Annotated in this window: 84 protein-coding genes and 4 tRNA genes; 43 read left to right on the top strand and 45 right to left on the bottom strand. The window is 50.1% G+C overall.

Features of this window, described 5'->3' with window-relative positions; all coding sequences use genetic code 11:
* Nucleotides 1-894: PD-(D/E)XK nuclease family transposase (locus tag BGX12_RS07165; RefSeq protein ID WP_146196280.1), on the top strand; the 894-nt coding region annotated here is incomplete at its 5' end.
* Between the two features lie 46 nt (nucleotides 895-940).
* Here BGX12_RS07165 and dusA read toward each other — a convergent pair.
* On the bottom strand, nucleotides 941-1,960 hold the full coding sequence (gene dusA / locus BGX12_RS07160) for a tRNA dihydrouridine(20/20a) synthase DusA (RefSeq protein ID WP_109735401.1): 1,020 nt from the start codon (nucleotides 1,958-1,960) through the stop codon (nucleotides 941-943).
* A 52-nt stretch (nucleotides 1,961-2,012) separates the two neighbouring features.
* On the opposite strand from dusA, the gene BGX12_RS07155 reads away from it, so the two are divergent.
* From BGX12_RS07155 to BGX12_RS07135, 5 genes are all read left to right on the top strand, one after another.
* The gene (locus BGX12_RS07155) at nucleotides 2,013-2,669 is read left to right on the top strand and encodes a hypothetical protein (RefSeq protein ID WP_146196279.1); all 657 of its coding nucleotides are present in this window, start codon (nucleotides 2,013-2,015) and stop codon (nucleotides 2,667-2,669) included.
* Nucleotides 2,670-2,743: 74 nt separating this feature from the next.
* The gene (locus BGX12_RS07150) at nucleotides 2,744-3,655 is read left to right on the top strand and encodes an aspartoacylase (protein WP_233246298.1); all 912 of its coding nucleotides are present in this window, start codon (nucleotides 2,744-2,746) and stop codon (nucleotides 3,653-3,655) included.
* Nucleotides 3,656-3,662: 7 nt separating this feature from the next.
* Nucleotides 3,663-4,307: a hypothetical protein gene (locus BGX12_RS07145; protein WP_109735398.1), complete on the top strand. Its 645-nt coding sequence runs from the start codon at nucleotides 3,663-3,665 to the stop codon at nucleotides 4,305-4,307.
* Nucleotides 4,308-4,312: 5 nt separating this feature from the next.
* Nucleotides 4,313-5,602, top strand: a complete 1,290-nt coding sequence (locus BGX12_RS07140) for a hypothetical protein (protein WP_109735397.1) — start codon at nucleotides 4,313-4,315, stop codon at nucleotides 5,600-5,602.
* Between the two features lie 69 nt (nucleotides 5,603-5,671).
* Nucleotides 5,672-6,631: an HAD-IIA family hydrolase gene (locus BGX12_RS07135; protein ID WP_109735396.1), complete on the top strand. Its 960-nt coding sequence runs from the start codon at nucleotides 5,672-5,674 to the stop codon at nucleotides 6,629-6,631.
* A gap of 82 nt (nucleotides 6,632-6,713) precedes the next feature.
* On the opposite strand, the gene BGX12_RS07130 is transcribed toward BGX12_RS07135, so the two are convergent.
* Nucleotides 6,714-6,786: transfer RNA gene (locus tag BGX12_RS07130), tRNA-Gly, on the bottom strand.
* 40 nt (nucleotides 6,787-6,826) lie between these two features.
* Between BGX12_RS07130 and BGX12_RS07125 the strand changes: the two genes are divergently transcribed.
* Nucleotides 6,827-7,381 (top strand): hypothetical protein, encoded by a 555-nt coding sequence (locus BGX12_RS07125; RefSeq protein WP_111361581.1) that lies wholly within the window; start codon nucleotides 6,827-6,829, stop codon nucleotides 7,379-7,381.
* Between the two features lies 1 nt (nucleotide 7,382).
* A complete protein-coding gene (gene sfsA, locus BGX12_RS07120; RefSeq protein ID WP_109735394.1) occupies nucleotides 7,383-8,159 on the top strand; it encodes a DNA/RNA nuclease SfsA in 777 nt (258 codons plus the stop codon).
* A gap of 79 nt (nucleotides 8,160-8,238) precedes the next feature.
* Here sfsA and nudC read toward each other — a convergent pair whose 3' ends face one another.
* From nudC to BGX12_RS07095, 5 genes are all read right to left on the bottom strand, one after another.
* Nucleotides 8,239-9,084 (bottom strand): NAD(+) diphosphatase, encoded by an 846-nt coding sequence (nudC, locus tag BGX12_RS07115; RefSeq protein ID WP_109735393.1) that lies wholly within the window; start codon nucleotides 9,082-9,084, stop codon nucleotides 8,239-8,241.
* A gap of 15 nt (nucleotides 9,085-9,099) precedes the next feature.
* Nucleotides 9,100-10,179 carry a GGDEF domain-containing protein gene (locus tag BGX12_RS07110; protein WP_109735392.1) on the bottom strand — a complete coding sequence of 360 codons (1,080 nt, stop codon included), beginning with the start codon at nucleotides 10,177-10,179 and terminating at the stop codon, nucleotides 9,100-9,102.
* Between the two features lie 95 nt (nucleotides 10,180-10,274).
* On the bottom strand, nucleotides 10,275-12,173 hold the full coding sequence (gene speA, locus BGX12_RS07105; RefSeq protein ID WP_109735391.1) for a biosynthetic arginine decarboxylase: 1,899 nt from the start codon (nucleotides 12,171-12,173) through the stop codon (nucleotides 10,275-10,277).
* 105 nt (nucleotides 12,174-12,278) lie between these two features.
* Complete coding sequence (locus BGX12_RS07100; protein ID WP_109735390.1) at nucleotides 12,279-13,553, bottom strand: saccharopine dehydrogenase family protein; 1,275 nt, start codon at nucleotides 13,551-13,553, stop codon at nucleotides 12,279-12,281.
* A gap of 138 nt (nucleotides 13,554-13,691) precedes the next feature.
* Entirely contained in the window at nucleotides 13,692-14,723 is a 1,032-nt protein-coding gene (locus tag BGX12_RS07095; protein ID WP_158278190.1) for an ROK family protein, read from the bottom strand.
* A gap of 653 nt (nucleotides 14,724-15,376) precedes the next feature.
* On the opposite strand from BGX12_RS07095, the gene BGX12_RS07090 reads away from it, so the two are divergent.
* Nucleotides 15,377-15,450, top strand: a tRNA-Ile gene (locus BGX12_RS07090).
* Between the two features lie 64 nt (nucleotides 15,451-15,514).
* Here the strand turns inward: BGX12_RS07090 and BGX12_RS07085 are convergent.
* Complete coding sequence (locus tag BGX12_RS07085) at nucleotides 15,515-16,948, bottom strand: glycogen synthase (RefSeq protein ID WP_109735388.1); 1,434 nt, start codon at nucleotides 16,946-16,948, stop codon at nucleotides 15,515-15,517.
* A 140-nt stretch (nucleotides 16,949-17,088) separates the two neighbouring features.
* Between BGX12_RS07085 and BGX12_RS07080 the strand changes: the two genes are divergently transcribed.
* A complete protein-coding gene (locus tag BGX12_RS07080; protein ID WP_109735387.1) occupies nucleotides 17,089-18,147 on the top strand; it encodes a hypothetical protein in 1,059 nt (352 codons plus the stop codon).
* A gap of 105 nt (nucleotides 18,148-18,252) precedes the next feature.
* On the opposite strand, the gene opgC is transcribed toward BGX12_RS07080, so the two are convergent.
* A complete protein-coding gene (gene opgC / locus BGX12_RS07075) occupies nucleotides 18,253-19,293 on the bottom strand; it encodes an OpgC domain-containing protein (protein ID WP_109735386.1) in 1,041 nt (346 codons plus the stop codon).
* A 12-nt stretch (nucleotides 19,294-19,305) separates the two neighbouring features.
* Nucleotides 19,306-20,439: a hypothetical protein gene (locus BGX12_RS07070; protein WP_109735385.1), complete on the bottom strand. Its 1,134-nt coding sequence runs from the start codon at nucleotides 20,437-20,439 to the stop codon at nucleotides 19,306-19,308.
* A 115-nt stretch (nucleotides 20,440-20,554) separates the two neighbouring features.
* Between BGX12_RS07070 and BGX12_RS07065 the strand changes: the two genes are divergently transcribed.
* The 4 genes from BGX12_RS07065 to BGX12_RS07050 are packed head-to-tail and all read left to right on the top strand — an operon-like array spanning nucleotide 20,555 to nucleotide 25,061.
* Nucleotides 20,555-21,193 carry an outer membrane lipoprotein carrier protein LolA gene (locus BGX12_RS07065; RefSeq protein WP_109735384.1) on the top strand — a complete coding sequence of 213 codons (639 nt, stop codon included), beginning with the start codon at nucleotides 20,555-20,557 and terminating at the stop codon, nucleotides 21,191-21,193.
* 8 nt (nucleotides 21,194-21,201) lie between these two features.
* Nucleotides 21,202-22,818 carry a hypothetical protein gene (locus BGX12_RS07060; RefSeq protein WP_109735383.1) on the top strand — a complete coding sequence of 539 codons (1,617 nt, stop codon included), beginning with the start codon at nucleotides 21,202-21,204 and terminating at the stop codon, nucleotides 22,816-22,818.
* Nucleotides 22,818-23,849 carry a hypothetical protein gene (locus tag BGX12_RS07055; protein WP_233246297.1) on the top strand — a complete coding sequence of 344 codons (1,032 nt, stop codon included), beginning with the start codon at nucleotides 22,818-22,820 and terminating at the stop codon, nucleotides 23,847-23,849. Before BGX12_RS07060 ends, BGX12_RS07055 begins: the two co-directional genes overlap by 1 nt.
* A gap of 9 nt (nucleotides 23,850-23,858) precedes the next feature.
* Nucleotides 23,859-25,061 carry a DNA replication/repair protein RecF gene (locus tag BGX12_RS07050; protein WP_109735382.1) on the top strand — a complete coding sequence of 401 codons (1,203 nt, stop codon included), beginning with the start codon at nucleotides 23,859-23,861 and terminating at the stop codon, nucleotides 25,059-25,061.
* 536 nt (nucleotides 25,062-25,597) lie between these two features.
* On the opposite strand, the gene mscL is transcribed toward BGX12_RS07050, so the two are convergent.
* The gene (gene mscL, locus BGX12_RS07045; RefSeq protein ID WP_109735381.1) at nucleotides 25,598-26,047 is read right to left on the bottom strand and encodes a large conductance mechanosensitive channel protein MscL; all 450 of its coding nucleotides are present in this window, start codon (nucleotides 26,045-26,047) and stop codon (nucleotides 25,598-25,600) included.
* Between the two features lie 83 nt (nucleotides 26,048-26,130).
* Between mscL and BGX12_RS07040 the strand changes: the two genes are divergently transcribed.
* Both BGX12_RS07040 and coaE read left to right on the top strand, forming a co-directional pair.
* Complete coding sequence (locus BGX12_RS07040) at nucleotides 26,131-27,000, top strand: DMT family transporter (RefSeq protein WP_109735380.1); 870 nt, start codon at nucleotides 26,131-26,133, stop codon at nucleotides 26,998-27,000.
* A gap of 12 nt (nucleotides 27,001-27,012) precedes the next feature.
* Nucleotides 27,013-27,561: a dephospho-CoA kinase gene (gene coaE, locus BGX12_RS07035; RefSeq protein WP_109735379.1), complete on the top strand. Its 549-nt coding sequence runs from the start codon at nucleotides 27,013-27,015 to the stop codon at nucleotides 27,559-27,561.
* Nucleotides 27,562-27,664: 103 nt separating this feature from the next.
* Here coaE and BGX12_RS07030 read toward each other — a convergent pair whose 3' ends face one another.
* Nucleotides 27,665-29,554 carry a glycoside hydrolase family 9 protein gene (locus tag BGX12_RS07030; protein ID WP_158278189.1) on the bottom strand — a complete coding sequence of 630 codons (1,890 nt, stop codon included), beginning with the start codon at nucleotides 29,552-29,554 and terminating at the stop codon, nucleotides 27,665-27,667.
* Nucleotides 29,555-29,764: 210 nt separating this feature from the next.
* On the opposite strand from BGX12_RS07030, the gene BGX12_RS15930 reads away from it, so the two are divergent.
* Nucleotides 29,765-29,899: a hypothetical protein gene (locus tag BGX12_RS15930; protein WP_255416866.1), complete on the top strand. Its 135-nt coding sequence runs from the start codon at nucleotides 29,765-29,767 to the stop codon at nucleotides 29,897-29,899.
* 1 nt (nucleotide 29,900) lies between these two features.
* Entirely contained in the window at nucleotides 29,901-31,403 is a 1,503-nt protein-coding gene (locus BGX12_RS07025; RefSeq protein WP_109735377.1) for a Na+/H+ antiporter NhaC family protein, read from the top strand.
* An 8-nt stretch (nucleotides 31,404-31,411) separates the two neighbouring features.
* Here BGX12_RS07025 and BGX12_RS07020 read toward each other — a convergent pair whose 3' ends face one another.
* On the bottom strand, nucleotides 31,412-32,326 hold the full coding sequence (locus tag BGX12_RS07020) for a DMT family transporter (RefSeq protein WP_109735404.1): 915 nt from the start codon (nucleotides 32,324-32,326) through the stop codon (nucleotides 31,412-31,414).
* A 335-nt stretch (nucleotides 32,327-32,661) separates the two neighbouring features.
* On the opposite strand from BGX12_RS07020, the gene trpS reads away from it, so the two are divergent.
* The 11 genes from trpS (at nucleotide 32,662) to BGX12_RS06965 (ending at nucleotide 44,624) form a co-directional block, all read left to right on the top strand.
* The gene (trpS, locus tag BGX12_RS07015; protein ID WP_109735376.1) at nucleotides 32,662-33,657 is read left to right on the top strand and encodes a tryptophan--tRNA ligase; all 996 of its coding nucleotides are present in this window, start codon (nucleotides 32,662-32,664) and stop codon (nucleotides 33,655-33,657) included.
* Nucleotides 33,658-33,763: 106 nt separating this feature from the next.
* Nucleotides 33,764-34,627, top strand: coding sequence for a hypothetical protein (locus tag BGX12_RS07010; RefSeq protein ID WP_109735375.1), 864 nt, complete (start codon nucleotides 33,764-33,766; stop codon nucleotides 34,625-34,627).
* A 14-nt stretch (nucleotides 34,628-34,641) separates the two neighbouring features.
* Nucleotides 34,642-35,826 (top strand): hypothetical protein, encoded by a 1,185-nt coding sequence (locus BGX12_RS07005; RefSeq protein ID WP_146196277.1) that lies wholly within the window; start codon nucleotides 34,642-34,644, stop codon nucleotides 35,824-35,826.
* A gap of 31 nt (nucleotides 35,827-35,857) precedes the next feature.
* On the top strand, nucleotides 35,858-36,664 hold the full coding sequence (locus tag BGX12_RS07000) for a hypothetical protein (protein ID WP_109735373.1): 807 nt from the start codon (nucleotides 35,858-35,860) through the stop codon (nucleotides 36,662-36,664).
* Between the two features lie 124 nt (nucleotides 36,665-36,788).
* Nucleotides 36,789-37,157 carry a 30S ribosomal protein S6 gene (rpsF, locus tag BGX12_RS06995; RefSeq protein ID WP_109735372.1) on the top strand — a complete coding sequence of 123 codons (369 nt, stop codon included), beginning with the start codon at nucleotides 36,789-36,791 and terminating at the stop codon, nucleotides 37,155-37,157.
* The gene (rpsR, locus tag BGX12_RS06990; protein ID WP_073155632.1) at nucleotides 37,157-37,408 is read left to right on the top strand and encodes a 30S ribosomal protein S18; all 252 of its coding nucleotides are present in this window, start codon (nucleotides 37,157-37,159) and stop codon (nucleotides 37,406-37,408) included. Before rpsF ends, rpsR begins: the two co-directional genes overlap by 1 nt.
* 17 nt (nucleotides 37,409-37,425) lie before the next feature.
* The gene (rplI, locus tag BGX12_RS06985) at nucleotides 37,426-37,875 is read left to right on the top strand and encodes a 50S ribosomal protein L9 (RefSeq protein WP_073225763.1); all 450 of its coding nucleotides are present in this window, start codon (nucleotides 37,426-37,428) and stop codon (nucleotides 37,873-37,875) included.
* Nucleotides 37,876-38,062: 187 nt separating this feature from the next.
* Nucleotides 38,063-39,586 carry a DUF5683 domain-containing protein gene (locus BGX12_RS06980; protein ID WP_109735371.1) on the top strand — a complete coding sequence of 508 codons (1,524 nt, stop codon included), beginning with the start codon at nucleotides 38,063-38,065 and terminating at the stop codon, nucleotides 39,584-39,586.
* On the top strand, nucleotides 39,586-40,296 hold the full coding sequence (locus BGX12_RS06975; RefSeq protein ID WP_109735370.1) for a hypothetical protein: 711 nt from the start codon (nucleotides 39,586-39,588) through the stop codon (nucleotides 40,294-40,296). Before BGX12_RS06980 ends, BGX12_RS06975 begins: the two co-directional genes overlap by 1 nt.
* Nucleotides 40,297-40,400: 104 nt before the next feature.
* On the top strand, nucleotides 40,401-41,513 hold the full coding sequence (locus BGX12_RS06970; RefSeq protein WP_109735403.1) for an efflux RND transporter periplasmic adaptor subunit: 1,113 nt from the start codon (nucleotides 40,401-40,403) through the stop codon (nucleotides 41,511-41,513).
* Between the two features lie 51 nt (nucleotides 41,514-41,564).
* Nucleotides 41,565-44,624, top strand: coding sequence for an efflux RND transporter permease subunit (locus BGX12_RS06965; RefSeq protein WP_109735369.1), 3,060 nt, complete (start codon nucleotides 41,565-41,567; stop codon nucleotides 44,622-44,624).
* A gap of 660 nt (nucleotides 44,625-45,284) precedes the next feature.
* Here the strand turns inward: BGX12_RS06965 and BGX12_RS06960 are convergent.
* Both BGX12_RS06960 and BGX12_RS06955 read right to left on the bottom strand, forming a co-directional pair.
* Complete coding sequence (locus BGX12_RS06960) at nucleotides 45,285-45,566, bottom strand: septum formation initiator family protein (RefSeq protein ID WP_109735368.1); 282 nt, start codon at nucleotides 45,564-45,566, stop codon at nucleotides 45,285-45,287.
* Nucleotide 45,567: 1 nt separating this feature from the next.
* Nucleotides 45,568-46,548 carry a DNA-processing protein DprA gene (locus BGX12_RS06955; RefSeq protein ID WP_109735367.1) on the bottom strand — a complete coding sequence of 327 codons (981 nt, stop codon included), beginning with the start codon at nucleotides 46,546-46,548 and terminating at the stop codon, nucleotides 45,568-45,570.
* Here BGX12_RS06955 and mazG point away from each other — a divergent pair, their 5' ends adjacent.
* Nucleotides 46,549-47,355 (top strand): nucleoside triphosphate pyrophosphohydrolase, encoded by an 807-nt coding sequence (gene mazG / locus BGX12_RS06950; protein ID WP_109735366.1) that lies wholly within the window; start codon nucleotides 46,549-46,551, stop codon nucleotides 47,353-47,355.
* A gap of 773 nt (nucleotides 47,356-48,128) precedes the next feature.
* Here the strand turns inward: mazG and fusA are convergent.
* The 10 genes from fusA to purU form a co-directional block, all read right to left on the bottom strand.
* Nucleotides 48,129-50,258 (bottom strand): elongation factor G, encoded by a 2,130-nt coding sequence (gene fusA, locus BGX12_RS06945; protein ID WP_109735365.1) that lies wholly within the window; start codon nucleotides 50,256-50,258, stop codon nucleotides 48,129-48,131.
* 176 nt (nucleotides 50,259-50,434) lie between these two features.
* Nucleotides 50,435-51,061 (bottom strand): EcsC family protein, encoded by a 627-nt coding sequence (locus BGX12_RS06940; RefSeq protein ID WP_109735364.1) that lies wholly within the window; start codon nucleotides 51,059-51,061, stop codon nucleotides 50,435-50,437.
* A 47-nt stretch (nucleotides 51,062-51,108) separates the two neighbouring features.
* Complete coding sequence (locus BGX12_RS06935; protein ID WP_109735363.1) at nucleotides 51,109-51,444, bottom strand: hypothetical protein; 336 nt, start codon at nucleotides 51,442-51,444, stop codon at nucleotides 51,109-51,111.
* Nucleotides 51,444-52,205, bottom strand: coding sequence for a type I methionyl aminopeptidase (gene map / locus BGX12_RS06930; protein WP_109735362.1), 762 nt, complete (start codon nucleotides 52,203-52,205; stop codon nucleotides 51,444-51,446). Before map ends, BGX12_RS06935 begins: the two co-directional genes overlap by 1 nt.
* 125 nt (nucleotides 52,206-52,330) lie before the next feature.
* The gene (locus BGX12_RS06925) at nucleotides 52,331-53,722 is read right to left on the bottom strand and encodes a DEAD/DEAH box helicase (RefSeq protein WP_109735361.1); all 1,392 of its coding nucleotides are present in this window, start codon (nucleotides 53,720-53,722) and stop codon (nucleotides 52,331-52,333) included.
* Between the two features lie 47 nt (nucleotides 53,723-53,769).
* Nucleotides 53,770-55,035 carry a hypothetical protein gene (locus tag BGX12_RS06920; protein ID WP_109735360.1) on the bottom strand — a complete coding sequence of 422 codons (1,266 nt, stop codon included), beginning with the start codon at nucleotides 55,033-55,035 and terminating at the stop codon, nucleotides 53,770-53,772.
* Nucleotides 55,035-55,724 (bottom strand): hypothetical protein, encoded by a 690-nt coding sequence (locus BGX12_RS06915; protein WP_233246295.1) that lies wholly within the window; start codon nucleotides 55,722-55,724, stop codon nucleotides 55,035-55,037. The genes BGX12_RS06920 and BGX12_RS06915 overlap by 1 nt, the downstream gene beginning before the upstream one ends.
* Before the next feature lie 6 nt (nucleotides 55,725-55,730).
* A complete protein-coding gene (pyrE, locus tag BGX12_RS06910) occupies nucleotides 55,731-56,402 on the bottom strand; it encodes an orotate phosphoribosyltransferase (protein ID WP_109735358.1) in 672 nt (223 codons plus the stop codon).
* Between the two features lie 24 nt (nucleotides 56,403-56,426).
* On the bottom strand, nucleotides 56,427-56,900 hold the full coding sequence (locus BGX12_RS06905; protein ID WP_109735357.1) for a hypothetical protein: 474 nt from the start codon (nucleotides 56,898-56,900) through the stop codon (nucleotides 56,427-56,429).
* Nucleotides 56,901-56,909: 9 nt separating this feature from the next.
* On the bottom strand, nucleotides 56,910-57,755 hold the full coding sequence (gene purU, locus BGX12_RS06900; RefSeq protein ID WP_109735356.1) for a formyltetrahydrofolate deformylase: 846 nt from the start codon (nucleotides 57,753-57,755) through the stop codon (nucleotides 56,910-56,912).
* A 175-nt stretch (nucleotides 57,756-57,930) separates the two neighbouring features.
* Here purU and BGX12_RS06895 point away from each other — a divergent pair, with 175 nt between their 5' ends.
* Nucleotides 57,931-59,052: a fibrobacter succinogenes major paralogous domain-containing protein gene (locus BGX12_RS06895; RefSeq protein WP_109735355.1), complete on the top strand. Its 1,122-nt coding sequence runs from the start codon at nucleotides 57,931-57,933 to the stop codon at nucleotides 59,050-59,052.
* A 493-nt stretch (nucleotides 59,053-59,545) separates the two neighbouring features.
* On the opposite strand, the gene argS is transcribed toward BGX12_RS06895, so the two are convergent.
* The 9 genes from argS to miaB all read right to left on the bottom strand — a co-directional run bounded on the left by argS (nucleotide 59,546) and on the right by miaB (nucleotide 66,331).
* Complete coding sequence (argS, locus tag BGX12_RS06890; RefSeq protein WP_109735354.1) at nucleotides 59,546-61,258, bottom strand: arginine--tRNA ligase; 1,713 nt, start codon at nucleotides 61,256-61,258, stop codon at nucleotides 59,546-59,548.
* Nucleotides 61,245-61,658, bottom strand: a complete 414-nt coding sequence (rsfS, locus tag BGX12_RS06885) for a ribosome silencing factor (RefSeq protein ID WP_109735353.1) — start codon at nucleotides 61,656-61,658, stop codon at nucleotides 61,245-61,247. Before rsfS ends, argS begins: the two co-directional genes overlap by 14 nt.
* Before the next feature lies 1 nt (nucleotide 61,659).
* On the bottom strand, nucleotides 61,660-62,055 hold the full coding sequence (locus BGX12_RS06880; RefSeq protein ID WP_109735352.1) for a LytR C-terminal domain-containing protein: 396 nt from the start codon (nucleotides 62,053-62,055) through the stop codon (nucleotides 61,660-61,662).
* Complete coding sequence (locus BGX12_RS06875) at nucleotides 62,056-62,649, bottom strand: hypothetical protein (protein WP_109735351.1); 594 nt, start codon at nucleotides 62,647-62,649, stop codon at nucleotides 62,056-62,058.
* 66 nt (nucleotides 62,650-62,715) lie between these two features.
* Nucleotides 62,716-63,063 (bottom strand): aspartate 1-decarboxylase, encoded by a 348-nt coding sequence (panD, locus tag BGX12_RS06870; protein WP_109735350.1) that lies wholly within the window; start codon nucleotides 63,061-63,063, stop codon nucleotides 62,716-62,718.
* 16 nt (nucleotides 63,064-63,079) lie between these two features.
* Nucleotides 63,080-63,844 (bottom strand): hypothetical protein, encoded by a 765-nt coding sequence (locus BGX12_RS06865; RefSeq protein WP_109735349.1) that lies wholly within the window; start codon nucleotides 63,842-63,844, stop codon nucleotides 63,080-63,082.
* Nucleotides 63,845-63,867: 23 nt separating this feature from the next.
* A tRNA-Leu gene (locus tag BGX12_RS06860) sits at nucleotides 63,868-63,951 on the bottom strand.
* 77 nt (nucleotides 63,952-64,028) lie between these two features.
* Nucleotides 64,029-64,973, bottom strand: a complete 945-nt coding sequence (locus BGX12_RS06855; protein ID WP_146196276.1) for an SPOR domain-containing protein — start codon at nucleotides 64,971-64,973, stop codon at nucleotides 64,029-64,031.
* 32 nt (nucleotides 64,974-65,005) lie between these two features.
* Complete coding sequence (gene miaB, locus BGX12_RS06850; protein WP_109735347.1) at nucleotides 65,006-66,331, bottom strand: tRNA (N6-isopentenyl adenosine(37)-C2)-methylthiotransferase MiaB; 1,326 nt, start codon at nucleotides 66,329-66,331, stop codon at nucleotides 65,006-65,008.
* Nucleotides 66,332-66,399: 68 nt separating this feature from the next.
* Here miaB and BGX12_RS06845 point away from each other — a divergent pair, with 68 nt between their 5' ends.
* Entirely contained in the window at nucleotides 66,400-69,111 is a 2,712-nt protein-coding gene (locus BGX12_RS06845) for a TIGR02171 family protein (protein ID WP_109735346.1), read from the top strand.
* Here BGX12_RS06845 and BGX12_RS06840 read toward each other — a convergent pair.
* Together BGX12_RS06840 and BGX12_RS06835 are read right to left on the bottom strand one after the other, a co-directional pair.
* Nucleotides 69,103-69,912 (bottom strand): HAD family hydrolase, encoded by an 810-nt coding sequence (locus BGX12_RS06840; protein WP_109735345.1) that lies wholly within the window; start codon nucleotides 69,910-69,912, stop codon nucleotides 69,103-69,105. The genes BGX12_RS06845 and BGX12_RS06840 overlap by 9 nt on opposite strands.
* On the bottom strand, nucleotides 69,909-70,538 hold the full coding sequence (locus tag BGX12_RS06835; RefSeq protein WP_109735344.1) for a CatB-related O-acetyltransferase: 630 nt from the start codon (nucleotides 70,536-70,538) through the stop codon (nucleotides 69,909-69,911). Before BGX12_RS06835 ends, BGX12_RS06840 begins: the two co-directional genes overlap by 4 nt.
* A gap of 57 nt (nucleotides 70,539-70,595) precedes the next feature.
* On the opposite strand from BGX12_RS06835, the gene BGX12_RS06830 reads away from it, so the two are divergent.
* The 3 genes from BGX12_RS06830 to BGX12_RS06820 all read left to right on the top strand — a co-directional run bounded on the left by BGX12_RS06830 (nucleotide 70,596) and on the right by BGX12_RS06820 (nucleotide 71,927).
* Nucleotides 70,596-70,940 carry a class I SAM-dependent methyltransferase gene (locus tag BGX12_RS06830; protein ID WP_109735343.1) on the top strand — a complete coding sequence of 115 codons (345 nt, stop codon included), beginning with the start codon at nucleotides 70,596-70,598 and terminating at the stop codon, nucleotides 70,938-70,940.
* A gap of 81 nt (nucleotides 70,941-71,021) precedes the next feature.
* On the top strand, nucleotides 71,022-71,765 hold the full coding sequence (locus tag BGX12_RS06825) for a hypothetical protein (protein ID WP_109735342.1): 744 nt from the start codon (nucleotides 71,022-71,024) through the stop codon (nucleotides 71,763-71,765).
* An 88-nt stretch (nucleotides 71,766-71,853) separates the two neighbouring features.
* A tRNA-Pro gene (locus BGX12_RS06820) sits at nucleotides 71,854-71,927 on the top strand.
* 192 nt (nucleotides 71,928-72,119) lie between these two features.
* Here the strand turns inward: BGX12_RS06820 and BGX12_RS06815 are convergent.
* Together BGX12_RS06815 and BGX12_RS06810 are read right to left on the bottom strand one after the other, a co-directional pair.
* Nucleotides 72,120-73,823, bottom strand: a complete 1,704-nt coding sequence (locus tag BGX12_RS06815) for a sensor domain-containing diguanylate cyclase (RefSeq protein WP_233246294.1) — start codon at nucleotides 73,821-73,823, stop codon at nucleotides 72,120-72,122.
* A 94-nt stretch (nucleotides 73,824-73,917) separates the two neighbouring features.
* Nucleotides 73,918-75,408: an extracellular solute-binding protein gene (locus BGX12_RS06810; protein ID WP_233246293.1), complete on the bottom strand. Its 1,491-nt coding sequence runs from the start codon at nucleotides 75,406-75,408 to the stop codon at nucleotides 73,918-73,920.
* Nucleotides 75,409-75,739: 331 nt separating this feature from the next.
* Between BGX12_RS06810 and BGX12_RS06805 the strand changes: the two genes are divergently transcribed.
* Nucleotides 75,740-76,177 carry a DUF3332 family protein gene (locus tag BGX12_RS06805; protein ID WP_109735339.1) on the top strand — a complete coding sequence of 146 codons (438 nt, stop codon included), beginning with the start codon at nucleotides 75,740-75,742 and terminating at the stop codon, nucleotides 76,175-76,177.
* 193 nt (nucleotides 76,178-76,370) lie between these two features.
* Here the strand turns inward: BGX12_RS06805 and BGX12_RS06800 are convergent, their stop codons facing one another.
* Nucleotides 76,371-77,543, bottom strand: coding sequence for a sugar transferase (locus tag BGX12_RS06800; protein ID WP_109735338.1), 1,173 nt, complete (start codon nucleotides 77,541-77,543; stop codon nucleotides 76,371-76,373).
* 265 nt (nucleotides 77,544-77,808) lie between these two features.
* On the opposite strand from BGX12_RS06800, the gene BGX12_RS06795 reads away from it, so the two are divergent.
* The 6 genes from BGX12_RS06795 to BGX12_RS06770 all read left to right on the top strand — a co-directional run bounded on the left by BGX12_RS06795 (nucleotide 77,809) and on the right by BGX12_RS06770 (nucleotide 84,548).
* A complete protein-coding gene (locus tag BGX12_RS06795) occupies nucleotides 77,809-79,098 on the top strand; it encodes a homoserine dehydrogenase (protein WP_109735337.1) in 1,290 nt (429 codons plus the stop codon).
* Nucleotides 79,099-79,154: 56 nt separating this feature from the next.
* Nucleotides 79,155-80,606, top strand: coding sequence for a sugar transferase (locus BGX12_RS06790; RefSeq protein WP_109735336.1), 1,452 nt, complete (start codon nucleotides 79,155-79,157; stop codon nucleotides 80,604-80,606).
* A gap of 141 nt (nucleotides 80,607-80,747) precedes the next feature.
* Nucleotides 80,748-81,611, top strand: a complete 864-nt coding sequence (nadC, locus tag BGX12_RS06785; protein ID WP_109735335.1) for a carboxylating nicotinate-nucleotide diphosphorylase — start codon at nucleotides 80,748-80,750, stop codon at nucleotides 81,609-81,611.
* Between the two features lie 39 nt (nucleotides 81,612-81,650).
* Nucleotides 81,651-82,511 (top strand): type III pantothenate kinase, encoded by an 861-nt coding sequence (locus BGX12_RS06780; RefSeq protein ID WP_233246292.1) that lies wholly within the window; start codon nucleotides 81,651-81,653, stop codon nucleotides 82,509-82,511.
* A gap of 83 nt (nucleotides 82,512-82,594) precedes the next feature.
* Nucleotides 82,595-83,566: a GGDEF domain-containing protein gene (locus tag BGX12_RS06775; protein WP_109735334.1), complete on the top strand. Its 972-nt coding sequence runs from the start codon at nucleotides 82,595-82,597 to the stop codon at nucleotides 83,564-83,566.
* Between the two features lie 49 nt (nucleotides 83,567-83,615).
* On the top strand, nucleotides 83,616-84,548 hold the full coding sequence (locus BGX12_RS06770) for a UDP-glucuronic acid decarboxylase family protein (RefSeq protein WP_109735333.1): 933 nt from the start codon (nucleotides 83,616-83,618) through the stop codon (nucleotides 84,546-84,548).
* 37 nt (nucleotides 84,549-84,585) lie between these two features.
* Here the strand turns inward: BGX12_RS06770 and nth are convergent, their stop codons facing one another.
* Genes nth through BGX12_RS06745 form a run of 5 tightly spaced genes read right to left on the bottom strand, consistent with a single transcriptional unit; the run spans nucleotide 84,586 to nucleotide 89,465 of the window.
* Nucleotides 84,586-85,215 carry an endonuclease III gene (gene nth, locus BGX12_RS06765; protein WP_109735332.1) on the bottom strand — a complete coding sequence of 210 codons (630 nt, stop codon included), beginning with the start codon at nucleotides 85,213-85,215 and terminating at the stop codon, nucleotides 84,586-84,588.
* Nucleotides 85,215-86,000: a serine O-acetyltransferase gene (gene cysE / locus BGX12_RS06760; RefSeq protein WP_109735331.1), complete on the bottom strand. Its 786-nt coding sequence runs from the start codon at nucleotides 85,998-86,000 to the stop codon at nucleotides 85,215-85,217. Before cysE ends, nth begins: the two co-directional genes overlap by 1 nt.
* The gene (locus BGX12_RS06755; RefSeq protein WP_109735330.1) at nucleotides 85,997-86,497 is read right to left on the bottom strand and encodes a hypothetical protein; all 501 of its coding nucleotides are present in this window, start codon (nucleotides 86,495-86,497) and stop codon (nucleotides 85,997-85,999) included. Before BGX12_RS06755 ends, cysE begins: the two co-directional genes overlap by 4 nt.
* Before the next feature lie 25 nt (nucleotides 86,498-86,522).
* Nucleotides 86,523-87,038: a hypoxanthine phosphoribosyltransferase gene (hpt, locus tag BGX12_RS06750; RefSeq protein WP_109735329.1), complete on the bottom strand. Its 516-nt coding sequence runs from the start codon at nucleotides 87,036-87,038 to the stop codon at nucleotides 86,523-86,525.
* A 12-nt stretch (nucleotides 87,039-87,050) separates the two neighbouring features.
* Nucleotides 87,051-89,465, bottom strand: coding sequence for a DUF3536 domain-containing protein (locus tag BGX12_RS06745; RefSeq protein WP_109735328.1), 2,415 nt, complete (start codon nucleotides 89,463-89,465; stop codon nucleotides 87,051-87,053).
* A 233-nt stretch (nucleotides 89,466-89,698) separates the two neighbouring features.
* Here BGX12_RS06745 and BGX12_RS06740 point away from each other — a divergent pair, with 233 nt between their 5' ends.
* Entirely contained in the window at nucleotides 89,699-91,243 is a 1,545-nt protein-coding gene (locus tag BGX12_RS06740; RefSeq protein WP_109735327.1) for a sialate O-acetylesterase, read from the top strand.
* Nucleotides 91,244-91,336: 93 nt separating this feature from the next.
* Here BGX12_RS06740 and BGX12_RS06735 read toward each other — a convergent pair whose 3' ends face one another.
* Nucleotides 91,337-93,235: a glycosyl hydrolase gene (locus tag BGX12_RS06735; RefSeq protein WP_158278188.1), complete on the bottom strand. Its 1,899-nt coding sequence runs from the start codon at nucleotides 93,233-93,235 to the stop codon at nucleotides 91,337-91,339.
* Nucleotides 93,236-93,393 lie beyond the last annotated feature (158 nt).

The raw sequence follows: 93,393 nt of genomic DNA, 5'->3' as shown, positions 1-93,393 counted from the left end.
TTAAAGCAGCATACGTTCCTGGATCCGACCCGGGACAGGGTCTTCAAGGAAATCTTTTCGAAGGATGCGACTCTAATCCATTTCTTGAACGCAATCTTGCACCTGCCCGAGGAGCGGAAGATTGTAAGCATCGAACGCAAGAAGCCTGCATCGACGCTAACTTCCGGAATTGACGTGGAGGAAGTGCGTTTCGATGTTCACGCCAAGCTGAACAACAACGAGTTTATTGACCTGGAGATGCAGCGGGCGTCCCACGAGGATTTTGCAGATCGTGTGGAACTTTATGCCGACCAGCTTTCCATTGAATCTAAGATTCATTTCGATAGTCAGCGCACCGCGACTGAGAAGGAAGACCATCCCTATTTGATGCCCAGTACCTACAGCGTATGGATCTGTAACTTTCCGGTGGATTTCTGCGAAAACTACCGTGAGGAACTGGGATTGTTCCGTTTTTCCAGCCTGGGTAATCCTGACGCCTTGCCGGTATACAATAAAAAAAAGTATATTGTCATTGACTTGAGCAAGGTGGATGCGAAGGTTCTGAACCTGAACACTGCCGAGACGGAATGGCTGGAGCTTTTCACCAAGATGGCCTCGGCGAAGGACGCCCCCAAGACGAAGGATCCCGTCATTGCGGATGTTTACAGCCGTCTGGCAGTAAACGCCCTCGAGAAGAACTTTATCACGGAGATTGCAGCAGGTATGGTCACAGAAGCTGAAATCAGTACACGCATCGGAACCGCCCGCCGCGAAGGCCGTGAAGAAGCGAGACTGGGTGACGCCGAAGCGCTCCTTCGTTACGGAGATTCCGTAGAAAAAGTTTCCCTGGTTCTCAAGTTGCCCCTTGAAAAAGTGCAGGAACTAGCGGACAAAATCGCCGCTGAAAAGGTATAAAGTTGATAAGAAAAACTCCGGTGCATTGCACTGGAGTTTTTCTTGCTTATTCTTCCACCACCAATTCCATGGCCTTGCGGATCAGTTCTGCGGGGCCGCCGTATTCGCGGGCGCGGGGGGCGCCTTCGCTGAGCATCTGGCGGAACTTGCGGGCGCCGGGGAGGCCTGCGAAAAGGCCGTAGATGTGCTTCACCAGGATGGTGGCGGGGCAACCTTCGGCGAACTGCTTTTCTACATAGGGTAGGTATGCTTCAAGGACGGCCTTGCGGGACTTGGCTGCGGGAGCGGTATCTCCGAAAACGCGTTCGTCAGCGTCGTGCAGGAACCAGGGATTTTCGTAAGGTTCGCGACCCACCATGACGCCATCCAGCGCCACACCCGTGCCAGCAGAAGTGGGGTCGCCATTCAGGTGGGCTAGCACCTGGTCCATGCTGCGGATGCCGCCGTTGATAGCAATATTCAGCTGAGGCATTTCTGCTTTCAGTTTATGAACAAACTCATAATGCAGGGGAGGAACTTCGCGGTTCTCCTTGGGGCTTAAACCTTTCAGCCAGGCCTTGCGGGCGTGAATAATAAAGTACTTGCAGCCTGCGTCAGCGATGGTGCCGACAAAATCCCTAAAGAAATCCCAACTGTCGAATTCATCCACGCCGATGCGGCACTTGATGGAAACGGGAATGTTGACGGCATCCTGCATGGCCTTGAAACAGTCGGCCACCAGGTTTTTGTCTTTCATGAGGCAGGCGCCGAAACTTCCGCTCTGCACGCGGTCCGAGGGGCAGCCGCAATTCAGGTTCACTTCCTGGAAACCGGCGGCTTCCACCATCTTGCTGCACTTGGCCAAATCGGCGGGATTGCTTCCGCCCAGCTGCAGCACGGCAGGGTATTCGAATTCCTCATGTCCCAAGAACATTTCGGGCTTAGCGTGGAGCAGTGCATGGGTCACTACCATTTCGCTGTACAGCAAAGTATGTTTTGAAATCAAACGCAAAAAATAACGTTCGTGGCGGTCGGTGCAATCCAGCATCGGGGCGATAGACAATCTGCGGTTGAAATCAATATTCATAAGCCGAAATGTAGAAAAATTTGTAGATTAAGGATGGTTAGGAGTGCTGACTGTGAAATGCCTGAATTTGTTTTTTATCTGTGTGGCTTGTTGTATTTTGGGCTGTTCTGGCTCACCAAAAGTTGGTACAATAAGCGAAAACTCAGGAAATTTGTCGGACGCAGAACCTATAGACAAGAGTGATTTGAACGCCTACCTGTCAGCCACCCAGCATGGCGATGAGATGACCTTCCGATATGAGTATGGTTCGCAGGTTACTTTTTTCAAGACGAGCAGCTATTGTTATAGTTATGGGGAAGATGCTCTGAAGTTCGTAACAAATGATTCAATGAATGTTGTTTCCATACCCATGGATAAAATTCAGATTTGTGCGGATGGAACAGAAACTTGGACTCCCAAAAGCAACGGATCGGTTTTTCTGGATCATTTGTCCGGGGGCGCCCAAAAGGGGCTCTATTGGGGAGGATATTTCTTTTTTAACGTAGCTGAGAATACCTTTGTCGCTAATCCTGTTGTAGGTTCCTTGATGTTTGCCTTGTTGCCCATTGGTTTTGTCGTAGGAACTTCTGTTGGTACGGTTATCGGAGGAACCACGGGACTGGTGGCCATGGGAATTAATGCGGCTGACGGAATCAGGGTCTGTCGCGGTAATTTTACCGAAAAAGAAAAGACAGAATTTTTAGAATCTCATCTTTGCTTTAAACACTAATTCATAGTAGAAACGGTTGATGGATTTATAGTCTTTACTGCTATGAAAATCAATAAATAAACTATATTGTGGGTATGAGTATGATCAATACCATAGTCGTTGCCGGCGGAACCCACGGTAACGAACGAACTGGTGTAAGCCTGGTCCAAAAGTGGATGGCCAACCCCGAATGCTATGCCACCTTGTGCAAGAGTGCCAAGGTGGATTTGGTGCTTTCCAATCCCGAAGCCATGCGTTTGAATCGTCGCTATCGCGACCACGACCTGAATCGAGCCTTCTCCCAGACCTGTCTGGACGTGAAGGCTGTTCCTCAGCAGTACGAATTCCGCCGTGCCAAGGAACTGAACGAAATTTACGGACCTAAGGGTCCGAACACCAAGACAGATCTTCTACTGGACGTCCATAATACAGGCTCCAACATGGGATACTGCCTGATTCTTTCCGCCCGTGATCCTTTTTGCATGAGGGCTTCCGCCGTGTTGACCCAGGAATTCAAGAATGCCTGGATTTACTACCAGCCGGAAGAACGTTCCGCCTCGCCCTACTTTGGCACGGTCGCCAAGGCGGATATCTGCATTGAAATCGGTCCCCAGCATCACGGAACCTTGAACGCAGCCATTTTCGAAGAGTCGGAACGTTTGGTCAAGCGTTACCTGGAACTGGCCGAGGAATGGAACCGCGGGGAACTGCAGAAGCGTGCCCCCATTACGGTAGATGTTTACACCCAGTGGCGTGACTTGGGCTACCCCAAGCCTCAGGGTGGCGGTCCCATCCAGGCCATGATTCATCCGGAAGTCTTAGGCTTTGACTACCGCGAACTTCGCGAAGGGGACAACCTGTTCCGCACCTTCGACGGTAAGGACATTCCCTTCAAGCGCGAATCTAGCGATCCCGAAGTTTTGTATCCGATTTTCATTAACGAACCCGCCTATTACGAAAAAGACATCGCCATGAGCCTCACCGTAAAGACCGTCGAGGAATGGTAACGAATTTATGACTGAAGAAAACGAAGAACTGCAAGAAGTGAATGGCGAAGAACGCCTGAAGAATTTTTTGGAACTGGTAACGAACCAGAAGGCCGAACAGTGGGATTCCCGCCTGTTCGATATTCTGGATGCATTTGAAGATTTTTTGACCATCCGTCCGGAACCTCCTCAGGAATGGTCCGAAACCTATGAAAAGAGCGGCAAGAAATTCGACTACCATCAGGTAGTGCTGCCCCAGGATTTTCAGGACCCTTACGAAGATGACCTGGGAAACATCCGCCGTCTCCGTAACGAGTTCGAACGCACCCCCAGCACCATGGCTCTGGAACACGAGCTGGTAAGTCGTAACTACTTCATCTTTGAAAATGGCCACGCCGAAGCTATCCCGGCACCCCGCCCCATGCTCATGCTGGAAAGCAAGGACCGCGATGACGACGAGGAAGAACAGGAAGGCGACATTACCTGGGACTGCTGCATTTCCATTTTCCCGGATGGTAGCTACATCGCCTACAACCTGGATCACGATGACGAAGAAACCCTTGGTGAAGACTTCAAGAAGGAATTCGACAAGCATATCGATGTTCTGTCCCGTCTTCAGCTGGTGATTCCCGTGGAAGGTCGTGACTACGGTATTTTAAGGAGTGATGCATAGTTCCGATGCGTCATTCTGAAGGTCGTGAAGGATCCATGATGATGAAACTTTGGAAATTTGTGGCATTGATGGCACTGCTTTCTAGCAGCGCTTTCGCCGCATTTATCCAGAGCCCCATTCCTCCCTCCAGTCGCGAGAACTACCTGCGGGATTCCGACGGCAATGGCCGCCTGGACCGTGTGGACATGAAGTTCCTGGGAACACTCTCTCAGGAATACGTGAATCAGATGGTGGACAGCCTGACTTTCGATTGGCTGGACTCCGCAGGAAGAGTGAAACATTATTCCGTTGGGCCTAAGCAGTTCCTTCTGGATTCCACTTACTCACGCCGTGCCTATCTGGACTTGCGTTCCCTGGAAGGTCAGTTTGCCCTGCTGACCGAAATGGTCGTGGGGAAGGATAGCCTGGGTGGCTTCAAGATGTTCCTGCACGATGGAACCGTTTACGATATTCCTGTGAAGGATGTAATGGCTCCGGTCATTAGCGAAACGTTCCTGAAAAGCTATCGCGGAAAGAAAAGTGATACCCTTTTGGTGGTTTTCTCTGAACGGGTGATGCCTGTTTATGGTTGCGAAGCTTTCTTTGAATCCAAGAGCAAGCGTGATTCCCTGAACCATTTCAGGAAACCTGCGTTCATGATCTGGACGGGAGAGAAGTCGGCGCAAGTCATTTTTGAAAATGCCGAGGAAACCGACGATTATCTTTTGCCGAGGGATTCCATCCGTCTGACGCCGAAGTGCTTTGCCGATTCCGCCGCAAAGAATCTCTCTTCGGAAGTTGCTCTTTTCAGTGAAGTGGCAGGGTTCTATCCTATTGATGTTTTGAGTTCCAACATGGCCTATAGCGAAACTCCTTCCAGTGACTTGCCTATTTTCCAGATGTTGTTTAAGGAAGAAGGTGCGGACGTTCCCAACGATAACAGCTGGGGCGTCGCGATGGATGTGCTTGGTCCTGAATTTGAAAATGCGATTCGGGATGCTCTAAGCCTGGATCATAAGAAGCCTCTGGATTTATCCAAGCTGAAAATTTTTATGAACCTGCGTATCTATACGAACCTGGGTTCTTTTGTGGTGGCTACCTCTGATGAAGTATTTGGCGATGACCCTCGATTTGAAGGTCGCCCCACCCGTTTATTCCTGAAGTGGAACCTGATGGACGGAGGCCGCCGTCGCGTGGCTACTGGCGCCTACATTTCCAATGCGGTTGTAATTGTGTCCTACGATGGTCAGGTGGTGTTCCGTAACGATATCCATCATGGCCCCACCACACAAGTCTTCGGCGTAAAGCGTAAGTGAAGTCCTTGTTTTAATACTCCGTCATTCTGAGCGTAGCGAAGAATCCAGGAATACGCCTCTTATTTTTTTATGGAACTTCTAGAGAAAGAAATCTACAAACGTTATATCGAGATTATTTCCAAATCCAGTGCGGATCTTTTGAACGGCTCTGGAGAGGTGCGTCCCCAGCAGGCTACTTTCGGGGAACTACTGGATAAGTACGACGCGTTCTGCTTTGACGGTTACGGAACCTTGTATAACCGCGGGGCATTTGTGTATCCGGGTGCCCGCGAGATGTTTAGTGCCCTTAGAAAGGCAGGCAAGCAGGTACGCCTGATTACCAACGCCGCTTCCGACGTAGATAGCGTGCTGGCAGCGGATGCCGCCAAGCGAGGGTTTGATTTTTCCCAACAGGAAACCATTTCGTCGGGAAGCCTCCTGAAGGATCTGGCTTACCGGTTGCGCAATCCCTCGGATGGCTGCACTCCCTTGAAGCTAAATGAAGTTTATTACATCGGGCGGGAAACGGGAAAGCATGTGCTTGAAGCCTGCGGGATTACGGCGGTGGCTCCTGATGTCTACCCGGAGGAGCCTGTAGTCGCAATATCTTCTGCGAAGGAAACTGACGAAACCTACGCCCGTGCGGTGGAAATCCTGAAGCGTCCTGGCGCCATTTTGCTGGTGCTGAATTCCGACGCCTGGGCCCCGAAAACAGACGGTTCCCGCGAACCTGTTTCTGGCGCCTTGAGTGAACGTCTTCGCCGTGATTCCATTTGCGATGCCAATGACGGCAAGGGCTGTTCCACTTACTATTTGGGAAAGCCTTTCCCTGCTATCTGGGAAAAAGTCAAGACTAGCCTGCCTGCATCATTGTTTGGTGGCCGTACCCCTCGTGTCATCATGATCGGGGATACCTTGGGTACGGATGTTCTTGGCGCCCGCATCGCAGGTTTTGACAGCGCCCTTCTGGTAGGTCGCAACCAACCCGCACAAGAATTGAAGGAAGACCAGGAATATTTGGGAATAGTTCCTGACTTCTATATCGTGTGAAAAGCCGAACTCTCTTCTCGGGTTCTCAACCAGTTCAGACAGTAAAACAAGAGGCCCACGAATGTGGACCTCTTATTTTAAGAGCGGAAAAAGGGACTCGAACCCTCGACATCGACCTTGGGAAGGTCGCGTTCTACCAACTGAACTATTTCCGCGTTTTTTGCTAATGTAGTAATTTTCTATCATTATGTCATCATGAAGTGGAATTTATTTGCATCTTGGAATGTGGTTGCCGGTCTTGCCTGCGTTTTTTTAATGGCTGGTTCTGCCTGCGCGGAAAAGTCCTTGTGGCAAAAGTTCAAGGATTTCTTTACGCCGGGCGAAACTGTTGACTGTGAAGAGGGGCCGACCTGCGAAGAATATCGTCAGATTGAGTCTAAGATCAATACGGTTGAAGGCAAATATTCTCGCGAACGTCGTCCCGCAAATAAGAGACGCTATAAGCAGGAACTGGATAGTCTGACGGTAATTCGTGATTCCCTGGTTGCAGTGATTAAAGGACCTGAGGCTGTCAGCTCATCTGCTGTTGTTCAGCCGGTGTCTTCTGAAGCCGTTTCAGAATCGTCATCCTCTGCGGTGCCGATGTCCTCGTCCCAGATGGTTTCTTCCTCTAGCGAGACCTTGATGCCTGCGGCATGTAAGCCGGATACGGTCTATGTGCGTGATACAGTTATAGTTCATGACACCTTGTTTGTGGTCGTCACCAACAAGCCTGCAGAGGCTCCCGTGTCTTCCGCTAGCGCAAAATAATATGCAGTATCCTAAGGTCGTTTCCGGCAAGTTCATTAGCCGTCCTAACCGCTTTATTGCCCATGTGGAAATTGATGGGGTGGATACGGTTGTTCATGTGAAGAATACGGGACGTTGCAAGGAACTGCTGGTGCCTGGCTGTAAGGTTTATCTGGAAAAACCGGACAATCCCGCCCGCAAGACTCCTTACGACTTGATTGCTGTAGAGAAGGTGGTGCCCGCAAAGTCCGCACGTTCCATGACCTCGAAGACGCTTCTTATCAACATGGATAGCCAGGCGCCCAATAAGGTAGCCGGCGAATGGATCCGTTCCCATCAGGAGTTGTTTCCGGAGATTACGTTTCTGAAACCGGAATACACTTTCGGAAATTCCCGTTTTGATTTTTACGTGGAGTTCAAAGGCGTGGGAAAGACGAAGGCCGAGAAGGCGAAACTTCACAAGATGTTCATCGAGGTAAAAGGCTGCACTCTGGAATTTGACGGTCATGCAAAGTTCCCCGATGCACCGACGGAACGAGGCGTCAAGCACCTGACGGAGCTGGCGGATATCCTACGAGAGAAACGTGCTGCAGAAGATGGCACGGAATACGAATGCGGCATTCTCTTCCTGATTCAGATGAAAGGTTGCCACAAGTTTTCGCCCAATGTGGAAACGCACGCTGCCTTTGGCGACGCCATGAAAAAAGCGAGGGATGCTGGCGTCCGAATTTTTGTTTACGACTGCAAGGTAACACCCGAAACGCTTGTATCTGATGCTCCGGTTGCCTTAGAGCTGTGATTTTGCCAGGTGCTAGTACGAATTTTACAAAAACAAGAAATTCATCCGATATTTTCCTAAAAACAGCGGTAGAGAAGTGCTAGAGGGTAAAACCCCGGCGGAAGTTTTCGATTAGGCAACAGCTGATACTTACATCGGTTTCGTATTCGGGGATGTCTTCCCGCTTTACCCACTTGGCTTCGGACAGTTCCGCTTCCTGACGGTGGATGGTGTCGTCCCCATCCAGTTCTGCGGTCCAGCCGGCAATAAGGGAGTCGCTAAAGGCCCAGGGCTGGCTTCCGAAGTATTTCAGGTTCTTGATTTTCAGGCCGGCTTCTTCCATCACTTCGCGGTGGGCGGCTTGTTCAAGAGATTCGCCGATTTCCACAAAACCGGAAATCAGGAAAAGTCTGGGGTTGGGATTGTCGATGTTGTGCGCCATCAGGAGCTTGTCGCCATTACGTACGGCGACAATCACCACCGGGGAAATTCTGGGGTAAACGATGTTCCCGCACTTGGGACAAATGATGGAACGTTCCTTGTCGCCACGGATGGTGACGTTGCCACACTTGCCGCAGAACTTGTTCAGCGATTCCCAGTGGGCGATGTGTGCGGATGTCGCGCCGCCCATGCGTTCCACGGGAGACATGTTACGGAAGGCGCGGTTGCCCATAAATTCATATCCCTCGGGGGTAACGAAATCCTCGGGAACGGCTTGCAGGAAAAATGCGCGATCGTCGATACTCAGGAGGTAATGGCCTTCGAAATCAGCAATGTCCTTGCCGGAGAGAGAAAGAATTTCTGCTACAGTCGGAATAACGTAGCTATTGCCCTCTTTTTTTAGAAGTGTCTTGCTGCCGTTGTAAACCAGGCAGTAATCATTTGATTTTGGATCTTGAATCTTGAATTGATTGTCTAATACGTGAGGGGCAATTTCGTGAATCATGATTAAAAGGTAGCTTTATTTCTTTCCCACAATCTGATCGCGGCCATTTGTCTTTGCCATGTAAAGACGTTCGTCCACTGCGGTCAAAAGCTTGTCGTGGTTGTTGAACTCGGGATTGGCGCAATCCACAAACCCGCCACTGATATGGATGTGTACATTGGGCTGGTCGTCAAATTTCAGGCAGGATACCTTGTATCGGAATTGTTCTGCCTTTACCATTGCCTTGTCGTAGCTTTCGTCACGGATGAGCAGGATGAATTCCTCACCGCCATAACGGACCGCCATTTCGCCTTCTGTGCTGCAGGTTGCCTGGGCCAGCTTGCCGATGGATTCAAGAACCTGGTCCCCAAAGATGTGGCCGAAGTTGTCGTTCACTCGCTTAAAGAAATCCACATCGAACATCAACAAATAATAACCTGCAGGATTCTTCAGCACGGAATTGCGGATGCGGTCCACGAAGCAGCGTCGGTTGAACAGTCCTGTAAGCGGGTCGTGGGATGAAAGGAAATCCAACTTGGAAATGAGTTCGTCCTTGGCTTTTCGTTCGCGGTTGTATGCCTTCAGTAAGTAGGATACGGTAGTGAATATTAGAAAGGCCATGAAAATGAAGGAACCAGCTTGATCGACAATTGTATCTAAAGGTTCCAGATCGGGGGATATTTCAGGATGGAAATAGTCCACGAAGAAGATGACCATGTACAGCACCATAGAGTAGACCATCATGATGCAACGGGTTCTGAATTTGGTAATCAGCGAGGTAATCAGAACGCTGGTGATACAATAAAAAGGCATGCCAGAATCAAATGCGCCGCATATAAAGAACATCGGTGGCAAGATGAGGGTGTTGATGCCGAAACTCATGGCTGTATAGCCCGCTTCGGTCTTACCTGTAAAGTGGGCGAAGACGCCAAGAAATACAAAGTATAGGGTAATAAAGGCTGTGTAGATGACAGCTAGCGCACCGAGATCTTCGATCGCTGTAAAGATGGTGGAAGCGATTGCCGCCAAGAAGCAAAAGAACAGCACACCCCAGAAAAGGATGTTTTCAAAAGATCCTCGTAGGGGTAGTTTTTTCAAAAAATCTTTAGTTTCCATCAGTTAAAATATAAACCATTGCGTCTTAAAAGAATGAAAGCCCCGTCACATGACGGAGCTTTGCATATTCCAAATTGAACGGACTAGATGGTCAATTATTCCAGATAGGTGTAGCCGTACAGACCGGAACGGTAGATGTTCAGGAATTCCTTGCCTTCCTTCACCGTAATCTTGCCTTCCTTCACGGAGCGGGTGACCCAGTTTTCCATGTTGCGGACAAGAGCCTTGTCGCTGAAGTTCACGTAGTCCAGAACGTCTTCTACGGATTCGCCATCGATGACCTTGTCGATATCGTAGCCACCCTTGTCGTTGCATACGACATGGACTGCGTTGGTATCGCCAAAGAGGTTGTGAAGGTCGCCCAGAATTTCCTGGTAGGCACCCACCAGGTAGACTGCGATGTAGTAAGGCTCATCCTTCTTCAGCTTGTGCAGCGGAAGGGTGTGGCATACGTCTCCACCGCGGATGAACAGCGCAATCTTACCGTCGGAGTCGCAGGTGACATCCTGGATGGTGGTTTCCACCGTAGGTTCTTCGTCCAGACGCTGGATCGGCATCACCGGGAAAATCTGGTCGATGGCCCAGCTGTCCGGCAAGCTCTGGAAGAGACTGAAGTTGCCGAAGTACTTCTGTGCCAGAAGGCGGGGCAGTTCTTCCAGCTCGTAAGGCGGATGACGCAAGGTGCTTGCAATCTGATTCACCACGCGGGCAATGCTCCAGAACAAACGTTCGCTCATGGCGCGGGTAGGCAGGTCGTAGTCGCCCACCTTGAAACCGCTCAAGACGTCGTCGTTCAACTGCATGGCGTCGTGCCAGCTTTCCAGCAGGTTCTTCGGGGAAAGTCCCTTGTAGATTGCGTAAAGATCCTTCAGTGCAGCAGGAGCGTCGTCACCGATTTCATGTTCATCTTCGTCGAAGAAGGCCTGGCCTGCAGTTTCAAGAATGTTGAAAACCAGGACGGAGTGATGAGCAGAAAGGGCGCGACCGGATTCTGCAATGATGTTCGGGTGGGGAACCTTGGCTTCTTCGCAAGCTTCGTAGATGCCGTACACCACGTCGTTTGCGTATTCCTGGATGGAGTAGTTCACGGAACTTGCGTTGGTGCTGCGGGTGCCGTCGTAGTCTACACCCAGACCGCCGCCTACGTCCACGAATTCCAGGGCCATGCCCATCTTACGAATCTGGATGTAGAACTGGGAAATTTCGCGAAGGCCGTTCTTGATGTTACGGATGTGGGTAATCTGGCTACCCAGATGGAAGTGGATCAGCTTGAGGCAGTCTTCCATCTTTTCTTCCTTGATGTAGTCGAGGGCTTCCAGAAGCTCGGAACTATTGAGACCGAACTTGCTGTGGTAACCGCCGGATTCTTCCCACTTGCCGCTGCCGGAGCTTGCCAGCTTGATGCGGATACCGATGTTGGGTCGGACGCCGATGCGGTTTGCCAACTCCACAACCAAGTGGAGCTCGTTCATCTTTTCCACGACCACGAAAATCTTCTTGCCCATCTTCTGGGAAAGAAGTGCCAGTTCGATAAAGTCTTCGTCCTTGTAGCCGTTACAGATAATCAGGGAGTCCGGATTGTCCATATTGGCAAGCACTGCGTGAAGTTCCGGCTTGGAACCTGCTTCCAGACCGATGTTGAACTTCTTGCCGTGGCCAACCACTTCTTCGAGGACGGCGCGCTGCTGGTTCACCTTGATGGGGAAAATGCTGTAGTAGCTTCCCTTGAAACCGTATTCTTCGCGGGCCTTGTTAAAGCATTCGTTGATCTTTTCGATACGGCTGCAGAGAATGTCCGGGAAACGGATCAGCATAGGAGTGGATACGTCGCGGAGGGACAAGTCCTGCACCAGTTCGAACAAGTCGATTTCACAACCGCCATCCTTCAGCGGGGAAACGGTTGCGTGACCCTTGTCGTTAATATCGAAAAAGTTGACACCCCAACCCTTAACATTGTAAAGATCGCGGGAATCGTCGATACGCCATTTCTTCATAAGAGATCCTTCGGATCAGTAGACGGTAGACAGTAGACGGTAGGCAGTATCGCAGAAGATGTTTTTCTCCTGACAGACTGTCTACTTCCTACTTCCTACTTCCTACTAATCAACCAATGTCGGGTTGAAGTCTTCCTGCCAGGGGAGGCCGTACTTGTTCAGTGCGTCCATGTACGGATCCGGGTCGAATTCTTCCACAGTGTGTACGCCCGGGGTAGTCCACTTGCCGGTAAGCATCATCAGGGCGCCGCACATAGCGGGAACGCCGGTGGTGTAAGCGATTGCCTGGCTGCCCAGTTCCTTGTAGCATTCCTGGTGGTCGCAGACGTTGAACAGGTAGTAAGTCTTGGGCTTGCCGTCCTTGGTTCCCTTGAAGATACAGCCGATGTTGGTCTTACCGACGGTGCGAGGACCGAGGCTTGCCGGATCCGGAAGGAGAGCCTTCAGGAATTGGATAGGAACGATTTCCTGACCGTTGAACATGATAGGATCGGTACGCAGCATGCCCACGTCTTCGAGACAACGCATATGGTCCAGGTAGCTCTGGCCGAAGGTCATGAAGAAGCGGATGCGCTTTACGCCCGGAATGTTCTTGGCGAGGGATTCAATTTCTTCGTGGTGCAGGAGGTACATGTCCTTCTGGCCCACTTCCTTGAAGTTGTATTCGCGCTTGATGCTCATGGCCGGGATTTCTACCCAGTGACCCTTGCCGTTAGCGTCGGTGTCCCAGTAGCTGCCCGGAGCGGAAACTTCGCGGAGGTTGATTTCCGGGTTGAAGTTGGTGGCAAACTTGTAGCCGTGATCGCCGCCGTTGCAATCCAGGATGTCGATTTCTTCGATGGTGTCGAACTGGTGCTTGAGGGCGTAGGCGCAGTATGCCTGGGTTACACCCGGGTCGAAGCCAGAACCGAGAAGTGCGGTAAGACCTTTTTCTTCAAACTTCTTGGCGTATGCCCACTGCCAGCTGTAATCGAAGTAGGCGCTAAAGCCTGCTTCCTTGCAGCGCTTGTCGTAAACCTTGCGCCATTCCGGGTCGTCGATGTTTTCCGGTTCGTAGTTGGCGGTATCCATGTAGTTCACGCCGCATTCGAGGCATGCGTCCATGATGGCAAGATCCTGGTAGGGAAGTGCGATGTTCATGACCAGATCAGGCTTGTATTCCTTGATCAGCTTCACCACGTTCTCGGCCTTGTCGGCGTCAACGGCAGCGGTGGTAATCACCGTCTTGGAGTTCGGACGAATCTGTTCAGCCAGCTTTTCGCAGTTTTCGCGATGGCGGCTTGCAATGCAGATTTCAGAGAAAACTTCGCTGACGGTGCAGCACTTCTTGATAGCGACGGTGGCAACGGCGCCACAACCGATAATCAGAGCTCTTGCCATTTTTTTGTTTTTCCTTTTTGAAAAAATGAACGTGCAGGGGCGGCGACCCCTGAAGAAAAAGTAAGTGGATATAATATAGAAAGTAGGGTGGGGAACTCTTGAAAGGAAAGAAAAAGAGTCCCCTTTAAAACGTTCTTTTTAGGCGCCGAGAAGGTGGTCTACGGCGATACTGTACAAACCTGCGAAATACTCCACTTCCGCTCTAGGCTGGATGATAATTTTGGGTAGCTGACTGCGGTTCAGACGTTCTTGCAATGTGGAAACGATTTTTTCAGCATTCATCCAGTTCGAAAGACCGCCGGTTACGAAAATAACGGCCGGATCTAAAAATACGGTGGTCGCGACGAATAGCCTATCTACGTAGGACTGGGCTTTTTCCAACGAACTGAAAATTTCGGGAAGTTTTTCTTTTTCGACGCTGAATGGGAAGAAGGAAAGTTCCCCCGCGAGATTGGAAGAGCCTCTTAAAATGTGGCCGTCTACGATGAAACTTCCGGCAGGCGTTCTTCCCTGCGGGAAAAAGAGCAGGGCGATATTGTTTTCCAGGTGTTCGTCTGCATTTCCGTTCTTGATTTCTGGGCTGATTTTGCTGAAACCCAGGGCCACTGTTTTCATGTCGTTATGGACTCGGGTGAAAATCCCCGTGGCTTCCTCGATTTCCTTCTTGAGGTTGTGACCGCTCAATTCCGGAAGGTCGGTAAATTCGATAATGTCCTTGTTGATGCATCCCTGAACCCCCAAGACGATGACTTTGATCCTGGTGTAGGGCTTGCGGATTTCCTGGATATGATTGATGAGGGTGGGGATCGTAATGGATTTTTCCTGAATGGCTTTGGAATCCAGGATGTTTCCGAAAACGTCCAAAATCTGGTAACGGATGTAGGAGCAATCGCCGTCGGTATAGGTGTAAAGGCACAGGGCGTAGCCGATGTTTTCGCTAAAGCGGTAACTCATGGCGGGGCGGCCTCCGCTGGAAAGCCGCAGGCTTTCTTCGACGATGGTCCCGTTGGCGGTAAGCTCGTTGAGAATGGTTCCGCATGTGACCACACTGAGCTTCGTCTTTTCTGCCACTTCGGGCTTTGTGGCCGTTTTCATGTCCAGAAGTGCGCGCTTGATGGTTGCGACGTTGTTCGCCTTGATCTCGGCTGCGGATTTAATCTCTTTTGTCATGGAAGCTCCCGTTTCTACCCAATATAGTGAAATATGAGCCATTTTCGTCTTCGTCAAATCCAAATCAAAACCGTTATACACTCACTTTCCTTTTTACACAAAATGGAAGAAACTGCGGCACTTTATAAAACCCTTTTACAAAGTTTAGTGCTACCATTTTCTTGCGCTTATGGCACAATGTTGTAAAAGTGACGAAATTTGTAAAAATTGGTCATTTTTTTGAAAGGCTATGTTCTTTCAAAGTGTAGATGTAATATAACTATCTAAAAAACACACCCTATTAGAAACTGAGATTTACCTACCTAAAAACTGTATCTTAGATACTTGGTCTAACCTAATTTTTGTTGGGTTAGACCATTTTTTAGTATTTTTTCAGTAAATTCAACATAAAATGGCAGTCCTACACTCTAATAGAACATAGCCTTACTTTTACAAAGTAGCTCGCCGATGCTTATTTGGCAATAGAAAAAAGTTTGTTTTTGAAAAAAAGAATAAAAAGTCAAAACACAATATGTAAAGACTTACATCGAATGAAAAGAAATTAAGGTTGGCCCGTCTGGAAGTGATACTTGGAATCAAGATGCTTTTGAAAAAGTTTTTTTTTGATGGAAAATAAAAAATACTATATTACCACCCACGCTGAAAATCGTACCGGAGCTTTAGCTCAGTTGGTTAGAGCAGCGGACTCATAACCCGCCGGTCCTCGGTTCAAGCCCGAGAGGCTCCATTGAAAAAGACAGGTCGCAAGGCCTGTCTTTTTTGCTGCAAAGGAAAGGAATTTCCCAGGAATTTTAAATCCCCAGTTCGCCGAGGATCAGCAGGTACTTGGAGATGGTCCTGCACCATTCGTAATGGAATCCGCTATAGGCGTTCACCACGCACTTGTCCCAGTCTGCCACTTCGGTCTTGAAGACGTTTTCCACGTCCTTGGTGCGGCGCAGCATCTGGTCGGGAGCGTTGGCGTCTTCTACCAGGAATGCGTTTGCTTCGCCTGCGGTTTCCAGGGTGTAGTCGGTAAGCATGGTGGCTACACCTACTGCACGTCCGGTCAGGGGAATTGTACCTGCCGCCATAGCCTTCAGGATAATGGAGGAGGACGGTTCACGGAGGCTTGCTGCGAATAGAAGGTCGGAGCCTGCCAGCATGTCTCGAAGAACGATGGTTCCGTCCACGGATTCGTCGCTCAGGTCATGGATCGCCATGACAGAGGGGTACTGGCTTGAGAAGTTCTTGTAGTATTCCCAGTCCGGATCCTTGGAGGAAATGCCTACGATAATGAAAATGTCCAGGCGGGTAATGTCGGAAAGGACGGTCGCCAGGGTTTCGGAAGTGTTACCAGCTTCAGTATCCAGATGGACATACATGACCATCTTCTGTTCCAGATTCTGTCCCAACTTTTCCTGCAGGGAATGCTTTGCTCTGCGCTTGGCTTCCTTGATGGGGAGGCATTCCTGGTCGTTGAAATCCCAAACCTGGTAGCTTACGCCGAACTGGACGCCAATGAGCTTGTCGGCGTTTCGGTTCAGGAAGCCGCTAAGACCACCGGGCAGGTTTGTATTGAGCATGGCGTCGCGGTAACCCGGAGACGGGAACAGCACCTTGGTGGCGTACAGGATGCCGGCCTTGAGCAGGCTGACCTTGCCCCAGAATTCATAGCCGTCCATGTTGTAGTTTTCACGAGGGAGACCGATCTTTTCGATCTCGCTGGAGGGGACGTGGAAATCGTACGTAATGTTATGGACGTTGAAGAAGAACGGAATTTCGCCAGCGTAACCTGCATAGGTGGTTCGGGCCAGGGCGCCTACCAGAGCACCGCCCCATTCGTGCCCCATAATAGCCTGGCAGCTGTATTCGGTTGCTTCGGCGTAGGCGAGCGCTGCAGATGCCAGGAAGGCGAAGCGCAGGTGGTTGTCCAGATAGGGAATCTCGTCGGGCGGACCATAGACGTCCGGTCTTCCAAAATATTCTTCGTTATAGATGTAAGTGTGGAGGGGATCCTTGTCGGAAACAAAAATCTGGTAGGACTTGCCTAGCAGCTTTTCTTCGCCGGTGTAGATGCAGTGGTAGCTGTCCACGTCCACCAAGAGGCTTTTGAAGAAGGGTGAACAAGTCAGTACCTTGACACCGCCGCTTGCAAAAGCGTCGGTCATACGGTTTACCGCTGTGGCCAGGGGGCTGGTATGCTTCCAGTTACCTGCTTCAGGGCTTACGACAAGGATGTTCATGCCTAAAATGAGTCTCCAAATAAAAATTTACTTACATCCGTAAGGTTAACATAAATTTATTTATTTATTTTTAAATCGGAATGGCTAAATGCTCTTTTTTGAGGATAATCGGCCGAAACTTCTGATAAGGAACAAAAAAAATGAAAAAAATCTTTATTGCCTCCCTGGCTGCAGCCGTTGCTTTCACAATGGTTGGCTGTAAGGGCAAGAACGAGAAGCGCGGCGACGAACATCTGGAAGCAGGTCGCTTTGCTAACGCTATTAAGTCTTACGTGGAAGCAGCCAAGAAGGGCGACGTTTCTGACGAATACTACGACAATTTTGCTAAGGCCCTTATCGGCGGTGCTGAAAAGGAACTGAAGGCTGATATCAACAGCGAAAAGGCAGAAGGTTACTTCGACAAGTTTACTGAAATCGTGGACAAGGTCCAGAACACTGAAGTTGTTCAGTCCTACGTGAACCTGGTTGCTGACCAGGGTAAGAAGCAGTCCGGCGAAGAAGGCGTTGACTTCGCAACCGTCGTGAACGCTTTTGCTAAGCTCGACTCCGCAGCTGCCCTCGCTAAGCGTCGCGGTCTTTCCGAAGCAAACGTCAAGTCTCTCCGCACCGAAGCTGAAAACGCTTACGTTTCCAAGAACATTGACGCTGCTAAGTCTGAATCTGATCCGGTCGTTGCTGAATACCAGCTGCTTAAGCTTGCTGAAATCGCTCCGTCCAACGCAGATGTTCAGACTGCCCTGAACAAGAACCGTAAGCTCACACGCGGTTACTTCCTGATCTTCGGCGAACAGATTGGTGAACCGGTCAGCCGCCGTATCGACAAGTATGGCTACGTCATGGCTATGCCCACCATCAAGATGTCCGCAACTTCTCTCTCTGGCGAAATCCAGTTCTGGGCATCCACCGGTAACAACACCGAACTGGATCCGACTCAGATCAAGCTGGTTTCCGACGATGGTAAGGAAGTCTTCGCAACCACTACTGGTGGCTGGTGCGAAAAGGAAGAACTGGTAGGCCCGAAGAACGACCAGAAGATCGAAAAGAAGAAGAAGCCGTTCAAGAAGAACGAAAAGGGCAAGCTGATGAACGAATTCCAGTGCTCTGCCAACATCTCTTTCTCCTTCCCGAAGGGCTTCACTCCGGATTACATCGAATACAAGGATGAATTCGGTATCGGTAAGAAGTTCCTGGGTAAGTAATAAGACCCTTAGAATTGAAACCGCTCGTTCAGGAAAATTGAAATAAGCACCTTGGCTTCGGCCGGGTGCTTATTTTTTTTGACGTCATGCTGACGAATGTCAGCATCAGCGGTTCGTCTTGGGTTCCCTAAGTTTCGCAATCGTCCACAGCAGGACGCAGGTGACTGCGGGAGCGATAATGTTCCAGGGGAAGGCGTACCTTACGCTGCCCGGGGTGGAGAACCACAGCAGCAGGAATACGATGTGGGATGAATAAACGTCCAGGCTATGCTTGCCGATAACGTTGGTAAACTTGAAGTCCAGTGCGGCGGGCCATTTCCTGACGATGGCGCCGATAAGCATCATGAATATAAAGAAGTCCGCAAAGCGTAGCACGCCCAGACGTTCCCTGCTGGTAAGTGCATCTCCAGGCAGTTCCAGCGGGAGGACCTGGTGGGACCACAGCATGCAGAAGGTAAACGCAACGACTAGCGGGAGGGTGGCCTTGTTTACGATGCGGGTGGAATTCGTGTCGGTTCGTTTCCACCAGGCGGCGACCGCAGCCCCCGTGAAATACACCAGTTGCCAGCTGAAGGGGTCAAACACCCCATGGTGTGTCCAGCGTGGGAATACTCCGTTCAAGGCGTCCCGCAGTCCAAACTGGGAGACGAACCAAAGCCCTAGGGACGGCAGCCACAGCAGGAAGACCTGCCTTTTGTTCTTCGCCTTCACGTAGCGTGGGAAGACGAAACTACCCACCAGCATGAGGATTACATACAGCGGCAGGATGTCCATCCACTCGGGGGTATGGACCAGCGACAGGCTTAAGGGAATCGCCTGCAGCGGGTGATTGAATATGGGCTGGAAAAGGTACCGTATTCTCGGGAGCAAAAAGAATGCGAGCGTTCCCATGAGCATCAGGGTAGAAATGTGGTATAACCAGATTCTTACGGCACGTTTACGCATCCAGCTTTGGGTGGGGTCCTTCGCCTGCTTGCTTACGGCCGCATACATTCCCACAAAACCGGACAGGAAAAAAAAACCTTCGGCCGCACTGAAGAAGCCGAAGCACTGATAAAGGTATTGAGATATGGGCTTGCCGAAATGATCCAGGGTCATCTGCAGGAGCAGGAGGCCCCGGATAGAATCTAGCGCGCGAATTCTCACTGGTATTTAAGGTTAGAAGCTAGCCTTTACGCTCATGCCCAGAGCGAAGTTCTTGTCAACATAGGGACCGAAGTCTTCCTTGTTGAAGTTGTAACCGTACCAGAATACCACTTCGGTCTTCATGGTGGGGTACAGGTAGTGGTTCATGCCCAGGAAATGATAGCTGTCGTTGTGTGCTTCGGAATCGCGGTCATGGTATTCGTAGCCAAAGCCCATGGTATACTTCTTGTGCAGATTGAAACTGGGTTCGATAGCGAACAGCATCTGGTCTTCGGTAAAGAGCTGAGGCTCGGTTTCGTAGTCAGAATCGGTGATTGCGTAGAAGAAGGTTGCGCCCAGGTTAAACACACCATAGTTCATGCTGGGTTCCAGCAAGAAGGAGTGGACGCCGTTGCCCTTGTACGGATGGAGGCCCCACACGGCATAGATACCATAGTTGAACTTTTCGAAGCTCTTGGAGTAGTCCACTTCCAGGCCCAGTACGTAAGTGTAGTTACGGCCGATGTCGGAACCGAACATCCAGTCCACGCTGGGGGTCAGGATCAAGTGTTCATCCGGGCGGTTCAGCAGGGGCAGGGCGTAGTTGACGAACATGGTCAAGGAGTAGTCGTTGTCTTCGGAAGCGCCCATATAGAACTTACCGTTGCCATATTTCTCGTTGCCGAATTCGATACCGAAACCGCGGAGGGATTCGTCACGGACGATGACTGCGTTCTTGGAAGGATCGCGCCAGAAGTAGTAGTTGAATGCGCCTGCATTGTAGGTCATGTCACCGAAAATCAAGGTGACGTCGTGAGAAACATCCCAGCGGAGCTGTGCACCGTCGAAGTTGAAGGCGCTATAGCGGTTGTCGCCATCGCTGATTGCGGTGGAATGTGCAAAACCGTGGCGGACTTCGGAGGATTCCAGTTTGCCGTTTTCGTTCACGAAGCTGCTATGGGTGTTTGCGTTGACAACGATGTGGATGTTTTCGTCAAGGTTTGCCTGCAGGGACAGGTCAATGTCCTGGTTGGCTGCGTTCATCGGGCTAAAGTCTTTGTCAAAATAGCTACCATAGTCCAAGTTTACGTCACCGTGGACTTCGATGTCGGCGGCGAAGGTAAAACCTGCGGCAGTCAGTGCCAGGGGCAAAAGCAGTTTGCGCATAATTATTCCAGTGTTTTAAAAATTTCTTGCGATAAAATAGAAATATCTATAAAAAAAGACCAAACCCTGTGCCGAAATTACCTTATGTTTGGGACTTTTGTAAATTTGAGGACGTATGCATCAAAGAATTTTTAAGACCATCCTCCTATTGATTGGCTTCCTGCTGGTTCCGCAGGTTTTTTCTATGTCCGCTGACGAGGCCATGAAAAAATCCCAGGCCTGGTTTAAGACGGGCAAGGCCTGGAATCTTGATTTCAAGGTCCAGGTGTTTTATGCGGAATCCCCGGATATAGCATCCGAACAGGGAAGCCTGCTGGTTGCCGAAGGTGACAAGTTCAAGCTGGAGTTGGCCGGTATCCGATTCTATAGCGACGGGGAATCCCTGTGGCAGCATAATGTGGAGCAGAAGCAGGTGCTGATCAAGGCTGTGGAAGACTTGTCCAGCCAGCTCCATCCATCGGAACTTCTTTTCAAGTATCTGAACTGCAAGGCAACATCCATCACTACAGGTTCCTTCGGTGGCAAGACCCTCTGGGTGTTAAAGCTGGATCCTTCCAAGTATTCCGGACAGTTCAGCCAGATGGAAGTCTGGCTTTCCCAGAAGGATTTTTCCCCGGTACGCCTCTTTACGGTGGACCCTGCAGGAAACAGCTCCTGGTACAATATCGTTAACCTTAAGGTGTTGAAGAGTTTTTCCAATGACGATTTCAAGTACAAGTCCTCCAAGGACGTAGACGAAATCGACATGCGCTAGGAATCCAAATGATGAAAAGATCCCTTGTTAAAATTGCTGGTGCAGTCGCCTTGTCCGCCGGAATGTCCATGGCGGCAGAGACCTTGATCAGTAACTATGCCCTGAATGTGAGTGAAAGTGGCTCTACGGGTTCCCTGTGGGTGTTTTCCAGAGGCGATACCTATAGTGGAGCCACCTTGCTGGAACTTTCCGTAGGTTCTACGGGGAATGTTCAGGTGAATAAGAGTTCCCAGGTTCAGACCAGCGACTCCGTGACCGCCGTTCAGGATGGCGTCTTTAGTGACGTGTTGGCAGAACATCGTCGAACCCCTTCTGTGTATGCGGGAAAGTTGGGGTACGTTCTCCCCATGTTCAAGATGGACGACGAAGGAAACTTCCTGCAGCCGGGTGGTTTCCTCTCTATTCGCGGGGCTAGCGACGATGACGTTTACGAAATGCCTTTCGATGTACCGGAAGCCTTAGGGGACCTGGACTCCACCATGATTACGGCTGTGGGTGGTTTCGCCTATGATTCCTCCGCAAGGCAAATCTGGATGGCTCGAGGTGCCGCCGGTCTTCGCCTTCATGATTTTTCCAGTAGTAAGGCTAAGGCTACGGATTTCGTCCTGAATGCAACAACATCCACCTTGGATTCCTTGAAGTCCCGCTATAAGTGGAACGAAAAGGAAAATCCCTTTGTCTATGACGTGAAGCGTCATCCTGAAACGGGGGACTTGTGGCTTGCTACGGGCAAGGGTGTATGGACTTATGGAAAGGATGGGCTGAAGAAGGTATCTGAAGTCCTGGGTTCCGATGCACGAGTGACGGGGCTCTGGATGGGTGGCGATCCCCTGCAGGTGATTGCAGAAACTTCCGCGAAGGGAAATGAATCTTCCGTCCATGGCGCACTTTACCGCATGTTTGACGGGGACAAGGATTTCGCAAAGGTGGATTTCCTGGATACAGCGGAAAATGCCCAGAAGAAGGACGTGTACGATGATGGCGACTATACGGTCAGTGGCGTTGCCTTCATTGGAGGGACTGCCTATGTTGCGGTCGGTACTTCCGGCGCTTCCGTCAGCGGATATTTTAAGCTTGAAAAGAAAGGCATTCGCGCCTGGGACGTGAATGACGATGGAAAGTTCCAGTGGCTCTATGGTTACGAAACTGGGGCGACGGACCGTGATGTCATTATCACGTCGATTTGTTCTTTCCCGCTGGAAAAAAATAGAACGGGCTTAGCGATCTCTACGTATGGTAATGGAATTTCCGTTTCTGCGGACTCCGGTGCCACTTGGTCCACGATTCTGAATCGTCACAAGCTGGGGAGCAACCTGGGTTCTGTTCGTATGGTGCCTTCCGTGATTACCGCCGGCGATCAGGCTCTGGTTTCCTACAAGGTGGGGAAGGATTCCAAGATTACCATTGACGTATTCAGTTATGACATGCGTAAGATTCGTACCATCGTCAAGAGAGCCCATCGAGATGCGGATGCTTCCCGCAGCACCAATCCTAAGGTGGATTTCTGGGATGGCTACGATGAATACGGTAGGGCTTGTTCCATGGGTGTCTACTACGTCCGTGTGAAGGATAATCACGGCCATGTTGGCTGGGGTAAGGTCATGACTTTGGGAGGGCACAAGTAATGAAAAAGTGTTTGCTTGCTGTTCTTGCCGCTATGACTTTGTCTGTTCCTGCCTTTGCCAAGCAGAAGGCTACACTGGGTAGTTTTGATGGCTTTGTGGAACGTATGGCTGCCGGTACCCGGGAACTGGGCCGCGGCAATACGGGTTCTGCGGATACGTCCTCTATGCCTGCCGCCTACTGGAATCCTGCTATTCTTGGCTTTAGGGAAAATTTCTCCTATACGCTGAATGCAGAAAGGCGAGATCTGGACCGTGCGGGTGGTTCTCTGGGTATTGAAACCAAGGTGGGGAAACGTATGGGCGTGGGCTTCGCCATGCTTTATCGTGGCGACATGGCTTTTGATGTGATTGATGATGACGACCAGACCATGGGAACGGCTTCCCCTTACTTTACCATGATGTACTTGGGCTTTGCCTATCGTGCAACCCGTCGTGATGCTTTTGGCATGTCCCTCTCCATGAGTTATGACAACATGGATATTGCGGAATACTTCGATGGCGTGGAACTGGTGGACGATTATCGCAGCCCGGTAACCATCAACTTGAGCTGGCTTAGACAGTGGAATGAAAAGTGGTCTACCTCCGTGGTCATCCGCAATCTGAGCTTTAGTGAAAATCTTTCTGCGAAATGGTCCAAGAATACTAGTACAGATAACTCCGTAGCAAGTACGGATGGTATTCGCCCCAAGGTACTGCAGATTGGTCTTGGCTATCGTACTCGCATTATGGGAAAACCTGTGTTTGCCTGGATGGAGGCAATTGACTATCAGGTGGCAGACACCCTTTTGGCATTTGATCCGGATCGTCACGTATGGACGGGACGTGTAGGTTTTGAAAGTGAACTCATTCCCAATGGCACATTGCGTGTGGGTATGGATGACTTGAACTTCACCGTAGGTGCGGGCTACAAGTTTGAAATCCGCATTGGGAAGAAGAAGTATCCGTTCGACGTGAACTACGCCTTGATTTATGAATCCGAGGCTGGTCTCTGGACTCCGCTGAGCTTTGGCCTTCGCGGGAACATTCCTTAGCGTGACCTCGTGATAGAAAGTGTCTATATAGATGGCCTCCGCAGTTTAACCGGGTTCGAACAGGAGTTTGGGCCAGGCATTACGGTGGTATATGGTCCTAATGGCTGTGGCAAAACGTCCCTGCTGGAAGGAATCTACTTGCTATCTCAGGGGTTTTCCTTCCGTGCCAAGGACCTGAAGGAACTGATCCGCTGGAAGGCGGATGAACTGATCCTGCGTGGGGCGTTTTCCGATGGCGATCGCCAGAGGAGCCGTGCCATCAGGGTGCATCGTCGTGGCAATGACGTTCGTGAAAATGGGGAAAACCTGAAGTCCGCTTCCGCATTTTTCGGGAACTGCCCCGCTGTCATAATGCAGCCATCGGATATTGAACTTCTGAGAGGTGCTCCCGAAGTTCGCCGCCACTGGCTGGATGAAATCCTCTGTTTCCGTTCTCCTGCGAATGCTTCCGTATTAAGGCGTTACAAGCGTGTCCTCCAGCAGCGCAACCAGTGGTTGCGTCAGTACAAGAAAGAGGGGAACGCTGTTGGCGGTGAGGAACTGTTCAAGGTTCTGACCATACAGCTGGTGGAACAGGGGGCCAAACTGTGGGCAGCCCGATTGAACCTCTCTCGGGAAATTTCTCCCATCATCACCAGCTACTACCGTAAACTTTCGGGCGGGGTGGACGAAATTACCTGCGCCTATAAAAGTTCCATCCTGAAGGAATTGGACGCGATGGATGGTGCTGAGTTCTTGGATGACGATGGCCTGGACGAAGCGGCTGCAGGAAGTGGCGAGGTGGCTATTGCTGCCGACGTGAGTGGCGCCTATTCTGCGGAAAGCGCTGTGGATGAGGAAGTCCTTCGGGTTGCCTTCCAGAGAAAGCTGGAAGGTCTTGAATTTGTGGAAAAAATGCAGGGCATGACCATGTCTGGCCCCCATAAGGACGATTTGGCCCTGTGTATCGGTGGATACGAGATGCGTTCCGTAGGGTCTCAGGGGCAGTGCCGTTCCGCCGCGGTTGCCATGCGCTTTGCTGCTGTGGATGTTGCGACCCGCTATGTGGAAAAGCCTATTTTGCTGCTGGACGATATTTTTGCCGAGCTGGACGTAAATCGTCGAGATGCTGTGGCGGCCCTTATCCGCGAAAAGCAGTGTCAGGTGGTGATTGCAACTCCTCAGAAGGAAGATCTGCCCTTTATGGCGGATGCTGAAATAATTTTGAAATAGATGCAAAGGGGTTCCACCCCTTGGAACCCCGGTTGAAAATACTGCGGCTTCACAAGTGCGAGGCACTTGTTTTACCTTGTCTTTTCAACTGAGGGACTGTAGTCCCTCAGACACCCTTAACATGAGGATGTTCAACTCAGGTAGCCGTCAAGATGTATGAAGATGCAAAGGGGGCGAAGCCCCCTCTGGACACCCCCATAAAAGTAGCCTGCTATCACAGGCTTTGCCTGTTCGGCAATCTCCTTTTATGTTCGAGGGGTGCTGAAGCACCTCCTCGAATGAAGGTGTTTAAAAGTTCTATCGGGTGGCGTCAAAAAATGTAAGGCTGCAAAGGGGGCGAAGCCCCCTCTGGACTCCCCCATAAAAGTAGCCTGCTATCACAGGCTTTGCCTGTTCGGCAATCTCCTTTTATGTTCGAGGGGTGCTGAAGCACCTCCTCGAATGGATTAGGGCTAAATATTCTAGAGAATGCAAAAAAGTCCGCGGCGTATGCCACGGACTTTTTAAAGTTTTGCGAGAAACTCGTGAAAATCCAATTACTTCTTAAGAAGGTCGCGGATTTCGGTGAGGAGCTTTTCTTCTGCAGACGGTTCAGGAGGTGCCGGCGGTGCAGGAGGTTCTGCCGGAGCTTCTTCTGCCTTGCGCATATTCTGCATGAAGCCGAGGAACTTCTTCATGACGAGGAAGACAACGATTGCAACGATGAGGAAGTCAACGATGCCGCCGATGAAGTTGCCGTAAGGAATAGCAACGCCAGCTTCGGTGGTGTAAACCAGTTCCTTGAGGCCGGCACCTGCGTCCTTGCCACCGCCCATAGCGATGATGGCGGTAACGCCCGGCATCACGATGTCGTTGACGAAAGAGGTTACGATCTTACCGAATGCACCACCGATGATGACACCGATAGCCATGTCGACGATATTGCCCTTGAATGCGAAGGCCTTGAATTCTTCGAGAAGGGATGTTGCTTTACCTTTGATACCCATGTTGGGCTCCTTATGTTGAGTTTTGGCTTAAAGATACATTAAACCTTGGGCTTTGCAAGTGGGATTTCTAAATTGTGTGCGCTATGTCATGGTTAATTTTAGCACTTGCTTCTGCCTTTTTTTTGGGTTGTTACGATTTGGCGAAAAAAAAGTCCGTACAGGGTAACGCCGTACGCCCGGTTTTGTTCCTCTGTAGCGCCTTTTACGCCTTGTTGATGCTTCCTGTACTGCTTACGGGGCATTGCGAGTCTCTACCTCTCCAGAGTCATGTTTACCTTATAGGCAAGGCTGCCATTGTGGGCGGTAGCTGGATTTTAACATACAATGCCTTGGCACACCTGCCTTTGTCCATTGCGACTACCATACGTGCGTTGGCGCCTGTATTCACCATCTTTATCGCGGTCACCTTCATGGGGGAACGTCCCTTTGCCTTGCAGTGGGCGGGTGTTGCAGTGTGTATTTGCAGTTACGTTTGCCTGAGCATGGCTGGACGCAAGGAAATGGGCCATTTTTTCAGCAACGGCTGGGTGATTTGCATGGTGCTAGGGACCATTCTTGCCTCCTGCAGTGGTATTTATGACAAATTTATCCTGCAGCGCATGAATTTCGAACCCCTGACGGTACAAGTCTGGTTCGCCATCTATATGACCCTTTGGCAGTTTGCGGTTTGCGCCATCACTTGGTTCCCCAAACGTAAAACGACGACGCCCTTCCAGTTCCGCTGGAGTTTTGTGCTGGTGGCGGTGCTGCTTCTTGTGGCCGACCGCTGTTATTTCCTGTCTGTAAGCGACAAGGACGCCCTGATTTCTCTGGTGACGGTATTCAGACGTTCCAGCGTGCTGATCAGTTTTGTCGCTGGATTGCTATTCTTCAAGGAACGCAAGAGCCCGCTGAAGTGGGTTGCACTGTTTGGTATCATTACGGGTCTTTGCATGATCGCCCTGGGAAAGTAAACCGGAGTTTGGATGATTGGAATTACGGGACAGATTGGTGCGGGTAAATCCTTCGTGGGGCAAATCCTGCGGGGGCGTGGGATAAGCGTCATTGACGCCGATCTTGCGGTCCACCAGCTGTATGGTGACAATCAGGAACTGCGGGAGAGTATCGCCCGTGAGTTTGGTCCTGAAGCCCTGACGGAATCGGGCGTGGACCGTAAATTCTTCGCGGATTTGATCTTTAGGGATGCAAGCGCACGAGTTAAACTGGAATCCATGATCTATCCGGTCCTTACGGCTTATGTCCAGAGGGAAAATCCCGAATTCGTAGAGGCTGCCCTGTTCGAAAATGTGCCCGACATGGTAAATCTTCTGGACGAAATCTGGGTGGTTACCGCCCCCGCAGAAGTTCGCCTGAAGCGCCTGATGGAAAACCGCAATTTCTCTCGGGACGATGCCCTCCGTCGTATGGCCCTCCAGCAGGATAAGGATTCCGAGGAATTCTGGAAAAAGCTATTCCCGGGGAAGACTCTCAGGTTTATTCCCAACGCAGGGGATGTTCCTCCTGTGCTTCCGTAAAAACACGAACATTTTCTTTCTGACGCGCATATAAAGAAAACAGCACCCCGGGAGATGGGATGCTGTTTTTTAGTGGAGGGTTATGAAAGACTTTTTGTCTAGATTAGCGAACGCGCTTGCCGTTTACATTCAGGTAGCTCTTCACACCGTTCTTGGTGAATTCAAGCTGAACCTTGTTGCCGCGGACAATCAGGCGCTGGTTGTCGACGGGTGCTGCGCGGAAGGCGCGCTTCTTGGCAATGGGAGTCAGTTCGTAATTAGCCAGAGGCTTCTCGTTAACGTCGTAGGAAGAATTTGTTGCTGCGATTGCCTGGAGGCTGTTGATGGCATAGGCGAAAGGAGCGTTCCAGTTGATGGCAACTTCGTTGGTAGCATAGCTGCAGGAGTTGTCATAGTAGGACTTTGCTACGGCGTTCTTGTCGATGAAGGTCTTTGCGCAGTCGGTTGCGGTAGAGTTTGCTCCACCTGCCACCATGCCGGGAACCGGAGCTTCGATGCTGTCGGACTGGCTAGGACGATGATGGGGGTTCATGGTGGGATTTACACCGTAGCCGGTCAGGTAGGATTTGTCGACCGGGTTGCGGCCCAGGACGTAGTCCACGATGCCGTTTGCTGCGTTCAGGTACTTTTCTTCCTTGGTCAGGATGTAGGCGTGAACCAGGATCATAGCCTTGTTGGATGCGATGCCGTTGGAACCCCAGTTGAAGTCACCCTTGTCCAGGGCGATGCCGTAACCGTTGTTATTCAGGGAGGCAACGAACTTGTCGGCGTTGTTGATGATCAGGGTTCTTGCGGAGTCAACCTGGTTTGCGTCAAAAATGTTGGGGTTGGTAGCGATGGTGAATACTGCCAGCATGTACTGGTCCTGCCAGCTAGGAATTCGGGTATTTGCGGTGCGGATGGTGTTTCTCTTCAGCTTTTCAGCGAAGGTGGAGTCGCCACTGACACGGAAAATTTCTGCCTGGGCCCAGAAACGGGTGGTTGCAGGCTTGGAACCTGTGTAGGAACCGGTGCCTACGTCACTGGGCTGTTCGAAAACTTCACCGGTGTGTTCATCGGCCCACATATAGGCACGCTGAGCGGCGTCAATTGCCTTCTGGGAAAATTCCGGATCGTAGGGCTTGTAGATTTCGGAAGCCAGAGCCATGACTGCGGCGAAGTTCAAGGTTGCTTCTTCTGCCTTGCCGATAACGTAACGCTGAGTGGAGGAGGCCTTCAGCGGGGTAACGGTGCCAACGAACTTCAGGGTGGTGAGCTTGTGGAAGACGCCACCGTCGGTATCCTGCATGGTGAGCATCCAATCCAGGTTCCACTTGATTTCGTCAAGAAGGTCAGGAATGTCATTCTTGCTTTCAGGAATGTTCAGGGAAGTCTTCTTGAAGTATTCCTTGTTGTGCTGGTAAAGCTGGAGGAGGGTATAGGTGGTAATGCCGGAGTTCACAACATACTTGCCGTAGTCACCTGCGTCGTACCAGCCCTTGGGACTTGCAATCTTGGGTTCCACCATTCTGTCGTGACCGGTAGACTTGTGGTAGGCCACTGCGGTATCCGGGTGACCTGCTTCGCGAGCCCACTGACCTGCATATTCTTCGGTCAGTTCCATGGATGCGCGCTGGTAGTAGAAGAACTTCAAGGAAGCCTTTGCTGCGGCTTCAAGAGCGTCATCGGCAACTTTGATGGGGTGGCCAATCTTTTCGTCACCGACGTAAGCCTGGTAAGTACCGGCGGTCTTCAGTTCGGAGAAATCCACCAGGGATGCTGCGGTGTCTCCTGCAGGAACCCATGTTTCTGCCTTGGGGGCGGTAACGGTCAAGGCAACCTTGCCGGTTTCGTCCTTGAACTGGATGTCCTTTCCTTCGGCTCCGATAACAGCCATTTGCTTCTGTCCGTTGGTCAGGAAGCCAACCTGATTTTGATAAGCGGTTGCTGCAAACAGGGAAGTTGCGAAACCGGAGGCGATCATAGCGCCTGTGATGAACTTTTTGATTGTCATAAACCCGTCCTTGTTTTTTTGTTGTCTAAAAATTATCTTGAAAATGCTCTGAAGGGATATGCCCGATGTGCACAAAATGTTTTCCACAGGAACCATTTTGTATACGTCCGTAACCGAAGTTTTTTATTAGATTGTGGACAACAAGACAAAGCCATCTCATCTGTGAGGTTCATCATGTCGCAAAAAACAATGAATAACGTGAGAGCCGTAATGGCACTCAACGATTTGAAGGTGTATGCCAGCTCCAGCTCTCTGGAAGCTTTGGATTATGCCATTGCTGTCCTGGAAAAACTGGAAGAGGAAGGGGTCAAGAATCCTCTGGTAAGTCTGGAAAAGGAGAAATAGCATGGATCAGTGGATTTTCGCAACAGGATCTTTCTGGGCTCTGGTGCCGCCCATTGTGGCAATTGCCCTGGCTCTTATTACCAAGGAAGTTTATTCCTCCCTTTTCGCAGGTGTGGTCATTGGGGCCTTCTTTATTTGCCAAGGAAGTTTTGGCAGTTTCCTGGATGCCATTTTCAAGGACGGGCTGATCGCCAAGGTGTCTGACCCGTGGAATGTGGGTATTCTTGTATTCCTCGTGATTCTTGGAACCATGGTCGCCCTCATGAATCGTGTGGGTGGATCTGCCGCTTTCGGCGAATGGGCCAAAAAGCGTATCAAGTCAAAGACTGGCGCTCAAATTGCAACGATTTGCCTGGGAATCCTGATCTTTATCGATGACTATTTCAACTGCCTTACGGTGGGTAGTGTCATGCGTCCCATTACGGACAAGTATAAGGTCAGTCATGAAAAATTGGCTTATCTGATCGACTCTACTGCAGCACCCATTTGCATTATTGCTCCCATCAGTTCCTGGGCCGCTGCGGTTTCCGGATTCGTAGAAGGGGAGGATGGCCTTGGACTTTTCGTGAAGGCTATTCCCTTCAATTTCTACGCTTTATTTACCCTCCTTGCCATTTTCCTGGTGGTGTTCTGGAAGATTGATTTCGGTCCCATGAAAAATTATGAATCTGCCGAAGAAATGATCCAGTCCAAGATGGACGAAGTCCATATCCCTGAAGGCCGCGGAAAGGTAATCGATCTGGTTCTTCCCATTGTTCTTTTGATTGTGTTCTGCACCATTGGCATGATTTACACCGGTGGTTTCTTTGCAAGTGGCGCAGATGCCAAGGGCTTTGTAGATGCATTTGCCAACAGCAATGCTTCTGTAGGTCTTGTCATTGGATCCTTTGCCGCATTATTGTTGACGCTCGTACTTTATGTGTCCCGCGGGGTCCTTCGTTTTGGCAAGTGCATGGAATGTCTTCCCTCCGGATTCAAGGCCATGGTGCCTGCAATCCTGATTCTTTCCCTTGCCTGGACTCTGAAGGGCGTTACCGATACTCTCGGTGCTAAGGAATTCGTGGCTGGGGTGGTCAGCGGTGGTGCTGCTGGATTCATGAACTTCATGCCGGCCATTATCTTCGTGATTGCCGCCTTCCTGGCTTTTGCAACGGGTACGTCCTGGGGTACTTTCGGTATTCTCATCCCCATCGTGGTGGCCGCTTTCAGTGGTGTGGACTATAACCTCATGATTATCTCCATTTCTGCCTGTATGGCTGGTGCCGTTTGCGGTGACCACTGCTCTCCCATTTCGGATACGACCATCATGGCAAGCGCTGGCGCACAATGCGAACATGTCAATCATGTCAATACCCAGCTGCCCTACGTTCTGTATGTTGCAAGCGTGTCTTTCGTGACTTACATTATCGCAGGCTTTAGCCGTAGCGCAGTTCTCTCCCTGCTGGTGGGTGCCGCTTTCACCGCAGGAGGCCTCTTTCTCATCAAGAGGAAGCTCGCCAAGTAGGCTAGGGATTATTCCTTGCCCAGCTTTACCTGGGCGAGGATGACTGCGATAAACATTAGCAGGCAGCCAATACCTTCCTGGAGGGTAAGCCGTTCGTTCAGAACCGCCCATCCGCCAAGGACCGCAAATACAGATTCAAGGCTCATGAGTAGGGATGCTACCGTGGGTCTTATCTTATTCTGGGCCACAATCTGCAGGGTGAATGCCACCCCGCTGGAAAGAATCGCCGCATAGAGAAGCGGAATCCAGGCGTTCCAGTGAGTGTAAATTTCAATTGCGTTCGTCAAACCCGCAATAGAAACCTTCATATCCACAAAGACCATGGGGATGGAACTCATAGCGCAGGCCACCAGGCACTGGATGGCCGAAAGGCGGATGTTGTCCACTTCCGTTCCGTACTTGTCCACAATCAGGATTTGGATAGCAAAGGAAAGTGCGCAGAGCAACAGCACTCCGTCGGAAGCCTGTACGCTGAAACCTTCCTTAATGCACAATAGGTAAAGTCCCGCTAAAGTCAGTCCCACGCAAAACCAGATTTTCCTGGGAATCTTCTTTCCCATAAAGATGCTGAGGATAGGCACAAGGATAATGTAGCAGGTGGTTAAAAATCCCGACTTTCCTGCGGAACATCCTAAATACAGGCCTAACTGCTGAAAATTCGTTCCAAAAGCTAGGGCGATGCCGCAAAGGATACCTGCCTTCCAGAGCTGTTTACGTTCTATGGCGTTTCGTGGTTTTCGGGGACTTTTCCCTGCGGCGTCAAGGATTTTTGCCAGTCCGAACAGCAGGAAAGCGGCAATAAAATTTCGGGCGAAAGTAAAGACGAAGGGACCTGCGCTATTGCCTTCGGCCTGGGCTACGAAGGTGGTTCCCCAGATAAAAGCTGCTAAAACGAGCAGTAAACTGTATCCGATGTTTGCCATAACGCCCATATATATAGAAAAAACGAAAATGTTATGACCTGTGTCACATTCTCAACAATTCTCAACGGAAAGATTGCGTTTTACTTCTTACAAAGTACCTCGGGACGAATAAGCAAGGTATTTTAAGAACAAATGGTTGAAACCCTCAATGAGGAAGGTAGCTAAAATGAAATCTCACGAAGTATTCATTGTAAAGCAGATCGTAGCATTCTCGGTTATTGCCGTGGTTCTTGGTTTTCTTTACGGCTAAAATTCATCCTTAAACCTTCATTACGAGAGAGAAAAGGTCGTCACAGCTTTATGTTGTGTCGACTTTTTTTATTAAATTTGAACCCATGAAAAAGATTTCTCTTACCGGTATCAAGCCGACGGGCACTCCGCACCTCGGCAACTATGTGGGCGCTATCCGCCCGGCTCTTGAACTCACCAAGACCTACGATGCAGTCTACTTCATTGCAGACTATCACGCTCTGACCACCGTGCAGAACGGTGCCGAAATGCGCGACAACATCTACAAGGTGGCAGCCACTTGGCTGGCTCTGGGCCTGAATCCGGAAGAAACACTGTTCTACAAGCAGAGCGACATTCCTGAAATCTTCGAACTTAGCTGGGCTCTCAGCTGTTTTACCCCCAAGGGCTTCATGAATCGCGCCCACGCCTATAAGGACAAGGTGGCAAAGAACGAAGCCGCCGGCGAAGACGTGGATGCAAATGTGAACATGGGTCTTTACTGCTACCCCTGCCTCATGGATGCCGACATCCTGATGTTCAACGCAGACATCGTTCCCGTCGGTAAGGACCAGAAGCAGCACGTGGAATTTGCCCGTGATATCGCCATCAAGTTCAACAAGCATTTTGGCGAAGACGTTTTCACCGTTCCTGAACCGGTTTTCCAGGAATCCACCGGCGTGATCCCGGGCTTGGATGGCCGCAAGATGAGTAAGTCCTACGACAACTACATCGACATCTTCCTGGATTCCAAGGCTCTCAAGAAGCGCTTGGGTAAGATCGTGACCAACTCCCAGGGCATCGAAGAACCTAAGGATCCGGATACCTGCAACGTGTTCAAGCTGTACAAGCTGTTCGCAACGCCGGAACAGACCGAAGCTCTGGCCGCCCGCTACCGCGCAGGTGGCATGGGCTGGGGACACGCCAAGCAGGAACTGCAGAACGTTCTTGAAGAACACCTGGGCGCCGCCCGCGAAAAGTACTTCGACCTTCTGGCCCACACCGAAGAAATCGACAAGATTCTCGCCTACGGTAAGGAAAAAGCTCGCGTCAAGTCCAAGGCCATGATGGACAAGGTCCGCGAACTCCTGGGTACTTACTAGTTGTCCCCTGACGTAGGTCAGGGTCGGCTGTACTCTTTATTTTACAATCACCCTCGGGTTACTCCCGAGGGCTTTTGTGTATATTGAGGATGATTAGAGGTTAAGTATGTATAATTTTTTCTGGAGTTTCTTTTCCTTATTTAGCAATCTCAGCGACGGGATTTTTGTCCTGCTGCTTAGTTTGGTTGTTTCGATTCCTTGTCTGCTAGGTTTCTTGTTTTCAGCCTTGCATTCAAAGGCACGGTTTAAGCTTTTGTGGCTTACCCTTTGGATTGCAACTACGATGGTTGTTTTAATGGGTGTAAACATTATGCTGACCAGAGCCTGTGAATTTGATTTGGATCATTGGGGCTCCTTTTGGGGGATGATCGTTTCTCTCTTTTTTGCTGTGGTTTTGTATCTCTTTTGTTCTTTGTTGGGACGAAAATATAACCCGCGAAAAAAGTGGCAATGGCTGCTTATTCCTGTGATGGTTGTTGCGTCCGTGATTAACGTCTGGTCCGTTATGTATTTGGGCGTGATGTGGCCCTTTGCGTCTATTGAAGACGAAGAGTTGGATCAAACGGCCTTGACGAAATCGGAAGGTTTTGATTTTGAGATTTACCTTGCGGATGTAGGTGCTTTTATGGATGAAGAAGGTATGCCCATTCAACCTGGTCCCTTTAAGATTCGTGGGAAGGGCGACTCCGTCTATTGCCATTTTGTCACTGAAAAATCTACGGATTGGACGCTATTGGATGAATCAAAAACATCGGTGGCAATCAAGTTGAAAAAGGCCATTGCTTCTTATAGACAAGAATTTTCCGCAGATGAAATCTTGGATGGCTATTGCACGAATATCATTCTGGACGATTTTCAGAAGGCGATTCGTCGTCGGCTGGTTTTCTGCAACGCCGATGGCTCCCATGTGCATGATGCCCTCGCCATCGAAAGAATGTTCAACCAATTGAAAAAATGCGCTAGGGAATGAAAACGGGGTGGGGAATGCTTATTTATTTCCGTTTTGATATAGAAACTATCCTTATAATACTATTGACGTTGGCGTTCCCTTGCTTGCTGGGAATGCTCTTTGCTGCGCTGTATCAAAAGTCGGTCCGTTACAAGCCCTTGTGGCTAACTCTTTGGTCTCTGCCTTTAGTTGCAGCCGCTGTGCAGTGTATTGTAAATGCTCCCGTTGTAATTATCTTGAACGATGTTCCTTTATTTGTTCCTCTGTACTTGTCCTTTGGAATGGCGGGACGAACCTTCAAGATGAAAAGTGCAAATCACTGGCTTGCCATTGTTGGACTCGTTCTGGGAACGATTCTGTTTTCTGTTCTGGACTATGACCTAATACTGTTCTTTTTGCCTGTGATGAACGGCGTTGTTCTTGCTTATTATTTTAGGATTGCCAAAAATAAACCGCTGAAAATTTTGTGGTTCGTTTTGTGGGGTATGCTCCTTTCGTCCATTCTTTTTCGACATGTTTTATTTGACTTCTTCAATTTCTCTTACGAATATTTGCTGGAAGTGGGCGGTCCCTTTTTGCTGTTTAGCCTGCTGGTCTATTTCCTTAAGTTGGGTAAAAAATTCTGTCTAATCTTTTGCCCCGTATTTATGGTTGTTTCTTCTGTCGCTTATATGGTGGAGGATGGCTGGCTAGGTTCCTATGCAACTCCCTTTGGCAGCATTGTCGATAGCAAACTGCCTTCGGAAATGCTGGAGAAAAATCGTGGGCTTGATTATGAGCTTGTCATTGAAAGTTCAGATGCGTGGCGTCGAGACGCAAGCAAAACGGTTGTACAAAAAAGAGATGATTCCACTTTTGTTTGCCGTATGACGGCTCCCTGCGGTTTTGATGAAAACTCCAAGGGCTCCTGCCACTGGGAATTGATGGACTCTGCTTCCGTCAAGCAGTTGCCTTCGCTGATTCAATCCGTCAATGATTACCAGCAAGAAGAAATAGACTATGTCATTTTGGATGGTGGCATTTTCGAAGTGACTTATTATGATTTTCAGAAAGGCACCAAGCGTTATCTTGAAATAGGAAATGCCGGGCCGGCTGTCCCTCGGGCTTTAGCCATCGTGGGACGTGCCATGAAATACCTGCCTCCTTCCGACACTTCCGAAGCTTACAGAAAAAAAGTAAGCGAATGCTTTGCTCGGGATAATGAAGGCGAGGCTGATTAAGGTATCGTTCTGTTTTTATTATAATTAGGGTGTGCCTGTACTGCTGTTTATTTTGTTTTCTGCAATTTTCTCCTTCGCTTCCGATGTAGCGACGGATTCCTTGTTGCAGGGAACGGACGGTAATAAGAACATCCCCCTCCCGCGACAAACAGCCTACACGGGCAAAGGGTTATCCATCGGGATTGGTGCCGGTATTTATAATCCCACGGATGACTGCGATTGTATGGGACACTGGCAGGGTCAGCTGGAATATTTTTATACGCCTACCATAAGTGCGGGGGTGGATGTCCGATTCCTGGGGGGCGATCTAGATTCCGATGTAATGATCATGTACCAGCGTTATCGTCTGAATTTGAGGCTTCACAAAGTCCTTGAATCGCTGGATATGTACGTGGAACCGATTTTTGGTCTTGAGAATACCAGCATTGAAGAATTTAGAGACCAGGTGCGGACTCACAAGAATTCCCTTCGGGAAGGAGGATGGGCTGTATCCTGGGCCCCTGCGGATACCATGGATGAAAACACTTCCCGTGGAGCCTGCGAGAAAATGTTTTCCCTGGATGGATTCTCCCTAGGTGTCGGTACTGGTCTTGGCTATCGTCTAAATGAATTGTGGGGATTTACGGGAAGTGTTCTTCTGGAGTACAATTTTGCCCGCGCGGTCCAGTTGACCTTGACCCCCGGTGCGGCCCTCAATTTGCAGGAAGTTTGGCCCTGGGCTAGGAAAAATCTCCGTTCTACCTGGATTTCCGTGGAAATTGGTACCCAGAGGTTCTTCAATCGAGGGGTCAGTGAATGGGCCACTTTTGGATTTTTGGGCTTCCAGCTGGGAATTTAAGGGGCGACTGCCCTCCCTAGTTTGACATTTTATCCCTTTTTTCTATATTTGGTGCACCGATTTTATCGGAACCCTCCCGGGGCCAATGTTGGTATCCTGGGCGAAAGACCAAAGGGATCTCACTATGAGACAGTATGAAACTATGGTGATCATCGACGCTATGATCTCTGACGACGCCATCAAGGCTGAAATCGAGACCATCGCCGCTGCAATCACTAAGGGCGGCGAAATTGTTCGTCGTGACGATTGGGGCAAGCGCAAGCTCGCTTATTCTATCAACAAGCGCCAGCACGGCTTCTATGTGATCTTCTACTACAAGGCAGAAGTTGCAACTGTTGCCGCTATGGAAGCAGCTCTCAAGCTCAATGAAAACGTTCTCCGTTGGATGACCCTCGCTGATTATCCGATGACCGAAATCGTTTACAATGCAGACATGGCTCAGTCTACCGAAGAAATCGTTCCGGTTGACGCAGAAGAAGGGGAGGCTGAATAATGGCTTTTGAAGATAAGAAGCAGGCAACCCGTATTCGTCGCAAGAAGACTTGCTGGTTCACCGAAAACAATGTTCAGTTCATTGACTACAAGGACGAAAAGACTCTTCGTCGCTTCATCTCTGAACGTGGCAAGATCATTCCTCGCCGTATTTCTGGCACCTCCGCTAAGTATCAGCGTATGCTGAACGAAGCTATCAAGCGTGCTCGTCAGATGGCTATCCTTCCGTTTGTCTCTGACAGCATGCGCTAATAAGGAGGAACTAGACTATGGAAATTATTCTTAAGGCTAACGTACCTCACCTCGGTAAGATGCTCGACGTTGTGAAGGTTAAGAATGGTTATGCAAATAACTACCTCTTCCCTCGCAAGCTCGCTGTCCGCGCTACCAAGGAAGCTATCGCTGAAATCGAAAACAACCGCGCTGCTGTTGAGGCTGCTTTCCAGAAGGAACTGGCAGCTGCTGGCGACGTAGCTGCTAAGCTTTCTCAGATTTCTGTGAACATGGAACGCCGCGTTGTTGAAGGCGAACGTCTGTACGGTTCTGTATCCGCATCCGACATCGCTGAAGCAATCACCAAGCAGGGTGTCAAGATCACTCGCGCTCAGGTTGAACTGGCTGAACCCATCAAGCAGGTTGGCGTCTACACCGTTACCATCAAGGTCTTCGGCGACGTTGAAGCTCAGGTCAAGGTTTGGGTGACTAAGGAACAGGCTTAATTGTCCGTCCTTTAGCTAACTAACCTTTCAGCTAAAAGCTTATGAACCGCTCCCTAACGGGGGCGGTTCTTTTTATAGATGCAAAGGGCGGGGCTGTTCCCCGCCCTCTGGACTCCCACCCCTGCAAATATCGCGCTTCGCTTATATTTGCAATGCGTCGTCACATCAAATTTTCTATTTTTATGGTATGCGCAAGTTTACATTCGTTAGTGTAATGGCCCTGGTGGCCGGAATGTTTGTTTCTACGTCCTTTGCTCAGCCGAGAGACCTTTTTGCTGAATTTGAAGCGGAGGAAACTGCTGCTGAACAGGCCAAAGCCGATTCTGTGAAGGCTGCCGAAGAAATGGCCGCCGCCGAGAAGAAAGCTGCCGAAGAAAAGGCTGAAGCAGATCGAATGGCTGCCGAGAAAGCAGCCGCTGAAAAGGCTGCTGCAGAACAGGCCGCCGCCGATGCCGAAGCGGAACGCCTAGCCAGGGAAGCTGCCGAAGAAAAGCGCAGGAACATGGAAATGGCAACCCAGGCCGCCATGAACTCCGATAGTGCTAAGGCTGCCGATGACGCTGCCGCCGCTGCTGCAGAAAACAAGAACATTGATGCAAATGAAGCCTATGCTCGTGCCATTCAGGCATACGCAGATTCCGCCCGTATTCGTGATGATCTGGAAGCGATTGCTCGCGACTCCGCCGCAGTTGCCCAGATGATTGCCGATTCCGTTGCCGCTGCCGAAAAGGCTAAGGCAGATTCTATCGCCGCAGCAATGTCCAGTAGTTCTGTGTCTGATGCGCCTTCCAGCAGTTCCATGAGCCGTCGTGACCTTCTTGGTCCGGTGAAGGTTTCCAAGGTGAACGGCATTGATGAGATGAGGGGTAAGTACAGAAGCCCCCGTAAGGCCATGTTCATGTCCCTCATCATTCCTGGTTCCGGTCAGATGTATGTGGGCGGTTCCAGCTTCAATTATGTTCGTGGTGGTGTCTACCTGGCTTTGGAAGCTGCCCTTTGGAGTGGCTGGTACTATTACTCCGTATACAAGTATAATGACCAGGTTCGGGACTATAAAAAGTTTGCCAAGAAGCATTATTCTATCGGTCGCTATGAACGTAAGATGCGAGACCTCTACGACCAGGATGCCGTAAACTACGAAACTGAATTCCGTAGACGTTACCTTGGTACACGAGAATCCTTCTGCGACGGTATCTATAACAATGCCTCCGATCGCGGTTGCTATAACAGGGATAAGCTTTACACCAATGACGGTCAGTTCAAGAGTGATTTCGTAACCACTCCGGTAAGCCTTGGTGAAGAAATTGAACAAGTGGATGGATTTGATGATGCATCCGCTGTTTATCAGCAGATTGCCGACAAGGCCTATGTGCTGGGTTGGGACGATGTGACTGACGAAGCTGTGGCAACGAATCTCGGTCTGGAAAATCCTGAATCCGCAACGGAAGTGCTGGGTGCATCTGACAACATGAAAAAGTACCGTTCTATCCGTAGCAAGGCAAATGATTATGCCGACATGCAGGCTTGGTTCTTTGGCGGTTTGATCCTGAACCATATTGTTTCCGCTGTAGACGCTGCTCTTTCTGCAAGTTCTTTCAATAAGACCTTGTATCAGGAAGATTTGTCCTGGTATGACCGTCTGCACTTCGATAGTGGCCTCCAGTTGTTCGGCGGCTTTGGCGTGAACGTTCAGGCTAGCTGGGGATTCTAATGAAGCTTCTTTGCGTCCTATTACTTGCTGCAGTCTCCGCCTTTTCCCAGGTGGTGATTTCCGTTGATGAAACGGTAAGCAAGAACCGTGACAAGAGCTTGGCTCTTGCGGTAGGCGCATCTGCATTGCTTCCTGGTATGGGTGAACTGTACTTGGAGGAAAAGGGCCTGGTCCGTCCTTTTGTGTGGGCTGATGTGGCTCTTTGGGTTTCCACCATCGGTTCCTATTTTATTGGTGAACGCTATATTACTTCTGCTCACGACTACGCTGTTCGACATGCAGGACTTACGACTAGCAGTAAGAAAACATCCATGCTGAATAAGGTGGGCGACTATCGTAGCCGTAGTGGTGTTGCTGGTCAGAATTCCTCTCCGGATATGGATGAAGATTATAACCAGGCCATGATCCGCGCTGGCAAGAAGGTTGACGAAGAATTGGATGCCAGCATTCAATGGGATTGGGGTAGCTCCGATAATCCCGAGACCACTGAACATATGGAAGAATACAAGAGCCGTTTGCGTCACTACCGAGTGAGTCGCATTGTATTTCAGGCTAGTGCTGGAGCTCTTGTCTTGAATCGAGTGATTTCCATGCTGGATGCTGTTCGAATTTACCGTAAGACGTCGTCGAAGGCTTTTTCGGAAAGAATGCAGTTTGTTCCGGAATTCAGCGAAGATGGAAGCGGCTTGATTTTAAATGTGAAGTTCTAAGGGAGTGTTTGGGCACATGACCTTGTAACCCTTATCTTGTTTGAGGCATCTAAATGTCGAAAAACTGGATGAGGATTGTTTCACGCTTTTATCCTTGGATGGATATGAAAAGATTTTTTGAATTGATTGTTGTCGCTCTGGTGCTGGCGCTGTCCGCATGTGGCGGCGATGATGCTAAGGGGGCGCCTACAGGAAAGGGACCTGGAGGTCCTGGTGCTGGCAAGGGCGGACCTGGTGGCCGTGGTGCCAAGACTTTTGCTGTCGAAGGTTATATTGCCCAATCTCATGAAGCCAATAAGAACTTCCAGACCATGGCAACCTTGGAAGCCATGAACAGTGTGGAATTGACCTCTGCCGCGAACGGACGCTTGGTGAACTTATACGCTAAGGATGGGGCCAATGTGCAGAAGGGCGCTCTCCTGGCAAAGATCGATGATTCGGAATTGAGAGCTCAGCTGAAACAGGCTGAATCCAACCAGCAGCTGGCTAGGCAGAAAATGGAACGTACCCAGGGCCTGGTCGAAAAGAATGCCGCAACCCAGATTGACCTTGAAGCGGCTGAAGCTTCCCTGAAATCTGCTGATGCAAGTGTGGAGCTGATTAAGGCTCAAATTGCAAAGACTGAAGTTCGTGCGCCGTTTAGCGGTAAGCTTGGATTTGTGAATGTGTCTGCAGGCGCCTGGATGACCACCGGCACCTCTATTGCGACACTTAGCGAAGTCAAGCAGTTAAAGGCCAAGTTTGCCTTGCCGCAGCGTTATGCATCCAATTTGAAAGTGGGCGACATGATCAATCTTCGTGATGAGGAACGTGGTATTGATAAGGCCGGAAAGGTGAAGGCTCTGGATGCCACTATTTCTGAAAGCAGCCGTACCCGCCAGATTATGGTTGTGGTGGATAATGCGAATGGTGATTTGATCGCTGGTAGCTACGCCAAGGTGAGTGTGGAACTTTCTACGGGCCATGCGAAGTCTATTCCCGTTCCTGCAGAAGCTTTGACTTTGGATAAGGATGGCGCCTATGTGTTTGTTGCCAAGGAAGGCAAGGCCCAGATGACCCGTGTGGTAACGGGACTCCGCACTCCGATTTCTGTGGATGTGGTTTCCGGCTTGAATGAAGGTGATACGGTGATTACCTCAGGCTTGATCAGCATCCGTCAGGGCAGTTCTATCCGCATTCGTGAAATCCGCAACAATACCGATTACGAAGTAGACTAAACAAAAGTAGACCGCTTCCTACTAATAACTTCCTACTTCCTACTAATTAAGATGAGTGTAGCTAACCTTTCAGTTCGTCGCCCGGTCCTCATGACTGTGATGGCTTTGGTCATCCTGTTGCTGGGCGCCTTCGGCATGAGCAACCTGGGTATCCGCGAATTTCCCAATGTTGACTATCCCTTGATTCAGGTACGAACTTCTTATCCCGGCGCAAACGCTGCGGTGGTGGAAGCGGAAGTTACCGAAGTTCTTGAATCTTCCATCAATAGTGCTCCGGGCATCAAGGCCTTGACTTCTACCAGTTCCGATGGCTTCTCCTACATCAGTGCGGAATTCGAAACGGGCATGGACCTGGAAGCGGCCGCCAACGATATCCGAGACCGCGTAAGCCGCGTGCGCCGCCGCTTGCCCGACGATGTGGACGAACCTACCGTCAACAAGAGCGACTCCGACTCCGACCCCATTTTGATGATCAGCCTGGTCAGCGATAAGCTGGACCCCATGGAAGTTTCTGAACTTGCCCGCAACCATGTGAAGGAACGCTTGCAGACCATCAACGGTGTTTCCGAAGTGATGATCTGGGGCGAAAAGCAGCCGGTGGTCCGCTTGTGGATCGATCCCATCCGAATGCAGGCCATGGGCGTTACCGGAAGCGAAATGAGCGCCGCCCTGAAGCGTGGCAACCTGGAACTTCCTTCCGGTTCCATCGAAGGTTCTGAAACAACTCTTTCTATCCGTACCTTGGGCCGAATTCCGGACCCTGAAGCCTTCGGCAGAATCGCTGTGAAGACTGCGGCTGACGGCACCGTGATTCATGTGGCCGATGTGGCTACCATCCATTACGAACCCATGGATACTCGTAAGGGTTTCCGTCGTAACGGTAAGAACACTATTACTTGCGCCTTGGTGGCTCAGCCCGGCAGTAACCATGTGAATATTGCCGACGAATTCTACAAGCGTGTGGAAGACATCCGTCGCGAACTTCCCGAAGGCGTGGATATGCTCTACGGCCGCGACACTTCCATCAACATTCGCGCATCCATCAAGGAAGTGGTGGAGACCATCTTTGTTGCATTCCTCCTGGTGACTGCCATTATCTTCGCCTTCCTCCGTCAGGGCCGTACAACCATTATCCCCATGGTGGTGGTGCCGGTGGCTGTGATCGGTAGCTTCTTTGTCCTGTACCTTTGCGGATTCAGTATTAACGTTTTGACTTTGCTTGCAATGGTGCTTGCCATCGGCCTTGTGGTGGATGATGCCATTGTGATTGTGGAAAACATTTACGACAAGATTGAAAAGGGCATGACCCCGAAGCAGGCTGCTGTGGCGGGTACCAACGAAATCTTCTTTGCCGTGATTGCCACCTCTGTGGTATTGATGTCCGTGTTTGTGCCGGTGCTTGCCTTGGGCGGTACCACGGGCCTCTTGTTCCGTGAGTTCGTGGCGGTGATGATTGGAACGGTGTTCCTTTCCACTTTGTGCGCTTTGACTCTTTCTCCCATGCTTTGCTCCAAGTTCCTGCGCAGGCAGAAGAAAGGGCGCTTCTATAACTTTACGGAACCTTTCTTTAATGGCTTGAACCGCATTTATTCTGTGCTTCTGGGTGGCTTCCTGAAGTTACGCTGGCTATTGTTCCCGGTGGTGGCAGGGCTTCTGGTGGCTGCTTATTTCTGCTTCAACAATATGAGTAGCGAAATGGCTCCTACGGAAGATTCCGGCTCCGTGATGGTGAACGTGAACATGCCTGAAGGCGTGACCCTTACCCGCACCAAGCGTATGGCCGATGCTTTTGTGGACGAGGTCATGAACATTTTGGATAGTGGTGAATACAAGGAAATGCAGGCTGGCGCCTGGAATGCGGGTAACTCCAGAATTCGTCTGTCCTTGAATGACGACAAGACGGCTCGTCGGCCCCAGAGTGAAATTGCTCACGCCATCCAGATTCTGGGTAACGAATATCCTGACCTTCGCGTGATGGTGTTTGAACCTCAGAGCATCAGTACTCAGCGTGGTGGTTTGCCGGTACAGTTTGTGCTGCAGGCTGGTTCTATTGAAGTGCTGCGAACCTTGGTGCCCAAGTTCATGGAAGAGGCTAGCAAGAGTCCGGTGTTTAGCGTGGTGAATACCAATCTGAAGTTTACCAAGCCGGAACTTCATATCGAGATCTTGCGCGACAAGGCTAATGAAGAAGGGGTGTCTGTAAATGATATTGCTCAGGCTGTGCAGTTAAGTATTAGTGACATGAGTTATGGTGAATACTACAAGGACGGCCGCCAATATGATGTGGTGGGGGCCGTAGGTTATCAGTACCGTGCCACGCCGCAAAACTTGTCCTTGCTGACGGTGAAGAATAACAAGGGTGAAGCAGTGAGTGTTGACAACTTTATCACTTATACGGAACGTTCTGCGTCGCCGTCGCTCCCGCGCTATAACCGCTTTAGCGCTGCGACAATTCAGGCGGGTCTTGTCCCGGGAAAGACCATCGGCGACGGCGTGGAAGAAATGCGTCGAATTGCCAAAGGCCTCCTGAAGGAATATCCCAACGTGAGCACTACTTTGAGTGGTGCGTCCAAGGAATTCGAGGAAAGTTCTTCCGGCTTGTACATTGTGTTCCTGCTGGCGCTGGCTTTGATCTTCCTGGTTCTTGCGGGACAGTTTGAAAGCTTCCGCGCTCCTCTGGTGATTTTCTTTACGGTGCCGCTGGCTTTGGCTGGTGCGCTGGCTTGCCTGTTCCTGACGGGACAGACCTTGAATATCTTCAGTGAAATCGCCTTGATTCTTTTGATTGCCTTGGTGACGAAAAACGGCATTTTGATTGTGGAATTTGCAAACCAGATTGCGGCTGCTACCGGATGTTCTAAGCTGGAAGCGGCTAGGCAGGCGGCGGAACGCCGCTTCCGCCCAATCCTCATGACTAGCCTTTCTACGGTATTGGGCGCAGTGCCCTTGATCCTCACGGGCACGCCTAGCCGTATGGCTATGGGCATCGCCATCGCCGGTGGCCTCACGTTCGCTACCTTCATGACGCTCTTCATTGTGCCGGCGGCTTATAGCTATTTCGCAGGGAAGGTGGAGAAGACCGGACATACGGACGCCAGCAAGATGGCTTAGTGTGGGTGCCTGCTATCGCTACGGCCTGGGTCATTAGCCGTTGTGAGGCTCCGCTTCGCTACACCCGCCTTCGGCGGACTCACTCCTTGCTAATACCCAGTTCCTCCGCTATCGCAGGCGCTTGTTTTGTTCCCGAAAGAACGTGTGGTGGTTGCTAGCCTGCTGTCGCTACGGCCTGGGTCATTAGCCGTTGTGAGGCTCCGCTTCGCTACACCCGCCTTCGGCGGACTCACTCCTTGCTAATACCCAGTTCCTCCGCTATCGCAGGCGCTTGTTTTGTTCCCGAAAGAACGTGTGGTGGTTGCTAGCCTGCTATCGCTACGGCCTGGGTCATTAGCCGTCGTGAGGCTCCGCTTCGCTACACCCGCCTTCGGCGGACTCACTCCTTGCTAATACCCAGTTCCTCCGCTACCGCAGCCCTTTTTGTGTTTCCCGAAAGAACGTCAAGATATTTCAAGATACGTCCCGACGTTCTTTGGAAACGGCATCGACGTGCCCCTGATTTTTCCTGACATGTGGGAAAAAAGGGGAGCAGCGGGAGTGGAGCGAGCGTTTTTTAGGGCTGACCGACTCCGCGAAGCGGGTGAGGCCAAAGGCCGAGCGGAGGGAGGAACTAAAGAAATGCCGCGCAACGGACGCTGCGGTGGTGGGCAGTGGGGATTACTTGATGAATTGAAAGACTCGTTCGCCCTGGCGGCTCATTCCGTACTTGACTCGCAATTGTTCCTCGATATACAGGGAATCGCTTCTAAGTCTTTGGATAGTAACGTTCCTTTCGTCGATGATCTTTTGGAGCGAGTCGATGGTGGTCTGGTAGCTTGTGATTTCGCGGGTGAGCCTGCGCTGCTGTCTAATGCTATTCTTTCCGAATACCAGAGAGAAAACTACCACAATGGTAGCCAACGTCAGTACCAGAAGAGAAATGAAGAGACGCTTGCTCAATCTAGTTGCTCCCGCTAAAATAAAACTGGAAGTTGTCCCGAGTTTCTACCAGACCGGCAATCTCGAGTTCCGTTAATATAGCTAAAATGTTGCCAGTCTTAAAGTTACATTCGTCTTGAATTTCTGAAAAAGTCTTTCTAAAACCTTTGAACCGTTTGAAAAGTTCGGTGGCGTCCTGGGAGAGCTGGCACCCGACCTGTGTAAGGCCAGAAAGGCTTATTGTAGCCCCTGCAGGACTTTTGCCGTCCAAGGACAGGTCTTTGGAAATTCCTGCCACCAGAGGCAGGCTTTCGGGCCTAAAAACGGACCTTGCCTTCCCCTGGTCCAGGTAAAGGTTCGGACCGCTGGAAACTTCACTGTCGAAGTCCCCGGGAACTGCCAGCAGCAACTTTCCCTCCTGGAGGCAATAGTCTGCGGTAATCAGGGCGCCGCCCTTGGTCTTGCTCTGGACGAGAACTATGGCCCGACTCATACCGCTGATGATGCGGTTCCTGGCGGGGAATGTCCCACGATAGCTGGGGGCGTCTCCTGGATACTCCGTGACAATGGTACCGCCTGCGTCAATGATCCGCTGGGCCAGTACCTTCCGGTCTCCACTTAGGGGTGCCTCCAGACCTTGGGCGATGACTGCTACCGTAGGGATTCCTGCATCCAGGGCTGCCTCGTGACAGTAGCTGTCGATGCCCTGGGCGAGCCCCGAGACTACAACCGCTTTCGTGCCCTGCAGGGAACGGACTAGCCTGCGGCATAGTTCCCGTGCGGAACTGCTGGGGCGTCTTGTCCCTACCATGCCGACCCCGATGTAGCCTGCTGGAGGAAGCGTTCCCCTGTAGTACAGCTGCTTTGGCCTGAGCCTGGATTCACGAAGCATCAAGGGAAACTTGTCTTCCCGGATTTCAAGAATGTCCTTGCCTTCATTTCTTTTTATTTCGTGCGTTGTGATTTTTGCGTCATCAAAGTCAAAAAAATTATCTTTGTGCATATGAAGTATTCCTTTCAAGATCTTGTGAATATTATGGCCACTCTCCGCTCGGAAAATGGCTGCCCCTGGGACCGCAAGCAAACTCATCAATCCCTGCTCCCGTATCTGGTCGAAGAATCCCACGAATACATCGATGCTGCTCAGGCCAACGACAAGGTCCACATGGCGGAAGAACTGGGAGACGTTCTCTTCCAGGTGGTATTTCACTCACAGGTCGCAAAGGAATCTGGCGATTTCAGTATTGACGATGTGGTGCAGGGAATCTGCGAAAAGATGATCCGTCGTCACCCTCATGTTTTTGGCGATGCAAAGGTGGACGACGCAAGCGAGGTCACCCGACGCTGGGAACGCATCAAGGCTGCGGAAAAGAATAATCAGGATATGGCGGGGAAGTCCGCTATGGATAAAGTAAGCCGGAGCATGCCCACGCTGGCCCGTGCCCAGGAAATACAACGCCGTGCAGCAAAGGTGGGCTTTGACTGGATCGAGGCGGAACCTGTGTTCAATAAGGCCGTAGAAGAATTTAGCGAATTCCGTTCCGAAATGCAAGCGGCCTCTGCGGAAAATCCCAATGTGGACCGCATGGAAGATGAGTTCGGCGATATTTTGTTCAGCCTGGTGAACGTGGCCCGTCATTGCGGGTTCAATGCCGCACTTGCGCTGGAACGGGCCAATTCCAAGTTCGAGAAACGCTTCCGCATCGTGGAGGAACTTGCCCGCGCCGAGGGCAAGGAGATGAAGGAGGAAACTCCGGAACGCCTCCAGGAACTGTGGCGGGAAGCGAAAGTTAAAACGGCTAGGTCTTGACAGAAATTACCTATAAATCAGTTGTAAAAGGGAGGCTTATAGGTAAATTTTCTCCAAAAAAGAATTGCAGTTAAAAAGAAACTTCGTATGCTACCCATAAAAATCGTGTAGTGCCGAACTTATGGGTAAAAAAGTTAAGGATTTACAAGTTATTGTGTTAATTTGTATGTGAATTTACCTATAAGATCCTTATATTATCTTTATTTATGGGTAAAAGGCTCGGAAAAAACATATACTCTATATTGGAATGTTTTTTCTGGGAACAGCCTGTTTGTGAAAAAATCTCCTTGCGGGGTGATTGGTAGGTATATTAAGAACGTGCTTCCAACCTATTCTGGTTTTCGAGACGGGATGCCGGCCTCTAACCGCGGAGTAGATTAGGTAGGAAGCACACTTGTTCTCTTCTAATTCCACTGAACCCTGCGGGCTAGACTCGCAGGGTTCTTTTCCTTATTATGGAGACCCTTGGTAAAAAGGATGTCTCCTTGTGTTGTGTACGACGTGAAAAACAAAAAAAAGTCCCGCGAGTGATCGCGGGACTTCTTCTATATGCCGCCGAGTTTGCGGTCATATCGTGAGCAAAAAGACCCCGGTTTTCACCGAGGTCTTTTTTTGCTTACGAGAGCATGGGCCTACGAGAGTTTTTATCCTGCCTTAGCCCATGCGGTCTCCCCGTGAGCAAAACAAAACGACCGGTATGACCCGGTCGTTTTGTTTTTGCGAGAGCATGGGCTTACGAGAGGTTCTATCCAGCCTTAGCCCATGCGGTCAGGTTAAGCGCGTGCGCCAGCCTTGTCGCCGTACTTCTTGATGAGTTCTTCCTGAATGTTGCGCGGAACCGGAGAGTACTTGCAGAATTCCATGGTGAATTCTGCCTTACCCTGGGTCATAGAACGCAGGTCAGTTGCATAACCGAACATTTCGGAAAGCGGAACTTCAGCGGTGATGGTGGTCATGCCCAGTTCTTCGTTAGTACCAGCGATGGTACCACGACGCTGAGAAACGTTACCAACAACGGAACCCTGGAATTCGGTCGGGGTCTGGATTTCAACCTTCATGATCGGTTCGAGGATCTGAGCGCCAGCCTTAGCGAAAGCTTCGCGGAAAGCCATACGAGCAGCAACCTGGAAGGCCATATCAGAAGAGTCAACCGGGTGGAATGCACCATCCTGGACGTCCATTTCGATACCAACGACCGGGAAGCCGATCAAGGAACCTGCAGCCATGCAGCTCTGGAAGCCCTTATCGCAGGACGGGATGTATTCCTTAGGAATACGGCCGCCAACGACGGAGTTGATGAAGTTGTAAACCTTTTCGGAGTCGCCTTCCACAGCCATCGGACGCATTTCACCGACGACCTTAGCGTACTGACCGCTACCACCGGTCTGCTTCTTGTGGGTGTAGTCGAACTTGGAAGCGCGAGTGATGGTTTCGCGGTATGCAACCTGCGGAGCACCAGTCTGAACGTCAACCTTGTATTCACGACGCATACGTTCGATGTAAACGTCGAGGTGAAGTTCGCCCATACCCTTGATGATGGTTTCGCCAGATTCCTTGTTCACTTCGACCTGGAATGTGGGGTCTTCCTTAGTGAAGCGGTTCAGAGCCTTGGACATGTTGTCCAGGTCGTCACGGTTCTTAGCTTCGATCACCAATTCGATAACCGGGTTAGGAACGTGCATGGAGGTCATGTTGTAATTGTTCTTGCCATCGGTAAAGGTAGTACCGGATGCGCAGTCAATACCGAACAGAGCAACGATGTCGCCTGCACCAGCTTCGGTGATATCCACCATTTCGTCAGCGTGCATACGAACGAGACGGCCAACGGAAACCTTCTTGCCAGTGGAGATGTTGGTGATCATGTCACCCTTCTTGATCACACCCTGGTAGACGCGGATGTAGGTCAACTGACCGTAGCGGTCGTTCACCAGCTTAAATGCGTAGGAAACCATGGGTTCGTTGTCTTCGGACTTGAGGATAACTTCAGCTTCGTTGTTGTTCAGGTCGAGAGCCTTGTTTTCGACTTCCTGCGGGTTCGGGAGGTAGTCCACGACACCGTCCAGGAGCTTCTGGATACCAATGTTCTTGTGAGCGGAACCCATGAACACCGGAGTGACTTCGAGAGAAATGGTAGCTTCGCGGATGGTCTTCTTGATGAGGGCCTTGTCGATTTCGTCGACACCGTACTTGCCTTCCATAGCCATTTCCATGATTTCGTCGTTGTAGTCTGCGCAGCAGTCAACGAGCTTTTCACGGTATTCCTGAGCCTGGTCAGCCAGTTCAGCCGGAATTTCCTTTTCGATCATGTCGTCGCCGTTGGCGCCTTCGAAGTAGTAGGCCTTCATTTCGACGAGGTCGACCACACCCTTCAGCTGGTCTTCCAGACCGATAGGAATCTGCATGACGCAGGGCTTGTGGTTCAGCTTTTCCTTGAGCATCACAGCAACGCGGAGCGGATTTGCACCGGAACGGTCGCACTTGTTGACGAACACGACGCGCGGTACGTGGTAACGCTTCATCTGACGGTCAACGGTAATAGACTGAGACTGAACGCCTTCCACGCCGGTAAGAACGAGGATAGCACCGTCAAGCACACGGAGAGAACGTTCAACTTCGATAGTGAAGTCCACGTGCCCCGGGGTATCGATAATGTTGATGGTGTCAGCTTCACCAGACTTGGTGTGGGTCCAGCTTGCGAAGGTAGCAGCAGACTGAATGGTGATGCCGCGTTCGCGTTCGAGTTCCATGGAGTCCATCGTGGCACCGACGCCGTCCTTACCACGAACTTCGTGGATAGCGTGAATACGCTTGGTGTAGTAGAGGATACGTTCGGTAAGAGTGGTCTTACCGGAGTCGATGTGTGCAGAAATACCAATATTTCTGTGGGTAGTAATGTTTTTCATAGTTATTCCACAAATGGAGTTGATGTTTATTTGAGTTGCGCCCAAAGATAGAAAAAAATAGGGGAGGGGTCAAGGGCGGGGGCTTTGGGGATGTACTGAAACGGGAAAAACCAGGGCGTAATGCCCTGGTTTTCTTAAAAATGCTTGTTTTTTATAAAAATGAGGGGATTTTTCGTCTACTTTTCCTGGACGACTTCAGCTTCTTCCACAGCAGGTGGTTGGTCTGCAAGAGCCTTGAAGTAGGAATCTGCAGTCTTGCCGACTTCGGTAGTATCATAATAGGTATAGGCTCCGTTACCCAGGGCTCCGATGGCGGGGATGGCGCGGAGGGCTGCACGCCCGATGAACTTGGTGGAAACCTTGAGGCCGATCTTCTGTACAATTTTCTGGAGGGCGGTCAGGGACAGCTTCTGCACCACCAGGCGGCTGCCGGTACGGACAACCACGTCGCGCATGAGGGAGGCGGCACTATGGCGGAACAGACACCAGATCATAGCTTCGCGACTGAGAAGACCGATCTTTCCGTAGGTAGCCGCAATATCTGCCACCAGCTGGGCCTGGATGCGCCAGACGGCAACGATGTCCGGGATGGATGTCAGCACGCCGGTGAGACCTGCGGGAACAGAAAGAGTGGCACTGACGGCGGAAGCCTTCAGGGATGCCTGGGTTATCAGTTTCCTTACCTTTACGGCTTGTTCGTCGGATTTTTCGTACAGCGATTCCGGAATGTCCGTAATGACGTCCAGGAGGAGATTGGTGATCTTTTCCTTCAGCTTGTCTGCTGTTTCTTTCTTGTTTTCCATAATGGCCTCAAAAAAAGCATGCTCTTGTGAACATGCTCTATAATATATTAAAACAGGATCTTTGCAATGCCGCCGGCAAGTCCAGGCACGTTATATCTTAAGGTTCTGTCGCCGAGCCAGTAATCCAGGGCTTCGTTAATCCAGATCCTTTCGCAGGTAATTTTTCGGACTACAAGGTCTGCGCCGGATTGGGCGTCATCCAGGTAGTAGAACCCGCGGAAAGAAATGGGGGCGATTTCCCCGTGGAGAAGAACGGTGACATCGATGATGCCCTGCTCGGAGTCGATAGAAACAGTCTGGATTTCACCGAACCTCTTGACCAGTTCGTGATTCCGTACAAACTTCTCGACGGCCTTATCCCTGATGTTTGACAGTAAGGACATTAGCGGGGCAGCGTCAGAATTTCAATGCCATCCTTGGTGCGTACCACGGTGTGTTCCCACTGGGCGCTCAAGGATCCGTCGCGGGTCACTGCGGTCCAGCCATCGGACAGAGTCTTGGTGCCTGGACGGCCGGAATTCAGCATGGGTTCAACGGTGAATACATTCCCCACTTCAATGAACTGGGGGTATTCGTTGTTACGGAAATGGAAAACCAGCGGGTCTTCGTGGAATCCGCGACCGATACCGTGACCGCAGTAGTCCTGGACCACGCTAAAGCCGTGCTCGTCGGCAATGTCCTGGATGGCGTTACCAATGTCGTACCAGCGTGCACCCTGTTCGCCTGCGGCGCGGATACCTTCTTCCATGGCGAACTTGGCGGTGTCCACCAGTTCCTGTGCCAACTTGCTTACCTTGCCTACGCAGAACATGGCGGAAGTGTCGCCGTGATAACCTTGGAGGATGGTGGTGATGTCGATATTTACGATGTCTCCATCCTTCAGGATGGTGTTTGCGTTGGGGATGCCGTGGCAGACCACTTCGTTGATGCTAATGCATGCGTAACGAGGATAACCGTGATAGCCTTTGCATGCGGAGATGCCCTTGTGCTGGCGGGTGTAGTCACCGATGAACTCGTCGATTTCCAGGGTGCTTACACCGGGCTTGCACATTTCACCTGCGCGAATCAATGTTTCTGCAGCAAGTGCGCCTGCGTCACGAATCAGTTCGATTTCCTTAGCGTTCTTTACTTTAATCTTAGCCATATTTAGTAGACAGTTGTTAGTAGACGGTAGTCAGTTGAGTTTTCTTATGATGAGTGGGTCAGCTCTTTTTAGGATTAAGGACTTAGGTTATAGATTTCTGTCTACTTCCTACTTCCTACTTCCTACTATTTCTTCCAGACGTACCGATCCAGCAGGTAGGCGAGGAGCATCTGGTCGTCCTGAGAGCCGTTTGCCAGTTCCTTGGCCAGGGGGATGAAGTGGCTGATGCGTTCCTTGGCCTTCTGACCACCGAAACGCTTGCTCACTTCCTGCAACTGCTTCTTGGTGCGTTCTGCAACCTTCTTGGCGATTGCTTCGTTGGTAAGAGGTTCCTGCTTGATGAAGTTGATGCCGAAGTCGGAGGCGGTCTTCTTGATTTCGATTTCTTCCACCGGAGTGATGAGAGAGATGCAGACGCCGCTGCGGCCTGCACGGGCCGTACGTCCACTACGGTGGACGTAAACTTCGTGATCATCCGGATGGTCGTAAACGATCACATGAGTCACATGGTCCACGTCGATACCGCGGGCGGCAACGTCCGTGCAAATCAGAATGCGGAGCTTCTTGTCGCGGAATGCGTTCAAAGTCTTTTCGCGGAGGTTCTGGGAAACGTCGCCGGAGAGGGCGCCTACGTTAAAGCCGTAGCCGGACAGGACCTGTTCCAGATAGCTGACGTCGCACTTCTTGTTGCAGAAAATCATGCAGCTTTCGGGATTCTCGTATTCCAGCACCTTGATGGTCATGGAATCCTTGTCCATCACGTCGCAGGAGTACCAGCGGTGTTCCAGGTTGTTTGCAATCACCTTGTCGTAGGACAGGGAAAGAAATTCTGCGGACGGGCGCTGGAATTCGCGGGCCAGGCTCTTCACTGTCTGGGGGATGGTGGCGCTGAACATGGTGCAGGCCAGCTGCTTGGGAAGATACTTGCGGATCTTCTGCATGTCGGGATAGAATCCCATGGAAAGCATTTCGTCTGCTTCGTCAAGAATCAGGTCGCGTACATCCAGGAAGTCCACGTTGCCGCGGCTTACATGGTCCATCAGACGACCCGGGGTAGCGACGATAATGTGTACGCCTTCCTTAAGGGCCTTCAGCTGAGGCTCATAGGAAACGCCGCCGAAAATTGCCACGGATTTGATACCGGTGCCTTCGGAAAGTTTCTGCACTTCGTCCTGCACCTGGATTGCCAATTCGCGGGTAGGCACCAGAATCAGTGCTTGGGGGAACAGATGGTCGCGAACGATAACCTGCAAAAGGGGGAGAACGTAAGCGCCTGTCTTGCCGGAACCGGTCTTGGACTGCACCAGCATATCGCGGGCGGCGAGCATATAGGGCATGGTCTTGCGCTGAACCGGCATCAGGTCGGTCCAGCCGTGACCTCTGAGGATGGCCTTCTGCTCTTCCGGCAGCATGTCAAAAGTATAGTCGGGAAGCTTGTGCTCGGGTTCGATAATGTTAATTGGAGTCAAGAACGGATTGACTTTTTCTTCTTTTACAACTTCTTGATTTTCACTCATAATGGGTGCAAATCTAGAAAAATCGTAAAAGTAACGTCGGGGAGTGCCTATAAACTCCAGTGGTATTCTAGGCCTAAACTGATAAACCAGTCGATGGTAGAAGCACCAATCGTGGTAGGTTCCGCGGCTGCGTCGGGAGTTGGGTCTGAATAGACGTTCTTGCCGCGGCTGGCCATTCCTGTACGTACGCTGAAAGCGTAGTGATTAAGAAAGACGAACTGGGAACCAAAACCAAGGAGTGCGCCCTTATACACATCTTCAAAACGGATGCGGGAGCTGTACGCCTTGGATGGTTTCTTTACGTCTTCGTTGAGTTCAATATCTTCCACGTAGAAGCTGTATTGGAAACCCAGGAAACCGAAAAGGTGGATGTCCAGCCACTTGAAAGGATCGAAAGTCTTGGAAAACATGACGTTCAAGCCCACTTCGTGCTGGGCAAAGTCCCAGTGATCCAGTTCCTTGTAGATAGTATCCTGATTGTCTGTCTTGACCTTGTGACTGGAATAGCGGTAGAAAATTTCACCGCCGATAAAACCGTACCAGATACATCCTGCATACAAAGTAAACAACGGGGTGGAATCGTCAATAAAGTTCCATAAACTGACGGAATCTTTCGTGATACGATAGTTGCGGACCCTGCTCTTGATGTGACTTGAGTACCAGTCATCCGGAGTGAGAGGGAATTGTGCCTGGGCATAACCTGCAGAAATTCCGGCCCATGCCCTGAAATTGGGAATTTCCTTGAAGTAATCATCCGGTTCGCTTGCCTTCTTCAGGCGTTCTTCCTTACTGAGGCGGCGCTTGGTCGGATGGTCAAAAAAAGTGTCGGCGATGTCATCGCCCAGGGCGACCTTGTCGGAAGTCTTCTTGACGGTTCCTACGGCCTTGGGAGTGTTCGCTGTTTCGTCAAAGATGGCGATCTGGAGGTAGGAGCCCTTGTCTGCGACAAATAAAACGATGTAATCTTCCAGAGTCTGTATTTTTGCAGACATGGCGGGATGTCTTGCCTTCAAGTAGCTTGCGTCCAGGGCCGGGTCGATATTTGCACTAAGCCAGTTGGCGTAACGAACTGCAATGGAATCGCGTTCCCATTCGCCAAACACGCGGCACTTGGGCATGCCTATGCCGCCATTGCTACGACGTAAGGAAAGGCAGAATTCCTTGATGTCCAGGGCTGGTTCCGGATCTGGAGTCCAGATGAGAATGTCCGCGTCGCTCCATAAGGTCCACTTGGTATCAAAGTAGACTTCACCTGCAAAGGCGCTTGCAACCAGGAACATCACGAGAGAAATAGCAAAGAAAATATTCTTCATTACTTTGCTCCCGTGTACATGTTGGTGCGGATTTGCTGGACCGTCTTGCGAATCAGGGTCCTCATGTCGTCCATGGTCAACGACCTTACGGGATGCTGAATTTCGTCGATGGCGCTAAACAGGGGACGCTGCTTTTCGTTGTCCCACAAGGTGTAGGAAACGATGGCGGTAATGTTCTCCACCATTTTTTTCACCTGAGCTTCGTTGTGCATCAGGGAATAGTCGAAAAACTCCTCACGCTTTAAATCCGTACCGACAATCACTTCATGAACGAGCAGGATTACGGGCGGAACATTGCCTTCGGGATCTTTCACGACGACGCCTTGTTCGGGGATTTTTCCCTTCAGGAATATGCGTTCGTCAATTTTTTGGCTTTCTTCCGGGAAATGGGAGATTGCCGAATCCGGCAGGACGTTCAGCTTGCTGTAGCCTCCCTTCATCTCGTCCAGCATGAACTGGGCGCAAAGGGCGGTCATCTTCAGCTGGATGCTGTCGTTAGGAATGTCCAGTCGGTTGGCGAACCATGCGGTGCGGGTGAGCACGAATGCGGACTGGACACCTGCAATTGTCAGTTCTCCATAGGGCGCTTTATGGTATGCTGGATGGGCCTTTGACCAATGATAAGAATCGGCGCATCCCATGAGAAACGCCGAAACTATAATCAGCAATGTCCAAAAGCGTTTGGTCACTTTACCTTACTTTGCGCCCCACTGTTCGCGGTAGGCGTAAACCTTTTCAAGGATACCTTCAGGAGCGTTGATAGCCTTGCGGTTTTCTTCCTTTTCCAGGAAGGCGATGATGTCGTTGATGTTCACGATGGAGTGAGCTTCAATGCCGTATTCTTCCTGAACAGTCTGCAATGCAGACTTGCCGTTTTCCAGCTTTTCCTTGCGGTCTACAGAAATCAAAAGGCCGATCACGTTTGCGTTTTCGATGTTCTTGAGAATCTGCAAGGTTTCGTTGACGGAAGTACCTGCGGTAATCACGTCTTCGATAATCACCACGTTGGTTTTTTCGGCGTACTTGTATCCAACAAGGGAGCCGCCTTCGCCGTGGTCCTTAACTTCTTTACGGTTGTATGTAAAGGTCAGGTTCTTGGCGTACACGTCGGAAAGCTTCATTGCTGTGGCTGCGCACAGGGGAATGCCCTTGTATGCAGGACCATAGAGGTTGGTTGCCTTGCCGTCGAAATGTTCAACGAATGCTGCGGCGTAGAATTCTGCCAACTTAGACAAAGATGCGCCAGTGCGGAATTCTCCGGTATTGATGAAGTACGGGGTGTTGCGGCCGCTCTTGGTGACGAAGTCACCGAACTTCAGGGCGCCAGATTCAACGAGAAAATGGACAAAAGTATCAGTCTTGGTCATAATTGCCTCGGATGCGTAAATGGTCTAGCCTTCTGCTCCAGTGAGCATGGCCAGAATGTTTGCAAAGATGTGGGAATTTTCGGTTGCGAACTGGATGGCTACCATGGCAATGAAAACCACGATACAAAGAGCGATGTAGATGCGGAAGGACTTCTTGAAGCCCTTAATCTTCAACTTGAAAATCAACCAGATGACTACGCTGAAGATTGCGCTGAGAATCCATGCGGCCATGCCGGCAAGGCTAACGCCCGGAATCATGTTGATGGCGTAGGTCAGGCCGATACCCGGTGCAAAATAGAAGGCTACACACAGTACGCACAACAGGGCAAAACCAACATAGTGGGCGAAGCCGCGTTCGGTCTGCACGATGACCTGAGGTTCATCGGACTTTGCCGGTTCTTCCTGCTTGGCAGGTTCTTCGGCGGGAACTGCAGTCACGATATCCAGTTCGGAAACCGGGGCTTCGTTTTCATTCTGATTCAGATTTTCTTCGGACATAATGACTCCTTAGAGAATAAAGGTGCGACCGTTGTAGACGAACACACGGTGTTCCAGCCAAAGCTTCAGTGCCTGGGAAAGGGTGCGCTTTTCGATGTCCTTACCCAGTTCCACCAGTTCGTTGATGCTTGCTGTTTCAGGCACTCGCTGGATGTCCTGGGCGATGATGGGACCCTGGTCCAGGTCTTCAGTAGCGAAATGTGCGGTTGCGCCAATAATCTTCACGCCCTTGTTCCAGGCCTGATGGTAGGGCTTAGCGCCCTTGAAGGCGGGAAGGAATCCGTGATGGATGTTGATGACGCGGTACTTAAATTCTTCGGTGAACGCTGCAGAAAGAATCTGCATGTAACGAGCGAGAACCACAGTGTCGGTCTTGGTTTCTGCAATGATTTCGCGGAAACGATTTTCCGGGATGCTCTTGTCCGGGTTGGACGGGACATAGTAGAACGGAACGCCGAAAGAACCGCCAACTGCTGCGAGGTCCGTGTGGTTACCTACGATGCAGCTGAATTCGCAGGGCAGGTCCCCATCGCGGTGTTTCAGGAGCAGGTCGTAAAGGCAGTGGTCCGTCTTGGATACAAAAATCGCAACACGTTCCACCTTGGTGGTATCGAACAGTTTCCAGTTTAGCTGGAGGTGACCTTCCAGAGTTTCCAGATGCTTGCGCACTTCTTCGATGTTGTCGGAGTCGGCTTCGAAAACAGCTCGGAGGAAGAAGGTTTCAATATCTTTTGCGGTATGCTGCTGCAAGTCGATGATATTGGCGCCAGCCTTGGCAAGAACTTGGGTGGTACCGGCAATAAGGCCCTTCTGGTCAGGGCAGTGAATTTGCAAAATGTAACGTGTAATAGCCATGCTTAAAAGTTAAAAAATCTGCGATGAAAAATTCCTGCAAAAATTGCGAAAATAAAGCTTTTCCCAGTCGTTTTTGCCTTTGAAATCTTTTTTACATTAGTTTGTAAAAAGAAGACTTTCAAGCGGGAACAAAAAAAACTAATTTTGCACTATCATTTAACAGAAGAAGAAAATAATGAATTTCAAATCTGCTTTAGTTGCAATTATGGGTTTTGCCGCAGTGGTCTCCTTTGCCGCTCCTCCCAAGACCTGGGACGCAATCTACAACGCCGAAGGTGAAGGCGATTATGCTGCCGGTAAGATCGATGGAAACATTCGTTTCGGTAAGTATACCCACTACAAGGAAGTACAGCCCGTATCCTTCCGAGTAAACGATGGCCTGTTTCAGTTCTCCGTAGCTGGTAACATGACTGTTCCCGCTCAGAAAATCGAAAAGGAACATTTCTACGATACTTGTAACGATACCAAGGAAGCATGGATTTCCTACTTCAACAAGCCCCGTACTTTCAAGTCCGGCAAGACAGAACACGAACTGATCATCAACATTGCTGGTGTAGACTTGGCTTGCGGAAACGACCTGTATGCCATTGCCGATATCAAGCTGAAGTTCGATAACGATAAGGCTCACGAAGCGTGGACCAACGAAATCTATGGCCGAGAAAAGTATCGCCGCGAAAAGGTGGTGGAATTCCGTCGCGCCGAACAGGAACACCGCGCTGATCTCCGTGAAAAGTCCGGTTTCTTCACAGACCCTCGTGATGGTCAGAGCTATCGTACTATCAAGGTGGAAGGCCGTGAATGGTTCGCCCAGAATGTGAATTATGAAGTGGAAGGCCATTCCTGGTGCTATGAAGACAAGGATTCCTATTGTGCTCGCAGCGGTCGTCTGTACGACCTTGAAGGTGCTCGTCAGGCTTGTCCCGAAGGCTGGCATCTGCCCCGTGACCGCGAATGGATGGACATGATTACCGGTCTTACCCACTGCTACGAAGGCGTGGACAAGTGCGAAGCCTTTGCCAAGAAGATGAAGGCTACTACGGGCTGGCATGGCGGTGGCGGTACCGACGAATACGGCTTCTCCGTGTTCTCTTCCGGTTATCGCAAGATTATCGGTAAGTCTACTGTCCGTTACGAAGATATGGGCGAATATGCTGGCTTCTGGAGTGGTCAGAATGGCCGCAACGAAACAATCTGGCTTTGGTCCATGGGGCGCATGAGTGACCAGATGGTTCGTCAGCTGGTTCCTGGAAACGCCAAGGTCAACGGCTACTCTGTCCGCTGCATCAACGGTAATTAGTGATGCAGGGGGCTCTGTACGTCCACAAAGTGGATGAAGCATTTGTTAGTGCTTTAGCACTTACAAAGACTTGTCCCCTATGGGGATAATTCTCACTAAGGGCTAAAGCCCTAAGTGATCATTTACCTGGACCCCTGAAAAAAGAATTCGGCAGGCCAAAGAGACTTGGCCTGCCTTTTCTTTTTTGTCTAAGGGTCGCTAAAGCGACTCCTTAGTGAGAGAAAAAATAAACAGATGTCGAAGTGGGGATGTGTCTCATCCCCCTGCACCCCTCCTCCATCTGGCACAAGTGCCAACCAATCGGCTCAACCATATCCATGCAAGCATGGCTGCGGTATTCGCCTTAAATGGTTGTGGCCGACGCGCAAGCAGGTCGAGAACGTTATAGCAGGATGTGACTTCTTTTAGAAAGAATATGAAAAAGAACCGCGATTGAGTCGCGGTTCTTTTTTGCTTGTTGTGGTTGCCGCAGATTTTGGCTGCGGCTCCCCAATTACATGGAGCGGATCGGGAAGAGGCCGAGAAGGTCCAGGACGTTTTCCAGGACAATCTGGGTGGACTGCACCAGGAACAGACGGGACTTTTCTTCGGCGCTGCCGAGAACTCGGTCTTCGTGGATGAACTTGTGTGCGGCTTCTGCGATTTCCAGGGCGTACTGGGCGAGAACGCTAGGTTCGTCAGCGGCTACAGCGCCGAGAATCTTGTCAGCCTTCTTGGAAAGAAGGTTGATCAGACTATAGGCGGCGTCGTCTGCCAGCTGGTCGTAGTTCACATCGGAAACGGGCACGGTATAGCCGGCCTTGCGCATGATGCTGCAAAGACGGACGTGTGCATTCTGGACGTAAGGACCAGTGTCGCCTTCGAAGCTCATGACTGCATCCCAGTCAAAGCGGACGTCCTTCACGCGGCTGTTCTTCAGGTCGTTGAAGGTCAGTGCGGAAATACCGATCTGGCGGGCAATCAGTTCCTTGTTTTCCAGCTCCGGATTCTTGGCGTCGATAAATTCAAGAATCTTCTTCTGTGCAGCTTCAATCACGTCACGCAAAAGGCTTGCGGTACCAGTACGGGTCTTGCCCTTTTCCCACTTGCCGTCTACCAGCTGGAGGATCACGCCAAAAGGAATGTGGTACATGTTGGTGTACCATTCGCGGCCCATCTTCTTCAGCACATGGAAGACCTGCTTGAAGTGCAGAGCCTGTCCCAGGTCGACCACATAGAGGCACTTGTCGAAGTTGTATTCCTTCATGCGGTAATCTGCTGCTGCCAGGTCGCGGGTTGCGTACAAAGTCGAGCCGTCGCTCTTGCGGATCAGGCAGGGATTCAGGTCGAATTCGTCCAGCATCACCACGTCCAGATCCTGGCTCTTGATCATCAGGTTCTTTTCGCGCAGTTCATCGAGAATGGCGGGAATCTTGTCTTCAAAGAAGGATTCACCAGTGTAGTGGTCGAAACCGACGCCCATCATATCGTAGATGCGCATCAGTTCCTTCAGGGTTGCGGCCTTGAAGGCGGACCACAGGGTGCGGTAGAATTCATCGCCCTGTTCCAGCTTGGTAAATGCGGCGCGGGCTTCATCTTCCAGACCCGGCTCTTCCTTGCATGCCTTGGAGAAGGCGGCGTAAAGGATGTTCAGTTCCTTGACGGTCAGGGAATCCAGAGTTGCCTGGTCGGTGGGGCGGTTTTCGCGGAGGTACATCACGATGAGCTTACCGAATGCGGTACCCCAGTCGCCCAGATGGTTGATTCGTTCCACCTTGTAACCGGCGGCCTTATAAATGCGGGAAAGGCTGTTGCCGATCATGGTAGAACGCAGGTGATGGAATGCCAGTTCCTTACCGATGTTGGGGGAGCTGAAGTCAATGCAGACCACCTTGCCATTAGGTTCCTGATGGCCGTAGTGAAGTCCCTTGGAAGCGATGCCTTCCAGAGTGGACTTGGCGAGGAAGTTGCGGTCGATAAAGAAATTCAGGTAGCCGTTAACAGCTTCCACCTTGGAAAGGCCTGCAGGGAGCTTTACCTGGGCTGCCAATTCCTCTGCGATAATCTTCGGGGCCTTGCGGAGAGTCTTTGCAAGGGAGAAGCAGGGGATGGTGAAGTTGCCGTGAGTGGTATCAGGCGGCACAGAGATAAGCTTGAGAGCGGCTTCGGCAGTAAAGCTGCCGGTAGCTTCCAGCGCACTTGCAATTTCTTGCTCAAACGAGTTCATTGTCGTCTCCAGACTTCTTGGTGGCTTCGCGGACGAAGTCCTCTTCGTTCAGTTCTTCAATTTTGCCGTCAGCATACAGACGGTCCAGGGAAATTTCTGCACGCTTTTCTTCTTCGAACAGGTGAACCATCAGGTCCATGCCTGCGTCGAACACAGCCCAGCGAACGCCTTCCTTATATTCAACGCCCAGGGTAGGAACCTTGTTAGCCTTGAATTCCTTGTGGAGTTCATTGAGGATAGCCTGCATCTGGGCTTCGCTTTCGCAGGTTGCGATCAGGAAGTAATCGGTTACGTCCTTGATGCCGCGAAGGTCGATGAGTTGCACGTCCTGAGCGCGCAGTTCAAAAAGAATGCTTGCGCCCAACTGGATGGATTCCGGCAGGTCATTTCTTGTTGTCATTTTATTTTCCCTCTTCGGGTTCGATGATTTGTTTAAAGTCTTTTCCAATGTACACGGCTGCATCAACTACAGCCGGGTGGTCGCTTCCCACAATCAGTACGTTCTTTGTCCTTAAGGTACTTGCAAGTGCCTGGGCGCCTTCCCATTCGGGATTCCTGAGAACGATGATTGTCTCTTCGTAATTCTGCAGCAGGTCGTTTCGGGAACTGACCACGTCGAAACCGTTCTCTCTCAGGAAGGCTCGTATGGAAGCAGCTGCCCCCTGAATGCCGCAACTGTTCAGTAGTTCCACGTCGCCCTTGTACGTACGGACCACACGGGGCTTGGGAGCTTCTTCCCGAACCTCGTTGCATCCCCACAGAAGGGCACAGAATACTAGGCAAGCAATAAGTCGCATCTACCTGCAAAAGATAGAATTTCTATAAGGACTGCAGTAGTAGTATGGGGACGGCCCGTAGGCTTTTAGAGCGTCTCGCTCGTTCACGAACATTAGACGCATGTAGGTATTTTCGCTAGGCTTGTATTCCAGGGCTATGTCGGGGAGGACGAAACCTACCCGTCCCTGTCGAACATCCTCTCTGGCTACGGGAGCATCCGAGCGAAAATTTGCATAGAGGGGCATCCACAGGCCGAGATCGGCATACAGATGAAGGTTGGGGGTGAACTCGTAGTCCACATGAGCCATGTAGCTCTGGTGAGCGAATGTTCCAAAGCTTCCCCCCACGAAGCTGACGGAATAGGTGTAACCCACCTTCAAAGCTTCGTCAAAGGAAGGCCCTTTTCGGACGAGGCGGCTAGGTGGAAAACTTTCTCGATTCCAGGGGACTCCGTCCTGAACTTCTACATAGACAGTGTCATGGATGGTGTCCCTGGCGACTTCCTGTTCTTCCTTTACGACGTTCCTGGACTTACTCGGCAAGGCCTGCTGGGCGTGAATTACACCCGCAGTCAGACAAGCGCTCGTAATGAGGAAGAACGTAGAGAGTTTCATGCTCTGAATATAGCAAAAGCGAGTCTCCTGACTCGCTTTCCAAATGCTTGTAAATCCCGTGGCAGACTAGATGATCTCGTTCTTTTCGTTGACATGAACGACGATGGGCTGCCAAGTCTTGGCTTCTTCGGGGCTCATGGTAGCGTAGGCTACGATAATGACCAAATCACCAGGCTGAACAAGACGGGCTGCAGCGCCGTTCAGGCAGATCATGCCGGACTTTGCGGGACCTTCGATCACGTACGTATCCAAACGGGAACCGTTATTTACGTCCAGCACGCCAACTTTTTCGTAGGGCAGGAGGCCTGCGGCGTCCATCAAATCACGGGCAATCGTAATGGATCCCTGGTAGTTCAGGTTTGCATCGGTTACCGTTGCGCGGTGAATCTTACATTTAAGGAGTTCAAGCTGCATGATTACTTAAACTAAGTTAGAACTTAATGTTAAGGAATCCTGCGACGCCCATGCCTGCGTTGTCGCTAGACGGGGTAGGAATGACGCCGTAGCTAAAGCGGTTGGCGTCAGGATTGCTGTCCCACTGGGTGCCGAAGAATGCATCTGCAAAGGACCAAAGGTGTGCGCCTGCAACGAAAAGCAGACCGTACCACCAAGCGGAATTGCCGTCAGCAGCCAGATAAACGGTTGCGCCGACGCTGGTGACCCAAAGAGCGTCCATCCAGATGGCCTTCATGGACTGATCCATCTTCCACTGATAGAGGGAAGGAACCAGAAGGGAAAGGTAAGCGTAGCTCTGGTTACCGGAACGGTTACGATAGGAACGGTCGATGTCTGCATCTTCCATACCGCCGGTACGCTGGTTGAGCCATTCTTCTTCGGAAACACCCAGCTTTTCCCAAGGATGCTGCATGTATTCAGAAGGACGAACGCCCATTTCAACGAGCTGTGTCAATTTGTCGCGAGAAATACCTTCTTCCTTGGCCTGCTGGAATTCCCACTGGGAAATACCCATTTCTTCGTAATTGAAGCCAGCCCATTCGTCGCCTGCTGCATTTGCAGTACCGACAGATTTTTCTTCGGAAGGTTCAGAAGAGTCAGAAATGTCTTCTGCGTATTCGGTGGATTCGGAGGTACCGTAGTCGTAAGATTCTGCGGAGGATTCTTCGTCGTCAAACTGAGCGAAAGCGAGAGTACCGCAAAGAAGCACTGCACTAACTGTCTTACACCAATTTAACATTTTTCCAGACCTCATCCATTTAGTGCCGGGGGAGGGAATCGAACCCTCACACTCTCACGAGTATCGGATTTTGAGTCCGACGCGTCTACCAATTTCACCACCCCGGCAAGGGTTGAATTAAATATAGAACACTTTATATTTTTTTTGGAGGGAACAATCCGAAAAAATGGCTTTTTTCTGTAAATTATTTCTTAAGAAGGGGCTGAAATTCCACATTTAAGGGCAAAAGTGCTTTCTCGCCGTAAGAATTTGCCTCTTCTCTGGTGGAAAAGTGCCCTGTCTGGACTAAATAGAGTGTTCTATCTCCACGGGGCATTTCTACGACGGTGCTGGAAATTTTCTGCTTCTTGAGGTTTGTAACCAGAAGATTGGCGTTTTCACGGACTCCAAAGGCTCCCAACTGCAAAATCCAGTACTCTTCGGCAGGTTTTGCTGTTTCTGTTGCAGGTGCCGGAGCTGCCTGTGTGGGGGCGGGGGCTGCTGCGACTGGTGCTGCAGGTGCTTGGGGGGCCGCTACCGGTTCGGTAGGCTTTGCTTCTACGGGCTTGTTTTCGGCAACTGCGGGCTTGACTTCCGCTGTCTTGACTTCGGCGGGCTTTGCTGCTTCTGTGGCTGGCTTTGCGGGGGCAATAACTTCAGGATGTTTCAAGCCTTCGCAACGTTCGTAAAGTTCCTCGGATTTGGTTCTAGAAAGAACTGCAGAGCAAACTTTCTGGAGCACAAGGCTCTGGCTGGGCCTGGATGTCTCGATGGCATGGATCAGTTCTTCGGCAGCCTTGTCATATTTTCCAAGATACAGCATGAACTGGGCCCGCGTCATTACCAGGTCTGCATAGTTGTCGTGCTGAGGGTTGGTTGTGTTAATAAGGCTGTCTAGTCGGGTACCCGCCTTCTTGAAGGACTTGGCGTCACCAATCTGGGAAAGCGCAAGGACTCCCCACAAATTGCAGCTTACCTGGGCTTCTTTAGGCTGGCTGGGACATACTTTTTCATAAGCCGTGGCGGCTTCCTTCCAGTTGCCGGAAACATAGGCCTTCTGAGCATCGGCCATGGTAACGGGTGCTTCGGTTTGTGCGCTTGCCATGGCGGCAGCGAGTGATACAGACAAAAGAATAATAGAGCGTTTCAACTTTATTTCTCCGAAAGCCTAATCTACCAATTTTAGTCTAGCAATGTCCCGCGCAATGTCCATCCGCGGATGTCGTCAATTTTCACCTTCACGTAGTCGCCCGGCTTTACGATGCGCCCCTCGGAAGGCTTGAAGATGACCTTCTTGAAGTTGTCGGTCTTGCCCATGAGTTCCTCGCTGTCGCGGCTGGAACAGCCTTCCACCAGCAAGGTCTCGGTACGGCCCAGCATCATCTCGTTTCGCTTCTTGGTGATTTCGTTCTGAAGTTCCACCAGACGGGTGTGGCGAGCCAGCTTTTCTTCGGCGGTGAGGGTTTCCTGTTCCTTGTAGGATTCGGTTCCCTTTCGCGGGCTGTAGATGAACATGTAGGCGGTGTCGAACTGGCAGGCCTCAAAAGCCTTCATGGTATCCTCGAAGTCCTGTTCCGTTTCGCCCACAAAACCGCAGATCACGTCGGTAGAAATGGCGTAGTACGGATCCTTGCTGCGGAGCTGCTCGATGACGCTCATGTACTGTTCCATGTTGTGCTGGCGGCGCATCTTCTTCAGCATGGCGTCGCTACCGCTCTGGATAGGAATGTGGGCGTAGTGGCAAACCTTGGGGTTGTTCAGCAGAACGTCGATCAGTTCGTTGGTGTAATGCCTCGGATGGGGGCTGGTAAAGCGGATGCGCTGGATGCCGCCGATTTCAGAAACCTTGGTGAGCAAGGTGGCAAAATTGTTGTCGCCATTCTTGTAGGCGTTGACTGTCTGGCCCAAAAGCATGACTTCGGTAATGCCCTTGTCGGCAGCCTTCTGGACTTCAGTCAGAACGTCGTTCATGTCGCGGTACTTTTCCGGACCGCGGAGGTAGGGGACGATACAGTAGCTGCAGCGCTTGTTACATCCGCGCTGGATCGTCACAAAAGTGCTGAAGTCGTGCTTCACCTTGGCGTAATTGCCCACATAGTTTTCCGTGATGTCCTCATCCAGGAACATACGGTGGTGAGTCTTGTGCAACGGGCTGTCAGGACCGTCCAGCAGAAGCTCAGGAATTTTCGAATACTGGTCCGGACCCACGACGTAGTTCACCACCTTCAGTCGCTTGAGAATTTCCGGGCCGCGGTTCTTGGCCATGCAACCGCAGACAACCACCTTCTTGTCGGGGTTGGCCTTTTTCAGCTTGCGGTACTTGCTGATGTTGGCAAATGCGGTATCCTCTGCCTTTTCGCGAACGGAGCAGGTGTTGACGATAATGAAATCGGCTTCGGCAATGTCACCGGTCTCTATGCAGCCACGCATGTCCAATTGCTGGGCAATGAGGGCGGAATCGTACTCGTTCATCTGGCAGCCGTATGTGGCCAAGTAATATTTCTTCATAACGAGGCCAAAGATAGAAAAACAAAATTGTAAAAGTTTTTTATCTTTGGGCGGAGGTTAGATTTTTTATGGCGAAGTATTTGAAGTTCTTGTATCCCTATCTAGTGTACGTAGGCTGTCTGCTGATGGCTAGTGCATGCGATAGCGGATCCGATGCTTACGTCATAGCCTCTCCTGTCGATGTAGAGGAAAGTTCCATCGAAGGTATGGTTTTCGTTCGGGCTGCTGGTGCTTTTGCCTTTTTGGGCACGGAAAGGAAAGCCAAGGCCATTGAACGTCCCCAGATGCGAGTCGATTTTGACTATGATTTCTCGATTGGCCGTACAGAAGTCACTTGCGGAGAGTTTAATGCTTTCCAACGAGAGGGGGGGCTTGTCCTGGATTGCGAAAATGATTCCTTACCTGCGACGGATATTACCTACTATGATGCAGTTCTTTTTGCAAATGCTAAAAGCAAGAGCATCAGGAAAGATACCGCCTATACCTACAATTCTGCCTTCTATGATGAAAAAGGTCACTGTATTAACCTGGAAGGATTCGTTTTCCGCCCTGAAGTAGAGGCGATTCGCTTGCCTACGGAAGCGGAATGGGTCCTGGTGGCGAACAAGGTCTGGAATCCCAACAACAGCTGGAATGCGGACAATTCCGATTATCGGAGTCATAAGGTCTGTTCCATGCAGGTGCACTCTTCTGGTATCTGTGACATGGCCGGAAATGTCATGGAATGGATGAATGACTGGCTGGGCAACTTTGCGAATGTGACCCTCGTGAATTATGTCGGTGCACCCGATGGGGGAAATCTTGGACAGCGGGTGGTGAAGGGAGGGAGTTTCCGCGACGTTCCTTGCGATATGGAACTCTATACCCGAGGGGATGTTTATACTGTTACATCCGAGACGCACAAGGACTATATCGGTTTTCGTCTGGCTTATGGATCCATTCCCGACGCTCAATGGATGGACAATCGTGGGGGAGCGGCTACAAGCAGGGTAATTCCCCTGGCAAGTCCCCTTACCATCCGAAACCTCACGGGAACATATCAGGCTAAGGTAGTCTTCCGTAACGAAGTAACGGGAAACTTGGATATAATTGACTTTTCTTCGGGAGTAGCTTCTGTTTCCGAGATTAAGGACACCTTAAAAGTCTATCATCCTGTCATTTCTCCTGATGGAAAGAAGGTCGCATTCAGTACTGGTACGGAAGGGGTATCTGGGACGTCTGCAGTTTATGTCCGTGACCTGAATACGGCAGGGACGAACCTGGTGAAATTGGATGTGCCGTCTGCGGCAATTCCTCGCTGGAAGATTTTTGATGGGGATACCTCTATTGTTTATGTTTCGGATGCCGGGAATAACGAAAATACAAAGACGTTTATGGAAAACTCCACCTGGAGCGTCTCCTTTATGAATGGTAAGTTCGGGACACCCAAAAAACTTTTTGATGGCGCCTACCATGGCGGGGTCGATGCCCAGAAAAAGTTCGCTGTATCCGGAGCAAGGAAACTTCGTGTTCATGTTTCTGGAGTAGATACTATCTGGTTCAATAATAACCAGGCCTGCAATGCGTCCCTCTCCAAGGATGATCTTAAGAAAACTTTGTTCCTGGATTTTGGAAGCGTAAAGGGGACGGACTATGTGGACGAATCCTATGGCGTCCACGAACGAATTCTAGTGGTTGATAGTCTTGGCCAGTTGGTGGATGTTTTCCCGTCTCCATCCAACTACGCTTTCGACCATACGGAATGGGCTGCAAACGACCTGATTATTGCAAGTTTGACGAACGTCAATGGCGCGCACGAAAAAATCGTAATTATAAACACTTTAGACTCCTCTGTTACAGAGATTGCCGAAGGGGAAGAGCTGTGGCATCCGGATTTCTGGTTCAAGAATCAGGGTGGGGCTGGTGAAGAGAGTCTGTTGAATTTTGATAGCGCAGGGGTTTATTTTACCGCCGGTGTACCGTTCTTCGGTCTGGATTTAAGAGTGAAAATGGAGTCCTTCTGGACCAAGAAGGATGTTGCTTCCGTGGTTGCCCTTGGTAGTTCCAGAGTGATGTTTGGCATCGACGAAAAGAAGTATGTTTCTGGCGTCCTGGTGAACATGGGTTTCTCTTCGGGCGATTTTTCTGGCATGTATTACCTTTTCAAGAACTATGTCCTTAAGCATACAAAGGCGAAATATGTTGTAGTAGAGTTTTCTCCCGACTTCTTGATTACCGATGAAAACTCCAGTTGGAATCTAATCTATCAGGGCTCTCCGGGTTTCCGTTACGACGAAAATCATGATTTCTGGCCTGATGGTGTAAGCGAATCCTTTGTAACAGCGGTGAAGGATTCCTACAAGCCCACAGATTCGCTGACTTTGCCCTATACCTATGATAATATTTTGCTGCCCACCGAAGGATGGGGAAGTCCTGTGATTTACCGAGACTCCATTGAAGCCTACGAAATAAATAAGACCAACATTTGGACGAACATGGATACCTTACGGAGTATGTGCAAAATGGCCAAGGAAAATGAGGTCCAGCTAATTGCCCTTATTCCGCCTCAGAATCCCAAGTACAAAAATACAGGTGCTTTCGGCATCTATGGACTCAACAGGTCCCGTTCTCTTGAATTGATTGACTCCGTCAAGCACATGGACATTATCCTGATGGATGAGAACAAGATGGGCGACCATGATTATGGTAACAATATGGCATACAATGCGGACCATCTATCCATAACAGGGGCCGCTCAGCTTACTTACCGTCTGGACTCCTTGATTCAGACTTTAAAGTAATTCTGCAAAATCCTTGATGTGGCCCGCGGTGTACTTGGGCTCCAAGGGCAGTAAATTCTCAGGTCGGCCGAACCCTTTCAGGCAGATGATGCTGTCGATGCCAGCGTTTTTTGCCGCCATTACGTCAGGAGTGTCATCTCCAATCATGACGGCTTTTTCGGCTGCAATTCCGAATTGATTCATGATGGCGAAAATGCCTGCAGGGGAGGGCTTGCGCTCCGGTGAGGTGTCTCCACAAAGGTATGCTGAAATAAGGTCAGCGCTTTCGCCGCCAATCAATCCGAACTTCGCCAAAATTTTCTTGGCGGGAAGTTCCGGCTTGTTGGTAAGCATGGCTGCATTTTTACCAAGGGCGTTGATGCGTTTGATAATTTCGATGACCCCTTCGTAAGGTTCCGTATCTTCGGTGCAATGTTCCCAGTAATAATTGGAATAAGTTTTCAGGACTTCGTCAATTTTTGCTTCATCAAAGCCAGCGCTTTCTAATACTGCGGCGACAGCTTCTGCATTCCTAACATCCAGATGTTCGGCGTTGCTTTTACCTGCAATGGGCTCGCCGGCGGTTTTTCCTGCGGCAAACATAAGGCCCGATGCCACAGACCTGCGAATCAAATTTCTAGAACCATTCCCGATGCAACTTCTTACATTGTCTTTTGAAATCTGCTGGACGCCAAATGCCTTCAAGGCGTAATTCACCGCGGGAGCCAAGTCCCCCAGAGAATTGAACATGGTGCCGTCCAGGTCAAAAATGAACAGTTCCTTGTGGTCCAATAGTTCTTTCAGTTCTGTGGAAGATGTCATTTCAAAAACTCTTTGATTTTTTCTTTGACGATTTCGAGATTGCTGTTGGTGAGAATTGGAATCAAACTATTGATTTCTTCAATGGATTTGTCCCACCATTTCCATTTTTGCATCATACTAATCAGTTCGTCGTCAAATCGCTTGCGGATAGGTTTTGCTGGGTTTCCTGCAATGATTGTATAGGGCTCGACTTTCCCGCACACAACGCTGCTTGCTCCGATGATGGCTCCGTCTCCAATTTGTGTACCCGGGAGTATGGTGGCGTTTTGACCGATCCATACGTCATTCCCAATGACAGTGTTGCCCTTGAGCGGCATGTCTTCAGCCTTGGGTGGCTTCATGTTCCAACCTTCAAGGGTGTAGAAAGGAAATGTGGAAACGGAATTCATCTGATGGTTGGCGTCGTTCATGACGAATTCAACGCCTGCGGCAATTTGGCAAAATTTGCCGATAATCAGCTTATCCCTGCTCCAAGGGTAGAAATGGGTGACATGACTTTCGAAATCCGAATCAGCTATATAGGTGAAATCCCCAACGACGATGTTTGGATTTTTGATGGTGGGTTTCACGTAGATTTCTTTATCGTACCCAGCGATGGGATGAACTGTGTTTGGATTCGGACTCATATCGGTTTACAAAAATAAAAAATGCTAGCTTTACCTTCGTTAAAAGGTCGCACAATCATGTCGAAATTCACAGATTATATCGGCTCGCAGTTCGGAAATCCTCGCGGTTTCGTGGGGAAGGTCTGCTGCATTATCATGAATGTCATCAACACCGTCTATTTCTGGTCGGACACGGTAAAAGGCCTCTCCGAAATTCGCCGTGTGCTGAAACCTGGTGCAACCTTCTATAATGTGGTCTACACCAGGGAATGGCTGGACAAGCTTTCCTACACCAAGAAGGGGTTCAAGAAGTTTGAACCGGAACAGCTGATGGATTTTGGTCGTCAGGCCGGCTTTGAAAATGTCCAGATCAAGGATATCGTAAAAGGTAAGAGCTTCGTGGTCATTTACACCAAGGCGTAATCTGCGCTGCTTCATTCAAATTTGCTCAACCTTATCCTAAATAGATTTGCGCAACCTACATAAAGTTTGTATATTCAGACCATGAAGAAAATTTTTAACTCTCGCGCAGTTCTTTGCGCATCCGTTTTCGCTACGGCCCTCGCCGCCCAGGCATTCGCTGCCGACGCTATTCTGTTTACCCCTGCCGTTTACCAGATCGGTGAAGTGAACCAGGGCGATGTGAAGCACTTTGTTTTGAAGGGAGCCAATGTTTCCGGAAAGGATCTCAATCTGGAAACGGTAATGTGCCAGGGCATTGGTTGTTCCAATTTTAAGTACCCCTCTACTGTAAAGAATAAGAGCGCCCTGGTAATAGAATTTGACCTGGATTTTTCCGCTATGGAAGGTCCGGTAAGTCCCACGGTGGTTCTTGTGGGAACTGATGGCAAGACTTATCTGACATCCATGGATGGTGTGGTCAAGGCTCCCTTCTTCTTTAACGAAAAGATGTTTGACACTGGCTATTACACTGCCGGTGAATCTCGTGATTGGACGTTCTATGTTTGGGAAACCGACAGGAAGGCCCGTCCGGATCTGACCCTTTCCGAAGAAGCCGCCAAGGACTTTTCCATTAAGACCAAGAACGTGAAGGTCAAGGTCGACGCTGACGGCAAGGTCAAGGAAGGGGGCAAGATCCCTGCCTTGAAAATCACCCTTTCTACCAAGGGATTGAGCCGCGAAGGATGGGAACTGAAACAGCGGAGCATTCGTAAGATCGTAAGCTTCAAGAGTAAGAAATATCCCAATGCAACGCCCGAAGTACTGGTTATAGGCTTCTGGAAGTAAAAAATCGGAAAAAATCAATTTTTTTTAGTGTTTCGCCTTGCAAAAAACGGAATATTAACTAACTTTGGTCTACTCTTAATTGAGTCCTCGGGATGTAGCTCAGCCTGGTAGAGCGCTTGAATGGGGTTCAAGAGGTCGCTGATTCGAATTCAGTCATCCCGATAAAAAGGTTCGTAACGAAAGTTGCGAACCTTTTTTTGTTTATGATGCAAGGGGCGGGGCTGTTCCCCGCCCCCTGGACCCCCACCCCAGCAAACAATGCGCTCCGCTTACGTTTGCGAAACCTTGTTCTTGTTAAATAAAAAAGCCGGCTCGGGGGAGTCGGCTTGAATGTTTTGTAGGTGGGTGGCGTCTTTATTTTGATTTGTTTTCTGCAGTTGCGGCATCTCTTTCCTGCTTCTTCTTGAATTCAGCAAGTTCAATAGCTGCTGCTTCGTAGTCGGCTTCTGTCACCCATTCTGGTTGCCATACCACTACTTGGTTACGACCCGACTCCTTACCCTGGTACAGAGCCTTGTCTGCCATCTGGATGCTTCTGTCGGCACCCAGGCGATGGTCGAAGCGGGATACGCCCAAGGTAATGGTTACGTTGATTGTGTAGTCTCCGTAGTGGACAGTCATCATCTCGATCTTACGGCGGAAACGTTCTGCGACTACGGCGGCACCATCCAGGTCCGTTTCCGGAAGCAGGGTCAGGAATTCTTCGCCACCATAGCGTGCGAATACATCGTACTTCCGCAGAAGCCCACGAATGTTCAGGGCAACCGCTTTCAGGATTTCATCACCGCAGGCGTGACCATAAGTGTCGTTGATTGCCTTGAAGTGGTCAATGTCAATAAAGATGAAACAGAAGGGCTTGTTGGTGCGCTGTGTTCTTCCAATTTCGTTGGCGATGGTTTCGTTCATTTCGCGACGGTTTGGAAGTCCGGTCAGTTCATCCGTCTTGGAAATCAGATCCAGTCTTCGGTTCGCTTCCTCAAGTTCCTTGGTGCGTTCCTTGACTTCCTGTTCCAGCAAGTCTCTATGGGAATTCAACTCTTCAATCTGACGTCTAATGGTATCGTGCATCTGGTTGAAGGTTGCCGCCAGTCGTCCGATTTCATCCTTTCGGTTTCCGACCTTGATTTCTGCAATATCCAGTTCACCGTTAGAAATTCGGCTAATGTGGTAGATCAAGTTGTTCAGGGGGCGGCCAAGAAGTCGATACATCCAGATAGCCATGATGGTAATCACGAAGATGAAAACGATCATGATGACGATGCTAATCTGCTTGGTAGTTGCAGCCTGTGCGTCAATGTCGCTTTTGGGCTGGAAAAGGAAAAGCCCGAAGTCGTAGTCGGAATTGTAATCGAAGTTGACTAGATACTGTTTATTCTTGAGGGATGTAATGAACTCAGGCTTGGTTACGCTATATGTCTTTATGTTCGGGATATTCAGTCCCAGTTCGGAAATCTTGTGAGGCGAGGTGACCCAGGTGTTCAAATCGGGATGATAAAGAATTTCACCATTGCCGTTGACTGCAACTAGAATTTCGTGTTGACTTGGGGTTGTGGATTCCAGTTTTTTCCAGATGCGACTTGCGGAAAATACGGCGACCAAGTTACCGTCGCCTTGTGCGCGGTTGGTAATGTTGATGCCGACTGTTCTCTTGGGATAGGGGTCGGAGGTGTCTCTATACCAAGGGGAGAAGTATGCCTTGTGCGGCGTCAGTCTTGAAAAGTCTACGGGATAGGCGTTTACACTTTCCGTGCCGATCATTGAATTGTTGCAGACGAAGTTTCCGGTTCTGTCGTAAATGGTAATCAGCTCGGATTTATTGAATAGGTCCGAAACGGAATAGCTCTTGAGATAGCCCGCAACAACAATGGGGGCCATGCTCTGGATTTCGGAGGTCCTTGCCAAAAGCTTAAGGCGTCTGCCAAATTGGACCATTTCGTCATTGGCGAAAAGGGCCTTTTGGGTTAGCATGTTCTTTCCGTTGGAAAAAGCCCTTTCCACGATTTCCGTCATCTGTTTTTGGGTATAGACGTAAACACCACACAGGACCGCGAAGGTCATGGAGATCGTCAAAATCAAGATGCACTTAAGAATGATGCTTCTTGAAAATTTTACGCTGTGTTCCTGCATGGTTTACCGTGATAAGTTCGTTTTTTTATTTCTTTCGTTTTCTTGCGAAGTTCACGAGGAAGCTTATTACAAGGATAGTGATAAATACGAAGGGAGCCTTTTTCAAATTGTCGGAAATAATGGCGTCCTTAACAACTTCTTCATCGATTGTCTTATCTAAACTATCGGTCTTTTTCTGCGTCCAGATTTCCTTGAATTCAGCCAAAGTCATGGAATTGGTCGTGGGATAATTCAGCTTCTTGTCGATTTCAAGAGAGTATGTGGAGAACAGATTGTAAAGCTTTTCTTCGGAGTAGAGGGACGGAATTTCCATATTGTCCCAGACGCTGCTGAACATGCTTACGAGGATTTGTTCCAGTTCGCCCCATTCAGGAATGGTGGCGTAGGTTCGTCCCGTTTCCAGACCTTGAACCAGGATCTTGTAGTTCTCGTCTTCAGCCCAGCTTTCAAGAACGTTCTTGCTAGTCGGGAGGAATCCGATTTGCTTGGTATAGGCGTCCTGGTTTTCGTCGCTTACCAGGAATAGCAGCAGATCCTTCGCTTCGGGACGGTTGTTGCTGGCAGGGATTGCCAGGTTGCTACCGCCAATAAAGCTGACGGACCCGGCTGTTCCGCTGGGGATAGGCAACACCATTACCGAATCCTGTCCGATACGGGCGTTTGCAAGTCCTCCCTGGGAACCGTCAAAATGGGTCTGCATCACGATTTCGGATGTGCTGACGATAAAAGCCAATTCACCATTGTTGAACAGTTGGGCCACCTGGGCGGTATTGAACTGGAGATCTTCTGCAGATACAAGTCCATCGCGTACGAAGTGTAAGTAGGCTCGGATTCCGTTGAGCGTTTTTGGGCTCAGGATGTTGGAATGCCATTTACCTTCTTCATCCTTTTCGATGAAGGAGCCTCCGTTACTCCAGACCCAGGGTGCAAAATTATGGGGAATGTTCCAGTCGCTCTTGCCAGGGAAGGAATAGGCACGGACTTTCAACCCATTGTCCAGGATTTCCTGGCTGTCGTTGATTTTCTTAAGGGCCTCCCTAAAGCCTTCGTAGGTGGAGACAGATTCCTTGGTAATCCCGTTTTTCTTGAGGATGCGCTTGTTGGCAAGAATCGGGCGGATGTCAATAAACCAGGGGACTGAATAGATGGTGGTGTCCGAATCGATGTGAGTCGTGTTCCAGCTCACGGGGACGAAACGACTAGGCTTGATTTCCTTGAGCCAGCTGTTCAAGGGCTTGATTTTATTGCGGATGGCGAAATGGGGAATCCAGGTTGTTCCTAGCTGCAGGACATCCGGTGCTTCCTGTCGTCCTTCCAGAGCCAGAGAGATTCTGCTCCAGGCTTCGCCCCAGTCTAAAACCTGAACATTGGTGGGAATGCCTGTCTTCTTGGTAAACAGGTCCAGACGCTGCTCCAGTTTTTCTTGCGGAGACGCTCCGTTGGGCATAATCCAAACAGTGAGCGGCTTGGGTGCAGCAAAAACGACCGTCGCTGTGACGGCTGCGGCAATAGTCATTCTTTTAAAAAGATCAAGCATAAAACTCCCTAATAATCAATGGTAAATTACAATAAAAAATGAAAAAGCGAATTGAGTTTTTTTTCGTTTTTGTCGGTATTTTAGTGTTTTTTTTATAAAAACTGTTCTTTTGTGCATTAAGATCGGTGATTCTTCAAAACGGTTCCGGAAAAGGGAATTGGTTTGACTTGCTAAGTGAGTTAAATCACATTTCGTCTCGTATTTTTCTCCTGGCGTAAAAAAAATGTAGGTTCACTCGATTTTTCTGTCATTTTAGTTATATTTCTCACGTCGTTACGAAACGATAAACTTATCCTTAAGGAGTATAACAATGAAAAAAGGTATCATTACCCTTCTCTGCGCCGGCATGGTTGTTCTGACCGGTTGCTATGGCAAGAACGCATGCTTCGAAAAGCTGCATCAGTGGAACGGCTCCCTTGGTAACAAGTGGCTGAACTCCATCGTTCACTTCTTCCTGATGTGCTTCGGTGTATATCCGATCTGCCTCGGCCTCATCGACGGTCTCGTTCTGAACACTGTTGAATTCTGGACCGGTTCCAATCCTCTCGCTGCTGGCGACTCCTACTTCGAAAAGGACGCTCAGGGCAACACCATCGCAGCTGTCAAGAACGCTGACGGTTCCATGACCGCAGAACTGACCACCGCTGCTGGCGAAAAGGCTACCATCACTCTCCAGCGCGACGAAAACGTTGTCCGCGCTCTCGACGTTGAAGGCAACCTCGTTGCTCAGTACGAAATTGCTAAGTAATCCAATTACTGCATAATTTTGTAAAAGTGCCCCTGGCTTAAGCCAGGGGTTCTTTTTGTCTACAAATAACTGAATGATATCTGTCTAAGGAGGAACTTTAGTTCCCCTTAGACAAAAAAGGAAAGACAAGCAGGCTCTGCTTGCGAAGTCGCATCCTTTTTTTGGGGGGCCAGGGGGCGGAGCCCCTTGTAACTTAATACGCGCCTTCGCCCTTAAACACGACCTTGAAGGTCTTGAGAATCAACTTGAAGTCATCCCCAAGTTTGCCGTCGCGACGGATGTAGTCGTTGTCCAGACGCATCTGGCCTTCGAAGCTAATGTTGCTACGGCCGCTAACCTGCCAGATGCAGGTAAGACCGGGGGTCACGGACAGGCGCATGCGGTGCCACGGTTCGTATTCCGCCACTTCGGAAGGAATAGGAGGACGGGGACCCACAATGGACATATCACCCTTGATGATGTTGAAGAACTGGGGCAGTTCATCAAGGCTGAACTTACGAAGAATGCGGCCGAACGGATAGATGCGGGGGTCGTTCTTCATCTTGAAAGTCTTACCACCGGTTTCGTTCTGGGCCATCAACTCCTTCTTGCGTTCTTCGGCATCCACATACATGCTGCGGAACTTATACATCATGAACAGTTTGCCGTTACGGCCCACTCGGATCTGCTTGAAAATAACAGGTCCCTTAGGATCGCTGAGTTTCACTGCGGCAGCACAGAACAGGAGCAGTGGGGAGCAAAGAACGATTGCCGTACTGGTGCAGACCACGTCCACGATACGCTTGATGACATGGCGGTAACGGATCTTGTGAGGATGCTGCCAGATATGGTCCAGGTTCAGACGCTGCAGGCTGAAGAAGCTGCCGTTGGTGCTGTTGAATTCGTCCAGTTTGTCCTGCTGTTCCAGAGCGTCCTTTTCGGTAAGGCCGCTATAAATGTAGGCCTGGAAGATGGGACGCTTGGGCTTGATGCGGAGAGCCTGGATCAGGCCTGCATCGTTTAACTTGTGGAGAATTTCCTTGCGGATGGCTTCCAGCTTGGAAAGGTCGGAGTTTAGGAGAATGATGCCGATGCCGCTACCATCGTCCAAATACCCAAGAACGTCAATAAAACGTAGGTGGGAGAACATGGTAAGAAGGCTAATGCGCCAGGTCTTGCTGACGGTAACATCATTACTTGCCCAGCCGAAGATGTCGTACTGGTGGGAATAAATCTTGATGAACAGGAAGGGCTTGCGGGTGCGGTTGGCTCGCAAGAATTCCTCGTTGAGCCTCGCCCTGAAGAGGCGGGCCGGATAGACAATATTTTTCAGCTTCTGCTCGTTGAGCAGGTTGTCAATAGCCGGATTAGAGCTCGCTTGTTCCATAATTCCAAATTTAGAATAAAAAGCCAGTGACGTGGCCAGGAAAGAATTCAAAACGTGCCTAACTAGAGGGGGACTGTTTTTTTTATTGATAAGTTGTTGCTCAAAAAATATAAAACAAAAGAAAACAAAGGAAAAAATGTATTTTCAATTGAAATGGTTTCTTTTTTGGGGTGCTTCGTAGGGGGCAATCTTACTTAAAGCAGCGGGGAGCCAATGGGATTTTTTCTATCTTGCATAGGGTAAATTTTTAAAATGGAGACGCTCTATGTTGCGTATTGGTCTTATTGGTACAGGTACCGTCGGTGGCGGTGTTATTCAGATTCTTGAACAGAAGATTGCCGAATATAAGGAAAAGCTCGGTGTTGAAATGGAATTGGCTTGCATTTGCGCCAAGTCCGACGAAGAAGTGGCTCCTTATAAGGCTAAGGGCTATAAGACTTCTACCAATGCCGACGAAATGATCGCTTCCAATGATATCGACGTGCTGGTGGAACTTGCCGGTGGCTACAATATGCCCCGTAAGTGGATCCTTGCAGCCCTTGAAAACGGCAAGCATGTGGTTACCGCAAACAAGGCTCTCTTGGCTAAGTATGGCCATGAAATCTTCCCCCTGGCAGCTAAGAAGGGCTTGCATGTGTTGTTCGAAGCTGCTGTTGGCGGTGGCATTCCTATTATCCGTAGCCTTCAGGAAGGTCTCCTGGGTTCTACCGTTGAAAACCTGAGCTGCATCATTAACGGTACCTGTAACTACATCCTGTCCCGTATGGCAGAAGAAGGTCTGGACTTCGACGTAGTTCTTAAGGATGCCCAGCGTCTCGGTTTTGCTGAAGCCGATCCCACCTTCGATATCGAAGGTATCGACTCCGCTCACAAGACTGCACTTCTTGCTTCCCTTTGCAGCGGTCATCGCGTAGACTTCGAAAAGATTCATGTGACCGGCATTTCCAAGATTACCGCCCAGGATATCGCTATCGCCAAGGAACTTGGCTGCTGCGTAAAGCTCCTGGGTATTTACCGCCGTGAAGGTGACCGTGTGGACGCTCGTGTCCATCCGTGCCTGGTTCCCATGGAACATCAGCTGTCCAGCGTAAATCGCGTTCTCAACGCAGTCTACCTCCAGTGCGACAACCTGGGCGAAACCCTCCAGACTGGAGCTGGTGCAGGCCGTCTTCCCACCGCTTCTGCCGTTGTAGCCGACCTGGTCTCCCTGGCTCGCTCCACCGACTGCGGTTCCCGCAAGGCTCTGCCCATGGGTTGGTTCAACGTGGAAAATTCCGCAACGCTCGTTCCCATTTCCGAAACTTCCGCACGTTACTACCTGCGCTTCACTTCCCGTGACGCATGCGGCGTGCTGGCTAAGATCACCAAGATCCTGGCCGACAACAACATCTCCATCGAAACCATCATCCAGAAGAACGTTAAGGATCCGGGTAAGGTTTCCGTGGTTGTCATTACCGAAAATACCCAGGACAGCAAGGCTCAAAAGGCTGTGGATGCCATTGACGCTCTCGCTGAAATCGTGGAAAAGAGCCAGGTCATTCGTTTCTTGGCATAAAAAATCCGGGTCGGGGTTTTCCCGACCCTTTTTGAATTTATCCTATTGGTGTCATTATGATTCGAGCTACCACATTGGAAAGAATCCTCGTTATCCTGTCGGATTTCGTGGTGTTGTCCATTTGCTTTGGCTTGGCGTTTTGGGTTCAGTTCCATAGCGGTTGGATTGTCGATAAGTTCGACCCTACGAAGTCCTTTGCGGATTACTACCACATGGGCCTAGTTTTGAATGTCGCCTGGCTTGTGCTGTTTACTTGTGCGGGTCTTTATCGTTCCTGGCTCCTGCAGTCCAGGACACACCAGATCCTGCGAGTGATTCGTGCTGTGGTTATCGGAATTGTCTTGATTATTCTTTGCCTGTTCGGTGCTGAATTCATTGGCAAGGTGATGTCCAATGAACCCTTGAGCAGCGGCTATCTGTATGGATCCCGTTTCCCCTGGATCTTTATCTATGGTGGATTCTCCCTGAGTCTGGTGGCTGTTTTCCGTATGGCTATTTATGGATGTCTTCGTGGTCTCCTGCGTCATGGATATGGTGCCAACAATATTTTGGTGCTGGGTGCTACGGAAGCTGGTCGCAAAATTGCCGAGGATTTGGCTCGGACTCCGGAGCGTGGTCAGCGAGTGATTGGCTTTGTGGATGAACGTTTTCAGGTGATGGAAAAGGAATTTGCAGGTGCGCCTGTGCTAGGCAAGTATTCCGATCTGCCTGTCCTCATCAAGAAGTATAAAGTCTCTGGTATCATTATCGCTCACGAAAGTAACTCTCCCCAGGAAATCATGCGTATCCTGGTGTGGATTTGCGAATGTCCTCTTCATATTTATTTGGTTCCCGAACTTTATCAGGTGATTAGCGGTCAGTTCAAGGCAAATCTTGTTTATGGTTTTGAACTGCAGGAACTTTTGCCCTTTACGATGCCTCCCTGGCAGGTTCGCGTAAAGCGTGTAATCGATATTTTGTTCGGAACATTCCTGGGTATTTGTTCCTTGCCCATTTGCCTGCTGACGGCTCTCGCTATTAAGCTGGACGACAAGGGACCTATCTTCTATTCCCAGGAACGTATTGGTCTTTATGGTAAGCCCTTCTATGTGTACAAGTTCCGTACCATGCGTACCGATGCCGAAAAGTTCGGTGCCCAGTGGGCGACCAAGAACGATCCTCGCATTACTCGCATTGGGCGGTTCCTGCGTAAGACTCGTATTGATGAACTTCCCCAGATTTTGTGCGTGCTGAAGGGTGACATGAGCATGGTGGGACCTCGCCCGGAACGAGCTGTATTTATTGGTAAACTTCGCGAACAGATTCCGTTCTACATTAGCCGTCTGAAGATGAAGCCGGGCCTTACGGGCTGGGCTCAGGTGTGCCACCATTATGATACTAGCACCGAAGACGTGAAGATTAAACTTAAGTATGATATGTATTACTACGAGAACATGAGTCTGCTTTTGGATTTCCAGATTCTCGTTCGTACTGTTTATGTTGTTTTAACAGGAAAGGGCGCACAGTAGCTATGAGGTCGTTCGCTGTGCTCACTTTGAGACATGAGGTCGGGCTTCGCCCTAGAGGTTGTAAGTATCCTCATACCTCAGAGCGAATGAAATGAGCGACCCCATACCTCATACCAAAACGTTTATATAAGGACCTTGATTATGTACGGTGATAATTCTACTCCGGTATTTCCTACAGAAGATGCTTTGACCATGATTCGTCTGGCCTTGGCTGAAGATGTTCGCACTGGTGACGTGACCAGCATGTGGACTATTCCTGCTGACCAGAAACAGCACGCACGCCTCATCGCCAAGGAAGATGGCGTTGTGGCTGGCCTTCCCATTATTGAACTGGTGTTCAAGGAAATGAAGGCAAACGCAACTGTTACCCTTCACAAGAAGGATGGTGACGTGGTGAAGAAGGGTGACCTAATTGCCGAACTGGATGGTACTACCCACGAACTCTTGACTGGCGAACGTACCTTGCTGAACTTCATTCAGCAGCTCTCCGGCGTGGCAACTGTGGCCCACACTTTCCAGGAAGCTTTGAAGGGCGGCAAGACCAAGGTTCTTGATACTCGTAAGACCATTCCTGGTTTCCGAACCTTGCAGAAGTATGCTGTTCGCGTTGGCGGCGGCTCTAACCATCGAATGGGTCTCTTTGATATGGTGCTGGTGAAGGACAACCATATTGCTGCCGCCGGTGGCGTGCTGGAAGCTCTTGCCGTGGTGAAGAAGAATAATACCCAGAACCTTATGGTAGAAATGGAAGTGGAAAACTTCGATCAGCTCCGCGCACTTTTGAACAAGGGCGTTGACGTTATCATGCTGGACAACATGAGCAACGAAACTATGGCGGAAGCTCTGAAGATCATCAAGGAAAGTGGCGACAAGTGCCTGGTGGAAGGTTCCGGAAACATGACTCTGGAACGTGCCAAGGAAATTGCGACTCTCGGTCTTGACTTTATTTCTGTCGGCGCACTCACTCACAGCGTGAAGGCCCTTGATATTTCCATGAGGATATAACGCTGCGCGAGTAGTTAGTAGACAGAAGGAAGTAGACAGTTGAAGTCGGATAGTAAAAAGGTTGTGCGCAAGACTCGCGGCAAGGAGCCGGTAATCTGCGTGGTGGACGTAGGTAACTCCCACACCGTACTTGGTATCTTCAAGGGTACCAAGGTGGTGGATTACTGGCGCCTCACTACCCGCAAGGAAACGACTTCTGACGAAGTGATGAACAAGGTGGGTGGCCTTCTAGGCTTTTCCAAAATCAAAACGGATGAGATTACTCATGTTGGCCTATCTACGGTGGTGCCTGCATTGGAACGTCCGTGGATTAAGGCTCTGGATTCCTTGCTGAAGAAACGTGTGCAGGTGGTGAATTCCAAGAACTGCATGGGTTTGCGGATTAATTATCAGAATCCGTCTATGGCAGGCGCTGACCGTCTGTGTAACGTAGTCGCCATGCGCGAGGCGGGCTTCAAGAATGCGATTATTGTGGATATGGGGACCGCCACCACATTTGACGTCATGAAGGATGGCGCCTTTGCAGGTGGCGTGATTATTCCCGGTATTAACGCAAGCTTGGACGCCTTGACGGAGAAGGCAGCCCGACTGCTTCCGGTGACCATCGAATGGCCCGACGCAGTTGTTGCGGACAACACGGATGACGCCATTCGTGCAGGTCTTCTGTATGGTTTTCTTGCTCAGCTGGAATTCCTGATTGGAAAAATAAAGAAGGAAATTGGCTGCGACGATATGCCGGTTTATGCGACCGGCGGATGGGGAAAAACGATCGCTCGAAGAACATCTCTGATTGACAAGTATGATCCATTCCTGACGCTGCGAGGAATTCGCCTAGTGGCCCTGAACGGGGACGCGACGAATATCAATAGCGAGGAATCGCGAGACACCGAGGAAGAATAAGTTTTCTCAAGTAAGAAGGAGAAATATAGGTGCAGAAAAATCTTTTAAGGAATCTGTCGGAACATAGGACCGTAATCTTTCTGATGATGTGTCTTTGTGTTCATGTATTCAATATCTTTTTCTTCGGGAAAATAGGGCTGTTCCCTCTTGCGGTTCTTAATGGCGTCAGTTCTTGCCTGTATGTAATTTTCATCCTGTTCATGAGGAAAAGCGAAAATCTCAGGATTTCCTTCGCCTACTTCGAAATTATCATTTTCTCAGCTCTTAGTGAATTGACTTCTGGTGGTCACTTTGGTTACTTGAACTTTGTCATCGGAATGGTGGCTGTCATATTCTTCCTGCTCCCCTCCGAAAATAGGAAGAAATATGTGTACCAGTTTATTGGGGCTATCTGCGCGGTGGCCATTAGTCAGATCTCCATTTACAATTTTTCGTTCCATCCGGAGTTGATGGATACGGTTCTTGAATACAAGTCTCTTGTAAATAGCATCAATCTCGTTATTACTCTGTTTACCCTTTTCTACCTGTCTAATCTTTATCTGGTTGAACTTCGTACTACTAGGGAAAAGCTGGACTACACCAGCAATCACGACATGCTGACAGGCCTTTACAATCGTCGTTTCTTTGAAGGCATCATGAAGCGTAGCAAGGAAGAAAAGGAACGTTCCTTCTCCGTGGCCATGCTGGACGTGGATGACTTCAAGAAGATTAACGACACCTACGGACACGAAACGGGTGACAGGGTCCTGTCTGCCGTCAGTAAGTGTATTGAATCCTGTCTGCCGTCCAATGCAGTGGCGGTCCGCTGGGGTGGTGAAGAATTCGTGCTTTACTTGCCGCAAATCGATAACTCCCATGCCTTGGATATTTTAAGTTCTTTCCGTGCCAAACTGGCCGACCAGGTAATTTACCATAAGGATACCAGGATTGCAATTACTGTGACAATCGGTCTTTGTACTGGTGAAAATATTGCGGAATACGAGGATTACATCCGTCAGGCGGACGAAAAGCTTTATTGGGGTAAGAAGCACGGCAAGAACCAGATCGTTAAGTGATAACGAATCTTTTATAAGCTATATTATGCTCATATAATTGGAGCTTAATATGCGCTGTTTAGTTACTGGTGGTGCGGGTTTTTTAGGAAGTCATCTTTGTGAACGTCTCCTGAATGATGGTCACGAAGTCATTTGCTTGGATAACTACTTCACTGGCCGTATGGCTAATGTGGCACACCTTCGTGACAACAAGTGCTTCGAACTGATCCGTCACGATGTGACGGAACCGATTCTTCTGGAAGTGGACCGCATCTTTAACTTGGCATGCCCCGCAAGCCCGGTGCATTATCAGTTCAATCCTGTAAAGACTATCAAGACCAGCGTCATGGGCGCAATCAATATGCTGGGCATGGCCAAGCGTGTGAAGGCTCGCATTCTCCAGGCAAGTACCAGCGAAGTCTATGGCGATCCTGCGATTCACCCGCAGACAGAGGATTACTGGGGAAACGTGAATCCCATCGGAATCCGCAGCTGTTATGATGAAGGCAAGCGCGTGGCTGAAACCCTCTTTATGGATTACCACCGCCAGAACAATGTGGATATCCGCATTGTCCGTATTTTCAATACCTACGGTCCCCGTATGTTGCCCAACGATGGCCGCGTGGTTTCCAACTTTATCGTGCAGGCTTTGCAGGGCCAGGACATCACTATCTATGGTGACGGTTCCCAGACACGCAGCTTCTGCTATGTGGACGACCTGATTGAAGGCTTTGTACGCATGATGAACCAGGACAAGATTATTGGCCCTGTGAACATCGGCAATCCCGGCGAATTCACCATGCTGGAATTGGCCAAGGAAGTTCTGGACCTTACCGGCTCCAAGAGCAAGATTATTTATCAGCCTCTGCCGGGGGACGATCCGAAGATGCGTCGTCCGAACATTGACTTGGCAAAGAGCGCTCTCGGCTGGGAACCTACGATTCCTCTGCGCAAGGGCCTTGAAAAGACCATCTGCTATTTTGATGAACTGCTGAAGGGCTAGTCTAGTAATGATGAATAAAGCGGGCGGAAACGCTCGCTTATTTCGTCTTGCAGCCTACAACGCTACAAATGGGACATTGATCGACTTTATGACCCGCGGCCTTGCAGTAGGTTCTTCCGAATAAAATAATTTGCAAGTGTTTCTTTTCCCAGTCTTCGGGAGGGAAGATTTTCTTGAGATCGGCTTCGGTACGTTCTACGGTGCTCCCGTCGGAAAGTCCCCAACGGGCGGCGAGACGATGGATGTGGGTGTCCACGGGAAAGGCTGGCGTGTTGAAGGCGTGGATCATCATGACGCTTGCGGTCTTGTGCCCTACGCCTGGTAACGCTTCCAGCTCCTCGAACGTGCGGGGAACTTCACCACCGTATTTTTCCACGAGAATCTGGGAAAGCCTGAAAATGTTCTTGCTCTTGTTTTGATAAAGTCCGCAAGTCTTGATGTAATCTGCAATTTTTTCGACACCCAGGGCGACCATCTTGGCGGGAGTATCGGCTACCTTAAAAAGTTCTGCGGTAACTACATTGACTCGTGCGTCGGTACATTGGGCGCTTAGGGCAACAGCCACAAGCAAAGTGAACGGATCGCTGAAATTCAATGGAATAGGCGGGTTAGGAAACAACTCGTCCAGTTTTTCGTTGATGAAGGTGATACGTTCTTTCTTTGTCATTAGGCGTCGCGAGTGAAGTCCTGCTGCATGTTGAAGCTGGGCATTTCATCATGGGGACGACCCACCTGAACTGCGGGCACGCCTGCGTAAGTGGTGTGTGCGGGAACATCGCTCACCACAACGGCGCCTGCACCAATCTTGGCTCCGTCGCCAATGTGGATGTTGCCTAACAGCTGGGCATGTGCGCCTACCATGACGCCTGCTCCAAGCTTCGGGTGACGATCACCCACCTCGTTGCCGGTACCACCTAAAGTAACGCCGTGAAGCAGGGAGACATTGTTCCCGATAACAGCAGTTTCACCAATCACAATATTGGTGGCGTGGTCAATCAAAAGGCCATAGCCGATTTTTGCTGCCGGGTGGATGTCCATGCCGAACTTGCGACTGATAATACTCTGGAGCATTTTGGCGGGGAAGGAACGACTTTCTTCCCAGAGTACGTGGGCGACGCGGTAAGCCTGTAATCCCTGGAAGCCCTTGAAGAACAGGAGCGGTTCCAGGTAACTGGTACATGCTGGATCTCGCAGGACGGTGGCGTGCAAGTCCTTGGCTGCACTGGTCAAAAGTTCCGGGTACTTCTCGTACAAAATACGGAACATTTTTTCCAGCTCCGCTCTATCAATGACTTCACCGGCAAGCTGACAGGAGAGGGTCACTCCCAGCATTTCTCCAAAGCTCTTGCGACATAGGATCTGTTCGTTGAGCATCAGTACAGAAAGGGGTTCCCTCTGCACCAGTTCCAGGGCTTCTTCACGAATGGATTTTTCTATGTCGACGATATTCATTTCTTTTCCTTGACAGGTTCTTCTTCTTCAAGAGTGGGAATGACCTTGTTTTCCTGGCAGAGATTTTCTTCACGAATTTTGAAGGAGAAGTCAACCAGGTTGTTCTCGAACATTTTCTGGTAGGGCTTCTTTTTCTGGACGCCTTCCAGAGCGCAGGTGCAGTAGTTAATGCGCTGGACCAGTTCCGTCTGGTTACGGGGGGCTTTCTGGCCCGCGAAAACGCATTCGTGCATAATGGCGTATTCCATGGCTCGATCATAGCGATACTTGCACTTGTTGGGAAGGTCCGGCTGGGCGGCGATCTTTTCGATGGTGCCAAGCGCAGGGATGTCATTCAGTAGCTTGCAAGTGACGTAACCGCCAATGAAGAAAAACAGACCGCCGGCAAGTACGATAAGAAAACGCTTGCCGCGTCCAATCTTGTTGAAGCTACGACCGACAGCCTCGAAGGTTTGGGTCGCGTGGAATTTGACTTCATCTAAATCATTATTTGCCATATCTTTCAACCTAGCAAATGAGGGGTTAGACTTCCTTCAATGTCCAGACTTCGGGAAGAGTTCTATAGTCTTCGTTGAAGTCCAATCCATACCCTACCACGAATTCGTTTGCGATTTCGAAACCGACAAAATCTGCGTGGTAGTCTACGGTGCGGCGTTCTTCCTTGTTCATGAGAACGCAGGTGCGAAGGTCTGCGACTCCAATTTCCTTTAGCATGGAAACTAGGGTACACATGGTGTTGCCCGTATCCAGGATGTCGTCTATGACCAATACGCGCTTACCTTGAAGGTCCAGTTTCTCAAGGCCTGAGACCTGGAGCTTTCCGCTGGATTCCATTCCAGATCCATAGCTGGATGCCTTGATGAATGCGATGTGGTGCTTGGTGTTAGCCATGGCTCGACACAGGTCTGTCGTAAACATGAACGCGCCGGTAAGGGCGGACAGGATTACGTCAAACTCGAAGGTCGCGCTGATCTCTGCAGCCAGTTCCTTGACTCGGGTCTGGATCTGCTCTGCAGATATCATGGGCTTTTCGGACATCACGTACACTTTTTATACCTCGAAGTTCAGCCAGCTGAACATAGGCTTCAGGCCCACAAGCTTGCCTTCGGGATTCTTGATGTATTCCTTGTAGAAGGGGAACACCTTATTCTCGAGGCTAGTCTTGTCAATACCCAGCTGGAGCCAATCTGCAACAGTAATGAGCCCCGTGATGTGATCCACGGTTGCCTTGTTGTACTTTCCGGATACAGCGTCAATGAGTTCGGAAAGCTTTGCAAAGAAGATGCGGCCAGTACCACCAAAGCTGAAGGTGGTTTCCAGGCGCTTGGCTTCATCAATCAAATCACGGATTTCATCAAACAAGCTCTTGTCATCCTTCTTCAGGTACTGGAGAGCCATGTGGTGAATCTTGGAGTTGATTTCCAGGGACAGGATCTTACGGAGAGTATCCGGCAGGGTGTGGTCGGGGTCGGCCAAACTGTCGATGGAAAGTCCGTGAGAAAGGGCGAAGCTGGAGAAGGACTTGGTAATGGAGGTCAGGTCCTTGTGAGTGGTAATCTGGTTGATTCGACGCAGGGAGTCGCTCATCAGGTCGCGCATACGGACCACATAGGCGGTGGGGTATTCGCTCTGGAGTTCCTCGGTGCTCATGTTCGGATTCTCTACGAACTTCAGTTCGTTCTTGTCGTTCTCGCCATCGGCAACAACGATGTTGATTCTACCGAGGGAATCTGTAATGACCAGGACGGAAGCGACGCGGGATTCGCCAATGAGCTTGTCCTTGTATTCTGCACGGACCAGAGTCTGGTTGTCATTGCTTGCAATCTTGGTTGCGACCATACGGTCGTCCGCATTTTCGTAGTCGTTTTCCAGGTTCAGGTGGAAGATGGCTGCGCGTTCTGCCATCTGCTTGACCACAACGGGAACTTGTTCTTCGGCGTAGCGGGTAAAGACTTCCGCACCGTTCCACTTGTGTTCGTTACTGGTGGCGCGGGCAAGAATGCTCAACACCTGGTTACGGATGTGGTGGTCGCGGGGGAGGAACGGTTCCAGAAGTTCCATGGCACGGAGGGTGTAGCGCATGTTCTGAACAGGTTCCAGACCTTCAATATCATTGAAGAACCAACCGCAGCTGGTGAAACTGAACAGGCAGAACTTCTGGATTTCCAGAAGACGGATGGCCTTGGCGCACATGTCCTCGTTATCCGGCTGCTTGACGGTTGTCTTCAGGAATGTCTTGATACGTTCCTTGTCTTCGGGAACGACCAGCGTCTGGACATAGTTATTGCGGGCGTCCCAGGGATTGACGTTGGAAATCTTTGCGAACTCGCGGACGAAAACGTCGTCTGCCAGTTTCTTCAGGTGGTTAAAGGCGTCGCGGAGAGGACCGCGCCACTTCTGGTTCCAATCGGGGCCGCCGCCAGTGGAGCAACCGCAGTCGCGATACCAGCGGCCTACACCGTGAGCGCAGCTCCAGGCGCAACCTTCGCTGTGGAAATTCTTCAGGAGAACTTCATGTTTAGGCGGGAACTTTTCCAGGAACCAACCGTAGTTCACCGGTACCATGTTGTTTTCCGGTGCGTAATGGTTGTACAGCCATGCGGCGCACATGTCGCCAAAGGGTTCATGGTGACCATAGGATTCGCCATCGGTACCGATGCTTACGAGCTGAGCTTCTTCTCGATTTTCATCCCATGCATCCTTGATGCGGCGACCAAAGGTGCCTGCGTCGCGGAGCAAATGTTCAAAACCCACTGCGGAGGAAAGCCAGGGATTGTAGAAGAATACATCCAGGTAACCATCGCATACCAGGTTGCCTTCCTTATCGCGAGGATAAATGCGGTAAGGACGAGTGGTGTCAATGTCGGTGTTGCTGCAACCGGTCCACTCTTCATCGCCCAGCTTGCGGAAGGAATCTGCCTGGGTGGGGGAGAGAATGGTAAATTTGATGCCAGCCTTGATGAGTTCAACGACGGTTTCGAAGTTGATGGCTGTTTCTGCCAACCACATGGCTTCCGGCATACGGCCGAAATGGCTCTTGAAGTCTTCAATGCCCCAGTGGATCTGAGTCTTCTTGTCTTCTGCAGAAGCAAGAGGCATGATAATGTGGTTGTAGACCTGGGCAATGGCGTTGCCATGACCCAAGCGTTCAATGCTACGCTTGTCTGCTTCCTGGATGCGTTTGTAGGTATCCGGAGTATGGGTACGGATCCAGCCCATAAGAGTGGGACCCATGTTAAAACTCATGAAATCGTAGTTGTTGACGATGTCTACGATGCGGCCGTTTGGGGAAAGAATACGGCTTGCGGAGTTAGGGCTATAGCATTGACTTGCAATACGATCGTTCCAGTCATGATTGGGACGTGCGCTGGGCTGGTTTTCAATGACTCCGGTCCAGGGGTTTTCGCGGGGCGGCTGATAGAAATGGCCGTGAATGGTAAAGTACAAAGGATGCTTTTCAGACATAATAACACCAAATATTTTTCGCAAAAGATAGAAATTTGGTTTAGAAATCTTTTCATAAAGTCTTGTACTACGTGGCTTTGCAGCAACCCTCGTGGATAAATGTTCCATGGGGATTTATGTCGCATGTGTTTAAAATCACAAAAACACGCCTATATTCATGTTGACTTGAGTTCAGCTCTCATGAAGTGGTGTTTTTGAGAGCTTTTTGCACAATATGGTGCTATGGGATTGATATGAAAAAACAATTATTTAAGCACTTGGCAGTGGCCGGCGCGTTCTTGTTTGGAGCAGCTTCTAATGTAAATGCTGCGCCAGATCCGAATTTCCACATCTACATTGCCTTTGGCCAATCCAATATGGCAGGAGCCGCGGGCGCTGCAGAACCTGAAACGAAGCCTTATCCCCGTTTCAAACTTTTACCTTCAATGAATTGCCCGGCCAAGGGACGCACCTTGGGTGTTTGGACCGATGCCACGTCTCAGTTGGCAAATTGCGATAATCCGCCTAGTATTTCTGTGGCAGATTACTTTGGTCGTACTTTGGTGGATTCTCTGCCTGACGTGACAGTGGGTATCATTTCTGTTGCTGTGGGTGGTACCGCGCTTAAGTTATTCGATAAGGACAATTGGCAAGCTTATCTCGAAGACCCTGCCCGTCAAAAGGAAAACTGGATTATCAACTGGGCGAAAGCTTACGATAGCAATTTGTACAAACGAATTATAGACCTTGCAAAGATTGCCCAAAAGGATGGCGTCATCAAGGGTATCATTGTTCACCAGGGCGAATCGGACTGGAACAATAATCATTGGGCCGAAGACCTCAAGAAAATTCGCGACGACATGCTGAAGGATCTTGGGCTTAGCTCCGATACGGTTCCGCTGCTTGCAGGAGAAATGCGTGAAGATGGTTGCTGCAGGAGTTTTAGTACAAGCCAGGTGCAGCGCATTACCAAGGTGATGGACAATGCTTGGCCGGTTTCTTCATCCGGTCTTGGAAGTGCTGGCGATAGTTATCATTTTAACCGCGCCGGTTACATTGAATTTGGTAAGCGTTACGCTAAGGTGATGCTGGAACATATGAACCGTGTTTCTGTTCCGCCGTCTCCTCATACTCCTTTCAAGGGTGTTGTTGCGGAAATCCCGGGCAAGCTCCAGGTGGAAAATTATGATGAGCCCGGTGTTGGTTCCATCGGAAAATCCTACTTGGATAACGATTCTGAAAATAAATCCAAGGCCTACCGCAATGATGGCGTAGACATTGAAGAACTTTCAGCAGAGCCTGGTTCTTATGTGATTGGCTACACTGAAAAGGGCGAATGGCTTAAATATACCGTGAAAGTTGCTGACGCTGTAGATTACTCTGTAACAGCTCGTGTGGCCAGTGCCGCAAAGGGTAGTGCGTTTCACCTGGAGTTAGACGATAAACCCATTACAGATACCGTCAAGGTGGATAGCATTGGTGGCTGGGGTGATTACAAGGAAATTACCTTTAAAACTTCGGAAATCGCTGCTGGCGAACACGTACTGAAGCTTGTTATTGACGGCTCCTACGTGAATATCGACTGGCTGGATTTTGCAAGTCGTGCAGATACTACCGCAACTATCGGCAACAAAGGTATGCGACTGGAACTTGACAAGTCTGCAACTTATAAGGTCTTTGACATTAACGGAAATTATTTGGGTGAAAGCGAAGGTGCCAAGGTTCGCAATCTGGGCAAAGGCGTGTTCATGCTAAAAGGTAGCGGAAAAACAATGATGATCCGCAACGTGGAAAAGTAAGGAACCGCAAAAAAACTGAAAAAACTGCCGCGACTTACGTCAAACGGCAGTTTTCTTTTTTATAGTTAATTTGCTACTGCGAACAGCGCGGCTTTATTGAACGTTCACAACCTTGTTTAAGGAGTTGCTGCCCACTATAGCTCGGAGAATGTACTTGCCGCGGGGCAGGGTGGCTGTGCTAACGGATAGCGTTCCTGCGTTGATGTTTCCGCGAACGATGTTCATGGCGAGTTTTCCGTGAAGGTCGTAGAGTGCTACGGCGCCCCTGCCTGCAGTAGGAATGTTCATCTGGATGGTGTTTCCAATAACGTCAATGTTCATGGAACCTGCAATCAGCTGCCTACGGTTTGCAATGACCTTGCTTGGGGCGATGATGGCGCCTTCCGTAGACTTGTCTGCAACAACCTTGTCCCAGCCAGGCATGTCGTCCAAGGCAATAATGCGTTCATCATCCAGGTTGCGTTTCCACATGTCAGTAGAAGTCTTTTCCAGGAAGTTCCCGCTCCAGGTCTGGCTCCAAGTCATCCAGTAGCTCCAATAGGATTTGTCTTCCGCAATGCTGTCGATGTCGGGAATGGCGCCGTTTTCGCTAAGGGCGATCATCTTGTCGGTTCCTACTTCCTCGATAATTTTATTCCAGTAGTTGGCTGCGGAATTGTGGTTGTTTAGCGGGTCGTAAATATCCACGGCAACGATGTCCACATATTCTGCGCCCGGATACCAGGCGCCATTGAGGGCGGAATAGTCATAACCGAACTTGGGATCCGTATTGATATTCCAGACCCAGATCAGGTTCTTATTCTTGTTCACATTCACCATGCGGTCGAAGACAAGACGCCAGAGCTGAACGTAACATTCGGGAGAGCCTACGCCCCACCAGAACCAGCCACCGCTTGCTTCGTGCAGGGGACGCCATACCACGGCGATGCCCTTTTCTTCTAGCTGCTTGAAATAGCCGGAAACAATATCTACGTCGGCGACGATGTCCTTGTATTCTTGGGATGTTTCATCGATTTCTGCGCAGGATTCGCCCTTGAACGCCTTGGTGTAGTTGAAACAGGTGTTGTTTTCTGCGGTTCCAGCAACGTCTTCGGTACAGCCTGCATTCTTGAAACCCTGCATCTGGGTGTAGAAAACGGTGTCCTTGCCAACCTTCCAGTGCCAGGTATAAGTGGGAATGCCGCCCATGTTCCACAAGTCTTCAGTCATGACCAGATTATTCTCAGTATAACCTCGGAACCAGCCTTCTTCGTGATGTCCGCCTGCTGCGAACAGCATATCAAATCCGCCGATGGCAGGGTAGTGTCCGGAACGCTTGTAGAATTCCGCAATATCGGTCTGACCCTTCCAGGTGTCTTCGCCATTCAGGAACTTGCAGGAATCCTGAGGGGTACATTCTGCGGCGGAAAGCAACTTCATGTTGCCATAATCATAATTGAAATTCTGGTCACTGATCATCATGCCACTGATGGTCTTCTTCATGAAATTATCCCGAAGGAAAGTCTTTACCTTCATGGCACTTTCTGTAGCATTAGGCGTTACGGGAAGGGCGCTAATCTTGAATTCCGGATCCGGATGGCGGCCTACGGAAATGTAGTCCACACCGATGGCACCGTTGCCCACTGTAATGGTGTTTTCGCCCGCTTTCATCTTGGCGGAAGCGGTAATGACGTAAGCGGAATCGCAGTTGCGGGGCGTGGTGAGCATGGAGCCCACTTCCGCATCGTTCACCAGGATTTTGGAGGTTGTCCAGTCGTACTGCTTGATCAAAACCTGGGTTTCGATATCGTACATGGCTGTTTCATCCACCTTGACGGTAAAGGTCATTGCAGCCCCTACCTTCACGTACTTTCCACCGGAATATTCATCTCCGGTCAGGATATCGCCTGCGGTGACTCCTGTCTGTTCTTCTGCTTCGTACTTGACTGCATCTGCGGCGGAGGCTACAGCGGCAATGCCCATCAGGGCTGCTAAAGTTAATTTGATTCCCATAAACATACCTTTTTTCAAACGCGGATTCTCATCGTCAAGTAAATCCGATCTAGGCTGAAAACAAAAAAAAATCCCTAGAAAGTGAATTCTAGGGATGGTTAGGTTTCTAACTTGCGTTTTCGACCAAGAAAAGGACAAGCGATGAGACTTAACCGAGA

The sequence above is a fragment of the Fibrobacter sp. UWR4 genome (genome assembly GCF_003149045.1).
Taxonomy (GTDB): domain Bacteria; phylum Fibrobacterota; class Fibrobacteria; order Fibrobacterales; family Fibrobacteraceae; genus Fibrobacter.
The sequence above is the reverse complement of the archived record's forward strand: the minus strand, read 5'-3'. Positions and strand labels throughout refer to the sequence as shown.

Bases quoted from the DNA above. Each gene is read 5' to 3' on its own strand.
- dusA (WP_109735401.1), bottom strand. From the start codon at position 1,960: ATGAATATTGATTTCAACCGCAGATTGTCTATCGCCCCGATGCTGGAT.
- BGX12_RS07150 (WP_233246298.1), top strand. From the start codon at position 2,744: ATGAGTATGATCAATACCATAGTCGTTGCCGGCGGAACCCACGGTAAC.
- BGX12_RS07145 (WP_109735398.1), top strand. From the start codon at position 3,663: ATGACTGAAGAAAACGAAGAACTGCAAGAAGTGAATGGCGAAGAACGC.
- BGX12_RS07140 (WP_109735397.1), top strand. From the start codon at position 4,313: ATGCGTCATTCTGAAGGTCGTGAAGGATCCATGATGATGAAACTTTGG.
- BGX12_RS07135 (WP_109735396.1), top strand. From the start codon at position 5,672: ATGGAACTTCTAGAGAAAGAAATCTACAAACGTTATATCGAGATTATT.
- BGX12_RS07125 (WP_111361581.1), top strand. From the start codon at position 6,827: ATGAAGTGGAATTTATTTGCATCTTGGAATGTGGTTGCCGGTCTTGCC.
- sfsA (WP_109735394.1), top strand. From the start codon at position 7,383: ATGCAGTATCCTAAGGTCGTTTCCGGCAAGTTCATTAGCCGTCCTAAC.
- nudC (WP_109735393.1), bottom strand. From the start codon at position 9,084: ATGATTCACGAAATTGCCCCTCACGTATTAGACAATCAATTCAAGATT.
- BGX12_RS07110 (WP_109735392.1), bottom strand. From the start codon at position 10,179: ATGGAAACTAAAGATTTTTTGAAAAAACTACCCCTACGAGGATCTTTT.
- speA (WP_109735391.1), bottom strand. From the start codon at position 12,173: ATGAAGAAATGGCGTATCGACGATTCCCGCGATCTTTACAATGTTAAG.
- BGX12_RS07100 (WP_109735390.1), bottom strand. From the start codon at position 13,553: ATGGCAAGAGCTCTGATTATCGGTTGTGGCGCCGTTGCCACCGTCGCT.
- BGX12_RS07095 (WP_158278190.1), bottom strand. From the start codon at position 14,723: ATGACAAAAGAGATTAAATCCGCAGCCGAGATCAAGGCGAACAACGTC.
- BGX12_RS07085 (WP_109735388.1), bottom strand. From the start codon at position 16,948: ATGAACATCCTTGTCGTAAGCCCTGAAGCAGGTAACTGGAAGCATACC.
- BGX12_RS07080 (WP_109735387.1), top strand. From the start codon at position 17,089: ATGAAAAAAATCTTTATTGCCTCCCTGGCTGCAGCCGTTGCTTTCACA.
- BGX12_RS07070 (WP_109735385.1), bottom strand. From the start codon at position 20,439: ATGCGCAAACTGCTTTTGCCCCTGGCACTGACTGCCGCAGGTTTTACC.
- BGX12_RS07065 (WP_109735384.1), top strand. From the start codon at position 20,555: ATGCATCAAAGAATTTTTAAGACCATCCTCCTATTGATTGGCTTCCTG.
- BGX12_RS07060 (WP_109735383.1), top strand. From the start codon at position 21,202: ATGATGAAAAGATCCCTTGTTAAAATTGCTGGTGCAGTCGCCTTGTCC.
- BGX12_RS07055 (WP_233246297.1), top strand. From the start codon at position 22,818: ATGAAAAAGTGTTTGCTTGCTGTTCTTGCCGCTATGACTTTGTCTGTT.
- mscL (WP_109735381.1), bottom strand. From the start codon at position 26,047: ATGGGTATCAAAGGTAAAGCAACATCCCTTCTCGAAGAATTCAAGGCC.
- BGX12_RS07040 (WP_109735380.1), top strand. From the start codon at position 26,131: ATGTCATGGTTAATTTTAGCACTTGCTTCTGCCTTTTTTTTGGGTTGT.
- coaE (WP_109735379.1), top strand. From the start codon at position 27,013: ATGATTGGAATTACGGGACAGATTGGTGCGGGTAAATCCTTCGTGGGG.
- BGX12_RS07030 (WP_158278189.1), bottom strand. From the start codon at position 29,554: ATGACAATCAAAAAGTTCATCACAGGCGCTATGATCGCCTCCGGTTTC.
- BGX12_RS15930 (WP_255416866.1), top strand. From the start codon at position 29,765: ATGGCACTCAACGATTTGAAGGTGTATGCCAGCTCCAGCTCTCTGGAA.
- BGX12_RS07025 (WP_109735377.1), top strand. From the start codon at position 29,901: ATGGATCAGTGGATTTTCGCAACAGGATCTTTCTGGGCTCTGGTGCCG.
- BGX12_RS07020 (WP_109735404.1), bottom strand. From the start codon at position 32,326: ATGGCAAACATCGGATACAGTTTACTGCTCGTTTTAGCAGCTTTTATC.
- trpS (WP_109735376.1), top strand. From the start codon at position 32,662: ATGAAAAAGATTTCTCTTACCGGTATCAAGCCGACGGGCACTCCGCAC.
- BGX12_RS07010 (WP_109735375.1), top strand. From the start codon at position 33,764: ATGTATAATTTTTTCTGGAGTTTCTTTTCCTTATTTAGCAATCTCAGC.
- BGX12_RS07005 (WP_146196277.1), top strand. From the start codon at position 34,642: ATGCTTATTTATTTCCGTTTTGATATAGAAACTATCCTTATAATACTA.
- rpsF (WP_109735372.1), top strand. From the start codon at position 36,789: ATGAGACAGTATGAAACTATGGTGATCATCGACGCTATGATCTCTGAC.
- rpsR (WP_073155632.1), top strand. From the start codon at position 37,157: ATGGCTTTTGAAGATAAGAAGCAGGCAACCCGTATTCGTCGCAAGAAG.
- rplI (WP_073225763.1), top strand. From the start codon at position 37,426: ATGGAAATTATTCTTAAGGCTAACGTACCTCACCTCGGTAAGATGCTC.
- BGX12_RS06980 (WP_109735371.1), top strand. From the start codon at position 38,063: ATGCGCAAGTTTACATTCGTTAGTGTAATGGCCCTGGTGGCCGGAATG.
- BGX12_RS06975 (WP_109735370.1), top strand. From the start codon at position 39,586: ATGAAGCTTCTTTGCGTCCTATTACTTGCTGCAGTCTCCGCCTTTTCC.
- BGX12_RS06970 (WP_109735403.1), top strand. From the start codon at position 40,401: ATGAAAAGATTTTTTGAATTGATTGTTGTCGCTCTGGTGCTGGCGCTG.
- BGX12_RS06965 (WP_109735369.1), top strand. From the start codon at position 41,565: ATGAGTGTAGCTAACCTTTCAGTTCGTCGCCCGGTCCTCATGACTGTG.
- BGX12_RS06955 (WP_109735367.1), bottom strand. From the start codon at position 46,548: ATGCACAAAGATAATTTTTTTGACTTTGATGACGCAAAAATCACAACG.
- mazG (WP_109735366.1), top strand. From the start codon at position 46,549: ATGAAGTATTCCTTTCAAGATCTTGTGAATATTATGGCCACTCTCCGC.
- fusA (WP_109735365.1), bottom strand. From the start codon at position 50,258: ATGAAAAACATTACTACCCACAGAAATATTGGTATTTCTGCACACATC.
- BGX12_RS06940 (WP_109735364.1), bottom strand. From the start codon at position 51,061: ATGGAAAACAAGAAAGAAACAGCAGACAAGCTGAAGGAAAAGATCACC.
- BGX12_RS06935 (WP_109735363.1), bottom strand. From the start codon at position 51,444: ATGTCCTTACTGTCAAACATCAGGGATAAGGCCGTCGAGAAGTTTGTA.
- map (WP_109735362.1), bottom strand. From the start codon at position 52,205: ATGGCTAAGATTAAAGTAAAGAACGCTAAGGAAATCGAACTGATTCGT.
- BGX12_RS06925 (WP_109735361.1), bottom strand. From the start codon at position 53,722: ATGAGTGAAAATCAAGAAGTTGTAAAAGAAGAAAAAGTCAATCCGTTC.
- BGX12_RS06920 (WP_109735360.1), bottom strand. From the start codon at position 55,035: ATGAAGAATATTTTCTTTGCTATTTCTCTCGTGATGTTCCTGGTTGCA.
- pyrE (WP_109735358.1), bottom strand. From the start codon at position 56,402: ATGACCAAGACTGATACTTTTGTCCATTTTCTCGTTGAATCTGGCGCC.
- BGX12_RS06905 (WP_109735357.1), bottom strand. From the start codon at position 56,900: ATGTCCGAAGAAAATCTGAATCAGAATGAAAACGAAGCCCCGGTTTCC.
- purU (WP_109735356.1), bottom strand. From the start codon at position 57,755: ATGGCTATTACACGTTACATTTTGCAAATTCACTGCCCTGACCAGAAG.
- BGX12_RS06895 (WP_109735355.1), top strand. From the start codon at position 57,931: ATGAATTTCAAATCTGCTTTAGTTGCAATTATGGGTTTTGCCGCAGTG.
- argS (WP_109735354.1), bottom strand. From the start codon at position 61,258: ATGAACTCGTTTGAGCAAGAAATTGCAAGTGCGCTGGAAGCTACCGGC.
- rsfS (WP_109735353.1), bottom strand. From the start codon at position 61,658: ATGACAACAAGAAATGACCTGCCGGAATCCATCCAGTTGGGCGCAAGC.
- BGX12_RS06880 (WP_109735352.1), bottom strand. From the start codon at position 62,055: ATGCGACTTATTGCTTGCCTAGTATTCTGTGCCCTTCTGTGGGGATGC.
- BGX12_RS06875 (WP_109735351.1), bottom strand. From the start codon at position 62,649: ATGAAACTCTCTACGTTCTTCCTCATTACGAGCGCTTGTCTGACTGCG.
- panD (WP_109735350.1), bottom strand. From the start codon at position 63,063: ATGCAGCTTGAACTCCTTAAATGTAAGATTCACCGCGCAACGGTAACC.
- BGX12_RS06865 (WP_109735349.1), bottom strand. From the start codon at position 63,844: ATGTTAAATTGGTGTAAGACAGTTAGTGCAGTGCTTCTTTGCGGTACT.
- miaB (WP_109735347.1), bottom strand. From the start codon at position 66,331: ATGAAGAAATATTACTTGGCCACATACGGCTGCCAGATGAACGAGTAC.
- BGX12_RS06845 (WP_109735346.1), top strand. From the start codon at position 66,400: ATGGCGAAGTATTTGAAGTTCTTGTATCCCTATCTAGTGTACGTAGGC.
- BGX12_RS06840 (WP_109735345.1), bottom strand. From the start codon at position 69,912: ATGACATCTTCCACAGAACTGAAAGAACTATTGGACCACAAGGAACTG.
- BGX12_RS06835 (WP_109735344.1), bottom strand. From the start codon at position 70,538: ATGAGTCCGAATCCAAACACAGTTCATCCCATCGCTGGGTACGATAAA.
- BGX12_RS06830 (WP_109735343.1), top strand. From the start codon at position 70,596: ATGTCGAAATTCACAGATTATATCGGCTCGCAGTTCGGAAATCCTCGC.
- BGX12_RS06825 (WP_109735342.1), top strand. From the start codon at position 71,022: ATGAAGAAAATTTTTAACTCTCGCGCAGTTCTTTGCGCATCCGTTTTC.
- BGX12_RS06815 (WP_233246294.1), bottom strand. From the start codon at position 73,823: ATGACCTTCGCGGTCCTGTGTGGTGTTTACGTCTATACCCAAAAACAG.
- BGX12_RS06810 (WP_233246293.1), bottom strand. From the start codon at position 75,408: ATGACTATTGCCGCAGCCGTCACAGCGACGGTCGTTTTTGCTGCACCC.
- BGX12_RS06805 (WP_109735339.1), top strand. From the start codon at position 75,740: ATGAAAAAAGGTATCATTACCCTTCTCTGCGCCGGCATGGTTGTTCTG.
- BGX12_RS06800 (WP_109735338.1), bottom strand. From the start codon at position 77,543: ATGGAACAAGCGAGCTCTAATCCGGCTATTGACAACCTGCTCAACGAG.
- BGX12_RS06795 (WP_109735337.1), top strand. From the start codon at position 77,809: ATGTTGCGTATTGGTCTTATTGGTACAGGTACCGTCGGTGGCGGTGTT.
- BGX12_RS06790 (WP_109735336.1), top strand. From the start codon at position 79,155: ATGATTCGAGCTACCACATTGGAAAGAATCCTCGTTATCCTGTCGGAT.
- nadC (WP_109735335.1), top strand. From the start codon at position 80,748: ATGTACGGTGATAATTCTACTCCGGTATTTCCTACAGAAGATGCTTTG.
- BGX12_RS06775 (WP_109735334.1), top strand. From the start codon at position 82,595: ATGATGTGTCTTTGTGTTCATGTATTCAATATCTTTTTCTTCGGGAAA.
- BGX12_RS06770 (WP_109735333.1), top strand. From the start codon at position 83,616: ATGCGCTGTTTAGTTACTGGTGGTGCGGGTTTTTTAGGAAGTCATCTT.
- nth (WP_109735332.1), bottom strand. From the start codon at position 85,215: ATGACAAAGAAAGAACGTATCACCTTCATCAACGAAAAACTGGACGAG.
- cysE (WP_109735331.1), bottom strand. From the start codon at position 86,000: ATGAATATCGTCGACATAGAAAAATCCATTCGTGAAGAAGCCCTGGAA.
- BGX12_RS06755 (WP_109735330.1), bottom strand. From the start codon at position 86,497: ATGGCAAATAATGATTTAGATGAAGTCAAATTCCACGCGACCCAAACC.
- hpt (WP_109735329.1), bottom strand. From the start codon at position 87,038: ATGTCCGAAAAGCCCATGATATCTGCAGAGCAGATCCAGACCCGAGTC.
- BGX12_RS06745 (WP_109735328.1), bottom strand. From the start codon at position 89,465: ATGTCTGAAAAGCATCCTTTGTACTTTACCATTCACGGCCATTTCTAT.
- BGX12_RS06740 (WP_109735327.1), top strand. From the start codon at position 89,699: ATGAAAAAACAATTATTTAAGCACTTGGCAGTGGCCGGCGCGTTCTTG.
- BGX12_RS06735 (WP_158278188.1), bottom strand. From the start codon at position 93,235: ATGGGAATCAAATTAACTTTAGCAGCCCTGATGGGCATTGCCGCTGTA.